Genomic DNA, 115343 nt, shown 5'->3' with positions numbered 1-115343 from the left:
CAACGTTTACGGTTTGCGTGCCGACAAATTCAGCTTCGAGCTTTGGCTCTCCGTCCTCCAAAAGCATCTCCACGACCTCAACTAAATTTTGGTTTAACTCATCCAAAGTCGCGCCTTGAGAATGTGCGCCCGGAAAGCCGGGAATGAATCCCACAAAAAGATTTGTTTCGGGGCATCGCTCAACAACTGCGGTGTATTTTTTCATTCCTGATTAAGGGTATCACGGCATTTGTTAGTGTCAATGTGGGCGGGTCGCAGTTCGAGACAAACCAAGGCAGATATTAAGTTCGCAAAATTTTTTTCAACGCCATCACGCAACGTGCGTTTTCCTGCGCGCTGCCGATGGAGATGCGAATCCACTCCGGCAACTGATACCCCGCCAGCGGCCTCACAATGACCCCCAGCTTCTGCAATTCATTAAAAACCTTCACTCCCTCGCCGACGCGCGCGAGAATGAAATTCGCGGACGACGGAATGATCTCCAATCGCATTTGCTGTAAGGCTGTGGCTATAAATTTCAGTCCTTCCGAATTGTTAGTCCGTGTTTTCTCCACATGCGCCGTATCGTCCAGCGCCGCCAGCGCGCCAGCCTGGGCGACGGAATTGATGTTGAAAGGCTGGCGGATTTTTTCCAGCGCGGCGATCAATTCCGGCTGGGCGATTCCGTAGCCAAGCCGCAAACCAGCCAAGCCATAAATTTTCGAGAATGTCCGCATGAGCAGCAAATTCGGATGTTTGCCGGAACGGATCAGGGGTAGTAAATCCAGCGGCTCGTCCAAAAATTCAATGTAAGCCTCATCCATCGCGAGCAAAATATTTTGCGGGACTTGTTCGATCAACCGCAGGATGTCCGCGCGCGATGCCAGCGTGCCGGTGGGGTTATTCGGGTTCGCGACAAAAATAACTTTTGTCTTGGGCGTGATGGCCGCGAGCATCGCCGGCAGATCGTGTCCATAGTCGCGTGCCGGAATTTCAACCAGATTTGCGCCAAAGATCCGGGTGACGATCGGATAAACGGCAAAACAATATTGCGATACGATCACCTCCGCGCCAGGCGCAAGCATCGCGTGTCCGACAAATTCGATGATCTCATTCGAGCCGTTGCCGAGAATCAAGTTCGAGGTGTTGAGTCCCAATTTTTCCGCCAGCTTTTGTTTCAGGTAAAACGCATTTCCATCCGGGTAAAGGTGCAACTGCGCGATGGCCTTTTGCATCGCGGCCAGCGCGGCAGGCGAAGGGCCCAGCGGATTTTCGTTCGACGCGAGTTTGATGATGTCGCTGGCGGGCAATCCGAGTTCGCGCGCCACTTCTTCGATGGGGCGGCCGGGTTGATACACGGGCACATTTTCCAGCGCCGGATTGAGGGGCAGGGGAGAAGACATTTTAAAGTTTGGTCAAGATGCGTTGCACGTCCACGTGTTTCGCGATGAGGTCGCGGATGAGCGTGATTTTTTGCGCGTCACCGGGCCGCGTTTTGACGGTCAAGTCATGCACCCGCGAAGCCACGTGATAACTGTCCTTCTCCGCGAGCAAAACGGGAATCGGCATCGCGCGAATTTGTTTCAACACACTCGCGCTGGGTTTCAGATTTCCAGTCAGAACGATTCCCGCCATCATCGGGCCTTTCTGACCTTCCAAACTCGCGCGCGCGGCGAGAATAATATCTTCGCGGTCGCCCGGTGTGATCAGCAACACACCTGGCTTGAAGAGATGTAGCGCATTGTGCGCGCCCATCGCGCCCACCGCCACGTCTTCGACAAGATTTTGCAAATCGCCGCTGACATTGAGCATCGTGGCATTCAGTTCTTCGCGAATCAAATCCACCGTCGGGCTCGAAAGTACTTCCTCATGCGGCAATACGCCCAGCAGGTCCAAGCCTTTTCGCTTGAGGCCGCGCCGCGCGAAATCGGCAATAAAATCCAATTTGTCATTGAGCACTTTATTGATGATCACACCGATGATTTCGATGCCTTCCTTTTCAAACAACGCCTGGTTCAGGCAAACTTCATCAATCGGCCGGCCAATTCCTCCCTGCGTCACGATGATCACTTTTGCGCCCAGGGTTTTTGCCACCTGCGCGTTCGACAAATCAAAGACGGAGCCCACGCCGGCGTGCCCCGAGCCTTCGCACAAGACAAAATCCTTTTCCCATGCGACGCGGTCGAAGGCCTTTTGAATTTTTTTTACCAACGCTTCGTTGTTGGCCGACTGCAAATATTTTTTCGTGAAATCCGGCTCGACCGCGATGGGGCTCATGTCCACGAGCGGGCAATTCAGCCGAAACACGCTGTCCATGAGCACCGTGTCTTCATCAATTTTTTGCTCCTCGATCTCCACGAAGCGCTGGCCGACCGGTTTGATGTAGCCGATGCGCGGATAAAATTTTTGCAACGCCGCGATCATCCCCAGCGACGTCGTTGTCTTGCCGTCATTCTGCCGCGTGGCGGCGATGAAAACCCGTGGCGTGGTGGCGTTCATGTGCTGGGATTATTCGCCCGGAAGATTCGAGCCCGCGCCCGGATAGAGCTTGGCGTATTCAATCGCCTGGAGTCCCACGATTGCGGAAACACCCAAAATATCATGGGCATTCGAGCCGCGCGAAACGTCCGCTGCCGGGCGGTCCAATCCCAGCAAAATCTGCCCGTAAGCATTCGCCCGCGCGACATGTTGGATTAATTTACTCGCGATATTTCCCGAGTTGAGATCGGGAAAAATCAACACCGTGGCCTGGCCTGCGACTTTGCTGTCCGGCAATTTCCGGCACGCGATTTCCGGCACCAAAGCGGCGTCCACCTGAAGTTCGCCGTCGAAATCCGCTTCGACTTTATGCGTCGCGGCTTTTTGCACCGCCAGCGCCGTCGCTGCCTGCACGCGCCCGATGGACGGATGCGTTGCGCTGCCTTTGGTTGAAAACGAAAGCAACGCCACGCGCGGACGAGTGCCCAAAATTTGCCGCGCCAACTGCGCCGTGGAAACGGCGATGTCAGCCAGTTGGTCCACCGTGGGTTCAGGAATGACGCCGCAATCCGCCATGAACAAACAACCGTTTTCGCCGAAGCGGGTGTCCTCGACTTCCATCACCATGCAACTGGAAGCGGTGGCAATCGTCGGCGCGACCTTGATGATCTGGAACAATGGCCGCAGGACGCTGCCGGTGATTTGGTTCGTGCCGGACACGAGGCCGTCCGCCTGATGCATCGCCACCATCATGGCGCCGTAATAATTCGGCAGCAGCATCGCTTCGCGCGCTTCTTGAGATTTGAGCCCTTTGAAGCGGCGCAACGATTCAAAGCGCCGGGAAAAAGCATCCAGGTCTTCACTCTCGGCGGGATTGATGATGCGCACGCCTTCGAGCGACACATTAAGGCTCTGCGCCGCCTCTTTGATTTTGGTGCGGTTGCCCAAAAGAATGGGTACACCAAGCCGCAACGAATGGAATTGCCGCGCCGCCTGCAACACGCGCGGTTCCGTGCCTTCGGGAAAGACAATCCGCTTCGGATGCCGCTGCAACTTCTCGATCACACTGCCGATGAAACGCATGGCAGTTAAGTAACCGACCATCGCGCAAACTGCAAATCAAACCTCGAAAGAAAAGTGCGGCTTAACTGTTGCCCAAATTTATCAAAGCATTACTCGGCGCCTTCTTTCAAAATCTCAAACTTTTCCGAACCGTCAATGATGAGATGCACCATCGCGCCCTTCTGTGTGTTCACATTTCGCACCGCTTCGCGGAACTGGCGCACTGTCGTCGTCGGATGATCGTCAATCGAAGTGATGATGTCACCCTGTTCGATGCCGCTTTGGGCCGCAAGACCGGATTGATCCACAAAAGTGACGACCACGCCGACCTTCAATTCCGTGAGGTGCGATAGGTCGAGATTGAAGCGCTTGGCCAATTCCGGCGTCAGCGCGCGGACGGCTACGCCCAAGGCATTATGACTGCCGCTGCTGTCGGGCGCTTGCGGCTCCTCTGCCGCGATGTCGGTGGGTTCGACAAATTCACCGGGCTTGACGATGATCTTAACGGGCTTGCCGCCTTCGTACGGTTTGCGATAAACATCCAGGGTTACGTCCTGCCCGATTTTCTTCACGCGAATCTCATCTTTCAACTGCTGCGAGGTCGTGACCTTTTTTCCATCCACCGCCGTGATGACATCCGCCGCGCGCAACCTGGATTTCGCCGCCGGCCCGTCAGGAATGATTTCCTCGACGATCACACCGTCCTGCAAGCCATCCATCCATTCGCGAAATTTATCATCTTCCTTGAGCGAGCGGATGCTAATTCCCAGCCATGAGCGATGATATTTTCCGTCCGAAATAAGCTGGTCCGCCACTTGTTTGGCAAGATTGATGGGAATCGCAAAACCGATGCCGGTATGCAAACCGCGAATCAAAGTATTGATGCCGATGACTTCGCCGTCAATATTCACCAACGGGCCACCGCTATTGCCGGGATTGATGTTGGCATCCGTCTGGATGAAATTCTGGTCCTGCATGCCCGAACCACTTTCGTCACTGAAAATATTCGAGCGATCCTTCGCGCTCACATGGCCAAACGTCACGCTATAATCCAGCGCGAACGGCGCGCCGATGGCGATGGCAAATTCCCCCACGCGCGTCTTGTCGGAATCCGCTAGCTTCGCCACGGTCAAGCCCTTGGCGTCAATCTTGATGACGGCCACGTCCGCCGGCGCATCCACGCCGCGCACCTTGGCAGAGTAAGTGCGACCATCTTTCAAGCGCACTTCGATTTTTTCTGCATCCTCCACGACGTGGCGGTTGGTCAGGATATAGCCATCCGCGCTGATGATGATGCCGGAGCCCTGGCCGACGCTGCGTTCCTGCGATTGCGGCTGGCGCTGGCGCTGAAAGTAACGGCGAAATTGTTCAAAGGGATCGTCACTGTCATCGCTGCCGTCGTCCGCGTGCGGATTGGCGGAAGGTTTTTGCGTGACGGTGATGACCACGACCGCTGGAGAAACGTCCTCGGCCACTTGCACGAAAGCCTGGTTAAGCTGACGCGCCAGGTCGAGCGCGGCAGTAGGCCGGGCGGCCGCAACTTCCGCGCGCGCATGCACGCGAGGCGGCGCGATGGTCATGGCTGCGGCCAGGGAAATCAGGCAAAACTTGGAGATATTCATAATTGGCAAATGGATTGTGAGTCCCGATTGAAAAGACGATCTGAACGATTCGCTTTGCCATCGGCGAAATTTATTGTGGTGGTTAAGTCTCGCGTGACAAGCGATTTTTTAGCGAACCGGGTTGGCGATCGGACGGACATTTCCTATTATATAGCACACCTGCCGCCGTAAGTATAACGCTTGCGCGCTGTGGCGGCGGAAGTCATGCTGGAAATGGATACGCGGATTGACGCGAGGGCGTGTGACCATTAACATCAGGTAAATCGAACATACTGACATGCTTGAAACCATCGAAAAGCTGCTGATCCTTCAGGACCGCGACCGTCAAATCCTGCGCATGCGCGACGAACTGGCCCGCGTTGCTCCCGAACGCGAAATGCTCGTGTCCAAATCGTCCGGCGCCCAGTCGGCTCTGGACGCCGCCAAACTGCGCGTCAAACAAATCGAGTCTGACCGCAAGAAACTGGAACTCGACGTGGATGCCAAGAAAACCCAGATCGAAAAATACGGCCTGCAACAATTTCAGACGAAGAAAAACGAAGAATACCGCGCGCTCGCGCACGAAATCGAACTGTGCAAACAGGTCATTGTAAAGCTGGATGATCAACAGATTGAGTTGATGGAAAAAGCCGAGCTTGCCCAGAAGGATGTCATCGCTGCCACTCAGGGCGCGAACGAAGCGAAGAAATTGATGGATGGCCAGGTGGCGAACCTGCTGGCGCGCGAGGAAAATTTAAAAAAGGAATTGGCGGAACTGGAAAAGAACCGCGAGCAATTAGCCAGTGCCGTGGATGAATCCGCGCGTTCGCGTTACGAGCGGTTGCTTAAGAACAAAGGCTCGAATGTGGTCGTTGGCGTGCAACATGGCGTATGCGGTGGTTGTCACATGAAGTTGCCCACGCAGGTCATTGTTTCGTGCCGGGCGGAAGAAGACATCGTGACGTGTATTAATTGCGGGCGTATTCTTTACTACACACGCGACATGGATCTCGCGATTGCGGATTGATTATTTCGCCGGATGCCCGGTCAGCAGGCCGTGGAGAATGATCACCGCGCCGATCAACGGCAGCGGAATGAACGCGATGCGGATGCGCACACCGTTAAAATATTGCGTCAACGTCGCGCCGATTTGCGCGCCAATCGCCGCACCCGTGTGCATCACCAGGGCGATGAGAATGTCCACGTTGCCTTTCAGCGCATGCGTGAAAGTGCCGTAGCTTGCCGAAATAATAATTTCAAATAAGTCCGTGCCGACGGCCACATGCGTTGGAATTCCCAGCAAATAAATCATTGAAGGCATGCGGATATAGCCCGCGCCGCCGCCGAGAAATCCGCTGAAGAATCCGCCGATCAGCGAAATAATAATGATGGACCAGATCGAAATGCGCTGGATGCCGGACACCGGCAAATTGATATAGGGAGGCGGTCCGAAGCGTTGCACCCATTTTGCGACGTGATGAAATGCGGATTTGTCGTGTTTGCTATGTGAACTGATTTTTTGTCCCGCGCGCATCTTCACCGTCTTCCAGCTTTCCCACGCCATGAAACTGGAAATGCCGACGAGGATGCAGATAAAACTGACGCCCACGACCAGGTCAATATGCGCGGTCTTCTTGAGGTATTGAATCAACTGTGCGCCGCCTTCCACGCCGACAATGGTTCCAATGATCATGAAGCCGCCGAGTTTGAAATCAATATTGCCGAGGGTATTGTGGCGCCGCGCGGCGACGATGGATTTTCCCACGATATGCGCGAGGTCCGTCCCAACCACAAAATTCATCGGCACGCCAAAACCAAACAACGCCGGGCCGGCTAAAAAGCTTCCGCCAACGCCGAAGAACCCGCCGAAAACTCCCACCACAAAACCCACCATGATGAGCCACGCTGGATTGATGTGGGTTCCTGAGATCTGAAATTCCATTACTTCTCCTTCTTCCCCCGGATGATCCCGAAGAGCCCGCGCGTAACCAATTCGAGAACATATCCCTGCCCGACGATCAAAGTCAGCGCGACGATGGCATATAAGTCCCGCTCGTCCTTGAACAGTTGGAAGAGCCAGTGTCCAAGATAATGCAGAACCAACACCACATAGGCGATGGCCAGCGCGGCATAAATCGGCAACTCAAGGGTGAATGACCGAAAGACTTTTTTAGCAACGCTTTTCACCCGGCTAGATTGACGTAAATTCTTTTGGGTGCAAGTCACTTGCGCAGATATGTTTTTATCAGGCGCATCTTGTGACACCACGCTCAGCAGAACGGTACTTCAGCACTGCCATTTTGGAGCAGTTCGCGCTGTCCTTTTTTACACGAGCGACTCGGAGGCATTTATTTTCTTGAATTTTGTCAGAAGTCGTCCGGTGCTCGCGTACCGCTTCTTAGCAGCCGATCCAAAATTCAGCATGACCGTTCATCCTAACATTATAATCGGAGAAACCAGCGATCGCCGCTTCCGAACACGCCTTTGCGGGGCATTATTTCCTTGCTTTTACAGGGTGCGGCTGATAACCGAATGGCAGTTTAATTTTCTCATCATGACGCGGGTAAAAGGCACGGCTGATAGTTTAAGCATTCCGGGAACCCGCGGGTTTATCGCTGCCCTCGGAATCCTGCTTTTTATCGCCTTGGCAATCATCGGTTCTCCGCAAAATCTGTTCGCGCAAACGCCTTCCATTACCCTGACCGTCAACGGCCAAACCAACGCAAATAACCAATTCTTTTTTCCTTTCGGCACCAATGCATTCGTATCTCTCAGCAGCAGTATTTCCAACGCGATAATTTATTACACGACGAACGGCAGCGGCGTGGAAATCGATTCGCCGATTTATTCAGGTCCGTTCACGACGTCGAATTCCATTCACATCCAGGCTTTCGCTACCGATGCTTCATTCGACGAATCTACGCCGATTTTGGATGGCTCCATTCAATTCGTTCCCGCGTATTCGCTGTCCGACGCCACCCCCGGCGGCGGCACGGTGTCCTTCTCTCCGCCCGGCGGCATCTACGCGAGCAACACGGCAGTCACCCTTAAAGCGAATCCCGCGCCGGGTTGGGCATTTTCCAACTGGAGCGGCGACGCAAGCGGAACCGATACAAACCTTCAAATCGTCATCACGAACGCTACCACCGTCAAAGCCGTGTTCGTCACGTCGGTCTCCATGTCCGCCATACCCGCCGACACCGGCTCGGTGCAAGGCATCCCCTCCGGCGGCGTGTACGCCTATGGAACGGTCGTGAGCGTCGCCGCCGTGCCAGGCGCGGGGAAATATTTTTTCCACTGGGTGAATTCCAGCTTTGGCGCTATCAGCCCGATCAACATCACCATCACGAACTCGGGTATTAATTGTTCCGCATTTTTTAATTCACTCACCAACTCCGATGTTTCGCTCGCATTGATCGCCAGCGGACCCGGCGCGGTGCAGGCCACGCCATCATCGAATTATTTTCCGCTTAACACCGCGGTCTCGGTCACGGCCACGGCGTCGTCGGGAAATGGTTTCATCGGCTGGAGTGGTGACGCCAGCGGCACGGACAATCCGCTGATGGTCATGATGAATTCCAGCAAAGTGATCACGGCGGTTTTTGGCGCGGCGCCCACCAATGGTTTGCTGCTCACCTTGCTCGCGAACGGTTCGGGCATCGTCAGCAACAGCACGCCGCCGGAGTATTATACGAACGGACAAGCGACGCTTATCACGGCATTGCCCGCGCCGGGTTATGTTTTTCTGAATTGGAGTGGGGCGGCGACCGGATCGCAAAATCCTCTGCCAGTCATCGTCAATTCGAACGAAACGATCACTGCAAATTTCGTCGCCGCATCACCGCCCGTCATTTCATTGCAGCCGGTGAATATCACTGAATCCGCCGGCTATCCGGTAAGCTTCAATGTGAATGCCAGCGGACAAATGCCATTGTACTATCAATGGTTTTACAACGGCGCGGCCATTCCTGGCGCGACCAGTTCCAGCTATTCCATCGCGGCGCTTCATACGAATAACACCGGAAATTATTTCGTTCGCATCACCAACGCCACCACGACGGTGGTGAGTTCAAATGTGTCAGTCACTGTCACCCAACCTTACACCTTCGCGACGCTTGCCGGCATTCCGGGCCGAGTGGGAGGCCTGGATGGTTACGCGAATTCTGCGCTGTTTAATTTTCCGGCGGGACTGGCAGTTGACGGGCAAGGAAATATTTACGTCACGGATGAAATTAATGACGCCATCCGTAAAATTACCCCGTCGGGCATCGTTACGACGCTTGCCGGGGCATTGGGGCAGAGTTCGAGTGGGGATGGCATCGGCATAGGAGCTTACTTCGACCGTCCAACCGATGTGGTCGTGGATCGCGCGGGAAATGTTTATGTCGCTGATAACGGTAATTTCACGATTCGTAAAATAAGTCCCGACGGCACGACCGTGACTTTGGCCGGAAAGCCCGGCACGAGCGGGCGCGAAGACGGCACTGGTTCTGACGCGCGGTTCGGCATGCCTACCGGCGTGGGTGTGGATACCAATGGAAATGTTTATGTCGCCGATAGCGGCAATAATATTATCCGCGAAGTCACGCAAAGCGGAGTGGTTACGACCGTTCCCAATGCCTTTGATGTTCCGTACAGCCTGGCGTTCGATACCAACGGCAGCCTCTACGTCGCGGACCCGTTCGATAATACGATTCTCATAAATGCCCTGGGTGTTCCCACGCGGCTTGCTGGATCCGTCGGTCACGCGGGCAGCGCGGACGGCACGGGCAACGCGGCGCAATTCAATAATCCCATGGCGCTGACGGTGGATAATGCGGGCAATGTGTATGTCGCCGATACCGAGAACAGCGTCATCCGTAAAATCACACCTGCGGGTATTGTGACCACGATTGGTGGTCTGGTCGGCGGTTTGGGCACAAACGACGGTTCAGGCATCTCGGCCCGGTTTAATTTGCCGTTCGGCATCGCTGTGGACAATGCCGGAAGAATTTACGTCGCGGATTCTTTCAACAATACGATCCGCGTCGGTGTTCCGGCGCAGTCTGCGCCGGCGATTATTATTCAGCCACTGCCTTTCACCGAGTCGGCAACTTACGGCGCAAATTTTAGTGTCCTCGCCGCCAGCGATTCCGCCGCGACGTATCAATGGTATCAAAATGGAAATCTCATTCCGGGCGCGACCAATTCGACTTACTCAATCACCAATTTGCAAATGACCGATGCGGGGAATTATTCAGTGCTCGTCGCAAATGCGACTGGTTCGATTCTCAGTTCCAACGCCTTACTGACCGTGGAAAATCCTTACACGTTCGTTACCTACGTCGGTTCTCCCGGCCAAAGCGGAACGAATGACGGCAATAGCTTAGTGGCAAGATTTTCCGAAACGACGGCTTTGGGGCTGGATGCCGCCAGCAATCTTTATGTGGGAGATTTGGCGGTACACGCCCTCAGAAAAGTGGCGCCGGGCGGCATGGTCAGCACCATCACCGCCGCAATTCCAGGCATACCCTATGGTTTAACATTGGATAGCATGACTAATATTTATATGACCGCGCAGGCCACCATCAGCGCGCTAATAAAAGTCACCCCAGGCGGGACGGTCAGCACCATCACTCAATTCAATGGTGGATTTCCCCAACCGCTGGCCCTCGATGGTCAGGGTGACTTCTATGTGGGAGATGATGCATTGAGTTACATAGAAAAAGTGGCGCCAGACGGGACAAAAACTACCTTTACGGGGGAACCGTCTTCCAGTGGAAACGGTCAAGAGATTGATGGAGTGGGAACGAGCGCTGAATTCCTCGGCCCAGCAGGTTTCGCGGAAGACTCCAGCGGCAACCTGTACGTCGCGGACGGGGGCTGCGCTATACGCAAAGTCACACCGTCAGGCGTGGTAACGACGATTGCCGGGCGAAGCCGGGATAGCAGGGACGTGGACGGCCCGGCCAGTGTGGCGCGGTTCACACAGCCCAATGGCATCGCCCTTGACCGCGCCGGAAATATTTATGTGTGCGAAACAGGGGGCAATACTATCCGCAAAATTTCCACTAATGGTCTGGTGACGACCGTCGCAGGAACCATGAACCAGCCGGGTGGAACCAATGATGGCACCGGCATTAATGCGCGTTTCCATTTTCCTTTTAGCCTTGTGGTGGATGGCTCCGGCAAAATCTATGTGGCTGATTATTTTAATTATACCGTTCGCGCCGGTGTGCCGGCCAATTCGTCGCCGGTGATTCTAACTCAGCCGCAGCCGTTTACTGAAACCGCGACTTATAGCGGCAGTTTTACGGTAACGGCGATTGGCCAGGCGCCGTTGTTTTATCAATGGTATCAAAATGGCGTTGCCATCAACGGTGCGACTAACTCCAGTTATGCCATCAATTCGCTTCAACCAGTTAACGCCGGAACATATTATGTTACTATCAGCAATGCGCTTGGCGCGGTGACCAGTTCCAATGTCACGCCAACTATTGAAATACCCTATTATTTCACTACGCTGGCGGGTTCTCCCGGAGTGACTGGCATTGCCGATGGCATGGGCAGCTCGGCGCGTTTCAATCGGCCTGAAGGCGTGGCCGTAGACAGTTCAGGGAATGTATACGTATCAGACACTGGAAATGCGACGATCCGTAAAATTTCTTCTGCCGGCGTAGTAACCACGTTTGCAGGCACGCCAGGTAAACTTGGTAGTTCAGATGGTGTCGGTACTAACGCCACGTTCAATACGCCATATAACTTGTCAATGGACACCGCTGGCAATATTTACGTTGCTGAATATGGGAACGATCTTATTCGGAAAATCTCACCGTCCGCAAACGTAACCACCTTGGCCGGACAGGCTGGCGGCGCATTTGAAATGGACGGAGCCGGAAATCAGGCAGCCTTTTATTATCCGACCGGTATCGCGACCGATACTAACGGAACCGTTTTTGTCACGGATTCTTATGGAGAAACCGTGAGGCAGGTAACGTCAGGCGGTATTGTAACAACGATTGCCGGCCTGAATAGTGAACGGGGCTCCACAGATGGCGTCGGCGCGGCTGCTTTATTCAACGGCCCTCAAAGTGTGGCGATAGACGCCGGGGGTAATCTATATATCGCCGACGTATTGAACGCGAATATTCGCAAAGTGGCTCCCGGCGGGGTAGTTACAACGCTGACCGGCTTGTCGCGCATTATTGATAATGTGGATGGCCCCTTGGCCACTGCCCGATTTGGCGAGCCCACCGGACTAACCGCGGACAAAAGCGGCAACGTGTTTGTCGTGGATGAAAATAATAACAATGTCCGAAAAATCGGCGCGGATGGAATCGTGATGACAATCGCCGGGAAGGCCACAGTCGCTGGGAATAGCGCCGATGGCATTGGCCAGGCTGCGCTATTTGCGTCACCGCAAGCCATCACTGTGGATAATTTCGGGGATCTTTATGTGGCCGACTATAATAACAGCACGATCCGCAAAGGCGTTCCCGCCAATCCCATTTTTCAAACATCTCCGCAATCACAAGCCGCAGTGTCAGGCACAACTATCACATTATCTCCAGGATTCACGGGCGCGCCGCCCATGAATTTTCAGTGGCGCTTTAATGGAGCCACATTGCCGGAAGCCACGAATGCTACTTTGCAATTATCGAATCTCAGCAGTTCTTTCACTGGCGCGTATGATTTGATCGTCACGAATATTTACGGCACGGCTACAAGTGGCGTCGCCAATGTCTCGGTGACCGGCACGCTTGTTACGCAACCAAGTCTGAATTCCACTTTCTCCGCCGCCAATTCGCCGTACGTCATTTCGCAAAATTTCACCGCGAACAATCTTGTCATTCAGCCGGGCGTTTCGGTTCTGTTCAACGGGCCGTATAGTCTTACGATCACCGGTTTGTTGACCGCACTGGGCACGTCCAACGCTCCGATCACATTCGGGCCGATTGCGCCGAATATTGGCTGGCAAGGCGTCCGATTTGTTTCGGCGGATACGAACAGCGCCATGTCGTGGTGCATCGTCGAAGGCTCGACCGCCGGCGGCATTCGTTTTTCAAACACGCCGTTCGTTCTCGATCATTGCACGATCAATAATAATTCCGGCGTCACGGGCGGCGGCATTTATTCCGATTCGCCGTTGCTGCTGCAAAATTGCAGTATCCTCAATAACGCGGCGGCGTTTGCTCCGCGCGGAAATGCTTACGCGGTGCAGGGCGGGGGATTGTTCAGCGCGGGCGGAGGCGTCACGCTATTGTCATGCCTCGTATCGAACAACACCGCCATCATGCCGAGCGCGAGCGTGACGAACGAAACCAGCACCGGCGGCGGAATAGATTGCGAATCGGGTTTGCTCACGTTGAGTAATTGCACGGTGACGGCGAATGCCGCTGTGGGCGCGGGCCAGTCCGCGACTGAGGTTGGCGGGGGCATCTATGTGGACAGCGCGGCGGCGGCGCTCGCAGCCAGCGGTTGCAATTTCCAAAACAACCAGGTTCCCGGCGGTTTCGGCGGGGCGCTGGCCGTGGGCAAAGGCGCGTTGAACAACTGCGTCTTTGTGCAGAATGCGGCGACGTTTGGCGGCGCGGTCTGGATCGGCGGAACGGGGCAAACTACCGCGACGAATTGTATTTTCAGCGCAAATGCGGCGACCATTGGCGGCGCGGTTTATTCGAGCGCGGGCGTTGCGGCAGGCGATTTTGAAAATTGCACGCTCACGCAAAATTCTCCCGATGCCTTCAACGGTTTCACTGGCGTCATCCATGATTCCATCGTTTATTCCAACGGCAACGAGATCGTGCCCGGCATGATTCTCCCGGTGGTTTCCTACAATGACATTCGTGGCGGTTACGGCCCCGGCACAAACAATCTGGATGTGGACCCGCAGTTCGCGGATACCAATTATGATCTCGTCGAAAGTTCCGCGGTCATTGACGCCGGTGATCCGGCGCCGCAGTTCAACGACGCGGCGTTTCCGCCCTCGCAAGGTTCCGATCGCAACGACCTCGGCGCGTATGGTGGGCCCGGTGCGGCCTTCTGGCCGGCCATTCTCGCCGCCGCGCCGATCGTGCTTGTGAACGGCCAGCCCGTCGCGCCCGAAAGTGAACTCAATTTTCCCGACAGCGCGCCACCCACGATCAGTTTCACCAATGGCTACAACGGCGGAACATTCGAATACACTCTGGATGGCTCGAACCCGCTGGATTTTTCCACCTTCACCAGCGCGCCGTTCGTGCTGACAAATTCTGCGCGCGTGCGCGTGATCGCTTTTTCGCCGGACATCGTCCCCTACGCCATCGCCGCGCCAGTGACGATCAATGTGCTGCCGAGTTATAATTTATCCGCCGGTTCGGCGGGCGGCGGCGTGGTCACGCCTTCAAGTGGAATATTCCTTAGCAACACCGTGGTCACGCTCACTGCCACAAGCGCGCCCGGCTGGACGTTCCTGAATTGGGCTGGTGATGCTTCGGGCAATCAAAATCCGCTCACGCTCGTCGTGAACGGCTCAAAGAATGTGCAGGCGGTTTTCGGCACTTCGCTTACCGTCACGGTTGCGGGCAATGGCATCGTCCAAACCAATCCCGTGCTTCCTCTTTATCCCTACGGTTCCACAAACCAGTTGATGGCGATACCGAACACCGCATCCAGTTACTTCCGCCAATGGAGTGGCGCGGCGTCGAACAATAATTTCAGCCCGCTCAATTTCGTCGTGACGAACGCCAACCCGATTATCGCCGCGCTCTTCGGCGGCCTGCCGGCCACCGCCACGAACTACACGTTGAATCTGCTCGTTAACGGGCCCGGCACCATCACGCGTAATCCGCAGGCGAGTTACTATTCGCCGGGGAGTGCGGTGATAGTAACTGCCGCTCCATCCGCTGGTTCGCAATTCACGGGTTGGAGCGGTGATGTGGCGAGCACGAGCAATCCATTGAACGTGACGCTCAATAATAATCTCACCATCACCGCGAATTTTGCCTCGACGAATCCAACGCCTTCGCAGCCGCCCACGATCATCATCACCAGCCCCGCGAACAACTCCGCGTTCGGTTATCAGTCCTCGATTGAAATTCTCGTTCATGCCGGCGATGCCAACATCGGCGGCGTGGTGACGCAGGTGGTTTTCTATTCCGGCTCGGCCATGATCGGCGCGATTTCCAATTCACAACCCGCCACGTTCAACTCCCAGTTCACCTGGACCAACGCCGCGATCGGCACGAACGTCGTCACCGCCATTGCCTACGCAAACACCGGTTTGTCCACGCTCTCATTGCCGGTGAATCTCATCGTCAACCCGCCGCCGCCCGGCGCGCCGGTCTTCACCGTGAGCAGCCCGAGTTACTCAGTGTTTGAGAACGGCGGTTTTGCGACCGTGACGGTGCAAAAAAACCTGAACAGCCTTGGCGGCACGGTGAATTTCTCGACCGTCAACGGCTCGGCTTTCGCAGTTTCAAATTATCAAGCGGTCGCGGGTCCGCTGACGTTCGCTTCAAACGACACCAGCAGAAATATCACCATCCCGATTTTTTATAGCTCGGTTTATCAAGGCAACAAAACATTCAATCTCGCATTAAGTCCGTCCGGTGATGGCAGCACCATTGGCACGCCGGCAGCCGCAGCGGTTACAATCGTGGATGTCAATCCGCCTTCGACCAATCCGCCGGTGTTCGCATTTAGCACCAATAATTATTCCGTCAACGAAAACAGCGGCTCCGTCGTTCTTACCGTATTGAACACGGGCGGCTCGGGCGGCCTGGTTAATTACACCACCGCGGATGGCACCGCGTTCGGCGGCAGCGGGTTTTCTGGGAGTTATACTATCGCGTCAGGTCCGCTCGCGTTCAACAATGGCCAATCCTCCGCTACGATCACCGTCGGCATCCGCGATAATTTTCTGACCGGCTCCGATTTGCAATTTCAGGTGCAATTATTCAGTCCGAGCCAGGGCACGCTTGGCCAGCCGGCGACAGCCACCGTCACCATTCACCAGGCGGATGTCGGCGGCGCATCCAATTCGCTCCTCACCGTTGCCGCGCCTACCGCGCAACCGGCGGCGAACGCTCAACTCACGGTTTTTCTCACGCCACCGCAGGCGAATGGTCAGTGGCGTTTTCCGTGGGACCTCGCGTGGCGTAACAGCGGAGATACCGCCGCCAATCTCATCGCCGGAAATTATCCGATTGAATTTCGTAGCGTGCCGGGTTACCTCGTCATTCCGCCGGCTGCGCCGATTGCCGTATCCAGCGGTGCTTCGGTTTCGACGACCAATCAATATTTGCCCGGACTCAGCGGCACGGCAACAAATGGCACGGGTTCCATCACGGTCAACATCTCGCCGAATTCTCCCGCAGGCGATGGCTGGCGCTTCATTGGCGAAACGGCGTGGCGCGCGCCCGGTTCGACGGTTTCCGGGCTGGTTCCCGATACTTACGATATTGAATTCGCGCCGGTCGCTGGTTATGCGCGGCCCGGCAGTGAAGGCGTTGAGGTCGCCAGTGGCCAGGGTGAAACCATCACGGTGAGTTACTCATTGCCATCTTCGCCGCCGTCGGGAGCCGTTTTGCCCGCCCCGGTGATCAGCAGTTCCATCAATGACATCAGGGATTTTCCATTCGGTTTTAACGGCCAGCTTCAAACCGACGCCGGTTTCGGCAGCGGTGTCGCCGCGCGCGAAACGGTAGTGCTCACTGCGGCGCATCTGGTTTTCAACGACGCCACGCTTTCCTACACCGAACAAGCATATTGGTCGTTCCAGGAAGAAGTGGGCATCTTCGAGCCTGAACCGATTCCCGCGCGCGGTTGGTATGTGCTGGGCGGTTACGCCACGCAACGCACCAACGACCTCGAAACCGGCGGTTTCGCCGTGGATCAATCGAGTCCGCAAAGCCGCCAGAGCGATGCCGCCGCTTTGTATTTTCTCACGCCGGTTGCGCGCGGCGGCTTTGGCGGTTACCTCGCTTCGGATGCATCGCCAAATCCTTATTTGACGGGTTCCAATTTAAAGATGCTCGTGGGTTATCCGGTGGATGGTTCGACTTTCGGCGCGACGGTTCAGCCCGGCACAATGTATTCGACCCAGCCTCTGGCCAGTGTTTTGACTCAGGCGTCAAATAACGTCTATACCGCGTCGTGGCTTTTGAGTTACCCCGGCAATAGCGGTGGGCCACTCTATGTGCAGTTCAATAACTATTATTACCCCGCCGGAATTTATCTCGGCACACTCGGCAGCGGCGTCAATAGTGTTTCGCTCGTGCGCGCAATTAATTCGGATGTCGTGAACCTCATCAACCTCGCCGCGAGCGAAGGCGATTCCACGAACAACGCCGGCGGGGGAGTCCTCGGGGGACCCAGCACTCTCATTTTGGGCGAAGGCTTGAGTGTGACTCATCCCGCTTATCTTCAATTATTACTTGGCCCGCCGTCAGCGGTGCAAGCGGGTGCGGGGTGGCGTTTGCAGGGCGATTCAACTTATGGCAGCGCGACAAATTATACCCGCCTGGTGGTCACTACCAATGCCGCCGTGGAATTCAAGTCCATTCCCGGATGGAACCTGCCGTTAGGCCAGACTATCAAAGTAATTCCAGGGTCTTTGACCGTTCTCTCGAACCAGTTCTACACCGTCCTGCCGCCGAAGCTTTCCCTGGATGCGGTGAACGGCCTGCGTTTGGCGGGAACAGCGAACACTTCGTATCGAATCGAATATCGAACGAATCTCACCACCGGCCAATGGTTGCCGCTTCGCACGAATACCCTTGGCGCAGGCCTAACTCAAATCGCGCCGTGGCCACCGTCCAATATCTCCGGCGCTTACTATCGCGCCGTTTGGCTGATGCAATAGTTATCGCCACGCCATTACAGCGATAACCGCACAAACTCTTCTCCTGCCGCAAATTGTCACCACTTCATGCGACTTTGGTATGGGCGCGCGAAGTGGCTACATTAAATTGACCCTCAGTTCCTGAGCGCACCTGCGCGCGGTTGCTGGAGGACAAAGATCATGATGAAGTGTGAAATGTTTGCCGGCCGGGAGCGCGGGTTTATGGCCCGTCCTCATGCCTTCACGCTGATCGAGCTGCTCGTGGTCATCGCCATCATTGCCATTCTCGCCGGCCTGCTGTTGCCGGCGCTCGCGCGCGCGAAGGACAAAGGCCTCGCGATTGCCTGCCTCAACAATACGAAACAGATCGGCCTTTCTACCCTGATGTATGCGGGTGATAATTCCGATTTTTTCCCGCAACCGGGTGAATGGTATTCCGGCGGCCCTTACAAAAATTCCCTTGGCCTGCGTTGCGGTGGCGAATGGAAAGGCACGGGCATCAATAGCAACGCCAACACGCCCGCGCCCTTGCTCGCCAATTATATTAAGAACAATCTCTCGTGGGTTTGCCCCAAGCGGAAACGCGGCTTAACTTACGCCACTCCCGGCAGCGGGGGCATCCAGGACCCCAGCATCACCGGATTTCTTTCCTACGGGTTTAACGACTGCGGCGTGTTCGGCGCGGTGGACAGTTCGGGAAACATGCTCAACGCAAAACCGTTCAAGGCTTCGTACGTCTCCCGGCCTTCCGACCTGGTGACCGTCAGCGATGTCAGCGGCTCGAATGATCCGCAAAATACCGGCGGCTCGGCGGACGCCGCATGGCTGGATACGTTTTGGTCCGGCAGTGCCGGGCCGACGCTTCCGGCGACCAGTTCCGGCAATTCCCGTCTTCAATGCGCGTATGCCAAACACAACAACCGTGTAAACATTGTTTACGTGGACGGCCATTCCGCGCCGTCCCTGCCGAGCAAACTGACTTGGGGACAATTCTTCGGCATTTTTGATGTGAGCACGCCATGTCATTCCGCCTCCGGCATCACTCAACAATCCGACCAGCCCATCAGCACCGCCGACCTGGACACACAACAATGGTCAACCGCGCAGGAATGATTCGCGGCAAAATTTTATAGAAAGACAAAATCAAATTGAGAGTCCGATCATGAGTCACACCTTTTTAATTTGTCCAAGGCAAGTGAAACGCCGCGATGCCACGCGTGGCTTCACACTGATCGAACTGCTCGTCGTGATCGCCATCATCGCGATTCTTGCCGGTCTGCTTTTGCCCGCGCTCGCCCGCGCCAAGGCCAAGGCCAAAACGATCCAATGCGTCAACAACTGCCGCCAACTTGGCCTTGCGTGGGTCATCTATTCGAGCGACAACGGCGACCGCTTGGTCATCAATAATGGAGAAGGGATTTCATCCAAGCCGCAAAGTTTTTATCTCAGCGTGCCGAACTGGATTTCCGGCATCCTCCAGACAAACGCGACGTCCGACAATACGAATACCCTTTACCTCACGTCACCGGCCTATTCGTTGCTGGCCTCGTCGCTCGGTTCCAGCGCCGAGGTTTTCAAATGTCCCGCAGATAATTATCAGGTACAAGGACAGATCCGCGTGCGCAGTTATTCAATGAATGGCGCCATGGGCATCGGCAACGACGTCGGCGCGGGATTGCCAGGCGTTACGAAGAATGAACCCTATTGGATGGATTATCCCGGCGGCGTGGACGGAACCTACATCAAGAGCACGCAGATCAATCATCCCTCCGATACTTTCGTCATGCTTGACGAGGCGGCCACTTCCATCAATGACGGCGCGATCTACGTGGATGTCCAGGGCAAGGAACTGCTCGACCTTCCCGGCATCTATCACAATACCGGCACTTCATTCAATTACGCCGACGGTCATTCCGACGTTCATCATTGGACCGATCCAAGATTTTACAATGACATCACGCACAACGTCCCCATGATCAGCCCCGATCTTACGTGGCTGGCGCAGCACGCATGGTCGCAATAGCCGATGCCGATCAAGCTTAGTAGTAAATGTCCGTCCGGGAATCTACGACCGCAAATATTTCGCTACGGCTTCCGTTCGCGATTGCACATGCAGCTTCTCATAAATGCGCCGGATGTAAGTGCGAATGGTGTCAATGCTGATGCCCAACTGGTCGGCAATTTGTTTATAGGTCAACCCCTTGGCCAAACAATCCAGCACCATCTCCTCGCGCGGCGACAGATGCGTTTGTTTTTCATCGGAGCGTTTCGCTTTTTGAAACGAGGCCACGACCTTGCGCGCTATTGAACTCGACATCGGCGAACCGCCCGCATGCACTTCTCGGATCGCCTGCAAGAGCTTGGTCGGGCTGCTACGTTTCAACAGGTATCCGCTCGCGCCCGCGGTCAGCGCTTTGTAAATCTGGTCCGTGTCTTCATACACAGTCAGCATCAGGATTTGCATCGTGGGAACTTCGGCAGTCAATTTTTCCACGCATTCGATTCCGTTCATGCCGCCGAGATTGATGTCCATCAACACCACTTCAGGTTTGTCGGCCGGCAAACCTTTCAACGCCGCCTCGGCCGTGCTGTAACTGCTGATGCAGCGAAATCCCGGCGCGCCGTTCACGAAGGTGGCGATGGATTGCCGCAATTCTTTTTCGTCATCAACGATGGAGACAGAGATCATAATGGAGTTAGATGTTTTTTATCAGGGAATTCAGGGAAATGCCAAACTTGATGGTCGTGCCGCGGCCGGAAATGGATTCGATCGAGCAAGTGCCGCCGATGTCCGTCAATCGCTCTCGCATATTGATCAAGCCATTGCCGGAGTCCGCGCCGCAAGATTCTGCGGCATCCGAAGGCGGCAAACCTTTGCCATCGTCAATCACGGTGATTTTAAAAATTGAATTCTGGCAAACCATCGAAATAGTCGCGTGGGTCGCGCCGGAATGCTTGAGAATATTCGTGAGCGCTTCCTGGGTCGCGAGGAAAAGATGATGCCGGATTTGCGAGGGCAGGGGATATGCGGGTAGTTGCGCTGGTATCTCGAGTTCGCAAAGAATTCCCGTCATCTGGAAATAGTCCTGCGCATATTGACCGATATAGGAAGCGACGTGTTCCAGTGTGTCGTTTTGCGGATTCACCGCCCAGACGATTTCATCCAACGAATGCAAAACTTCGCGCGACGTGTCCGAGATCGAGGCAATCTGGTCCTGCAATTCGTTCGCCTGAAGCGTTCCCCGCCGCGCGTGTTCGCTCAAAAAAGAAATCTTGCACAACTTCGCTCCCATCTCGTCATGCAAATCCTGAGCGATGCGCGCGCGTTCGCGTTCGAGCGCATGTTCCTGCTCCAATCTTTTTAACCGGCGTTGCATTTTCTGTTTTTCGATCAGCCGGATTATGCCGCTGAGCACAATCATAAAGGTTGCCCCGGCCAGCGTGACGAACCACCATGCCTGCCAAAAATGCCGCAGTACTTTCACATCGAGCGTTGGCGAATTTTCCGTCCACACGCCATCGGGACCGCATGCGCTCACTCGAAATTGATAATTTCCGGCGGGGACGAATCCGTAGAAAGCAGTCCGGCGCGTGCCGGCATCCAGCCAATCCGTGTCCCATCCTTCGAGCCGATACCGAAACCGCATTGACTCGGGCGCATCGAAATTCAAGGCCGTGTACCTGAATTCAATGCGATGTTTTCCCGGAACGATTCGCAATGTCTCAGGCGCGGAACTGTTTTTAATCATTGGCATCGAGACGCCATCCACCAACACCTCTTCCAAAATCGGCGGGGCCATCGGCGTGGCTGCGGGCTGATTGTGCGGGTCTATTGCCACGACGCCTTTCAAAGTGGAAAACCATAACCAGCCGGACTTCGTCTTGAGGCCCGCGGGATAAAATCCTCCTGTGCATTCCTCGGATAACATGCCCTCCGCGCGCCCGAATACCTGTGGATACGCCAGTGAAATTTTTTCCGCTGCCAGTTCGTCAAGCCGCTGCTTGCTTACGGCAGCGATGCCCCGGCTCGTCCCCAGCCAAAGACGGCCTGCGTCATCATCAAGAATTTGGGAAATCGTGTTGTCCGGCAAACCTTCACGCGTGGTGAAGGTGGTGATACGCCCATTGCGCCATTCGCTCAAACCGCCGATGGTGCCGATCCAAAGAGTGCTTTGCGAATCCAGATGAAGCGTGCGCACGAAATCATTCAACGGATGTTGCGGGTCATTGATGCGCGTAAAACTCCCGTTGCGCAGTTGATATAAACCGCCGCCGTCCGTGCCAAACCAAATCGAGCCGTCCACCATCGGGACGATCGCGGTGATGGCCTTGCTCGTCGTCAAATTGGTTTGCGCGAGCCAGCGTCCACGATTGAGCTGCCAGATTTTTCCATCGCTCGTGCCGAACCACAGCGAATTGTCGTACGCCTCGGCAATCGAAATGATATTCGGTTTGGCAAAACGGATAATTTTGACTTCGTCAGCGGCCGTCGCAGGATCTTTATACAGCAACAGATTATTTGCGGTCGCGGCCCAGCATTGGCCGTCGCGGGTGACGAGCAGAGAGCTAACTTGCGCGTCGCTGGCGGGTACACCTGCGGGTGGCAATAAACCGAAATTTCTTCCTTCCCAGCGATAAAGACTGGCATTCGGTTTCGCGGCCCAGATAACGCCCGGTGCAACCTCCGCCAATCCTTGCACGGCGCCGAAACCGAGCCCCTCATTTTGTCCAAAGGCAAAGAGAGTGCGCCGCTGCAAACGATTTAACGCAGTGTCCGTCCCCACCCAAAGTTTCCCATCGCGATCGGTCAGAAGCGCACCTACATGGCTGCCTTCAAGTCCGGTAGCCGCCGCCACCGCCGCAAATTTTCCGTCCGTGAATTGGAACAAGCCGCTGTTTGCCGATCCCGCCCAAATCGTCCCGTTTGATTCTTCCGATAAACTCGTGATAGGCGATTTTGATTTTCCGCGCGGAAGCCGATAGCGATGCCATTGTTCGCCTTCGCGGCAGAGCACGAGGTCATCACCTGCGCCAACCCACAATCGTCTGGCGTGATCCACCAGGACACAATGTGAATTGGCCAACTCCGGCTCATCCGCAACACGAACAAAATTATTGCTGCTATATTTGAAAAGACCGACTCCCTGCGCGCCGGCCCAAATATTTCCCTGAAAATCCCGCGAGAGAACGGTGATGCGATAATGATTAAATTTGTCCAGCGCAGGAAGTGTTGCTGGTCTGCCATCTTTCAAAAAACCGATCCCCATGTCGGTTTTCATCCATATATTTCCTTCGTTATCTTCCACGAGTCCCGTCACTGCTCTGCCAGGCGACCCGCCATGCGATGCGACCATTGTTACGTTATTATTTTTCCAACGCTTCAAGGTGCCATCGCTGTAGCCGGTCCAGATTGAGCCATCCGCGTCGGACAATAATGCGGTCAACGATCCGCCTTGTTCGCCCTGGCCGATCTTTATGGGAACAAATTGCGCGCCGTCGAACCGCGCCAATCCTTTATCCGTGCCGATGCAAAGATAGCCCTCGCTCGTTTGCGCCAGCGCCGTGATGGAACCCGCGGGCAATCCCTGGCCTTTTTGCCACGACTCAAAACTAAATGACAGTATTCCGCCGGAAGGGTTGGCGATGTCGCTCGGGCGCGCACTGCTGGGATCAACGAAGTCGCTGAACGAGGTGGCAATCGCCATGTCGCTGAAGGTCCAGCCACCGCCTTTGCCAGAGTGGCACAAATGGATTTCATCGAAGCGCGCATTGGCGTTGAAACGCGTAGTCAAACTATCTGGTTGATAGACTTCGGTCGCGCCCGGGCCAAGGTCGGGGTTTAGCCACACCGTGACCAGATCATCTTCGCCGGGCACATATTGAACTTTGAAAACGAAGGTAACGCCCACACCGCGCCGGGGATATTGATAAAAGTTCGCGAGGCCATTGCCCGATGGTTCGGCTTTGGACGAACGCAAATCCACATATCCAGTCGGCTTGTTTGTATCACCGGCTTCCGCGGTCGAAACAAAAGCGCTGTACGCCCACGCCTTGAGCGCATTGCCAATTCCTAATCGCTCGACCTGTCCGTCAAAAAGCTCGAACGCCGCCAAATATTCTTCCGTGTCCTTGTCGGACAACGGGTCCACGTGAAATTTAAAATAGAGTGTGTCGTTTGCGGTATCGTCGCGCTTGACCGCGCCACCGAGAATATCGCGACCGGGGCCAGTCTGATAGGCAAGGGTGTGGTCCGGGTCGTTCCAGAGAATGACACCGCTGGCGCGCGTGGACAGCAGGATGGTCACGCACAAAACCAGCCACCCAACCGGAAACGCAAATGCCGGGATTCGGAACATGGTGCAATATTCTTAAAACTATGGAATAACCACGCAGTGGAAACAAGCAGAACAGTCTGTCACCACTTCATGTGACTTTCGGCGCGCGGTGCGCGGCTTAAATTAAGGGCAACTTAGAAAATAATACTCGTGAAGTTCAGACAAATTCTCGCAGTCGCGGGGCTGGCGTTTTTTCTCGCGCTTGCTCCCGCGAGTTTGCCCGCCGCCCCCAAACCGATTCTCGTCCATTACATGCCGTGGTTTGTTTCCAAACCCTACAGCGGCTCCTGGGGGTATCACTGGACGCTTAATCATTTCAACCCCGATGTCACCGATGCTTCGGGTCGGTTGGACATCGCGTCGTGGTATTACCCGCTGATCGGTCCCTATGATTCGCTCGATCCCGCCGTGCTCGAATATCATGTTTTGCTGATGAAGCTTGGCGGGGTGGATGGCGTGATCGTGGACTGGTACGGGATGGATAACTTTTACGATTACGGCATCAACAATCAGCGCACGCTCGCGTTGTTCAAGTGGACGCAAAAAGCCGGGCTCACATTTTCACTCTGCTATGAAGACCAAACCATCGGCAGCGAAATCAGCGGCGGGTTCATCCCGGGGGCGAATGCGATCACGCACGCACAACAAACGATGTTATATGTGCAAACAAATTTTTTCACCAATAGCGGTTATCTGCGATTGAGCAACGCGCCGGTGTTCCTGAATTTTGGCCCGCAATTTTTTAAGACGAACGCCGATTGGGTCACGGTCTTCTCGGTGTTGAACGCGACCAATAAACCGGCGTTTTATACGGAAGACAATCGTCTCGCGGTCGGCGCCGGGGCGTTTGACTGGCCGCCGATGGCGTTGTCCGGTGGCGGCACGCTTACGCCGTCGCAACTGCAAGGTTATCTCACCAGCTTTGATCAAAAAGCCGCCGCGTGGCCAAGTTTTGTGAGCAGCGGGTTTCCGCGATTCCATGATATTTATGCGCAGGCAGGTGTGGGGACATCGTACGGCTATCTGGACGATGCCAACGGCGTGACGCTTACGAATACTCTGATGCGCGCGCTAACTAACAAGTCCGCGATAGTGCAGGTGGTGACGTGGAACGATTATGGCGAAGGCACGATCGTCGAACCGACGCTGGATTATGGTTATCGCGATTTGGGAATCATCCAGGGTTTTCGTCGTCAGTATCTGGATTCGAGTTTTTCCTACGGCACCAATGACCTGAATACCGCATTGCGTTTTTATAACCTGCGAAAAAAATACACCGCATCGGCGTCCATGTCCGCGGAACTTGACCGCATCTTCACCAATGTCATTTCCGGCAAGCTGTCACTTGCCAACCAGCGCGTCAGCGCCATCGAGTCCAATCGTCCGGTGATTTACAATCTCGGATTGAACGGGACGCAGTTGCAATTTTCCATCGGTGGTTATCTGGCCAATGGCGTGCAGGTAAAAATGTCCACCAACCTAACCGATTGGCAAACGATACAGACTTTCACCGCAAGCGCGAATGCGCCCATGTTCACGATAAACGTCACCCAAAGTGTTAGCACATTCTTTAAGGTGCAGTAGCTGTATCCGTTGCTGAAACGAGTCCACAGCGGGCGATTAAAAATATCGTTGAAGATCGGGGGGGAAACGACAGCGTGGCTTATTGCCGCTGCGTATCCGCCAGCTTGCATTCATCGCATCTCGAAATTGCGTTGTGCTTTCCCTTTCACTAGAATTTCACCCATGAAGCCCAAAAACATTTTACTTTCCGTCCTGCTATTATGTTTTGGGCTGGGCATTTCCAGAAGCTCCGCTGCTGCTGCCAAACCAGTGATGGTCTATTATATGCCGTGGTTTGCGGCCAAGCCTTACCACAGTGAATGGGGCTGGCACTGGACGATGGGCCATTTTAATCCTGACATCATTGTCGCTTCCGGCGAGCGGCAGATTGCCTCGTGGTATTATCCGCTCATTGGGCCATATGATTCGCTGGATCCGGCGGTGCTTGAGTACCACGTCCTGCTGATGAAGCTCGCCGGAATTGACGGCGTGATCGTGGATTGGTACGGCTCGGCGAATTGCCTGGATTACGGTGAGAACAACGAAGCGACGCTGAAGCTTTTTGAATTCACGCGCAAGGCCCATCTCAAGTTTGCGCTGTGCTATGAAGACCAAACCATCCAGCATTTGATTGATACCAATTACATCAGCGCCAAAGACGCCATTCCACAGGCACAAAAGGAAATGCTTTACTTGCAGGACCACTTTTTCCCGGACGGAAGCTATTTGCGATTCGAGAACCGGCCCGTTTTGCTCAATTTTGGCCCGCAATTTTTTATCACGAATGGCGATTGGGAAAATATTTTCTCGGCGTTGAATCCTTCGAATCGCCCGGCATTTTTTACGGAGGATAATCGCGTCGCGGCGGGTGTCGGGGCTTTCAGTTGGCCGCCGATGTGGATGAGCCAGGCGCCGGGCACGGGAGGAATTTTATCGGATGCCGCCTTGCGTACTTATCTTGCCGACTTCGAGCAGAAGGCCGCCGGCTGGCCCATGTTCATCAGCAGCGCCTTTCCGCGGTTCCACGATATTTATCAACGCGCCGGGGTGCGCAATTACCTGGGGTATCTTGGCGACCGTCATAGCGACACCCTGCGCGAAACCCTCGCGCGCGCGATGACTAATTCTTCCACGCTGGTTCAGGTTGTGACGTGGAACGATTTCGGCGAAGGCTCGATGGTCGAACCGACCGAGGAATATGGTTATCGCGACTTGGGCATCATCCAGGATCTGCGGCGGCAATTTTTGCAACCCGAATTTTCCTTGCACACCAATGACCTCGCGCTGGCGATGCAATTTTATGATATGCGCCGAAACGTGCCCGATAAATCAGGCGCGTCCCGGAAACTTGATGAAGTGTTTAATGACATCATCACGGATAAACTTGAGCAGGCACGGAACGAATTGAACTCGATGAAAGATAAGTAGCATTGTCGAATCAACAATTCATTGAACTGTAGTTTTTTATTTCGAGGACGTAGCGGCCCCGGTGTCAATCAGGCGAAAATTATCGTAGTACATTTTTGAGTCGCGCTTGGCTTGCGGGCCTTCGGTAATAAATACCAGCACCGGGCTCATCTCGTGCCACGTGCCCCATTCCGTTTGGTCCAGGGTTACGGAATAAGTAAGACGCCGATTCTGCAACTTGCTTTGACTGCCTTGAATCGTGGGTAAAAACCCGGCGATGGTATGATAAGTCGAATTGATCCATTCGTTGGTTAGCGTTGGATAGGTCACATCCCAGCGCAGGGTATAATGGGAAAGCTGTTCGGGCGTGGGGCGTTGCTCGATGGGTTTGTCGAGTTGCAATACTTCCGCGAGTTTCGTGTGATTGAAAGGAATCACAAAATCCGCATGCCAGGCGGTTGGATTATTATTGACCACTTCGAGCGCATGACCGCCGTCGCTAACGCGCGTGTCCGAGGATCCGCCCGCCGTGTATTGCGAAAAGGTTGTGCGGATGGCGGCTTGACCTTTATCACCATCCCAATCGGTGAAATTCACCGCGCCGCCAGTCGGATTGCCGGCATCCTCGAAAGACTGAAGGACATGCACGACCGGTTTCGCGCCCGGCGCATAAGTATCCACGAGGCGGATATTATCCAGATAAATGACCGCGTTTGAAAAATCACCTTTGACATCAAAGTCGTCCGCGAAATCCAGCACAATGGGACCAGCCGCCGGCAAGCCCGTCAACAAATCCAAGGCCACCGACATCGTTCGCACCCCGCCGGAAGAAATCAGCACATCGCGGCTGTCACCTAGCAGTAGCGCACTATTGAAATACACGAAATCGTTCGCGGGCGGAAAAATAACGTCGTACCGCAAAAGGTATCGCGCGACATCTTTCGATGCTGCCGCGCGGCGAATTTTTTCCGACGCCTCGGGTGAGAGCGTGACCAGAAAATCGCGGCTGAAATTCTTTTTGCCGCTTAACACCACCTTGAGCGATTTGCCGCCTTCGGTAACATTCGGATCACGGTTATCCGCTTTAACATATTCGCCGAGGGCGACTCCCGGAGGATTCAACAAAGGCCGTCCGTCCGAACCGTGATCAACACTTGCGGAACCGATGCCGTTTTCAAAGGACTCGAGCACCACCGCATTTTCCGCGTGAACGATCGGAGCCGTTATTAAGGCGGCGCAAAATAACAGCCTGCCGTAGGAAATTTTCATTAACATAAATTTTTATATGACCACCCCTAAAAACATTTAAAGGGCTGCGGTTTTTGCCACTGACAAAAACCGCAGCCCGAGCGTGTGTGCAGTGAATTTAAATTTACTCCGTGCTCAAGCGGAATAGCACCGCCGCATTTGTCGAACTGACCGCGGTTGTGAACGGACTGCTCGAGGCCCCAACATCCAACCAGTTAGTGCCAGCGAGTCCGGCCGTGTTGGTTTGAACCTGCAACTGGAAGCCGGGAAAAGTCACGCTGTCCCACGAGAGCGTAATCTGATTGTTCGTGATGCCGGCTGCCAAAGTCAGGGGAACGACGGTGATGGTTCCGTCTATGGTTAGATCATTGGTGATGGAATAATTTGCGCCAAAGCCGGGGCCGTTGATCGTATTAAAACCATAGGGATCATTGTAGCCAATGGCATCAAAAAACTTATAAGTCGTGGTCCGAGTGATCGCGGGCCCGGTATTGGTGAGGTTCAATGTGCCACTGAAGAACAGTTGCATGTTCAACGACATCGGCACGATGATCTCGCCGGGATGCGCAAAATCCAGCACGATGGTATTTTTGAAGTCTGGCCCGTTCGTGGTGACTTCAATGGTATTTTCAATTTCGTTCGTGCCTTGGAAAGAAACGAACGGCGGAGTCAGAGGACTATTGCCCGCGATAACACCTGTGCCGAGGAAGGTGATCGTGCCGAAACCTGTTCCGATGACGGAGCCATTGTTCGTGACGCTGCCATTGACCGCCCACTCAATGACATCGCCAAGATTCCAGGTTCCGCCTGGGTTGATCGTAATATTGTTAAAAACATCATCAAGCGCGACGCTGTCGCCACACTTGTCCTCAAGCGTTCCACTGACAACGGTGTTGCCCATGACGGTCACTGGGGAACACGAACTATCATAAGTGGAACCCGGTCCGATAGTCAGATCGCCCATTGTGGTGATCATGTCGCCTTGGGCAACGCCCGCAGTTCCACCGAGAATGAAATTGCCGGAAATTGTCATCGGAGAAAGTCCATCTCCACTGACCCCGATCTCACCATTAAAAAGATTTCCAAAACCAACCAACTGAAGATTGTAATAATTCTGATGTTTGCAGAAAAAGGCGTTGCCTTGATAAATGACTGTGTTTCCCGGCGCAGTGGTATCTATCAAGCCCAGCGATTGCGTGCCTTCGCCGGCATTGGAACCAACGATGGTCAGCGTCGCGTTCGTGCCCATCGTCACCGTGCCGCTGCCATAGATATAATCAACCGTCGCATTGGTGGACACTGTGACATTGAAAGGCGCCTCAATATCGGCATTGTCGGTCGGTTGCGGCGGGACGCCACCCGGCCAAGGCTGGTCCGGCACGGTGGAATTCCACTCGCCGTTGCCGGTGGCGGTGACGGTGGTCGCCGACTGCGCGGCGGCAATACCGAGCAGAAGCGTTAAAACAGCGATGACTGATTTTGTTTTCATTTGATTGGTTGTTGGGTGGTTCAAAAATTTTGCGGCACGAAATCGGCGTAGCGCCGCTCAGGAGCAAATCGTTTTCATGTCCGAATCCGTATCATGTTCGTGGGTATCGTGACGCTAGTGGAGCCCTGCAACTGCCGGTAGTCGCATGAAGTGGGGACAGTCTGCAAGTCACGCGAGCAAAAAAATTCCCGGCTGCAAATGCAAACCGGGAAAATCATTTCGGAATCCTGTCCGGGGAGAAAATTAACTGCCGGGTTTTGGCGGTTTGTCCGCAGCCGGCGGCAAATGCGTGGCCCAGGTGTTTCCTGATTCCGGTTGATAAACCGCGGTCTGGCCGGGGGCGGAAGGAATGCGAATCAGTTTGTCGCAACCGGGGCATTGAATCTGGCGGCCGGCGAATTGTGGATCGCAAGCCAGATGTTGCTTGCACAAAGGGCATTCGAATTTGAAATCAGCCATAGGATTTGTTTATTAAAAATTGAGTCGAATAACAAGCTACTTTCATTACTAGAGCATTTCTTTTTCCAACCGTTGCACTTCGTTGCGGATGGTGTCCGTCATGCGATGTTTTATTTGGTAAACCTGATCGGTTGAGACGCCAAAATGTTTGGCAACCTTCTCCGGCGGCCATTCTTTGTTCACGTAAAAATCAAAAATCTGGTAACGCTGCGGGTCCAGAGTGCGCTTGAGATTATCGAGCGCAACCTCAAGCAGATTGCGCTCCCATTCCTTTTCCCAAACGTCTTTTAAATCGGGAATGTTTGGATCGGCGATGGCTTCCACGGCGTCCGTGCGTTTCGTTTCATCGGCGGGCAGGGGATTATCCGCGCCCGGACGGCGTTTGCGGAATTGTCCGATGATGCGCCAGCGGGTCATCGTCAGCAGCCAGCCCTTGAATGAGCCGATGGATGGATCGTAATTAAACGTCGGCATGTGCTTCGCCACGGAGATCAAAGTTTCCTGGACCACGTCCTGTGCTTCATCATCGGACAAGCCCGCCTTGCGCGCGACGCCGTAGATCAATTTCCAATATACATTGAAAAACTCGCGCCAGCTCAGGTTGTCCTGCCAATTCTTCAAGCGATGAATCAGGCTGGCGCGGGTGGGAATCAATTCTTCTTCTTTCGGCTTCATAAGCGACATTTTATTCGTGGAATCGGATTAAGGTTAAGGGTTTGTTGGGAGCAATCAAGCTTCGGCGCCAAAGCCACATTCATCAAGTTCCATGCTGTCCGTGAAGGCGGACATGATGATGCGGCGTTTCGCTTCGGCGGCGATTTTCACATTGTTGACGTGCGTGACCAGGCCGGCCACGACTTTTTGTTTTGCCTGGAACAGCAGGACGACGACCAGGCATTGCAAAATAGCGCGACGGTTGTCGCGGCGAAAACGGCTTATCCATTCCGCATCGGGAAGAATGTCATCGCACATCAGGCGAAACAAGCGGTCGCGGCGCAGAAGGAAAACGATTTGCGACGAACTGTAGATCTGCCGGGCATAACAGTAAGTCAGCAAACCCGTCATCAGGCGTGGTTGAAAAGCGACGCTGGGAGAGTCTGCGCCGTTTGGCGTGAGCGCCTCATCTTCGATTTCCGATACGGCGGCGTCCACGGCTTGCACGAGCGAATCCGGTTGGACAATTTCCATGCGCGAAGGCGAGGCGAAGGGCAGGGAACTGGGTTGGAAACTAGTCTTTGGTTCTATGGTGGTCATGGTTGTGTTTGGTTGAGGTTTAATCCCGGTACGCGCCGTTTCGCCGGTTCTTGCAAAAAACTTTTGTTTTTATTTCGCAAGAAATCGATCCGCTCCACGTAGTGGATATAAGCCCTGAAAATAAACGGGAATGAACCCGAAGCGGAAATCCGCTTGACGGCAGGAAACAACCTAATTACCACCATGCAACCTGATCTCAAAGCCGACCATCGCAATATGACTACCGCGCGGAAATTCGCTGGCAGCGTTTGGCCGTGTCTCGCGCTTGCGACTTGCTTCTCAGGAGCAGCAGCAATTTCCGCGCGCGCAGCCGATACCGAAACCGGCGCGCAAGAAATTCGCATCATCGAATTGCAGGGGCAAGTAGAAGTCCTGCCGGTGGGCGCTTCGACGTGGACTTTGACGCAAACTAACCAGGTTTTGCATCCGTCCGACCGGTTGCGCAGCGGCAGCAACAGCCGTGTGACGCTACGCTGGTCGGACGAAAGCATCGTGCCTTTTGGCGCGCTCACGGAGATAGAAATATTGCCGGCGGACGCGTCGGGAAACTTGGCCGGGCTGCATGTGGTTCGCGGGATCGTTTCGTTTTTTCATCGCGACAAACCGGGACGCATCAAAGTCATCACGCACGGCGCGGTGGCGGGAATCGAAGGCACCGAATTCGTCATGGAAGTTTCGGAAACCAATGGCGCTGAACACACCGTCGTTTCCGTAGTGGATGGCAAAGTCAAGCTGAGCAACGCGGACGGCGAATTGACGCTGACGAACCTGCAACAGGGAATCGCGGACACCGGCCACGCTCCGGCGCGCACGGCGGGATTCATCGCCAATAATATATTGCAGTGGTGTTTTTATTATCCGGCGGTGTTGGACTTGAATGACTTGGAATTTGCCGCGGAAGACGAACGAGTCTTGCATGAATCTCTTTCGGCTTATCGAGCGGGAGATTTATTGGCGGCGCTGGCGAATTATCCGGCTGCGCAATCGCCCGCTTCCGACGCGGCAAAGATTTATCACGCGGCAGTTCTGCTGGCCGTCGGACAGGTGAGCGAAACCGAGGCGGTGCTGGCATCCATTCAAAAGCCCGACTCGGCCGCAAAAAGTTCGCACCTCGCCGAGGCATTGCGAACTTTGATCGCCGCGGTGAAACGACAATCATTATCAAATCGTCCCGCCCCTGAACTCGCGACGGAACTGCTCGCGGAGTCGTACTACGAACAGTCCCGCGCGAACGGGGAATCGTCCCTGACGAGCGCATTGAAACTCGCGAAACAAGCGGCGGCGCGTTCTCCGCAATTCGGCTACGCGTGGGAGCGCGTCGCCGAACTCGAATTTGGTTTTGGCCGCACGGCGCAATCGCTTGCGGCATTGAACCAAAGTCTTGCGCTTGCGCCGCGCAATGCTCAAGGGCTGGCGTTGAAAGGATTTGTCGAAGCGGCGCGAAATAACACTCGCGAGGCCGCGAGCTGGTTTGATCGCGCGCTGGCCGTTGATGCCGCGCTCGGAAATGCGTGGCTCGGGCGCGGTCTGTGCCGGATCAAACAAGGTGATTTGTCGCGCGGACGCACGGACTTGCTCACCGCCGCCGCGCTCGAACCGCAACGCGCGCTGTTGCGCAGTTATCTCGGCAAGGCTTATGCCGACAGCGGCGACGATGCGCGGGCAGCGCGGGAATTGCAATTATCCCTGAAGCTTGATCCCAGTGATCCCACCGGCTGGCTTTACCTCGCGCTGCTCAAACAGCAGGAAAATAAAATCAACGAAGCTGTCGGTGATCTTCAGCAATCCCAAGAACGCAACGATGACCGCAGTGTTTTTCGTTCCCACATGTTGCTTGACCAGGATCGCGCCGTCGGCAGTGCGAACCTCGCCACGATGTATCGCGATCTGGGGATGACGGACGTGAGTGTTCGCGAAGCCTCCAAAGCCGTCACCAGCGATTACGCGAACGACTCTGCGCATTTGTTTCTGTCCGATGCTTATAATGATCTGCGCGATCCCACTCAATTCAACTTGCGCTACGAAACAGTTTGGTTCAACGAACTGTTGCTGGCGAATATTCTCGCTCCGCTCGGCGGCGGGCGTTTGTCTCAAGGCGTTTCACAACAGGAATATTCTCGGCTCTTTGAAGCCGACGGCATCCACTTTGCCGACACGACGGAGTATCGCACAGACGGGATGTATCACCAGCTTGCCTCGCTTTACGGCACGGAAGGCAAGACCGCTTACTCGCTGGATTTGGATTACCATCACAACAGCGGCTTTCGCATAAATAATGCGCTGAACGACATTGAGTTCAACACCACGATCAAACAACAAGTGACCGACGCCGACACCGCATTGTTGCTCGTGCAATACCAGGATTATCATTCGGGCGATAATTTTCAGTATTACAATCAATCCAGCGCGCGGCCTTTTTTTAATTTCAACGAACAACAACAACCCATCGTAGTCGGCGCGTGGCATCGCGAATGGGCTCCGGGAATTCACACGCTATTACTTGGCGGGCGGCTCGTTGATCAACAGCAATTCAGTGATCGCGGCGCGAATCAACTGCTGCTGGCGCAAGATGGGACGGGCAATGTCACAAGCACCGATGTCGAACCATTCAATGTTGATTATCACAATCAATTTGAGATCTATACTGGCGAGTTGAATCAAATATTTGAATTCGAACGCGTCAATCTTTCACTCGGCGCGCGCTTTCAAGCGGGGACATTTGATAGTCAAAATACCTTTGGTGTTTCACCCGGGCTGGTGCCGTTTCTGTTTCCAACCACGGACGATACGACGAGCGATGATTCCCATTTTCGCCGAACGACTGGTTATGGTTATCTGACCGTGGAGCCGGTGGATCATCTTTGGCTGACCGGTGGCGCAACTTACGATGATATTTCGTATCCGTTGAATTTTCGCAATCCGCCTTTCACTGGGGGCGAAGATCATCGCTCGCAACTCGGTCCAAAAGCGGGGATTGTCTGGGAGCCGATTTCCGAAGTTGCCGTCCGGGGAATTTATGCGCGTTCGCTGGGCGGAGTCAGCCTGGACGAAAGTTATCGGCTTGAGCCGACGCAACTCGCGGGTTTTCCGCAAACCTTTCGCTCGCTTATTCCCGAATCGTTGTATGGCTCGATTGCCGCGCCCGAATTTGAAGTGTATGGCGGCGCTTTGGATTTAAAATTTTCCAGCCGTACTTATGCCGGTTTTGAACTGGAGGAACTTAACAGCAAAGTTCGCCGCGATGTGGGTGCTTATTCCTTGGAACAAGGTTTTGCGCCCTACGTTTCGGATTCGACCGCCGAATATCTCGACTACCGCGAGTTGGCTTTTTCGGCAAACATCAATCAGTTGTTGGGCGACCAATTTGTTGTTGGAGGGGGTTACAAATTGGATCGCGTGCGGCTCGGCGACACACTTCCGGAAATTCCCATCGCTGCGCTCGCAACCGCGAGCCAGGAATACGGCGCGACGCTGCACGAAACCACTGGCTACATTTTATTTAATCATCCATCCGGATTTTTCGCGCGAGTGGATGCCACCTGGTATCGCCAGCAAAATTCGGCGAACTCCGCGTTCATCGGCGCGGGGCCGGGCGATAGTTTTGTGCAGGAGAATATTTACGCGGGCTGGCGCTTTCTCGATCGGCGCATCGAGGCCCGGTTCGGCTTGCTCGACCTGAGCGGGGGCGGTTACCAACTTAGCCCGCTCAATACGTATCAGGAGCTTCCCCGTAAACGGACTTTTATGGCGCGGCTCAATTTTGTCTTCTAACTGCTGATTGAGGCTCAGCGAAAAAGCTCGCCGCGATTTTCCTGAAATTGTAGTCTTTGGCTGCCGTGTCCGACTTGGAAATTCCGTGTGACTTTTAAAACCCTCACTCAACATAAAATATTTCGACCGCTTTTGGTCGCGACGTTTTCCGTTGCGGCAGGTCTGATTCTTTGGTCGCAAAATCATGGCGGTTATCGGGACAACGGCGCATACGATGGCGGCCCGCTGGCCAGCGCCAGTTTTGATTACCTGTCCAAATTCGCTATTCGAACGAACAAGGAGCCCGTCGTACTGATTGTCATAGATAACGATTCCTATAACGATCCCGAATTGAGCCAAGCGCGCGGCCAGCCCTGGGCCAGGGAATTGCATGCGAAATTGCTCAATCAACTTGCCGACGACGGCTGTCCGCTGGTGGTGATGGACATTTTTTTTCGATACGCCGAAAATTCTCCGGCGGACATCGCGCTGGCGGCCGCGCTCCGGCGGCTTACCAATGTCGTGCTGCTCGCCAAGCAAAATCCTGCCGCACTACCAGGATCGGAAATCCACAAGACCGAATTGCCCGCAGATATTTTTCTCAATGCTGCCCGGACCAACTGGGGCATCGGCTGGCTGTCGCCTGATTTCGACAATACGGTGCGCCGACACTGGCCGTTTCCAAGTTCGGGAGAATATACGAGCCTCGCATGGAAAGCGGCGGTCGTTTCACACGCTCATTTGCCGCGCCAACCGGTCGAGCGCTGGCTGCGTTATTATGGTTCTGATGATCGGTCGTACGCGATCAGCTATCGTCTTGCGCTGCATAAAGCCCCCGGGTTTTTTAAAAACAAAATCGTGTTTATTGGCAACCAGCCGCTCAACTCACTGGCCTCATACACCGAGGAAGATAAATTCAAAACCCCGTTTGATGAAGCGGTGGGCGGCGCGGAAATACAAGTCGCTGAATATTTGAATCTCGTAAACAACGAAGCCCTCGTGCGCTCTGATTGGATTTTTGAGGCGCTGCTTTTCATCGTCACAGGTTGTGTGTTCGGCATTATTCTTAGCTTCTTCCGAAAGTTTGCCGCCGTTGGAGTTGCGGTGGGCTGTATGATTTTATTTGGTATCGCGGCAATTTCATTAAGTTGCGTTACGAATTATTGGTTTCCGTGGTTGATCGTCGTTGGGGCGCAAATTCCTGTCGCCTGCGTTCTCGCGATTGCGCTGCCGCTGGAAGAGCGTACTCAAGTGTTTGCGCCAGTGAAAGAGCGTCCGCCGCGCGACAAGACAATCGTCGTCAAACCGATTGATCCTGAATTGCCGGACGCGCCGGATTATGAACTGGTTGACCCGCCGTTTGGCGAAGGTGGCTTTGGCAAGGTCTGGCTCGCGCGCAACGCCATCGGCCAATGGCAGGCGTTGAAGGTCATTTATCAATCCAAATTCGGCAATGATCCGCGGCCGTTCGACGCCGAATTCCGAGGCATCCAAAAATATAAACCAGTTTCGGAACAACATCCCGCGCTGCTGCGCGTGGAACTGGTCAGCAAGAAAAAACCTGACGGGTATTTTTATTACGTGATGGAGCTTGGAGATTCGCGTGATCCGAACTGGGAAACGCAACCATCGCTTTACAAGCCGAAAGACCTGGAGTTCGTGCGCAAGCAGGCGGAGAATCGCCGCCTGCCGATTCACGAATGTGTGCGCATCACCATTGTGCTGGCCGAAGCGCTGGATTTTTTGCATCGCGCCGGTTTGACTCATCGCGACATCAAACCGCCTAATGTCATCTTCGTGAAAGGCCGGCCGAAACTTGCGGATGTTGGTTTGGTCGCGGCGGTGCGACCGCTGGATCAGGTGCAAACCATCGTCGGCACGCTTGGTTATATGCCGCCGCCGCCGGAGCGGACGGGCACGGTGCAAGCGGATATTTACGCGCTGGGAATGTTGCTTTACGTCATCAGCACCGGCAGCGATCCGCAATATTTTCCCGATCTCGCCACGACGCTGATTGAACGCAGCGGACATGCGGACTTCATCCGGGTCAATGCGATCATTTTGAAGGCGTGCCAGCCGGATTGTGCGCTGCGTTACCAGACGACGGAGGAAATGTTGTCGGCCTTGCACGAGACGGCAAAGGCGCTCGGCATTTCCTGAAATAATTCTTCCCGTTGACGCTCACCGGCTCTGTGATTAAATCGCACCAGGCAGATGAGCACCGAACATCAACCATTTACTGAATACGCGACCAAAGGCAAACGCGCCGCGAACCCAGCCAAATTGCCGTGGACGCTTGTGGGCATCCTTGGGGCGCTGTTGATCGCCGCGCTTTTATTGTGGGCGACGGCAGTCGGGCATTTGCGCGAGATGGCGGCGTTGCCCGCGAGCCTTGACGATGTCAAAGCCAAGCTCGCTTCGACGCTTGCGGAAAACGAACAGGACAAAAGCCAGATCGAATCGTTGCAGGGGCAGGTTGCTGATCTCGAAAAGGAAAAAGAGAAGGCGGGCCAGATGGCCAAGGGGCTTGAAGACGAGATGCGTTCCGACCTGGAATCGAAGGATGTCACTATTTCAAAACTTCAAGGGAAGTTGACAGTGAATATTCTCGACCGGGTGATGTTTAATTCTGGCGAAGCGATTCTCAAACCGGATGGCGAATCGGTTCTTCGTAAAATCGCGACGATCCTCGCGGGTCATCCTGAACTGAAGATTCAAGTCATCGGCCACACGGACAACGTGCCGATACGCAATCGTTTCGCGAGCAACTGGGAACTTTCGACTGCCCGCGCGCTGGCCGCCGTGCATTTTCTCACGGAGAAAGCCGGGGTGGACGCGCATCGGGTCGGTGCGGTTGGTTATGGAGAATTTCGTCCGATCGCGGACAATTCAACTGCGGAAGGCCGCGCGCGCAACCGCCGCATTGCCATCACGATTTTGCCCGATGAACTGGCTGCTGCCGATGCCGTTCCGCCCGTAAATATTTCGACACCAGAAACCAATGCGTCTCCGGTTAAATAAGTTTTCTATACTACTGCGCTTGTTTTATAAGCCGAGACCGCGTTGCGCCGCCCTGCCATCCGGCAGGTTTTAGACTGCGTCCGAACAGTCTCAAAAAAACTTCAAAGTTTTCCTTAAGTTCCTCTCAGAAGCTGCCGTTAGTCGCCATAGGCATGCAAGCCGTTTGGCTTGTTCAGGTAATCAGGACTTAAAAATACAGGCGTAGCTTAGGCAGCAGCGTCAGTTGTCCAATTTGATCGGAATGAACTTTAGAAGGAAATGGACCGGATGGGTATTGACCGGCCTTGTCGTGTTACTTACGCGGCAAATGGCGGCTGCTCCCGTTGATAAATCTACAGTCGAATCCGTTGCGCGGGGGTGGCTTGCGGACGACCATTCGCATCTCGCGGCCAGGCTTCACGTTCAGATCAAATCCGTCGAAAACTTCACCAATTTCTTCGTCATTCATCTCGCGCCCGAGGGGTATATAGTCACGCCCGCGGATGATGAATTGGAGCCAGTCATCGCGTTTGCCGACAAAGGCGATTTCAAACCGGATTCGGAAAATCCCCTGTGGCTGATGTTGAATCGTGATGTCCCTGCGCGCAGTGAGCATCTGCAAAAAGTAAAAAGCCGCCATGCCAACAACTCCGGCGCTAATTCTCTTACGGCTTCTACAACGCCGGTTTCGACAAATGATGACGCGGTGATCGTGGTGTCCCAAAAGGCGAAAGCGAAATGGGAAAAATATAAAAAACATTCGTCGCGCACGACGGCGTCAGGAAATTCTTCGGCGATGCAAACGATTGGCGGCTTGAGCCTGGCGAATGCCCCGACGGATCCAGATCCGACCAACGACATCGTTACCACAAATGCGATCGCCTCAGCCATTCCCGTCCAAAGCATGAACATTGTAAATGGTCATGTGCAGTTGACTTATAATTCTTCCGGATCGGTGACGATTTATGCGTCGTATGATTTTGGCCAAACCTGGCAAGCGGTAGATTCGGGAATCGTTTGGCCGACGTGGACATCCAAACAATCCGTCCTCGAATCGAGCTGCCTGTATCGCGTTGTGCCGGATGGTATCTACGACGCGATGACGGTAAATCTAATGCGCAATCCGCCGCCGCTGGCCGAACTGCCCGACGTGATGACCAATGATTTTGCACCCGATCCGAGTGGTCCTGTGCTCACGGGAAGCGTAGGTTCGGTCTCCGACGTGCGCGTCTCGCCATTTGTGCAAAGTCTCTGGGATCAGGGCGCGGAAGCCGGGCAGAATTGTTTCAATTATTATACGCCGAATAATGTCGTGGACGGCTGCGTGGCGACGGCGATGTCTCAGTTGATGCGTTACTGGCAATTTCCTACGGCGCGCGTGGGCTCGGTGACGCGCACGATTTATGTCAACGGCGTTTCCCGTTCCGCCACGACTCGCGGCGGCGATGGCGCAGGTGGCGCTTATAATTGGAGTTTGATGACGTTGAATCCCGCTTTCAGCAGTTATAACGCGGCGCAATGGCAAATGATTGGCGCGCTTTCGTATGACGCGGGTGTGAGCGTCAACATGCAATATGCTTCCGGCGGTTCGGGAACTTACATGACGTTGTGCGCTCCGGCGTTGACTTCCGTTTTCCAATACTCGAATGCCAAATATGTTTTGAACCCGGGAAATCTGCTCATCCCGACGGATGCGAATCTCGCCGCCGGTTGCCCGGTAATGTTCGGCATCAGCGCCAGCGGCAGCGACGGGCATTGCGTCGTGTGCGACGGATTTGGCTATGACAGCAGCACGCTTTATCATCATATCAACTTCGGCTGGAGTGGCGCTTATAATGCGTGGTACGCGCTGCCATTTTTGGAAACGCCTTACGGCTTCAACATCATTGATACGATTGTTTATAATGTTTATCCCACGGGCACGGGTGAATTGTTGACGGGACGGATAACGACTTCGGTGAGTGCACCGGTGGTCGGCGCGACGGTAACGGCAACCGGTGGCGGACAAAGTTATTCCACGACCAGCGACTCGAAAGGTTACTACGCCGTCAAGGTGCCGAGTGCGCAGACTTATTCGGTGACGGCGGTCATGGCCGGCATGGGCAGCGCGACGCGGACGGGAGTTGTGATCGGAACTTCAAGCACGAGCGCGAGCGGCGATGTCATTGGCGCGGATATCACATTGAATAATAGTTTCTCCTTCGCCGCGGTGGGATTGACCAACAGTGTATGGCTGCGCTGGACCGCGCCGACGAATTGCGGCATGCCGACGAACACGGTTTATATTCGCGCGCGCACGGATCGTTATCCCACGAATTCGAGCGACGGCACTTTGGTTTATAGCGGCACAGAGCAGGTTTATGAAAACACCGGCGTGGATACTTCCGGCAACGTGACGAATTATTATACGATTTGGGGCAACAATGGTTCGGCATACGCGAGTCTTGGCACCAGCGCGAATGCGTGCAGCGTGGCGGATCCCGGAACGGTGCGTCTGCTTTGGACGCGCAACACCGGTCAGGTGCAGACGTGGAATTTAAAGTTGGACGGAACGCATAAGTCGAGCGGTTATGTTTCCACAGGCACATTGGACATGAGCTATTGGACGCCTTGCGGTTTTGCGGATATTGATCGCGATGGCGTTTCCGACATTCTCTGGACCGGCGCGGGCGGTGAAGTAGTTTATTGGATGTTGAACGCGGACGGTTCGCTCAAGACGGCGGCGCGGGTGTATCCAGGCAATGCGACATCAAGCGGCTATTGGAAAGCGGTGGGATTTGCGGACATTGATCGTGACGGCACGGCGGATATTTTGTGGACTGGCGCCGGTGGTGAAGTGGTCTATTGGTTGCTCAATCCCGACGGCACGCGCAAGAGCGCAGGGCGGGTTGCGCCGGGTAACGCAACCTCGAATAATTATTGGAAAGTCGCGGGCTTTGCGGACATTGATGGTGATGGCACGGCGGATATTTTGTGGACTGGCGCCGGCGGTGAAGTGGTTTACTGGTTGCTAAATCCCGACGGCACGCAACGAGTCGCGGGACGGGTTGCGCCGGGAAATGCGACGGCGAATAATTATTGGCGCGTCATCGGTTTCAGTGACATCAACAACGATGGCACGGCGGATATTCTTTGGACGGGCAACGGTGGCGAAGCGGTTTATTGGATTTTGAACGCCAATGGGACTCAGCGTTCCGCCGGGCGTGTTTTGCCGGGAAATGCGACTCGCAGCGGTTACTGGAGTTGCGCGGGTTTTCTGGACATCAATCACGACGGCACGGCCGATGCCATCTGGCGCGGGCAGGGTGGCGAGACGCGTTACTGGATGCTCAATGCGGAAGGCACGATGAGTTCCACCGCGGTCGTTGACCCAACGGCGGTATCGCCAGGCACATGGACATTGCGCGCGGCGGGCCGTTGCGGGCGGTAAGGCAGTCTTCACTTAAACTTCGCAGAGCTTTTGCCGATACCCTAGGGATGTCGCGACGCTGGATCGTCATCTTAATTTTGCTGTGCGGCTGCAATCACGAGATTGCCCGCATGCGCGAGCCGGAAAGCCCGGACGGGCCTTATCGCGAGCAAATCGCGGTGGCCAGGCGCGTGCTTGAGCAAAATGAGAATTGGGCGGACCGCGCCGAATGGGAAGTCAAGAAAGACGGAGATGGCTGGAAAGTGATCGCCTGGCGTGTGGAACATCCCGAAGGCAAAGGCGCGTCGCGTTACCTGCCGTGGGGCTATTCAGTCATCGAAATTGACCGTCGTTCGGTTGCGGTTGGCTATCAGCGCAAAGGCTGACGGATTGGCTACCGGTCAATTATCCATGCAGTCCGTCTAGTTGTCCATTCCCCGCGGGCTTCGTTTTGCGTAATCATGCAAGGATGATTTCCCGGCCTGTAATCAATGCCCTGACGCATGCTGTGTTTATTCGTGCCGGGAGTTCTCTCAGATTCATCAACTCCCTCAACTTACCATGAAAAAAATATCTCCTCTCACGCTCGCAGCGTGTTTGTGCCTTGGAACGGGCGCCAGCGGAATTGCCCAAACGACTAACAACAGCATTCTCTATACGCCGAATGTCAATCTCGATACCGGCACGCAAAATTCGTTCGTCGGCACGGTCGGCGGAATATTCCTCACGACCTACAGTTTTTATCCGCAGGTCAATTATCTTGGCTACTATGACCAGGGTGGCGATGGTCTGGCGAACAGCCACGTCGTATCGCTTTGGGATAACAGCACCCAAACCATCATCGCGCAAGTGACCGTGCCCGCGGGAACAGCCGCTCCGCTCATTGATGGTTATCGGTGGGTTCCGCTGGCCTCTACGGTGCAGTTGAACTACGGCAGTTATTATGTCATCGGCGCGCAAGTGGATGGCGTGGATACGTGGGGCGATTTTATTTCCAATCCGTCGCCGGACGATGGCGATTCGGGGCAAATTGATTGGAGTTCACAGTATGTGCAACTGGGTTCCGGCTGGGAATTCAGCCGTGCCGGACGCTACGACTCCGCGGGAAATTATCCCGCTGAACCGCCGAACCAATCGGGCAGCGACGCTATTTATCCAGTAGCGAATTTGGGTTTCAACCTGGACGTACCCGAGCCGGCGACTTTTGGGATTCTCGGTTTGGGAATTGGCGCGATAGCTTTCATGCGCCGGGTTAAACGCTGATAGTGCAATTATTTTTTGCGAGCCGCCGTTTGTAAAAATGGCGGCTCTTTTTATGTTTGGAGATTATTTTCATGACTTGCTTCTCTATCGCAAAATGGCACGACCCTTTTGGGTGTGTTGCTGGATAGCTGTGAATGTGTTATCAATAGGGAATTCACATCAGCGCGATTGGCAAACATGGCCGGCACATGAAACGTAGAGAAAAGCAGGAGGGTTTTCCGGGAGAACGTCTCGTGGTGGTGCCGCGTCCGGTCGTGGCGATGGCCATGCAGCAACCGCTTCTCAAACATTTGCTGCCGACTGATGCCGGATTTTATCCGAAAGCGCAGGGACACAAATGCACGCGCGAGCGCGGTTGCCCGGAAACGATTTTTATTTATTGCGCGCGCGGGAGTGGTTGGTGCGAAATGGCCGGACGCAAGCACGAGATCGCCAAGGACCAGTTGCTGGTCATCCCCGCGGCGACGCCTCACGCGTACGGCGCATCGCGCGAAACACCGTGGACGATCCACTGGTTTCACGCCATTGGCCAAAACGTGCCGTTCTATCTGGAGAAGCTCGAAGTCAAACCTGAGAAGCCAGTCGTGCGATTGGGCGGTGACGTGCAATTATTTTCTCTTTTTGAAGACGTGCTCGAAGGGCTGGAACACGGCTCGACGTTGACGCATCTGACCTACGCGGCTCATTCGCTCGCGCATTTGATGGGATTGATACTGCGGCACAAGGATGAATTCTGGCACGGCGAAACGGACGTGCGCGAGCGCACCGCGAAGAGCATCGAGTTCATGAAAGAGCATCTGCGCGAGCCGCTGCGCATTTCCACGCTCGCGGCGGTGGTGAATTTATCGCGCTCGCATTATACCACGATTTTCCGCCGCGCGACGGGTTATGGACCGCTGATGTATCTGAACCACCTGCGCATGCAGCGAGCGGTGCAACTGCTCAACAGCACAAATTTGTCCATCAAAGCCATCAGCGACCAGCTTGGGTTTTCCGAGCAATTTTATTTCTCGCGCGCCTTCCGAAAGCTGCATGGACATTCGCCTTCCGAGCATCGGCGGCGATACAACGTCTAGGCCCAATTTCTTTTTCGTTTTACCGGTCAATTATCCATGTAGTCAGTCTAGGAGTCCATTCCCGTTTGGCGTTGCTTATGTCACGTTCTCTCCAACAGCACGACAACCAGCAACCACACCATCAAATATGACCATCACTCAGTTCCCGGCAAATTCCACGCGCCGCACGGGCTCAAAGTTAGCCGCAGTTCTTTTGCCGCTTTCACTCGCGCTCTCCGCTTCCGCCTATCCGGTGTTTCAGGACGCCTTTAATTCCGATCCGCAGTTTGAGGCCACCTCCAGCACCGAACAACAGTCCATCACCGCGACCAACGCGGATGATCTTTTTACCGTGTCAGCATGGGCGGACCAGGCTGCGACCGTGCCGGCGGGAATCTACCAATATTTTCTTTTTATCGGTGTGGATTCAGGAGTGGGCAACGGCGCGTTGATTGACGGCAACGAATCCATGACGACGCAGTTGTTCGGTTCGGTCGGCGCTTCGATGATCGAATTTAACTATACCGGCGGCAGCGGCGGGGTAACAAATAATCTGGCGCGCGTACATATTTCCGGTTTCAAAAGCGATCCCGTCGCCAGCGCGGTGGTTTATAGTTCTCCGAAAATCAGCAATATTTCTTACACGAACGGCGTCGTTAGCTTCGATTGCGCCTCGGATAATAATGGCAATGATTACAGCCAACTGTTGTTTGCCAATCCGGCGTCGTCTTCCGGTTCCACTTTGACGATCAGTGGCGAGCCATCACCCAATGGTGACGCGACGGGCTGGTTTGTCGGCTATCATCAATTGAATATTCAGGAAGCGGTCGCCGGCCCGCAGTTGAGTCCGACACAGATTCCGCAAAATTCCACCAGCGCCGTTACCACTGACGATGGCGCACTGACGGTGAAAGGTTTTTCCGATTTGAACGCGACGGCTCCGGCGAACCTCGGACGCTATTATGATCAATGTTTTGGTATCGCCACGGGCAATGTGATCAACGGAAATGCGAGCATTACACTCAGCTTCACCAGCGGTAATGGATTGTCTCGATTGGACAGCCTCTATTCGGGAGGTCATCTGGCCATATCTGGATTTTTGAGCGACCCCGGTTTTGTTGATGCTGGCGGCGGCGCAACTTCATCAGGATATACCAACGGAGTGCTGACTATCGCCGTGGCTGATGGCGGATTTCATCCTTACTTTTTCACGAATCGCGCGGCATCGGCGGGACAGACGTTGCGTATGACGGATACCGACAGCCAATTTGGCGTCGCACTGGTTGGATACGCGAATATTCATTCACTGATTGCGCCTGATCTCGCCGGAATTACTTCACCCACTTACACCACGCCCGATGGTTTGTTGAGCCTCGCCGGTTTCTCTGATAATCCCGGAACCCAACCGGCCAATCTATTTGAGACTTATAATTGGTTCGGCATCTCGGGCGGCAACAATACGCAGTCCGTGGATGGAACCGAAACTTTGAATGTTCAACTGGCTTCCACCGCCGCGCTGTCGGGGTTCGGCACAAAATACACCAGCGGCCAGATCAACATCGCGGGCTTCACGAGTGATCCGGGATTCAGCGATCCGTCGGGCGTTGCGACGGGCGCAAACTACGCGAATGGCATTTTAAACTTTACGCTTAACGCGCCGCAATCGCCGGAAATTGTGATGAGCTTTACTAACTTGTCGGCGTCGGCCGGGCAGACGTTGACGTTTTACACGGACGGCAGCAGTGGTTCGCAACTGACGCTTTCACGTCTGAATTATGCCTCGATTGGGTCAGCTCCGCTGAATGTATCCATCGCGCAATCTGGCACGAACGTAATCGTTACGTGGCCGAGCGGCACGCTGCAACAGTCGGCAAATGCGTTGACCGGTTTCAGCGATGTGACCGGAGCGACGAGCCCTTACACGAATGCTATCAGCGGGACTAAATTTTTCCGGGTGAAAGGACAGTGATTAGAAGTCAGCGGGTTAATCCCGGTGCAAAGATTTTACCATTGGAACGCCGAACATTATGAGAGCCATAAAGAAAATTGAAATGGAGGCGAATCCATTGAATGAGCAACTGCGCCGTTTGCGCCAGGCATTTACGCTGATCGAGTTACTGGTAGTGATCGCGATCATTGCGATTCTCGCGGGACTGTTGCTGCCGGCATTGTCGCGGGCTAAGAAATTGGCGCAACGAACGGACTGCGTTAACAACGAGAAGCAGCAGGGGATCGCCTTCGCACTCTATTCAGACGATAACGCGGACTATTATCCGGTGTGGTCAAATTGGGTTGCTTACGCGGGCCAGACTTCGACGCTTACTCCATCGCAACCGGGCTATGAAGCGGTCCAGCCGAATGGTGGAGACGTGCCGCAAACCGTTCGTCCGCTAAATAAATACCTGGCCAATAGTTTGAATGTATTGCACTGCCCTGCGGATCATGGCGATGCCCAATACAGTGATGTCAAATCCTGCTGGGATGCTTATGGGGTCAGTTACTACACGGCGTTTTGGTTCGACAGTTACGGTGTCGTCCACGTGGGTGGCTCGGCGGATTATCCCTGGCCTTTGCCCGGAAACCTTGGGCCAATCAAGGGAGCAACTATCGCTTTGGCATCATCAACCAAATTAATCCTAGGCGATTTTCCCTGGTACGGACGCAATGTCGGCAACGCCGCGAGCGCGTGGCACAACGATCAGGGGCGTCCTATTTTTCCAACCCTGTTCGGCGACGGTCATGTTTCCAACTTTCTGTTTCCTGCGAGTAATATTGTTGAAACGATGACCTACAGCCCAACCAATGCGTACTGGTGATGAAATTTGTTGTTTGGGTTTTATCAGTCTGGCTGGGGATGTCACTGGCGAGCAAGGCAAGTTTATTGCTGTCGCCGGTGCAAATCGGCAGTGTCGTTAAGATGACTAATGGCAATGTGCGATTGGATTATGACTTGAGCACGGGCCGCGCGAATTTTTACTGGCAGAATTCGCTAAAGATTTCGGGTTTCTATGCGGGTGTGGGACTGGATACTTATATCACAGACACTATTTATAGCAACCGCACCTGGACAGTTACGAATAACCAAGTCGAAGTTACTTCGACGGGAACTGGATTGCCGGCGATGAAACAGATTTTCATTCTCGATCAAAGCAACAGTTTCTTGACGCGCCTGGAAGTTTCGGGCAGCGCCTTGCAATCGCGCTGGATGGGACCGGTCGTAATGGATACGGCTGGCGGCGTGGACATCGGCAGCTATGGCGATGACCGCGCGCTTACGATGCCCTTCGATAACGATTCGTTCAGCTTTAGTTACAATGCGATGGCCATTGCGAATACGAGCATGAGTTATGAGGCGGCCGCGTTTTATGACAACACCACGCGCAATGGTTTGGTGGTGGGTTCTGTGACTCACGATACCTGGAAGACGGGTGTTTATTTTCAAGGCGACGGCAACAAGCTTGATGTTTTGAACGTATTCGGTGGCATCACTTCGAGCGATACGCGTGACGTGTCTGAGCATGGTTTGGTGCGCGGCAACACGATTGTTTCGCCAACGGTGTTCGTCGGCTTCGGCACTGATTGGCGAACCGTGATGGAAGCGTACGGCGATGCGAATGCGGCGGTCGCGCCCAAGCTTGCCTGGACTGGCGGGGTGCCTTTTGGGTGGAGCAGTTGGTATGCTTATACCAGCAGCGTGAGCTATTCAAATGCCAGCGCCTCAGCAAATTTCATTAAAGCAAATTTGCAAACGAATCATTTCAACGATCACGGCGTTGTGTATATCAATCTCGATGCCTTTTGGTCCAACTTGAGTGACCAGCAGTTACAACAGTTTTCCGACAACTGTCATTTGAATGGCCAGAAGGCCGGAATTTATTGGACGCCATTTGTGTATTGGGGCACGGCGGCGCAAGGTTCAAATTCATTTATCACGGGAAGCGGGGCTTATCGCTGGAGCGACGCTTACTTGCGCACTGAGGACGGGACGATTGAGACCCACGACAATGGAATAGCGCTTGATCCAACGCATCCGGGTTTCAAACAACTGGTGAATTATTATCTCAGTTATTTTAAAGCCAAAGGATTCGATTATTTGAAGCTGGATTTTCTTACGCACGGAGCAATGGAAGGGGTGCATTATGATACGAACATCACGACTGGGATTCAGGCCTATAATGCCGGGATGCGATACGTGATGGAGCAAAATAGCAACCGTATGTTTTTGAGTGAATCCATTGCGCCGATTTTTCCGCATCAATATGCGAACGCGCGCCGAATTTATTGTGATACTTCCACGTCTATCAGCGACACGAAAAACACCATGCAAGCTGTGACTTACGGTTGGTGGCTCAGCGGGCGGTGTTATCAATATAACGATCCGGACAATATGAAATTTTCCGGAGCAAGCGCGAATGAAAATCAGAGCCGCCTGATTAACTGTGCCATCTCGGGAACGATATTTATCAATGGTGACGACTTAACTTCGGCTGCGGGGCAGAATCTCGCGGAGATGTGCCTGACCCATTCGGCCATAAATGCAGTCGCGCGCGCCGGCGTGAGTTTTCGTCCGGTCGAAGGCAACACAGGGACTAATGCAGCGAATGTTTTTGTGCGGCAGGATGGGAATACGTGGTACGTCGCGGTGTTCAATTATGGCGCGACTGGCACAAATGAAATTTTGAATCTCGCGCGGCTGGGGATTTCAGGGAGTTACACGGCGGAAGATTTGTGGAGCGGAATTTCTACACCGGTTAGCGGAACGACCTGGACGGTGAACCTCGGCGCGAAGCAGGCGAAATTATTTCGATTGGGATCGGGCGGCACGACGGCGAGCGGGCCGACAAATCAAGCGGCGCGTTTGGGTGCTACAATTAGCTTTGACACGGTTGCCGCGGGAACGCCGCCCTTTAATTATGCCTGGAGAAAAAATGGCGCGCTGCTGCAAAATCAAACGGATAATTCTTACACGGTAAATTCAGTTGAGCTTGCCGATGCGGGCACGTATCAAGTGCAAGTGACCGGCGCGGATGGGAGCGTGACCAACAGCGCATTGCTCACGTTGTTGAATCCGACGAATATTTTTGCGTGGATCAGCGCCGGCAAAATTAATTTAAGCTGGCCAAGCGGATACACGGGGTGGAAGTTGCAGATGCGAACCTCGGGGCCGGGCACGAACTGGTCCGATGTGGCGGGTTCCAGCGCCACGAATAATTGGGAGCTGCCGATGGCTTCGGCTGGTTCGGCGGTTTATTTCCGCTTGATATATCAATAAGAATCGCAGTCCATTCATTCATGATTACCCTCACCCAAAGCAGCACGACCCAAGCCCGCGCCGAGTTCAATCTCCGTTATGTGTGGCTTATTTCCATCGTGGCGGCGATGGGCGGGTTGCTGTTCGGCTGGGATTGGGTAGTCATCGGCGGGGCTAAACCATTTTTTCAGCGGTACTTTCAACTCACGACCGATTTCCAAATTGGGTGGGCGAACAGTTGCGCATTGATTGGCTGTTTGATGGGAGCGATGACGGCGGGCGTGATGAGCGATCGTTTTGGGCGCAAGCGGTTATTGATTGCCGCGGCGTTATTGTTCGCGGTGACTTCCATCGGCAATGCGCTGGCTAATAATTTTGAGATCTTTATCGCGTGGCGAATTCTTGGCGGGTTGGCGATCGGGTTGGCGTCGAATCTTTCGCCGATGTACATCGCGGAAATCGCGCCTGCACAAATCCGCGGCAAACTCGTCGCAATTAATCAACTCACGGTGGTCATGGGCATTTTGCTCGCGCAATATATTAATTGGTTTCTGGTGCGCAACTTGCCGGCGGGTGCGACGGACGAATTTATCCGCACGTCATGGTTTGGCCAGCAGGGATGGCGCTGGATGTTCGGGCTTACCGCCGCGCCTTCGCTATTTTTCTTTTTTGGCATGCTCGTGGTGCCGGAAAGTCCGCGCTGGCTCGCAAAAAAAGGCCGGTCTCGCGAAGCCACGGCCATTCTGACGAAAATCGGGGGAGCGAATTACGCGAACCTCGCCGTCTCAGACATTCAATCAACGCTGGCGAAAGAGGAATCGGAGCAAGTGCGTTTTGCGGAATTGCTGCATCCGAAAATGCGGAAGGTGCTCGTGTTGGGAGTTGTCATTGCGGTGTTTCAGCAATGGTGCGGCATCAATGTGATTTTTAATTATGCCGAGGATATTTTTCACGCGGCGGGTTATGACATTTCGACGGTGCTGAAAAATATTGCTTGGACCGGTTCGGTGAATCTGGTGTTCACGCTTGCGGCGTTGGGAATCGTGGACCGGGGCGGGCGGCGGCCGCTGATGTTATTTGGTTCGGCCGCGCTGGCGGTCATTTATACAGTGATGGGTTTTTGTTATCACAGCGAAGTCAAGGGATTGCCGATGCTTCTGCTGGTGCTGGCGGCGATTGGTTGTTATGCCATTTCGCTCGCGCCAGTCGCGTGGGTGTTGATCGCGGAAATTTTTCCTAATCGCATCCGCGGCGCGGCGATGGCGGTGGCGGTTTCAGCCTTGTGGATAGCGTGCTTTTTGCTGACCTATACGTTTCCAATATTAAACAGCAAACTGGGATCGGCGGGCACGTTCTGGCTTTACGCGGCGATTTGTGTTTTAGGATTTATTTTTATGGTGGTGAAATTGCCGGAGACGAAGGGGAAGACGCTGGAAGAAATCGAACGCGAACTGGTGGATTAAGATGCCTGGTAAAAAGAAAATTTTGAGAATGAGCAAAGGACAAGTTTCTGTCCGTGTGGAAAACGTCGTCATTCCGACGTACATGCCCGCGCCACCGGACAAGAACCCGATGTTTTTGGAGAAGCGCGTTTATCAAGGCAGCAGCGGGAAAGTTTATCCTTTGCCGTTCACGGACCGGATCGCCGAGAAACCGATTGATCGCGAGTGGAAGGCGATTTGGATCGAGAATGAATTTATTCGCGCGATGGTGTTGCCCGAGATCGGCGGGCGGATTCATGTTTTGCAGGACAAGACGAATGGCCACGACATCATATATAATCAGGCGGTGATCAAGCCCGCGCTGGTCGGGTTGGCGGGGCCGTGGATCAGTGGCGGCATTGAATTTAATTGGCCGCAGCATCATCGGCCCGCGACTTTCCTGCCGGTGGATTTCGAGATTGAGGAGCAGGCCGACGGATCGAAAACGATTTGGTGCAGCGACCATGATCCGATGGCGCGCATGAAGGGGATGCACGGGGTGTGCGTGCATCCGGGGCGCGCTTATCTGGAGTTGAAGGTGCGCGCCTATAATCGCACCCAGTTTGTGCAGACCTTTTTGTGGTGGGCGAATGTGGCGACGCGGGTGCATGAAGCTTATCAAAGTTTTTTTCCGCCGGATGTTTATTACGTTGCTGATCATGCACGCCGCTCGATGAGTGAATATCCATTTTGCCGGGACCGCTATTATGGGGTGAATTATGGCGAGCGCGGCCGCAGCGGGGTGCCGATGGCGGAGCGTCCGACAAAATTTGTTCCGCCGAATTGCGGCGGCGCGGGGCCGGTTGATTATGCGCCGAATGATATTTCGTTTTATGCAAATATTCCGGTGCCGACTTCCTATATGTGCATGGGAAGCCGGGAGGATTTTTTTGGCGGATACGATTATGCGGCGAAATCGGGCATTGTCCATTTCGCGAACCATCATATTTCGCCCGGAAAAAAACAATGGACGTGGGGCAATCATGAGTTCGGTTACGCGTGGGATCGCAACCTGACGGATGCCGATGGGCGGGGAGAATTCGCGCCGTACATCGAGATCATGGCGGGGGTTTACACGGATAACCAGCCGGATTTCAGTTTCCTCCAGCCGGGCGAAACAAAAACGTGGAGTCAATATTGGTATCCGATCCAAAAAATAGGCCCGGCGTGCCACGCGAATTTGGATGCGGCGGTAAGCTTGCGGGTGGTTAAACGTGAATTGCAAATTGGAGTGGGCGTCACTGGAAATTATCCGGCAACGTCGGTCGTGATTACGGCGGGGGAGAAAAGCATCGCACGTTTTAAGCGCGATCTTAAGCCGGCGAATCCGTTGATTGAGAAAATCAAGCTGCCGAGTCGCATCAAGGAAAGTGATTTGCGAGTGACTGTGACCGACGCTTCCGGACGCGAGTTGATTGCTTATCAACCGAAAGCGGATGCGAAGGGTGATGTTCCTCCTCCGGCGACGGAACCGCCCGCGGCGGCGGAAATCGCGAGCGGGGACGAGCTTTACATCACGGGTTTGCATCTTGAGCAATATCGCCATGCGACGCGATGTCCGACTATTTATTGGCTCGAGGCGCTGCGGCGCGATCCGTTGGATTCGCGTTGCAACAATGCGATGGGGTTATGGCATCTGCGACGCGGGGAATTTGAAACGGCGGAAAAATATTTTCGTGGGGCCATAGAGCGACTGACGCGCCGGAATCCCAATCCGTATGACGGCGAGGCGTATTATAATCTAGGGTTATGTTTGAGATTTCTCGGGCGTGATACCGAAGCGTACGACGCTTTTTATAAGGCGACGTGGAACCAGGCGTGGGTATCGGCGGGTTATCATGCGGTGGCAGAACTTGATTGCAAACGCGGCGATTGGTTGAAGGCGATTGAGCATGTCGAGCGTTCGCTGAAATATAATGTCGAGAATACGCGGGCGCGAAATTTGAAGGCGCTGGCGTTGCGAAAATTTGGCTGTGATAAGGAAGCGAAAGAATTGATCGCGGAGACTTTAAGGCTGGATCCGCTCGACTGGTGGGCACGGCATTTGAAGGGCGAAGGTTGCACGGCGGATTTGCAGACGGTTTTGGATGTTGCGCACGACTACGCGCGGGCGGGATTTTTTGGCGAGGCGATTTTGTTGCTGCAAACAGCACAGCGCGCGGCGGGGGATTTGCCGGATCAAAGCTGGGGCGCGGAACCACTGGTGCATTATACGCTTGGCTGGCTGTATGGAAAAATGGGCGATAAAAAAGCGGAGCGCAAAAGTTTTCAGCGCGCGTCTGAGGCATCGCCGGACTATTGTTTTCCCGCGCGGCTGGAAGAATTAATTATTTTGCAGGAGGCGTTGCGGGTTCATCCGCGAGATGCGCGCGCCGAGTATTACCTGGGAAATTGGTTTTATGATCGTCGCCGGCACGAAGAGGGAATTCAGTCGTGGGAACGCGCGGCGAAGTTGGCCCCGAAATTTTCCGTTGGGTGGCGGAATTTGGGAATCGGATATTTCAACATTCGCGGCGATGGCCAAAAAGCGCGGGCGGCTTATGATCAGGCGTTCCGGGAAAATCCTGGAGACGCGAGATTGCTTTACGAGCGCGATCAGCTTTGGAAGCGTCTCGGCGAAAAACCGGCGCGGCGATTGGCGGAACTTGAGAAGCAACCCGATCTGGTCCAAATGCGGGATGATTTGAGCGTTGAACTATGCACATTATTGAATCACGCAGGACGCCATCGGGAGGCGATGCAGATTTTATCGGGGCGGAATTTCCAGCCCTGGGAGGGTGGAGAAGGCGGACCGCTCGGCCAGCATGTGCGTTCGCATTTGTCGCTGGGGCGCACGGCTTTGAAACAAGGTGATAACAAAACCGCCGCGAAACATTTTCAACGCGCGTTGTCATCGCCGCTCAATCTGGGCGAAGCGAAGCATTTGTTGGCGAACCAAAGTGATATTCTATATTGGCTGGGTGTGGCGTGCGACGCGCTCGGTGAAAAATTAAAGGCGAAACAATATTGGCACGCTGCGGCGACTTTCGCGGGAGACTTTCAGCAGATGAGCGTGCGGGCTTTCAGTGAGATGACTTACTACTCGGCACTCGCACGGGCGCGGCTGGGACGGGGCGCACAGACGAAAAAGTTATTGAACGAATTGCTGGATTACGCGCGCGAGTTAGCAAGGTCGAAAGCGAAGATTGATTATTTTGCAACGTCGTTGCCGGCGATGTTGTTGTTTGAAGACGATATTCAATACCGGCAGGAGACGACGGCGAAGTTTCTTGAGGCGCAGGCGCAGTTAGGTTTGGGGAATGCGGCGGCGGCGCGGGCGCTTTTACTGGAAGTGCTCAAGCGCGATCCGAATCACGCGCTGGCGTCCGATCTTTTGAACGAGATGTAACATGGATATAGTAGATAATATTTCGGTGCGGCGCGAACAGGGGGTTGCCGTGCATGTGCTGGGAAATCAGCGGCTGGAAATCGCGGTGGCGCCCGAACTGGGCGCGAAAATAATTTCGCTGAAAGACCTGGAGACGGGGCGGGAATGGATGTGGCATCCGCCGGGCGCAATGAAACTTTTTCGTAATTCTTTGGGTGACGATTTTGCGGCGAGCACGCTAGTGGGAGCCGATGAATGTTTGCCGACGATTGCGCCGTGCCACTGGCGTGGGCGCGATTTGCCGGATCACGGTGAAGTTTGGAATGCGGAATGGCGCGTGGATCAAGCGGCGTGGGAAAGCGGGATTTTGCGGACGTCGGTTAAGCTGCCGGTGTCGCCATTCGAATTCGAGCGGAGCATCGAATTGCGAGATAATGAAGTTCGCTTCAGTTACCGATTGAAAAATTGTGGCAGCGTGGAAGAACCATTTTTATGGGCGATACATCCGTTGTTAAAGTTGCGTGCGGGCGACCGGATGGTTTTGCCGGATTCGACACGGCGATTATTTAATGGCGAAGTGTGGACTACGGCCGAGGAATCGGCGGTTCCAATTGGAGGACACGCGAAGATTTTTGCGCGGCCGTTGAGCGAAGGCGTGGCGGCGGTCGTGAGCGCGGACGGCGCGGATAGATTGGAGTTTGAGTGGGACGCGGCGGAAAATAATACGCTGGGAGTGTGGCTGACGCGGGGCGGCTGGCATGGGCATCATCATTTTGCGCTGGAGCCGACGAATGGGGATGACGATGCGTTGTGCGTGGCGGCGGCACGGCAGCATTGCGGGGTGGTCGCGGCACAAGGGACGGCTTCGTGGCAATTATGTTTTCGCGTTGGCGGAAATGGGACCTGAGCTGGTGTTTTCGTTTGAGTCATTTGTCTGCCTTTCTGAAAATTCGTCATGATGAGATGGCTTTGTTTGATTGTTGCGGCTGGTGTGTCTTTTCTGCCGGGAATATTTTTCGCGGCGGGGATGCCGAAGGCGGAGACGACGATTTGGTTGGACGCGGCGGCGAAAGATTTTACCGAGTCATCGCCATTGGGAAACGGGCGGCTGGGTGCGATGATGTTTGGTGGGGTGGATGAGGAACGGATTGTTTTGAACGAGAGTTCGGTCTGGTCGGGATCGCGGCAGGATGCGGACCGCGAAGGCGCTTATAAAGTCTTGCCGGAAATCCGGCGGTTGTTGATCGAGGGGAAAAATTCGGAGGCGGAGGCATTGGTGAATGCGAACTTCACATGCAAAGGGCCGGGGTCGGGAGGAGCGGCTTATGGGTGTTACCAGGTTTTGGGAAATCTTCATTTGTCGTTCATAGCGAGCGAGACGAATTCGCCGGTGGAGAATTATCGCCGCGAGTTGGATTTGAACGAAGCGATTGCGCGAGTGCAGTTCAAACGCGGTGACGTGACTTTCAGGCGGGAGATGTTTATCAGCGCGCCGGATGAAGTAATGGTTGTGCACCTGACGGCGGACAAGCCGGGGCAAATCTCATTTGCGATGGCGATGGACAGGCCGGAAAGATTTGTTACGACGGCTGAGCCAAACGGTGGATTGTTGATGACGGGGCAATTAGACAGCGGCGCTCAAGTGCCGGGAGTAAAATATGCGGCGCGCGCGCGAGTGATCCATCGCGGCGGGAAAACGGTGGAGCAGGGGAATGGCGTGCGAGTCATTGGCGCAGATGAAGTGATTTTATTTATTGCGGCGGGGACGGATTATCAGGGATTTGCGGGACGGCACACGGCAGATCCAAAAGCGGCGACGGAGCGGGATTTGGACAAGGCGATTAAAAAGTCATTCGCGTCGTTGAGAGAAAGACACGTTGCGGATTATCAAAAATATTTTGAGCGCGTGAAGTTGGACTTGGAGCCGGGAGACGAACGCGCCACGAGCATGACGACGCCGGAGCGTATAAAAGCGTTTAAGGGCGGGGTGGAGGATCCTCAACTGGCGGCGTTGTATTTTAATTTCGGGCGGTATCTTTTAATTTCGTCGTCGCGTCCTGGAGGCCTGCCGCCGAATCTTCAGGGGATTTGGGCCGAGGAAATTCGCACGCCCTGGGACGGTGACTGGCATCTCGACGTGAACGTGGAGATGAATTATTGGCCGGCGGAAGTTTGCGCGTTGCCGGAATTGACGCAGCCGTTGTTCGCGCTGATTGATTCATTGCAGGCGCCGGGCGCGAAAACGGCGAAGGATTATTACGCGGCGCGCGGCTGGGTGGCGCATGTGATCACGAATCCGTGGGGATTCACATCGCCGGGCGAATCGGCGTCGTGGGGCGCGACCACGGGCGGCTCGGCGTGGCTGTGCCAGCATCTTTTCGATCATTATTTATTCACGCGCGATAAAAATTTTTTGCGCTGGGCGTATCCGATCATGAAGGGCGCGGCGGAATTTTATTCGGACATGTTGATTGAAGAGCCGAAACATCATTGGCTGGTGGTCGCGCCGGCGAATTCGCCGGAAAATCATTTTCGCACGGCGGATGGAAAAGAGGTTTCGATTGCGCTGGGAACGACGGTGCATGCGCAGATGTTGAGATATTTATTTGGCGCGTGCATCGAGTCGGAAAAAATTCTGGGTGAAGATGAAGAATTTGGAAGAGAGCTGGCACCCAAATTGGCGCGGCTGCCGCCGACGCAAATCGGATCGGACGGGCGCATCATGGAATGGCTGGAAGAATATGGCGAGCCGGAACCGCAGCATCGGCATCTTTCGCATTTGTGGGGATTGTATCCGGGAAACGAAATTTCGACGGCGACGCCGGAGCTGGCGCTGGCGGCGCGGAAGACAATGGCGGTGCGCGGGGATGATGGATTGGGCTGGTCGTATGCCTACAAGGCAGCGGTGTGGGCGCGATTGGGCGACGGCAATCATGCGTGGCTGATCGTCCGCCGCGCGTTGAACCCGGTGACGACGCATGAGGTTCGTTACGACAATGGCGGCGGGGTGTATCCGAATTTATTTGATGCCTGTCCACCGTTTCAGATTGACGGAAATTTTGGAACGACGGCGGCGATGGCGGAGATGCTGGTGCAGAGCCAGACGGGGGTCATTCAATTATTGCCCGCGCTACCGGATGCGTGGAAAAGCGGAAGTGTTTCGGGATTGCGCGCGCGAGGGGGATTTGAAGTGGGGATGAGTTGGAAGGATGGACGGTTGGTATCGGCGACGGTGCGTTCTGACGTGGGAGAACCTTGTCAAGTGAGTTACCGGGGCCGGACAGTTGAATTGAAAATTAAAAAAGGGCGGGAAGTGAAATTGGATGGGGAGTTGCGCGAAGTTCGTTAGACAAATCGCGGCATCTGCACATTGTCTCTAAATCGGTGGGCAGAGTTATCGGCTATGAAAGGTAGATTTTAGAAACGGTTGAAACCGTTTCTTGCGCGTGTGCGCCTAGTTTTTCCCCCGACTGAAGTTGGGGTTAATGAGAAGCGTTGGGCGAGTGGGTGAGGTTTGGTTTCAAGGGGGAAATTCTTTCGTCCCTGCGGGACTTGGTTTGGAATGAAGGTAAACCCAGCAATAAATTGCTGGGCTAAGATCGGTCATCCCTGCGGGACTTCGGACGGCTGCGCGGCAGCACAGCCCTACCATGCGTTAGGATATTAGTTGTCCGTACGGGACTACCGCGGAGTTCCGCCCTGCTGCCGGTATGCGTGTGGATATTCTCGAATAATAATGATCCGTGATGCCTATTTTCTTATCGGCTTTCGGGTGGGGATGTGCATACTTTTGCCATCATGAAAATACAAACTGCGTTTGTCGCGCTGTCCAATCACGGTAATTCATTTTTTGCGAATTTGTTTTCTATCGGCGTTGCGGGAAGTTTGTTGATGGCTACGACGGTGCATAGTTTTGCGGCGGACAGTTCTCATGCGCGATTGCTGGTTACGAACAAGGGCGATAAAACGCTTTCGATCATTGACCCGGAGTCGAATAAACAAATTGCCGCGGTGGCTGAAGACGGAACGACGGGTCATGAAGTGGTGGCGTCGCCGGACGGGAAACTGGCGTTCGTGCCGATCTACGGAAATTCGGGCGTGGGCAGTCCGGGCACGGACGGATCGCTTTTGCGAGTGATTGATTTGGACAAGCGGGCGATTGTCGGGACGGTGGATTTTGGCAAGGGAGTGCGGCCGCATTGCGCGCGTATCGGGCCGAAGAATGGCTTGCTTTATGTGACGACGGAATTGGAGCAGGCGATCACGATCATTGATCCGGCGACGTTGAAGATCGTGGGAATGGTGCCGACGGGGCAGGAACAATCACACATGCTGATTCTTAACAGCGATGGGACGAAAGGCTATACGGCGAATGTGGGACCGGGGACGGTTTCGGTTTTGGATATGGAGGCGAAAAAGGTGGTGAAGATCATTCCGATTTCTAAGAACACGCAGCGCATTGCGATTTCGAAGGATGATAAATGGGTTTTCACGGCGGACCAGGCGAAGCCGCAACTGGTGGTGATTGATACGGCGAAAAATGAAGTGGCGAAACGGATTGATTTGCCGTGCGCGGCTTATGGCACGGACCCGACGCCGGACGGGCGCTGGCTGATCATGGCGTTGCCGAAATCGAATGCGGTGGGTGTGCTGGATTTGCAGACGATGACACTGGCGCGGACGATTCCGGTCCCGGCGGTGCCGCAGGAAGTTTTGGTGCGTCCCGATGGCGAGGTGGCGTATGTTTCCTGTGATGCGAGCAAGCAGGTGGCGGCGATTGATCTCAAGGAATGGAAGGTTCGGGCGCTGATTGATACGGGCAAGGGGACGGATGGGCTGGCGTGGGCGGCGGGAAAATAATTCCGGGTCATTGGCTGGCACTGGGAAATGTGCGGACGGTTGAGTGGCTTGGATAGGGACAATGGCGGCAGCCGCTTTCGCAACAAAAACCCCGGCGCAAATGGTAGGCGGCGGTGAAGACCATCAGACCATTTTCAAAATAAAAATCTCCGGGCAAAACTTTTTGTGATGCGCTGCCGTTTTTTCTTTCGCGATTAAATTGCATGACGCAGGCGAGGCAGATGCAGGCGCGGTTACGCAGTTCGGGCGGAACTTTGGCGAGGAGTTCTTCGGGAAACTTCATTTTCGCACACCAACACGGGCCTTTGTAACTAGCGGCGGTGCAGAGCTGGCAATCGTTGGGCTGTCCGCAGAGCGGGCATTTCGTGGCGTCAATGTTTTGGCCGGCCGAAGTTTCCATTTTAATTCAGATCATAAGCGGAATTGTCGGCGGAGAGAAAACCAGTGCCCGGCGCGACGAGGCTGGCGCCGTCGGCGTTGTTGGTGAAGCACGCGGAAAGCGATTCGGCGTGGCCATCGCAGTAAGCGGCGTTGCTGAGCTGGCGATGGCGAAAACCCTGCGTGCCGGACGTTCTGCCGGTGAAGGAGGCATCGCCGGGATTTGGAAAAGGCGCGCGCATGAATTTATTTGCGCCGGCGGAATATTGGCCATCGCCGAACAAAACGGTTTTCGAAGAATGGAGGACGTCAGAATTTTTTGCGGGTTGTTCGATGGCTTCGCCCTGGCCATGGCCGATGTAACTCGTGTTATAATTGTAACCGGTGTAGGGGTTGTCGGCGAAATCGGAACTGCCGGTGAATGATGGGCATTGCTGGATTTGCGGGTTGCCCTGACTTTCCCAAAGGATTCCGGGGACGACGTGTGGGTTGAAATTATTGTCGTAAAAAACGGTAAGATCCCAGCAATAGGACGTGCCGGTGTTATTGTCAAAATATTGCGCGATGGGATAGAAGTCGGTGTTGTCGCCGTTATAAATATGGGCGGCGATGGTCATCTGCCGGAGGTTGCTCAGACATTGGATGCGGCGGGCGGTGGCTTTTGAGGCGCTCAGCGCGGGGAGCAACATGGCAACGAGGATTGCGATGATGGCGATGACGACGAGGAGTTCGACGAGGGTGAAGGCGCTATGATTGTGGTGAATGTGGGGGGCGGTGGATTTTCGTAAGCGATGCACCCTCTCCCCGGCCCTCTCCCGCAATGGCGTTGCGGGAGAGGGAGAAGATGCGGGCCTTGTGTCGAGACAGGCTCGACGTGATGTACGATCAAGTTGCATCAGGGCATCTGGACTCGGAGGCGATAAAAGGCCTTGTCGTGTGGCGGCGTGAAGTCGCGCAACGTGGCGGGTTGCGAGTTGGTAGCGGTCATGGTGCTGACGGTTATCCATGTATGGAGATCAGTCGAGCGTTCCAAAATGGTGAAACAATTCGGCACGGGCACGAACTGGAAGGCAAAGCCAAAGCCATGCATTTGCGGCTGTGCCGCGAGTTGCGGCGGGACGATTTGTGAAATCACGAAGGCGGAGAAATTCGTGACGCCGTTGAGCGAGACTTCGCGGTTGAGCGCATCGTAGGTGAAGGTTTGTGGCGCGAAATTTGTGCCGGTCCATTCATAGGCGCGAAGGTCGTGGCCGTTGCCGGTATAGGAATCGCCGACGCGGAGGGTGACATTAGCCTGGCAGTTGACGGCGGCGTTTGTGATTGGTTTCAAAGTGATTTGGTAAGCGCTGGAAACATTTCCGGGAACGGGCGCGAAGGAGGAGAATTCGACGAGGCTTATCGTGCTGAACTTGGCGAGGGCATCCACGGAATCCACGTGGAGGGAGATGAGCGTTTGGGTTAGGTCATTGGGATTTTGAAAATTCAGATCGGTCATGCCGGTGGTAAGATTGCCGGGCGTGATCGAGAGGGCATCGCCGACGACGACGGGGTTGGCGGCGGCGATGGCGTCAATGACGGTGTAGTCGGACGCGTTGGTATCGGTCAAGGTAGTTCCGGCTTGCACGCGGACGTATTGAATCCACGGGAGGCCGGATTCTTTGAGGTCGTAACCGGTGCCGCCAAAGGCGCCGACGAATCGGTCCAGCGCGCTCGACACCGTGGTGCCTCCGGGAAAGCTGGTGTCGGGATTGAGTGGTTTGGTTTCATTGGCGAGTTCGTCGGTCCAAGAATGGTTGGTGCCGTCCCAGCGGTAGGAATTGTCAGGGAAGATGGCAGCCACATAGGGATAGGTGAACCAGTTGGTGCCGTCCTGGCTGACGGATACAATGGTTGGATGGCCGAAAATGCCGGTGCTGCCGCCGGGAATCAGGACGGTATTTTCGTCGGTGAAGTCGGTTACTTCAGAGCCCTTATAGCCGGATGCTGACAGGAATGAATTGCCATAGACGATGAGGTCAATGCCGTAGGGATTATTTGGATCATCGTAAACTTTGCGTCCCATGTTGACGGTGATTTCACCGCCGGCGTTAATTTCTGTGATGACGTTGTTGCTGGAGGGATCAGTCCAATAAGGTGGTTCGACAATTTTGCTGCGATGGATCGGATTCGCCTGGTGCGGGGTGAAGTGGTCTATGAATTTGAGGGTGGGGCGGCCGAGAACCGCGACGGGAGTGTTGTACGGAGCGATGGTATAAATTTTATTTGTGCTGATGATTTGGGTCGCGAAGTCGTTTGTGTTGGCGATGTAGGCAACGTAGGTTCCATCGGGCGAGGGCGGGGCGTGTTTGTCAAAATTGAATGCGATGGTGTTGGGATCGGAATCATTGGTAAAAATGTCCGCGGCGGACGCGACGGAATAGCCGATCCAGGAGCCGTTGGTGAGCATTAAGCCGTCGAGGGAGTTTTGCGCGTACTCCCATTGGCCGTGGTCGCCGGAGTAGGGGTTGTTGGTGTCGGACGGAGTCCAAAATTGATTCGTGCCGCGATTGGGAGAAAACAAAAAGCCGCCCGCGTCATTGGTTTCGTTCCAAAGTTCCCAGTTGGGGCCGAAGTAACCACTCCAGAAAAGATCATTGGTATTGATCGCATGCGCGGCGTCCACGTCCACAGTTGGCGAGGAGAGAATGCCGTTGACGAAATAATTGGTGGAAGCGCCGTCGGTGATGCCGATGTTGCCATCGCCATTTAGATTATATCCGAAGCCGACGATAAAACCACCACCGAACTCCTGGATGGAATACAGGCGATGGTCGGCAAGTTGGATGGCGTTGAGCATGTCCAAACCGCTGGCGGTGCCGTTGAAGCGATAACCCCAGACGAGGGTTTTGTCGGCGAGCGGCGCGGGCACGGTGGAATTGGTGATCAATTCGGGCGTGCTCCACTCGATGACGAGGGCGGCGCGGTTGGAGCCGGAGCCGGTCCAAAGCTGGATGTCATCCAGGGAAATGGCGTAGGATTTGAGGACGAGGAACAAGCCGGCAATAGCCAGCGGCAGACAGAACTTTTTCATGAACTGGTCTTTCAATGCGCGCGAAAAAAATATTTTGCGCGAACGGTTTTGGTTGAGAGACCAGCGCGAAGCCGGAGATAAAAAAACCTCCAGACTCCGGCAAAACGGGGAATGAAGGCATTCAACGAACCCCGGCGAAGACAGTTCGCCGGGCTGGCCTCATCCTTCTCTTTGCGGAGAAGTGTCCCGCACAGGCGGGGCTGACGAGCACAGATGAACCGGTATCCTGACTTGGGGCTTCAAACCTCGCTCCCGCCTTCCCGACGTGTGTCAGTGGCATTGGGAGTCCGTAGCCTTTTACAGTGGCGCGACCGTCCCGGATTCTCACCGGGTTCCCAGACATTCAAATGTGATGGTGATTTGATGGCGGATGAGCCGCCGTTCAAAGAACTGGGGTGACCGTATGACGCGACGAAGGGCAACGCAAGAGAAAATAATTTTTTTGAGGAGAAATATTTTTTTGGAATGGGCGGCGGTGTAAGAGGTTAATGAGGAGTGTGGGTGATAGAGAATTTTTAAACATTTGGAATAAAACGGCCCTTCTCAAGGATGCTCGCCTGGGCTCGCCTCGCTTCGCTCGATATAGAGGTGAGTTGTTTCGACGAGGATTCCCCCAACTGAAGTTGGGGGTTAATGAGAAGTCTTTGCAGGTTTGATTGCTGGGGAAAATGGCTGGGCTAAGATCGGTCGTCTCTGTGGGACTTCGACATTGTTATTGGGACGCAATGATTATTTGGATAGCGCGCCCCTCTCCCAGCCTCTCTTGTCGTGGGGAGGGGCGGAGTGCGTTAGGTCGCGATTGCATGTGACGAGGATGGGTGTTGGTAAATCGCTGATCTCTTTCGTCCCTGGGACTTGGATTGAAGGGGAATCCAACCCAGCCATAAATGGCTGGGCTAAGATCTGTCGTCCCTGCGGGACTTTGACGGAGCAGCGGCAACTCCGCGCTGCCACGCCCGGAATATCTTAGCTTACGCGCGGTTGCGGCGTGGTTAGGCGGAGGGGCCGAAGATGCGGGCGTGTTCTTGCATGGCGTAGCGGTCGGTCATGCCGGCAAGGTAATCGCAGATGGCGCGGGGTTTGCCGATTTTTTTGGCGCGTTTGCGGGCGTGTTCGCCGATCTGGTCCAGGTTCTCCTGATAGAAATGGAAGAGGTCGTCGAGCATGCGGACGGCGCGGAGGTTCGGGCCGTGGACGACGGGATTGTAGTAAAGATTTTTGTAGAGGTATTCGCGCAGTTCCAAATTTAGATCGTGGCGAGTGGGGCTGTAGGCGACGAGGGATTTGGATTGGAGGCGGACGTCATCGGCGCTTTGCACACCGGCTTTCAAAATATTCTGCTCGGTGGTTTCGACGACGTCCTTGACCTGCATGTCAATGATGGTGCGGATGATGATGTAGCGGCGGCATTCGTCGGAGAGGTTGCCGTATTGCTTGACGACGGCGCGCGAGGCCTGGCGCCAGATGCGGACGTTTTTGCTGAGAACTTTTTCCGAGAGCAAGCCGGAATCGAGGCCGTCGTCCAAATCGTGGCTGTAGTAGGTAATTTCGTCGGCGAGATTGGCGACCTGGGCTTCGAGCGCGGAGGATTTGGCGGCGAAATCAGCGCGTTTGCTCGGATGATCGTAGGCGGTGTAATGCTTGACCAGGCCTTCGCGGACTTCCCAACTAAGATTAAGCCCGGGGAACAGAGGATATTTTTGTTCGAGTTCTTCGACGATGCGCAGGCTGTGTCGGTTGTGCTCGAAGCCACCGTGTTTTTTCATCAAGCGATTCAAGACGGTTTCGCCTTTGTGGCCGAACGGGGAATGGCCGAGGTCGTGGGCGAGGGCGATGGTTTCGCCAAGGTCTTCATTCAGTTTCAGGGCGCGACAGATGTTGCGCGTGACGGCGGCGACTTCCATCGTGTGCGTGAGGCGGGTGCGCAAATGGTCGCCGGTGCCGTTGAGAAAAACCTGGGTCTTATATTCCAGGCGGCGGAAGGCGCGCGAGTGGATGACGCGGTCGCGGTCGCGCTGGTATTCAGTGCGCCATTCGGGCGGGGCTTCCTTGTATTTGCGGCCGCGGGTGTCGACGCTGAATTGGGCGTAGGGGGCGAGGATTTGGCGTTCGATCTGTTCGAGTTCCTGGCGAGTGCGGGGCATGGGATTAAATAAATAGGCTATGAGTTAATGGCGGAACGCGGCAATAGATAGAGCCGCTTACTGCAAAAGTTCGCGAACGGAAATACCGCGCAGTTCGAACAACCGGCGAATGGTGTCTTCGATCAAGTTGTTCGGACACGAAGCGCCGGCGGTGATGCCCACGGTGATTTTGCCGGGCGGAAACCAATTCTGCGTTTCGACTTCCTTGCCCTTGTGCTGGTCGTAGTGGCAAATCAATTTGTCCGAGGCCATCTTGGCGGCGTTCTTGATGAAATAGGTCGGCAACTTGGCTTCGCCCATTTCCGCGAGATGGGAAGTGTTGGAGGAATTGTAGCCGCCGATGACGAGCAGCAAATCCATCGGTTCGCGGAGAAGTTTTTCGAGGGCGTCCTGGCGGTCCTGCGTGGCGCCGCAAATGGTGTCGAAGAAACGAAAATGTTTTTCGACCTCGCTGGCACCGTATTTTTGGATCATGGCGGTCTTCAAGCGGCGCTGGACTTCTTCGGTTTCACCGCGAAGCATGGTGGTTTGATTGGCGACGCCGATAGCGCGCAAGTCTACATCCGGGTCGAAGCCTTCGGAATGCGCGCCTTTGAATTTATCGAGAAATTCCGTTTTGTTGCCGCCGTTCAAAATGTAGCTGCAAACGTAATCCGTCTCGGCGAGCGTGAATACGACGAGATAATGGCCGGCGCCATAAGCGCGCGCCTGAGAAGTGGTGGCCTTGGTTTCCTCGTGCTTGGCTTTGCCGTGGATGATACTCGTGACGTTTTCCTTGGAGTATTGGCGCACGCGTTTCCAGACACTCATCACGTCGCCGCAGGTGGTGTCCACAAGCTGGCAGCCTTTGGCTTCAATCTTTTTGCGCGTGCCAACCTCGGTGCCGAAGGCGGGGATCATCACGACATCGTCGGCGGTCAAGCGGGCGATCTCCTCATCGGTCGGCTTGGGCGAGATGATCTGGATACCCATGTTGCGAATCTGGTCGTTGACCTCGGGGTTGTGAATGATTTCGCCGAGGAGATAGATGGGTTTCTCGGGCGGAAAATATTTGCGGGCGGCGTAGGCGAGATCAATGGCGCGTTCGACGCCATAGCAAAAACCGAATTCCTTGGCGAGCTTCACCGTCAGTTCGCCGGAGGAAAGCATGTTGCCATTGGCGCGGATGCGTTCGACGAGTTCGCTGCGATAATGCGAGAGCACCTGGGCCTGGACGGTCTCCATGATGTCCGGGCGGCGAAGGTTGATTTTTTGGGGAGCGGCGGGCGTGGTGGGAACATTCAACATAGTTTTGCATCCAGGACAGACGATTTGCGCGCCAACGGTGGCGGTATCGCAGGGAATTTTTTCCCCGCACTTGGGACATGGAAATTTAAAATCACTCATGCAGCCGCCCGGTAATTGGCCGGCAGGCGTTTAGGCAACCTGTCATAAGAACTTTAACACCAAGGGGCGCGGCGTCCAGCAAGAACCGGTGGCGAAAAATGCAAATATAGTTTGCACCCGGCGGCTTTTTAGCGATGATGAGCGTCCGATCACTCGGAGCGTAGCTCAGCCTGGTAGAGCACTTGGTTTGGGACCAAGACGTCGCAGGTTCAAATCCTGTCGCTCCGACCATCGTCTCACCGCCTGACGTAAAAGTTGCTTTTTGTCCAAAATGGGCAAATTTATAACTCCCAAAACCATTGTATTTGTTGGGTTTTTTCGCAATTCTATTTGACGTTAAGCATTTTTTAACGTCACATCTTCGCACGAAAATGCAGATTGAAATCTTTCGGCAATCGGAATTCATGATCTCGACTGGTAATAGTATTCGGCCCAACCTGACGGTGACCCGATGAGCGGGGGCGGAGTTCATCGGCCACGCAATGTCGGCTGGGCGCGGGCAGCGGCTTTTCTCTACGGCGACTGGGGCACGAGCAAAGCGTATGTCATCGGCTTCGCGTTCGTCGCGGCGCAATTCGCTTCGTTTCCCATCATCCTCGCGGTGTGCGCGTTTACCGGACTCGTGGGATATAACTACGTCATCGTCTGCAAACATTTCCCGGACGGCGGCGGCGTGTATTCGGCGGCGCGGGAACAGAGCCGCGTGCTGGCGGTGCTGGGATCGTTGTTGCTGCTGGCGGATTTTATCGTGACGGCGGCGCTGAGCGGCTGGGATGCGATGATTTATTTGGGAGTGCCGCATGATTATGTGAAGTATGCGACGCTGGGCGTGATTGTGCTGGTGGGATTCATCAATTATTTCGGGCCGAAACACAGTGGAAGTTTGGCGGTGTCGCTGGCGATTCCGATGGTGGCGGTGGTGATCCTTATTATTGCGCTGAGTTTGCCGTATTTGACGTTCGAGCATTTGGCATATAACGGGCATCTATTTTCGAAGACGAATTGGGTGGCGTTCGTGGGTGTCATCCTGGCGTTGAGCGGTGTGGAGGCGATTGCGAATCTCACGGGGGTGTTGAAACTGGATGAGGGTTGCACGGAGGAGGTGCCGATCGTGGCGAAGACGGCGGCGAAGGCGATTTTTCCAGTGGCGATTGAAGTGGTGTTCGGCACGGCGTTGCTGGGCTGGGCGATGCTTTCACTGCCGCGCAATTTAGGCCCGGAGATCACCGCGCGCCATGAGGACATGCTCAATTATCTGGGCGAACATTACGGACGGCTTTTTTGGGACGCCCACATGGGAAATTATCTCGGCTGGAGCGGCGAACATTTTGGCAAAAGCCTGAGCTGGCTCATCGGAATCGTGGTCGGACTGCTGCTGTTGAGCGCGGTGAACACGGCGATCAGCGCGATGATCGGACTGATCTACATGCTCGCGCGCGATGGCGAGATGCCGAAAAATTTTGCGAAGTTGAACAATCACGGCGTGCCGTGGGTTCCGCTGGTGATCGGCGTGGCGCTGCCGTTTTGCCTGACGATGGTGACTGATGATCTGGATTCGCTCGCGGATATGTATGCCATCGGCGTGGTGGGGGCGATCGCGGTGAACCTGGGCTCGTGTTGGTATAATAAAAAGCTGGGGCTGATCTGGCACGAGCGCGCCATCATGGGCGTGACGTTCCTCATTTTGCTGGCGGTGGAAATCACGATTGCGAACACGAAACACGCGGCGTTGTTCTTTGCGGTTTGCGTGGTGGGAATCGGTTTTGCGTTGCGCGCGTATTCGATGAAGCGCGCGGGTTTGCAAACGGTGACGCTAACCAAGGACGTGGCCGAGGCGGTTTCGCCGGAAAAATGGGCGGACATGCGGATCAAACTGGATATTGAACAATCCATCATGGTCGCGGCGCGAGGGATTACGCCGGTGTTGAAATTTGCTTTGGAAGAAGCGCGTTTTCGCAAGGGCGCGTTGTATGTGCTTTACGTGAAAGAATTGGCAGTGAATATGCCCGCGCGAATCGAGCCGACCGAGCGGCTGCGCTGGCAGGATGATCGCCGCGCGGCGGAAATCATGTACGGCATGCTGGACATCGCGCGCGATGCGGGCGTGCAGATTGTTCCGTTGTATTCGGTGAGTGAGAATGCGGCGATGTCCATCCTGGATTTGTCGGCGACGCTGGGCATTGACTTGCTGATTCTGGGAGCGTCGCAAAGGCAAACGCTGGCGAGTTTGCTCAAGGGAAATGTGGTGACGGAAGTGGCGAAGAGTTTGCCGGAGAATATTCAGTTGGTGATTCACGGGTGATCGGTATTGGATGAAAGCTTTTGTTCGTTAGATTTTTGTTTCAAGGAACGGGCCTGCCTCGCTTTGTTCGGAACAGATTTTTTGAGGAGTTGCATTTCCCCGGCTGAAGCCGGGAGTTAAATGAGAAGCGATGGATGAGTGTGGGAGGTGGTTCCATCTGGGAATTTCTTTCGTCCCTTGCGGACTTGGATTTGAAAAGGAATTCAACCCAGCAATAAATTGCTGGGCTAAGTTCTGCCGTCCCTGCGGGACTTGGGACGGCTGCGCGGCAGCGCAGCCCTACCACGACGATCTATTGTTCCCTGCGGAACTTGGAGGTTGTTCGCAAAAATCCTTGTCTGAATTTTTTGTGAAAAGTCTTCATTCGCGCTGGTCAAAATCCTACAGCATGGCCAATTCTTTTTTACACTCCCGTGGTTTTAAAAAATAACAAAACTTTTGGTTGGTTGTAAGCGTTTAACAATTAGGTGGTTGCATCTCTGTTTAAACGCATTGTTTGTTCGTGGCATTGCAGGTGCTTTGGAGGGTTAGATGCGATTGACAACCTGCTCTGATAGAAGTTTCGTCATTGGTTGTCATATTCCGCGGGAAATATTTTTGCGCGAAACATTTTGCCAGGCATCGCGGCGCGACGGGTTGAAAAAAATTTCCGCGAAGGTCTCGCTCGAAGAATTTATGAAGCAGCCGGGAAACGGTTCGCCGGCCTGGTTGCTTCCAACGAATTAAAAATCAACCATGAAAAAAATCGAAGCGATCATCAAACCGTTCAAATTGGAGGAAGTCAAAGATGCCCTGGCGGAAGTGGGCATCGAGGGCATGACGGTGGTGGAGGTAAAAGGATTCGGACGTCAAAAAGGCCACACGGAAATTTATCGCGGCAGCGAATACACGGTGGATTTTTTGCCGAAGATCAAATTTGAGATCGTGATCGCGGACAGCCTGGCGGACGCGGCGGTGGAGGCGATCGTGAAGGCGGCGAAGACCGGGAAAATTGGCGACGGGAAAGTGTTTGTTTCGCCGATCGAGGAGGCCGTGCGCATCCGCACGGAAGAGCGTGGTGACAAAGCGGTTTGAGCGCGGGTTGGAAATTAATTTTGCCGAAATGGAAAGACGAAACGAAAGAAATTTTTATGTGAGAGATAGTCAGACCGTTTAAAAATCCAGTTGGTTAAAAAAGAGCATTGTGCGCAGAAAAGCGCAGCATGGCTCTTTTTTATTTTGTCTAACGGTGATTTTTAAACGACGTATATGATTTATAGTGAATCATTTAGGGAGGTTTTGTTTTTAGGGTTGGTCCATGGCATTTTCATTGCTTGGAGGTGGCCAAGAATACCCATTTGGCTCAGGGTTTGAGAGCGTGAGGGAGAAGGTGTCGCCTTTTTTCTCGCGCGATGAACTGGAGGCGAGTGGGATTTATTGTCATCAAAAAAAATGAAAAAAATCGAAGCCATCATCAAACCATTTAAACTGGAAGAAGTAAAAGATGCCCTGGGTGAAATCGGAATCCAAGGCATGACGGTCGCCGAGGTCAAGGGATTCGGCCGGCAAAAGGGGCACACGGAAATTTATCGCGGCAGCGAATATACGGTGGATTTTTTGCCGAAGATCAAACTGGAAATCGTGGTCGCCGACGGCACGGTTGAGGCCGCGTTAAACGCGATCGTCAAGACGGCCAAGACCGGCAAGATCGGCGATGGCAAAGTGTTTGTTTCGCCGATTGAAGATGCCATCCGCATCCGCACCGAAGAAAAAGGAGAGCAGGCGGTTTAATCCCCAACATTATTTATAGACAATGAAAAAATTTATTCTCTCGATTTGTTTGCTGGCGGTGTTGTTGCCGGTGGGTGTTTTTGCCGGCGGGGTGCAGCGTCCGGCGCGCACCGTGGATCAGCGGCTCGAAGATCTCGAAGCGTATGTGAACAACAGCGCGCGCAACTCGGACACGAATACGGCGACGAACATTCCCGGGCCGGGACCGGGACATAATGGTTTTCAGATGGTTTGCACGGCGCTGGTTTTGTTTATGACATTGCCGGGGCTGGCGCTTTTTTACGGCGGACTGGTGCGGCAAAAAAATGTGCTGTCGGTGCTGGCCCAATGCTTCGGCATCGCGGGGTTGGTGAGCATTCTGTGGTGGTTGTGTGGATATAGCATTGCCTTCCACAGTGGCGGCGCGGGCGGACACGGTTTTTGGGGCACGTTGGATTGGAAGTTTCTCAATGATGTGGATGGAAATCCGAATGGCGATTACAGCCAATGGGTTTCGCACAACATCTATTGCATGTATCAACTGATGTTCGCGATCATCACGCCGGCGCTCATCATCGGTTCGATTGCGGAGCGCATGAAATTTTCGGCAATCCTGCTGTTCGTCACGTTGTGGATGTTCGTGGTTTATTTTCCGCTGGCGCACATGGTGTGGGGCGTGGATGGCTTGATGAATGGCGTGGGCAACCCGGACGCAAAGATCAAGGCGATTGATTTCGCGGGCGGCACGGTGGTGCACATGTCGTCGGGATGGTCGGCGCTGGTGTTGTGTTTGATTCTCGGCAAGCGTCTTGGTTTCGGGCGCGAGCCGATGCCGCCGCATAGCGTGGTGTTGTGCATGGTGGGCACGGGGATGTTGTGGGTGGGCTGGTACGGCTTCAACGCGGGCAGCGCGGTGGCGGCGGATGTCATCGCGGCCAATGCGTTCACGACGACGACGATTGCGACGGCAGTGGGATCATTTGTATGGGCGATGGCGGAATATGTGTTCCGCGGCAAGCCGAGCGTGCTGGGCTTTTGTTCGGGCGCGGTGGCGGGGCTGGTGGTGATCACGCCGGCGTGCGGGTTCGTGGATGTGACGGGCGCGGTGATCATCGGTTTCGCGGCGGGTATCGTGCCGTTTTTCGCGGTGTGGAAATTGAAGGCGATGATGGGTTACGACGACGCGCTGGATACGTTTGGCGTGCATGCGATCGGCGGGACGATGGGCGCATTGCTCACCGGCTTTCTCGCGACTTCGAAAGTGAATGCAAATCTTGCGTTGGCGACTGACGCGGCTTCGGCCAATGCGGCGACGAAGAACGGCCTCGCGCAACTGGTCGCGAATCATACGTTGTGGATCGAGCAATTAAAGGCGATGGGCATCACGCTTACGATGGCGGTGGTGGGCACGGTGGTGATCGCATACGTAGTGAAAGCGGTGACCGGGTTGCGGGTAACGCAGGAAATCGAATCGGCGGGGTTGGACTTGGCCGAGCATGGCGAGGAAGGTTACACGCACCACGGTTGAGGTGGGATTTGCGCGTTGAATAATGCGTGGCAAAAGCTCCCGTTTTCGGACGGGAGCTTTTTTTGTGGGTGCAAGGTTGAGAAAGTTTTTCCCGGGTGCGCGAGGTATGAGATAGAAAGGAACTTGTTTGATTTTGATGTTGACGTACAGGCTTGCCTCGCTGCGCTTGGAATAGCGGATTTGAGTGGGATGTAATTCTTGCGGCAGCCGGGGTTAATAAGAAGCGATTGGACGAGTGTTTAAAGGTTAGTTCCGCGCGAGAATTTCTTTCGTCCCTGCGGGACTTGTTTTGGAACGAATACAAACCCAGCAATAAATTGCTGGGCTAAGATCTGCCGTCCCTGCGGGACTTCGGACGGCTGCGCGGCAGCGCAGCCCTACCATACGCCAGGATATTAGTTGTCCTGGCGGGGCTTTGGGCGGCATGGCCTTTCACGACGATTTACTATCCGTGTGGGACTTTGGGTTGATGAAGATGATACCTATGGAAGGTTTGTAAAGGTCCGGGGAATATGGTTAAGTGGAGACAGTTCTTTGAAATTTGGTTGGGATTGGCCATGCGCACGGAGACTTTTGTCAAGCGTTTGAATTTTTGATTTGGTTTTCTCAGATCGAGGCATTGCTCCAGTCCCGGTATGAATGTGTGGGGATTTCGAGCGGGTCAGAGCGCGAAAGTGCGGATAAGTGCGCTTAAATTTTTGCGTCGGATGGGGTGGGTGAGACGGGTTGGTTCGGGAAAGATCGCAAAATGGTTCACTTTGGTCCGGATAAGTTCGCGTTGGCTCGCTTAAGCTCGTCTGGCAGGAGAATTTTTTTGCGAAGGGACTGCGGGGGATTGGGTTTGAATGTTGCGCGAATGGGCGCTTTCAGGATAACGCATTGACTTGCAATGGGCGCAACCGTAGATTGGCTGAGCATGTTTGCTGCCGAAACTAGAACGGTTGCTGTTCCTGTCAATAATTCCCCGAATAAGGAAACGCTGGTTGCGTGGAAAGATATAGCGGGTCCGGTTGAGCCTTTTTTGGAGGCTGTCGCGGGCCGGCTGGGAAAGCAGGTCCGTGAATTTGATCCTGCCATCGCGCCGTATGCGGAATATACGCTGATGGGGCAGGGCAAGCAATTACGGCCAACGCTGGTCGCGATGAGCGCGCAGGCGACCGGCCAGCTTAATGATTCGCATATCACCGTGGCGGTGATCATCGAGATGGTGCATCTGGCGACGCTGGTGCATGACGACGTGATGGATGAGGCGGAGATTCGGCGTGGTCGGTTGACGTTCAGCGCGAATTGGGGAAATGAAGTCGCGGTGTTGTTTGGCGATTGCCTGTTTGCGCAGGCGTTGAAACTGGCGGCGAGTTTTCCGACGCCGGAGATTTGCCGCGCGGTAGCGATGGCGACGAACACGGTTTGTTCGGGTGAAATTTTGCAGACGCAGCAGCGGCGCAATTTCCAATTTTCGCGCGCGGAATATTTCAAGATTTTGGAGATGAAGACGGCGGAGTTGTTTGCGCTGTCGTGTGATTTAGGCGCGTGTCTCAGTGGTGCGCCGAGTGCGCAACGGACGGCCTTGCGGGATTTCGGCGTGGCGTTGGGAACGGCGTATCAGGTGTACGACGATTGCCTCGATTTGTTTGGTTCCGAGGCGGATGCCGGGAAATCTTTGGGAACAGATTTGGCGAAGGGGAAATTGACTTTGCCGATTCTTTGTTTCTGGCAGCGAGCCACGGCGCCGGACAAGGTGCGGATGGAGGACTTGATCCAGAATTGGAAGCCTGGGGAGTTGGCGATGGTTTTGGAATTGCTCGGTAAATATGGGACGCTGGCGGAATCGCTGACGACCATTCATCAATATCTCGGGCAGGCGCGGCAAAACATCAAAGGTTTGCCGGAAGCGAATCAGGCGGGTTTGATCGGTCTCACCGAATACCTTGGCCGCCTGACGGACCGACTAGGAGTTTGACGCCGGTTTAGTAATTATGACCGATCCGGTTTCCGGGAAGGCGTCGCCGGGTTCTAACGAACCCGCCGAAAACGCAGCCCAACACAGCAAAGCGGAGGAGATGGAGCTTGTCGGACGCGCGCGAAGCGGAGACATGTCCGCGTATGACACCCTCGTGCGCCGTTATCAGGAACGCATTTACGCCACGGTCTATCACATGACATCCAATCATGAGGATGCCAATGATTTGGCGCAGGATGCGTTTATCAAGGCTTATCAGGCGCTCAATTCGTTCAAGGGCGGGTCGAGTTTCTACACGTGGGTTTATCGGATCGCGGTGAACAAGACGATTAATTTCTTGAAGCAGAGGAAGAACCGGGTACAAGTAAGCCTCAACGATCTGGATTTTAATGCCGAGCACGACCCGGATTTGGTGGCATTGATTTCTGATAAGACCCCCCGGCGCGACCTGAATCTGGCGGAGTTGCAAGAAAAATTGAACGCCGCCATGCAGAAGCTGTCAGAACACCATAGACTCGTGGTGACCTTGCACGATGTCCAGGGCTTGTCGCATGAAGAAATCGCGACGATCATGGACTGCAATATTGGAACGGTGCGTTCGCGGTTGTTTTACGCGCGCCAGCAGTTGCAGGCTTATTTATCCGAATACTTGACGTAATATGAGCGAAGACCAGCAGGATTTTGGAAAGCTGAAACAGTTGCTGAAGCTGAAGCGTTATGAGCAGCCGCCACCCGGCTATTTTAACGGTTTCTCTGGCCGTGTCGTCGATCGCATTGAAGCGACGGGAAGCGAGGCCGCTTTTGTGAGACAGTCTTCGTGGCTCCGCCGGGTATTTAATCTCCTGGAAACAAATCCTGTGGCCGCGGGGCTTTTCGGCATGTCCATTTGTGGACTGCTGATTTCTGCAATCGCTTATTCCCAATACCAACCGTCGGCGGATTATTCTTTCGATGCCTTGTCGCCGGTCAGCATGGCTTCAGTGAGCCCGCCGGATTGGGCGGCGCGGACGGTTGCGGCCAGTTCAACGACGCCGAGCATCAATCCCATTTTCAATACCAACTCGCCGAGCGCCCTGTTTGGTGGTTTGGATAAACTGAGCGTCCAGCAGGTAAGTTACTCGCCTTAATCTGTCGGCGTCCTATTTGTACAGTAGACGGCGCTGCGGTCTGCCGATCACATTGGAGCGCGAACTTATTCGCGATCAAACACCAGCGGATAAACATCACCAGTGATCGTCAAGCGATCACCTTCCACGACGGCATCCAGAGTTCCGCCTTGCTCTTTGTCAGGAAAGCTGAATTGATATTTGCCATCGCTGCCGGTCCAAGTGCCGTGGAAACTTTGGATGTCAATCGTCGGCGCGGTATTCGGCTTGGTGGCCGGGTGAATCTTGCCGAAGTCTTTGAGAAACGCGACCCGGTTGGGCGCGGGCGTTGCGACGAGCGTGGTCTTGGAAAAGCTCAGCGAGATATATTGCTTCGTGCGCAGCAAATCCTGGGGCGTGATGTCCGTTTTCGTGCGCTTGATCACGTTGAGCGCGGCATTCGGATTGAAATCCCAACGGCCAAGGATTTTTTCCGAATCGTAGGTGGCTGATTGGCCGGTTTTGAGATAAGCATTAAGGTCAACCAAGTCCGGCTTGGCAATGCCCCAGATTTCCTTGAGTTCATCGGGATTGTTCAGAATATTTTGCGCTTTGGAATTATTCAGGATGTCCATGAATGGCGGCTGGCGCTGGCGAAGCTCCGTGAAATCCTTGTCGTTGCCGATGTCTTGAAATTCACCGCGTTCGCCCAGCGCAAGAAACGCGGGGTAATGGGTCAAGCGGCTTTCGAGCAGGTCATTGTGATAGATCAGACCGACGATGTCCGCCGCGCGATAATAATCCACCGGCAATGGATCAATCGCCGCCGAAACTTTTGCCATGCCCGAACTTTGCAGATTTTTTCCAGCGTCGTTAAGCAGCTTCACATACCATGCGGCTTCGCCGCCGGAAACCACCTGGACCGTCCAATAGCTGAAGGCGTAGATGACCCAGGAAATCAGGATGAAATACGCGGCGGCATTCACCACGCCCAGGCAAACACCGAGGCGTTGATTGAGCCGCAGCCAAAGACCCTGCCGCAGATCACCTTCCTTGTATTTGTAATGGACGTCCACCTTCTGATGCACGGCGAAGCCCACGATCTTGAAAATGATGACTACGAGCAGGAACGCAAGAAACGGCCCGACGAGCCAAACGACGACAGGATTCTTTTCGCCCGTCGCGGTGATGATGGGGGCGAATATGTGCCCGAGGGGAAACGCGAGCAGCGCACCGAGGATGACCCCGATTACTGAACCCGCGACGCGTATCGCGCCGAAGCACCATCCCATATATCCAAGACAAACAAACAACACCAAAGCGAGCAGCCAAATGATCATGCCCGCAACATAAGATTTGTCCGGCGCAAAATCACGAAAAAAATTTCAATGAATGTTTTTCATCCCAACGGACCGCGGGTCTGTGTCCCGCAGCAACGCCCATAAGGTCAAGCCATTGTCGAATCAGCCTGAGGCGGCAATCTTAATTGGGTATTGCTGCGAGTCATGGACTCGCGATCCGTGGGGAGTGGCGATTCGGCGGTCGTGGAGCATGGTTAGAGGCTGGAGACTCGACGGGCGAGCCAGACGGGATTAAGCTGTGCCGATGTTTCGTCCGTGTATTGATCTGCATGAGGGCAAGGTGAAGCAAATCGTCGGCGGCACGCTGGGGGCCGCGAGCGAGTTGCGGACGAACTTTGTTTCTGAACGGTCGAGTGAATATTATGCGGAGTTGTATCGCCGCGATGGCTTGACCGGTGGCCACGTGATCATGCTGGGAACCGGAAATGAGGAAGCGGGTAGGGCGGCGTTGCGGGCGTACCCGGGAGGATTGCAGATCGGCGGTGGAATCAATTTGAGCAATGCGCCGCAATATTTAAGTGACGGCGCATCGCAAGTGATCGTGACGTCGTGGGTTTTTCAGGGTGGCAAGGTGGATTGGGAACGGCTGACGTCGCTGGTGCAGGCGATTGGCAAAGAACGGCTGGTGCTGGATCTGAGTTGTCGCAAACGCGGCGGCGATTATTTCGTGGTGACGGATCGGTGGCAGAAGTTCACCGATTTGCCGGTCAGCAAAGAGACCCTGGAAAAACTGTCGGCGTATTGCGTGGAGTTTTTGATTCACGCAGTGGATGTTGAGGGTCTTTGCCGTGGCATAGACGCGGAACTAGTCGCAAAGCTGGGCGAATGGTCACCGCTGCCCACAACTTACGCGGGCGGGGCCAATTCGTTGGCGGATTTGGAAACCGTGACGAAAGCGGGCCGGGGAAAGATTGACCTGACCATCGGTTCGGCACTGGATATTTTTGGCGGCACCGGAGTGAAATACGCCGACGCGGTGGCTTTCAATCATCGGCAAAAGAAGGGCAAGTGAGACCGCTCGCAACGCCTACCTACGGAAGCGCTTCGATGCGATAGAACCGGAGCGGATTAGTGGACGTATCCAGTTCAGACGCGGTCGTGCCGTTCGCCGTGACCACACCACCCACATTCTGCCACGTGCCGGTAACGAGGTTCGTACTGAAAACCAGTTGATAACGATGACTGGCGACGCTTTGCCAAGTAACGGTGTTGCCATTCGCCGCATGGGTGACGCCGTCGAGTTTCAAAAAGGATGCGGCGTCGGTTGGATTCGTGCCCGCGACATATTCGGCGGCGTTATTGAAACCGTCGTGATCAGGATCGGCAGCGGGCGCGGCATTGGAGGAAGTAAACGGAAAGAAATATTGCCGTTGAAAGACATCGTCGAGACCGTCGAAATTAAAATCGGCGACCAGCGGCAGCACTTCGATAAAGCCATTTGCATACGCGATATTCGTGCCCTGTTGAACGATGAACGAGCGAAGTCCCGGCGTGGCGTTGCTGGATACGCCGATAGAGACGGAGATGCCGTTCAAGCCCGAGAAGACATTCCCGGGAGCAAACGTGGGTGTGCCGAGCGTGAGGCCATCACCAGTGATTGCAAGTGTGGCGTTGTTGGCCGGCAGATCAGCCGAAAATACTCCAATGGTCTGGTTGCTTTCGCCAAGCGAGAGCGATATGGGCTGCCCACTGATCGAATACGTATTGGGCGTCGAAGTTGGAGACCGGATGAGGGTAATGTGAAAAGCTTGAGTGCCATTCGTGACGGTGAAGTTGGCGGTATTGGTGGTGTTTGCGGCGAGCGTCACCGGCATATTTCCCGTCGGTAAAAAACTCGTGTCCGCCGTGGCGAAAATCGAGGCGACATCGGTACCGCGAATCAGCCAGTTACTTGCATTAGCGGGATCGAGCGGGACGATGCGCGCGTTATAGTTGCCGGGTGGTATGGCGTTGAAAAGATAAGTGCCGTTGGTGAGTGTGGCTGTGCCGCTGACGAGAATGCCATTCAAGCCTTCCAGAATAACCGCGGCACCAAAAACGGGTGAACCATTTTTGGTCACAGTGCCTTTCAAATTGCCCAAGGTAGTCGCGAAAGTTCCGCTCGAATATAGCGCATGGGCAAATTCAATTTCATCTACCGAAAGCCCTGCCGTGGGATTCACACCCGAGCCGCTGTCCCAAAGCATCGTCGCGCCGCCGATTACCGAATGGTTCAGGCCGAGTGAGTGGCCAACTTCGTGTAAAATCGGGCCTTCGACAAAAATGCCAGGATTATTCTTGTCGTTGAAATCGGTGAACCAAGTGCTTTGGACGCCATTGATCGCGATATCGAACTGGCTGATGTCATTGGCCGTGGAAGTCGGAAAAAAGGAGGAGAAAGTCACGGCGAGTGCGCCACTGATGTCACTGTGTCCGCCGTTCACCATGGTGCTCTGTTTCGCCCAAAACACGATGTTGGAATTATCGGACGTGTTGACATCCTGGCCGGGCGGAACCAAACCGGCGTCTTCATATTTGATGATCGTGTTGGGAACGGATTGCCACTGGCCAAACACATTGCGCAACGCATTCAATTCGTTGGCGGTGTTCGTCGTGGAATAGGCGTCCGACTCAAGATAAAAGCGAATGGCGTGTGTGTTGCGATCGAAGGAATTTGTCGAGATGTTGACATCCGGTGTGGTGATGCTCCAACGCTCGGGACTGCCATTCGCACCATACATGTAGTCGAATGCGTGAACCGGCAGCGCGATGATCAACAGGATAAAAATTGCGGCGACGCGAGATTTCATTGCGCACCTCCACTGGCTTTCTGCACGCGTTGTTTCAGATCGGATAGCGTCAGGCGATTGATGATTTTTGCGGTCTGCGGGGTCGTGGCATTATTCGGCAAATCGGGATGCAGACCGTGAAAATGGTTGTGCGTGAATTTTTCGCCGGTTCTTGGATCCGCCCACACATGAAATTTCCCCTGCGACATGCCGATGCAAACGCCTTCGCCCAGTTTATTGGTCACCAGAAACGCAACGACTTCTTCGCCGACGTCAAACGCCACTTCGCCGGACGCCGTGGCCACTTCATCGCCGAGAATTCCTCCGCTATGGACAATGGTAAAATGATTCGTGGCCACCGCGCCTTTCCACGACTCCATCACTTGCAGATCGATCTTCGTGTAGATGCGCCGGGCCGCGTCGCGCTGAACCGTCGTGCTGATCACCTTGCCATGCAGAATGAATTGGGAATTGGTCGAGAGATCTTCAACCGCCAGCGGATACATCAAATCCGCGCGGGCCGAGAACAGAGGAATAAACAGAAACGCCAAACAGAAACGAACGAGAAGTGCGCGCATAGGGTTTTATGGGCAAAGCCGACTGTGATGGAGCATAGCAGCAGACACTGGACTTGCCAAAACAAAACCGGACGGCGTCCATTTTGATATTTGAGTGAGGAATTTCCCGCGAGTGTGTGAACTTCACGCGCTTTGCGTGCGAATGTTCCAGCGCGCCCTTTGGATGCGTGAAGAAAACCCTTTGTTTACAGCGATTTTGGGTTGGCATTGAGAGTGCTATTTAACTGGCAACGTCTCGCAGGAAAACATTTATGGCGCGGAAATTATACATATTTAATCCGGTTGTCAGAGTGAAAACGGATGCGCAACTTCCGGCTAAATGGGTGGGTGGGTTTTCAACCACCTACAGTTACCTGGGAGACTATCAGGCGAGATTGCTGGGGGTGGGAATTTGCCTGGCGAACCGGCGGATGCCTTCGTGGCTTCACACGCCGCCGTCAGGTGCGAAGTTCGTGAAAGGCGGCGCAAGCCGTTCGGATCGCGATTTTAGGGGGTGGGGCTGAGCCATCTGGGCGCGATAGTTTGGGGGGCGCCCAGATGGTATCAATTTCCCGTTGTCCGTTGTTCAACGGGAGGATCGGTAGGTCGTTAGTGTCTCATGCGTCGGTGCAGTACAGAATGGGAGAAGTTAAGGGGAAAGTTGTCGCAGTTAGTAGCAGCAGTAGTAGTAAGTAGCAGAAAGCCAGTGTGGAGTTAGAGTCAGTCAGTGATCAGTGTTAGTAGTGTTGTTAGCGCTAGTTAGTCCTGAGAGTGAGTGCAGTTAGTGTCCGTGTTGAAGTCCACTGGTTAGTGAGGATGGAAGGTGCTTCGGTGTCCATCGAAGCGGGTTGATGCGTGTTGACCCGGCTTCGGTGCACCGAAGCCTTCTTTTTTAAGGGCGGCTCAATCTTCGTCCGGCTCGGGGTTTTCCCATTCGGGATAAATTTCCGGCTTCAGTTGCCCGCGGCGAATCAACTCCTGCAAATCCCGGATGATCGTCCGCCGCGCCACGCCGAACTCGCGCGCGTACGCCGAAATGTTCGGCCGCCCGGTGGACTTGCCGATGGATTCACGCAAACGATTCTGCCGGCTCAACCGATCGGTCGAACGGCTGAATAGTTCGAGGGCATCCACGCGCTTGGCACGTTCCAGCGCTTCGAATTGCCGCACGACTTCCGCTTCGCCGCATTCCTTGAGCGCGATGGCCACGGTTTTTTTCAACTCATGCACGTCCACCGGTTTCGGCAGGCAGTAATGCGCGCGGCGCGGTCCCTGCAACGCGTGAATTTGCTGATGCACTTCCAGCGCACCAGAAACGACGATGATCGGCACGAAGGGCAGCAAGTCCTTGAACTGCGGGAGAAAGTTTAGTCCCAGTTCGCCATCGGCCAGCACATGGTCGAGAATCAAAAGTTGCGGCGGGTCTTTGGCGATGGTCGCGAGCGCGTGACTGCCGGTGAGAACGCGCACCAACTGATATTTGGCGAGGGTTTCCTCGTAAATCTCGTATTGCAAATCATCGTCTTCGACGACCAGGATTTTAGGCGCTGCCATAACTTTAATCGTCTAAGGTTAATGCCATCACGTCAAACTGTCGCGGAAGATTCTTTGCCATCGGTGGGCGGCGGACTCACTTCCGTGACCGCGCGTTCGGGAAGGATAAGGGTGAACTTACTCCCTTGGCCGACCACGGATTCCACCGCCAGCCCGCAATCCATTCGCCGCGCGAGTTCATACACCATTGAGAGCCCCAGTCCGGTTCCGCGCCGCACGGAGAGCGATTTCGTGGTGAAAAAAGGCTCAAAAATGCGCGGCATGACTTCCGGCGCGATGCCGCTGCCAAAATCTTTTACGGAAATAAAAACATAATTGTTCGCCGCCGCCGGTTTGAGCGCCATCGAGATTGGCAGCCGATTCGAGTGCGCTGTGCTCAAGATCACCTGGCGATGTCCCGTGCTTGCCTCCGCCGCGTTGAAAATGAAGTTGAGCAAAATTTGCTGCAAAAATTCCCGTGACGCGGGGACTTCCGGCGGCGCCGGTTCGGCTGGCTCAAATTTGACTTCGACCTCACGCAGAAAACGGTCGCCAAGCAGCGTGATAGTATCGCGCACGATGTGATTTACATTGCAGGGCGCGAGTTGGCGATCTGAATTGCGGCTGAAACCAAGCATCGCCTGGACAATGCCCGCGCCTTGCTCGACGACCGTTTTAATGCGGTCGGTGCGCGTGCGGATTTTGTCTTCGTTGTCGAGATTGTCCTCGATGATTTGCGCCGAGCCTTTGATGATCGAGAGAATATTATTGAAGTCATGCGCGATGCCCGCGGCGAGCGTGCCCAGCGCATTCATTTTTTGGCTGTGAAATAATTCCTGATTGGCGAGGTCAAGCTGCTTCGTGCGAATGGCGACCTTCGCTTCCACCTCGGCATAACTGCGGAGCAGTTGGCGATGGCGATTGAGAGCGAGGCTGGCAAAAAACAGCGCGACCGCGAGGCCCGTGCCGGAAATAAAAATTAATCGCGACTCGCGATACCACGGCACGGTCATCGCGAATTCCAGTTGAGCCGGCCTTGGGTCCTCGTTCCAATTACGATCCATACTGCGCACGCGAAAGATGTGTTTGCCTGCCGCGACATCGAGGAACGAGGCGCTTCGCTGTTCCTGATACGGCGACCACTCGAGGCCATCAAGCCGGAACGAATACACGAGCCGATCCACGGAGGTTTGTTTCCACTTGTCCTGGGCATCGAACGAAATGGTGACGATGGAGCCTTCGGGCAATGTGTTGTTGGGCGTCGGCAAATTCTCCACGTAAGTATGCGGCGGATCGAGGTCGGCGTCGGGATGATAGAAACTTAAACCAAGCGCCGTCGCGGCGGCAACGCGCCCGGTATGATCTTCAAAAATCTGCCGCACCGTCGCGCTCGGCAAACCTTCTTCCGAACCATTGGCCAGCCACGCGTCATGAAAAAAGCGATGCACGCCGTTGTCCGACGCCACCCAAATGCTGCCGTCGCGGGCCTTGACCAACGAATTCACATGATAAAAACCAGCGTGAATGGCGGTCCAGGTTTTACCGTCAAACTGCACGATCTTGTCCTGCACGCCGCACCAGATTTTTCCGTCGCCGACCTCGGCGAAACACGACGGCGCGGAAGAAACGGACGGCACATCGGCAAATGACTGCCACTTTTTATCATGAAACCAGTTCAATCCTTTTTCCGTGCCGAGCCATAAGTCACCATTTTGCGAAGCGGCGAGGAAAAGCAGATTGCTCGTTGAATTCAAGTTTGGTTGCGGGAAAGGAAATGGTGCGAGATTGCTGCCATCATAAAGCGCAAGCTCAGCGGACGCGTTTCCGGCATCAGAATTTTTTTGCACACACAAAGCCCCGTCTTTGAGAAAGCCGAGCGCTTTTAGATGGAACGTCCGAAGTAAGACCGGCTCGGTGAACTGTGCGTTTTGTGGATTGAATTGAAACAGGCGATCTTCAGTTTGCAAAAGCACAGCACCATTAGTCACGGCGAACAACGCATGAACCTCTGTGCCACCGCGAAATTCGGCGGGGAAGGGATAATTCGTCCACGTAGTTTCCAGCAAACTGCGTAATGAATCAGCCGAGGCAACCCACAATTTTCCGGCTGCATCTTCCGTCAATGCCAGCGGTGGCGTGCCCATATTGGATCGCGGCTCAGCAGGGGTTTGCCATATCAACGGCGCGTGACGAAATAAACCGTCCGAAGTCGCGATCCAAAAGACACCATTCGTTTGCACGGCCACATCGAAAAAGCGATGCGCGGATATTTCTTCGTCGGTCACGGGCTGTTTTTTGCCGGATCGAATTTGGAAGAGTGAGTTAAACGACATCGCCCAATACATGTTACCCTCGCGCCACGCCTGGCTGAGCCGTTCACCGCTGACTTTTTCAAACTCCCATTCGTGGTTTGCGTAATAGGCGATGGTTTGTTGCCCGGTTTGCGAAGAGTCGGCCAGAACGGTCACGCCGCCATTAACGCTTTCGATAGGCTCGCGCGCGTTAAAAAATTGTTGTTGGCCGGGCAACAGATGTTCTTCCCATTCGGTGCCGGATTTAAGATTGCGAATGGGCGCGGAGATTTTTGCGAGGCCACGCGCGCCCACGATCCATAAACCACCGTCGTTGGCGGGCGTCAGGTTGAAAAATTTCTGCAAACCGGTGTCGCTCGTGGCGCGGATGACGGAGAGTTGCGGATGCGCGGCGTCCTCGACATTGCAATCCATCAACTTGTCGGGAAACAGAATCAGCACATGGTTTAGTTTGAACCCGGCAAGGGGCAACGGGCGGACGTTGCTGAGATTGTTGCGGCGCAATTCCGCATTGATGCCGGGAATGGTGTAATGAATCCACGCGGTTTGATTTTTGTCATATTGTTCGAGGCCATCGGGTGTGAAGGTCCAGAGTTGTCCGCTGGCGCTTTCGCAAATGTGGCTGTTGCCAGGGCCGGGCGAGGGGATGGCCTTGATGTCGTAACCGCTCAGCCAGCCGATCCATTCGACATTCGGATGGCGAACCCACAAATGTCCGTGGGGCCCGACGCTCACCGCCGAGGCGAATGTCTCCGGCAAACCATCGGCGGCTTTGAAGGCGCGCCAGTCGGAACCACGCTGGCCCAAACACGTGGAAGCCAGGGCAAGAAACGCACCATATAGAAGCCAGCGTGGGTATTTCATGCGCTGCCGGAGTATCCAATGAGTCGCGTTCGTGTGCAATCAAAAGCACAGGTGTGCCCGCAAACGCACAGTTCACAAACCCCGCGCCGCAGTGAACTATTCACGGGTGAAAGTTTCATGGATTCACTTGCGTCAAATTTTGCACAAGGATCGGCCGCGCGCGAAAGATTTTTGCGTCGCGAGAATTCATTTTGCCGATCCATTGATCACATAAAATTTAGCAGATGACGAGCCAGCGTAATCTTCGGCGAGCGTCGCCAGTTCGATCGGGTTTTACCTTGATCGAATTGTTGGTCGTCATTGCCATCATCGCGATCGTTGCCAGTTTGCTGCTTCCCTCGCTGACGCAAGCCAAGCTTCGCGCGCAGGCGGCCCAGTGCGTGAGCAACCTGAAACAACTCCAGGTCGGCTGGCAAATGTATGCGAATGATTTCAATGACGTCCTGCTGCCCAACGCGCCCGACGACCCGCAGTTCGCACAATTACCCGGCGGCTCCACGGTCGTGAATTCTTTCGCGTGGTGCGGCATGGCGGAGGAAGGCTGGACGAGCCAGGACGCGAACACCAACGCCATTTATTATACGACCTCGCCGCTCGGCCCTTACCTCGCCAACCAAATCCGCGTTTACAAATGCCCCGGCGATACCGTCCCTTCCGCGAACGGCCAGCGCTTGCGCTCGTATTCGATGAACAGCCAAATGGGACAATACCTGCTCTCATTGCTCGGGCCGAGTTTTGTCATGAATAACAATCCGGGCTACGCGGTATATAATAAAATGAACGACCTGGTCTGTCCGGGCGCGGGATTGACCTGGGTGTTTTGCGATGAGAACGGCGGGAGCATTGACGACGGTTTTTTGCGGGTGAGCATGGACAAGGCGCAATGGGCGGACGTGCCCGGTTCGTATCACGGCGGGTCGTCAAGTTTTTCTTTCGCGGACAGCCATGTCGAATTGCGCAAATGGGTGCGGCCCGAAGTGCAAGTGCCGGTCGTGAGCGGCGTGATCGAACACAACGTGGACGCAGGCTTGGGTAATCCAGATTATATTTGGTTCACCCAACGCTCCACCTGTCTCGTTGGACAATGATTTTTGCGTAAAAGGTTGGCGGATGACATGATTTTAAGTGTCGCTGACCCGATATCACGTTTTCATTTCAGCGCGCAGAAAAATCTCTTTTGACGGTTGAATCTTTCCGTTAGCTTCGGCGTCACAACTCCGAATCATGAAACGATTTATCCTTTTTGCGTGGTGCTTTGTACTCGTTGCCTGCGCTGCCTACGCCAGCAATACTTCGCCGTTGCGCGTCTTCATACGCGCGGGGGTGAAGACGCACGGACCCGATCAACATGACCATCCGCGTTTTCTCAAGGAGTGGACGGAACTGCTCAACGAACGCGGCGCGAAGGCCACCGGCGCAATGGATTTTCCGACGGCGGAACAACTGGCCGATACCGACGTCCTTATTTTGTACGCGGCTGATGCCGGCGACATTTCTCCCGAACAACGCAGCTATCTCGACAAATTTTTGAAGCGCGGCGGTGGTCTGGTAGTGCTGCACGACGCGGTGTGCGGCAAGGATGCCGATTGGTTTAAGACCGTTATCGGCGGCGCGTGGGCGTACGGCCACGCGAAATTTTATGAGGGCCACATCTCGCTTTATTATCAGGACCACGAGCATCCCATCACGCGCGACGCTTCAAATTTCGAATTTGACGATGAGGAATATTATGACCTGGAAATGATGCCCGAAGCGCATGTCCTTGCGAACGCCTATCAGCCGGACGATCGCAACAAAAGTGATGGTGTCGTACGGCCTTCAGTCTATGACGTGGCTCCGCAAATCTGGACGTACGAAAAAGACAATTATCGCGCGTTCGTTTCCATACCGGGCCACAACTATAAAAGTTTTCAGTTGCCGCACTATCGCGCGGTCCTGCTGCGCGGCATCGCGTGGGCGGGAAAACGCGATGCCGATTTGTTGGTGAGCAAGGAGGAATTGGCCAGCCTGCGTTATCCGGTCGGCGGTCCGACCGCGCCGGAGGAAGCGTCGAAGAAAATTAATGTGCCGCCGGATTTCAACATCAGCCTCGTCGCTTCCGAGCCGCTCATCGAGAAACCGATTTCGATGGATTGGGACGCGAAAGGGCGCCTGTGGATCGCGGAGACGCCGGAGTATCCGTTTCGCAAAGACCGTTCACGTGCGCCGTATGATCGCATTTCGATATTGGAAGATTCGCATCACGACGGGCACATGGACAAGAAGTCGGTTTTTTGCAACGACCTGGACCTGGTCACGAGCCTGGTGTTTTACAAGGACGGTGTGATCGTTTCGCAAGCGCCATATATACTATGGTTGCGCGATACGCACGGCAGCGGCCACGCGGACGAGAAAATCACTTTGTATCGCGGATTTGGCACAAATGACACGCATGCCGTGATCAGCAATCTTCGCTGGGGAATGGATGGGTGGATTTACGCGACGCTCGGCTATACACGTGGGGATATTTATTCGGGCGATGGCAAACAACATTTCGGACGCGTGACGGAGGGTGTGATTCGTTTCAAGCCGGATGGCAGCGCCATGGAACAAGTGAGTTCCAAAGGCGGCAACACCTGGGGCGTGGATCAGGCGCCTGATGGTGAAATCTTTTTTTCGCAGGCGAATGGCAGTCACGTGAACCATGTGGTGATGCCGGAATCCGCGCTGGCGCGAGGACGCGTCGGAAATGCCACCAGTTTTTTAAACATTGAAGACCACACCCGCAGTTTTCCCCTGATGAGTTGGAAGCAGCAGGCGTATGTGCAGATTGATTGGGTGGGAAATTTCACGGCGGCGGCGGGATGCTGTATTTACGACGGTGGCGCATGGCCGGAAAAATATGATTACACCTATTATGTTTCCGAGCCGACGCTCAACATCGTCCATCAGGATTATCTCAGGGCGAAAGGAGTGAGTTACGTCGCCAGCAAAGACCCGCAACGGCTCGAAACGGAATTCATCACCAGTTCCGATTTATGGTTTCGCCCGATTCATGAACGCGTCGGTCCCGATGGCGCGCTCTACGTTTTGGATTTCTACAATCAAGCCGTGGTCCACAATGATACGCGCGGCGTCCGTGCTGATCCGCATAGCAATAGCGCCAACCGACCCGACCGCGACCATCATTTCGGACGCATCTGGCGCGTGCAAAATAACGACGCGCGCAAATTGGAAGTGCCGAAGTTGAGCGGCGCGAAACCCGCCAAGTTGGTAGAGGCGCTTAATCATCCCAACGAATGGGTGCGCATGACCGCGTTGCGGTTGTTGCTCGAACGCAACCGAAGTGACATTGCGCCGCAACTTCAGGCGCTGACACAATCCACTCAAGCTTCTCCGATCACGCGCGTGCATGCGCTTTGGTTGTTGAACGATCTGGGAGTGGAAACGCCAGCGATATTGGCTGCCGCAATTTCTTCGACCAATGAGGCCATCGCCAAAAATGGCTTGGAGATGATCGAGTCCGCAAAAAATAAAGTCACGGCCGACGGGGCCGTGACGGCGGCGGCGATTGGCCGGGTGAATGACACAAATGCGCGCGTGCGATTGGAAGCGATCATCGCGGCGGGCGAACTTTCCAGGCGAAGCGATGACCAGATCAAAACGCTGGTGCGGGTGTATCCGCAGTTGCAGGACTCGTGGCTGGAATCAGCGTGGCTGGGCGCGTCCGCCTCCGAGCCGCAACGGTTCATCGCGACAGCGGTGCAGATTGCGGATGAAGGAGATTTCACCACGCTCGTGGGAAATCTTGCGGCGCAAATGGGCGAGAGCCAGGACGCGGCTGCCGCGGCGCAAACGGTGATTTTGATTTCGAGCGCGAGTGGCGTGCGGGCGGACGGGTTGAAACAAGCGGTACTCGAAAATTTAGCCAGAACTTTGAAACCGGACGCTGTGCCCTCATGGACGCCAGAATTGGAAAGCGCTTTGCAGGTTTTATTGAAGTCGCCAAATCGTGAATTGGCGATGTTTGCGTTGCCGTTGGCGGCGCGCTGGGACACGCACGGCGCGTTGGCCGGCCAAGTCAAACCGCTGGTGGTAGAATTGATCGCCGGATTAAACAACACAAGCAAGTCAGAAGGCCAGCGGGTGCAAATCGCAACGAGTCTTCTGGCGGCGCGGCAGTTGGATGCGGAAATTTTGCCGGCGGTGGCAAGACTTTTGGGTTCGGCAAATTCGGCGGCGTTTCAGCGGCAGATTATTTTCGCGCTCGGCAACGTATCCGATTCGTCCGTCGGCGCGGCCTTCACTTCGGCTTACGCGCAAATCCCAGCGGAATTACAGGATGTGGTGTTGAACGAACTTTTGAAACGCGCCGATTGGTCTGAGGCGTTGCTCGACGCGATTGAAGCGAACAAAATCAGCCTGGCCACACTCGGCCCGGTCACAATTAATAATTTGCGCACGCACAGCGATCACGCGGTCGCGGTGCGCGCGAATAAAATCATTGATACGTTGCGCGGGCCGCAGATGAAGGAGAAGAACGAGTTGATCGCAAAATTTACTCCGCTGGTCACGCAACCGGGCGATCCCGCGCGCGGCAAGGAATTGTTCACGAAAAATTGCGCGATTTGCCACAGTTTTAACGGGCAGGGGAAGAATGTAGCGCCCGACCTTACCGGCATGGGCGCGCATGGCCCGGCGGAATTGATCGTGCATGTGCTCGACCCGAATCGCGAAGTGGAACCGAATTATTATGCTTACAGCATCGAGACGCGCGACGGGGAAATTTATGACGGCGTCATCGCGCGCGAAAATCGAAACAGCGTGACGTTGCGCAACGCGGCGGGTGACACCGAAATCAGCGTCGCAAACATCAAGACGCGCCGCAACACGGGGCGTTCGCTGATGCCGGATGGATTTGAATCGCTCGGCGGCGATGTGTTGCGGGACATACTGGCGTATCTTTGCGCGGGCGACGCGCGGTTCCGCATTTTGGATTTGCGCCCGGCATTTACTGAAGATTCGCGGCGCGGGATGTGGCTGGCCGAGGCGAACAGCGAAGACGCGCTCATGTTCAAAAAGTTCGGGCTGATCAAGGAACTCGACGTGCCGTTTGAAATCGTGAATCCGCAGAAGGTTGGCAATGGCAAAAACGTGATTGTGTTGAAGGGCGGAGATGGTTTTGCGAAAACGCAACCGCAGCGCGTGGAAATTCCGAATGTGAACATGCGCGCGGGGCGATTGCATTTCCTCGGCGGCGTGGCGGGCTGGGGTTATCCGATTGGTGAGGACACGCTCAAGGGTGTGCCGGTGGTGAAAGTGACGGTGCATTTCTCCGATCAACCAGAAGAAGAAATCATTTTGAAAAACGGCGTGGAATATGCCGACTGGATCGGCCAGCAGGATGTCCCGGGTTCGCAGCCGGCGGGTGATTTGGTGAAGCGCGGGCAGGTGCGGTGGTTTACTAAATCGTTCAAGCACGAGGGAATGATCCAGTCCATCACTTTGGAAAGTTTCGATAATCAAGTATCACCGGCAATCGTCGCGATCACGGCGGAAGCGGGATTGGGGCAACCCGCCGCAGCGGTGGAACCGGCGGCGCATGCCGATTTTCAATGGCAACCGGGGACGAAACACGTCTTGATCGTGGGCGGTGGAAGTTCGCACGACTTTAATAAATGGTACAAATCGGTGGATGCGGCGACGCTGGCGGCATCGGGCAAATTTTCCGTCAATTATACGGACAAGCTGGACGACGTGCTGCCGACGTTGAAAAATGTGGATGTGTTGTTTTGGACGAGCAATCAGGCGATGGATGACGCGGCGTTGCAACAAGGAATTTTTGATTTTGCGAATGCCGGTCATGGGTTGGTGCTGGCGCATCCAGGGCTTTGGTATAATTGGAAAAATTGGCCGGAATACAATCGGGTGCTGGTGGGCGGTGGCGCGCATGGCCACGACAAATATGGCGAGTTTGAAGTGGATGTGACTCAACCCGCGAATCCGCTGATGGCGAATGTGCCGGCAACCTTTCATGTGAATGACGAGTTGTATCATTCCGAAATTGATCCGCAGGCGACGCCGATCGAGGTGCTGGCGGAGGCAAAAAATCTGGCGACGGGAAAGACTTTTCCATCGGTGTGGATTGTGAAACATCCAAAAGCGCGGATCGTTGGAATTGCGCTCGGGCATGATGGCGGGTCGCATGATCTCGCGCCGTATAAAACGATTCTGCAAAATGCCGTCGCGTGGGCGGCGGGGGAATGAAGTTTTATCGGATGCGCGAGCCGCAAGCCGTTTGACTTGACTTGACTCGCGGAGGGGTAAGAATATTTCCATTCTGTCATCCTATTTATTATGCGCTTAAAATTGATGTTGGTTTTGTCGGGCATGCTGGCGGCGGTTTCAGTGATGGCGGCTTCTGAGGAAGCAAAACCGGCGGACCCTTATTTCGCCCCGTATCACCCGGAGAAAGCGCCGGCGCCGATGAAACATTATTTGCATGTGCGGGACCGGCTGGCCATCTGCGGCGATTCGATCACGGAGCAGCGGAAATATTCGCGCATCATGGAAACGTATTTGACCGTGTGCGTGCCGGAATTGAACGTGGACGTGCGGCAATACGGCTGGAGCGGCGAGAAGGCGCCGGGTTTTCTTTCGCGCATGACAAATGACTGCCTGCGTTTCAGTCCGACCATTGCCACGACCTGTTATGGGATGAACGACCACGAATATACCGGCTACGAAGATCGCATCGGCCAGACCTACCGGTCGAATTCACTGGCGATTGATGAATCGTTCAAGGCACATGGTGTGCGCGTGGTTGAAGGCTCGGCGGGTTGCGTGGGGAAAAAGCCCGCGTGGAAGAATGACACCAACTTTACCACGGAAGATTTGAATTTGAACTTGTGCATCTTGAGAAATATCGGGTTGGAACTGGCGCGGCAGGAAAAGATCGGTTTCGCCGACGTGTTTTGGCCGATGCTGGTTGAAGGACATTTGACGGTTGAGAAATATGGGACGAATTACGCCCTCTCGGGCAAGGACGGCGTGCATCCGGATTGGGCGGGGCACGTGGTGATGGCTTACGCATTTTTGCATGAGTTCGGGTTGGACGGCGAGATCGGGACGTTCACGGTGGATATGACGTCCAAGCGCGCGAAGGTTTCCCCCGGGCATGAATTGTTATCTTCGAAGCCAGGGGAATGGGAAATCAAAAGTCATCGCTATCCGTTTTGCATCGGCGACGGCGATCCGGCGCAGGACAACAATATCCGTTCGGGGACCATGCTGGTGCCTTTTAACCAGGAGTTGAATCGCCTGACATTGATCGTGAAACATGCCCACGGGAAAAAATATCGCGTGACGTGGGGTGAGGAGTCGAAGCATTTCACTGGTGAACAGTTGAGCAAGGGGATCAACCTCGCCGCGGAGTTCGGCAAAAATCCTTTCTCGGATGCGTTCAATAAAGTGGACCAGGCGGTTGCGGACAAACAGGCTTTTGAAACGAAGGAAATCAAGCAGATGTTTCACGGGCCTGAAGGGAAAGAGGACATGGATGGAACCGCGAAGCGGGGGGAAGACGAGCGGACGCCTCTAGTGGCGGCGGTCAAGGCGGCTTTCGTGCCGGTGACGCACACGATTAAAATCACCGAGGAATAAATGGACGTTGAGCGCGACGAACATTCGCGCGCCCATTCCTCACGCGTAATTTTTCTGAAAATCCTCGCAGGCGAGCGCAATGCCGCTGGCGAGGTCAATCGAAGGTTTCCAACCGAGCGCGGTAATGCGGCTGCTGTCCATCAGCTTGCGGGGCGTGCCATCGGGCTTCGTTTTGTCCCACATGATTTCGCCAGTGTAACCGGTGATTTTTTTCACCAGGTTCGCGAGGTCATGAATGGAGATTTCCTGGCTGGAACCGACGTTGATTATTTTGGAGTCGCTATAATTCTCCATGAGAAACACGCACGCGTGGGCGAGATCATCGGCGTGGAGAAATTCGCGCAGGGGCGAGCCGGTTCCCCAGCAAGTCACGGTGGCGGCGCGGGCAACTTTGGCCTCGTGAAATTTTCGAATGAGCGCGGGGAGCACGTGTGAAGTCTGGGCATCATAATTGTCCCTTGGCCCATAAAGATTGGTGGGCATGACCGAAATAAAATCGGCGGAGAATTGGCGGCGCAAGGCTTCGCAAAGTTTGATGCCGGTGATTTTGGCGAGAGCGTAACATTCGTTGCTGGGTTCGAGCGGCCCGGTGAGGAGATACTCTTCTTTTAACGGCTGCGGCGCCAGCTTGGGATAGATACAGGAGCTGCCGAGAAAAAGCAGTTTGCGCACGCCGCTTTCGTAGGCGCCGTGGATGAGATGATTTTGGATCAGCAGATTTTCGTAAAGGAAGGCGACGGGCTGGGTGCTGTTGGCGAGGATGCCGCCCACTTTGGCCGCGGCCACGAACACATATTCGGGTTTTTCATGGCGATAAAATTCGCGCACCGCGTCCGAGTTCAGCAAGTCGAGTTGGGCGCGGGTGCGCGTGAGGACATTGGTAAAGCCAAGTTGTTCGAGCCGCCGCGTGATCGCGCTGCCGACGAGACCCCGATGTCCGGCGACGAAGATGCGGGCATTTTTTGCGATTGCCATATTTGCCGAGGATACGCAAGGCGCGGGCCCGGCGACAAGCCCGGAAGTTTTTTGCGGGACAAATCCAGATTTGGGACACTGTCGGAGCGGGTTGAGACACTTATTCTGGACACAGGCGGAGGAAAAAAAATGTTTGGATGACGTTTCTGCATTTTGCGAACTCAAACCCTCGAATAATTCGTGGAAGCATTTTAATTCGTCTTGGCATCGCGGCTGCTTTTGGTGATTGCGCAGTTTGCGACGGCAATCTTGAACTGAAACAACAGTAATAATAACCAAATTAACCCGCCGTTCGCTCAGTTCAGACTGCATTAACGCAGATAGAAAGATTAACTTATGAAAGTCAGCCAATCCACAAAACGGGGCTTCACACTGATTGAAATCATGATCGTCGTCGCCATCATCGGTCTGTTGGCAGCCATCGCGATTCCTAACTTTGTCCACGCTCGCTCCATCTCGCAGCAAAACGCCTGCATCAACAACCTCCGCCAGATTGACGGCGCGAAACAACAATGGGCTTTGGAAACCAAGGCGGCGGCTGACGCCCTCCCGGTGGACAGTAACATTCAGCCCTACATGGGCCGCGGCGCTGGCGGCAGTCTCCCGGTCTGCCCGCTCGACTCGCAAAACACCTTCGACACCAGCTACAATCCGCAGATCATCTCCATTCCTCCGACCTGCCTGATCAGCTCCAGCAACCACGTGTTGAACTAAGCGATTCGCTTTCTCTTTCAAAGGCTTTGGAATTCGTTCCAAGGCCTTTTTTGTTTGCCACGAGCGCCCCGGCGGGAATATCTCTTGTAAAGCATCAAGTCCGACGCGAACCTGCCGTTATATATGGGTGTCAGCAAGACAACATGAATCCAATCGTTGAGATAAAAAATTTGCGAGTGGAATACCGCAGCCGCGCGATCGGGCAAGCCACCAAGGTGGCGGTGGATGATTTGAACCTGGACGTCCGACCGGGCGAAGTTTTTGGTTTTCTCGGGCCCAATGGCGCGGGCAAAACCACCACAATGAATGTCCTGCTCGGCTTCGTGAACGCCACGAGCGGCTCGGCAAAATTATTTGACGTGGACGTGCGCCAGCCGATCGCCCGGCAGCGCATCGGGTATCTGCCGGAGTTGACGTATTACTATAAATTTTTGACCGCGGAGGAATTGCTGCGGTTTTACGCGCAGGTTTTCGGCATGAAGCGCAAGGAGACGGATGCGCGCATCGAAGAGTTGCTCAAGCTGGTCGAGCTTCAGGACGTGCGCAAGCGCCCGATCAAAAGTTATTCCAAAGGCATGCAGCAACGGGTCGGTTTGGCCCAGGCGCTGATCAACAATCCCGACTTGCTCATTCTCGATGAACCGACGAGTGGACTGGATCCCATCGGCCGCATGAAAGTGCGGGAAATCATTCAGCGGTTGAAACAAGAGGGAAAGACGGTGTTGTTTTCGTCGCACGAATTGGGCGAGGTGGAGACGGTTTGCGATCGCGTGGCCATTCTGCATCAGGGCAAGCTGCGCGTGGCGGGGCGGGTGGCTGACCTGATGCGCGAATACCAAGCCAATCTCGAACAGATTTTTCTGCGCATCATCGGCTATCAGCCGGTAACCGTATGAACGCCATTTTCGCGCTCGCCCGGATCGTCGTCAAAGAGCTTTACCGGCGCAAAGATTTTTACGTGCTCTTCATCATGACGGTGTTGATCACGTTGCTGATGGCATCGGCGAATCTTTTCAATGACGATAAAATCGTCGGTTATCTCAAGGAGATCTGTTTGCTGTTGATTTGGATTTCCGCGCTGGTGATGGCGGTGGGAACGGCGGCGCGGCAGATACCTGCTGAACGCGAAAACCGGACCATCTTTCCATTGCTCGCGAAGCCCGTGACACGCTGGCAGGTCATCGTGGGAAAATTTCTAGGCACCTGGCTCGCGTGCGGCATTTCGCTCATCGTATTTTATTTATTTCTGCAAGTGGTCAGCGCCTCGCGGGAGCATGAATGGCGGGTGCTGGCTTATTTCCAGGCGATGTGGATGCAGTGGATGTTTCTTGCAATCGTGATCTCAATGGTGCTGCTGGGTTCGATTATTTTCGCCGCGCCTTCTTCCAACGCCACCATCTGCATCGTGGTGGTTTTGGGAATTCAATATATCGGACAATATTTGGCCAAGATAGCGATCCAACAGGCGGAGCCCATGCGAACGATATTGTATTTTACCTATTTTGTGATTCCGCATCTGGAATGGTTTTATCTGCACGATTCGATTGTGTTTCCGAAAAACGGCCTCGCCGATTGGGGCGCAGTAGCGGAGGCTTCAATATATGCGATGTTCTATACGGGCGCTTTTCTGGTGGCGACGTGGGTGTGTTTCCGCCGCAAGCCGCTCAGCCAATAAATTATGCCGGCGCCGAGTCTCATCCTGACGTTTTTGCTGGTGGCCTGTTTCAGCATCGCCACGTCGCTTGAACCGCGCTGGCAGACTTTGAGCAAGCGGACGAGTTCGGACTCGGACAGTTTATTCAAACTGGTTTTGGGCGATGCGAGCCGGATGTTTGCGAACCATTTTTTCGTCAAGGCCGATGTCTATTTTCACAGCGGCTATTATCCATCCATTTTTCAACAGGGCTATCAACACTCTGAGAACACGGAGCATTTGAAGGACGACCACGACGAAGCGCACGAGACCCGGGAAGAGCATGAGCGCGAGGAAAAATCCATGAGCTTTCTTGGGACGCCGACGGATTGGATTGACCGTTTTGGCCGCCATTTTTATTCCACTAAACATACTCATCTCGACAAGCCCGGCGAAGCACGGGAAATCCTGCCGTGGCTGAAGCTTTCGGCGGAACTGAATCCAAATCGGATTGACACCTACACCGTCGCCGCTTATTGGCTGCGCGAACGGCTGGGCAAGCCGGATGAGGCGGAGGAATTTTTACGCGAAGGATTGCGCGCCAATCCCACGAGCTACGAAATACTTTTTGAGTTGGGCAAACTCTATAACGAGAACAAGCATGATCCCACTGTGGCAATTAATTTGTGGGAGATGGCTTTGCGCCGCTGGACCGAACAGGACGATGCGGGATTGGAAACCGATGAGCACGTCTATGAACAGATTCTTGCGAACCTGGCGAACGTCGAAGAAACGCAGGGGAATTTGCGCGCCGCGCTGGAATACCTCGACATGGAGTTGGTTGTTTCGCCTTTGCCTGCGAGCATTCAGGCACATATAGATGATTTGCAGAAAAAGCTTGCCGCGCCTGGGCCGGCGAAATGAGCGCGCGGTGCGGCTAGCATTGGGTATGTGGTTCTAGGTTCTATAATGTGAGGTGAGGTTCGAGGAGGTTGGTTCCAGGGAATACGGTGGCCTCGCTGCGCTCGGGATAGTGGGTTTGGATTGGGGCGCGGATTCCCCCGGCTGAAGCCGGGGGGTTAATGAGAAGCGGTGGGTTTGGAGGGATTTTGGACAGGGGTGGCTGTGTGGTGGGTTCACGGCTCGCGAGTACGCTCGCCCTTCCGTGATGGGGTGCGATGGGTTTGGTGGAATCGGCGGTGGAGGGACTGTATCGTGGGAGAGGGCGAAGTTTCAGAGAATTCTATTTTGTATCCTATGGAAGGGTGGATTCTGTCGAAGGAGTGTGGCATGGTGGGGACGGTTCTTTGACAGGACGTATAGGACAGAAAGGACGGACAGGTTGCCGGAATGGATAAAAAACGCCATTAGGCGAGCCAAAGGGTAAAAATTGGTTCGAAAAAGTTCGCCTGAGTTCGGGTTGGCTCGGATAAGTTCGGATAAGTTCGCTTAACAGGGGGAAAAAATATTGGGAGGGGCAGCGCCGAATTGGTTTGCCGATAAAATCGTCTGCCGGCAAGAATGGGTCGAGAAAAGCCCATGTATTCTATCATCCGTATTGGACATTGTTTTTCTTTGTAACTCCCGCTAGTAATTGTAAATGCACATTCGGCAAGGGCAGATCAAGCGCGAGACCAAGGAAACCAAGGTCAGCGTCAAAATTAAAATTGATGGTTCCGGAAAGTCTTCGATCAAGACGGGCGTTCCGTTTTTCGACCATATGTTGACGCTTTTTGCCAAACACGCCGTTGTGGATCTGACCCTGAAATGTGACGGTGATTTGGAAGTGGATGCGCATCATACGGTCGAGGATTGCGGGATCGCGCTGGGGCAAGCCGTGACGCAAGCTCTGGGTGACAAACGCGGCATTCGCCGCTACGGCGCGGGTTTTGATCCCAGGAATCCGTTTACCGGCGAGGCGTTCGTGCCGATGGACGAATGCCTGGCGCGCTGCGTGATTGATTTCAGCGGACGGCCTTATCTCGTATGGCGGGGGCTGGATGATCTGGCTTATCGCAAACTGAGCAAAGGCGAGCGCAGCCAGGATATGTCCAGCGCATTTCGGTTCGGTTTGGCGCGGGAATTCTTCCAGGGATTTGCCAATGAGGCGCGTTGCAACCTGCATTTGGAATTGTTGTATGGCGATGAGCCGCACCATGTTGTAGAGGCGTTATTCAAGGCTTTCGCCAAGGCATTGGACTTTGCCTGCGAGCGGGACGAGCGTATAGCGGGACAGGTGCCGAGCACGAAGGGGCGGCTATAAATTTGGGTTGAATATCCACTGATTCACGCCCGTCGAAACAGATGAAGACAAACGCAGACCATTCTTCCGCCAGTGACGAGCAACTGGTGAAAGCAGCCAAAGACGGTGACATGGCGGCTTTTGAAGAGTTGGTTGCGAGGCATCGCGATAAGATTTATGCCCGCGCGTTCAGCATGATGCGGAACGAGGATGAGGCGCTCGATCTTTCCCAGGAAGCATGGGTCAAGAGCTGGCAGCGGCTGAAACAATTTCAGGGCGACTCCAGCTTCGGCACATGGATGACGCGCATCGTCATCAATCTTTGCCTCGACCAACTGCGCAAGCGCAAACGCCAGCGCACCGAGTCCATCGAAGAGATGAGCGAGGAAACCGGCGGGGTGGAACGGCAGATGCCGGTGGTGATTACGAATCCCACCGAGGGGCTCGAACGGATAGAATTGCGAAAGCGGATTGATAAGGCGATGGAGCAATTATCGCACGAGCATCGGACGGTTCTGATGTTGCATGAATTTGAAGAGATGGAATATAAAGAAATCGCAAAGACAATGAATTGTTCGATCGGTACCGTGATGTCACGCTTGTTTTATGCCCGCCGAAAGATGGCGGCCTTGCTGGTCAACCTGAAAACCGAAGACGTAAAATGATCAATCAGGAATTACAGTTAAAGTTGCAAGCCTACCTGGACGGCGAATTGATGCCCAGCGAAGAGGCGCAGGTCAAGGACCTGATCGAGAGCGACGCCGAGGCGTCGGCGCTGTGCATTGAATTGCAGTCGGTCAAGGCCGCGCTGACGGGCGCCGATCTGGAGATCAAGTTGCCGGAAACGCGCGAATTTTTTTGGTCGAAGATCCAGCGCGAGATTGAGCGCCAGAGCGCGGCTCAAGCAGCGCCGGCGCATAAGCCGTCATGGGTGGAATGGGTGAGGGGACATCTGATGCCGGTCAGTGGCGTGGCATTGGTGCTGGGCGTCATGGGCATCATGGCGTTGCATTCATCCAGTTCAGCCGCTCAATTTGGCGAGATGGAATTGGCGTCTGATAATATGGGCGCCTACACTTTTCGCGACCAGCAAGAGGGAATGACGATGGTTTGGTTTTACAATCGCGATGATTCGCAGTTTACGGCAGACTCATCCCTTGCTAGTGTGGATCACCAATGAAGAATTTCAGTCTTGCGGCCAGTTCTTTGCGCCTGGCGTTAATTTGTTTGGCGGTGGTGATGTTTGGCGCGGGCAGCGCCCGGGCGGAAGAACCTCTTCGCGGCGAGGCCATGCTGGTTTGGGGCACCAATGATCCCCAGTCTCCGGATCCCAAACATGTTCCCGTAGATGAAGTGCTTGCGCGCAAATTGAGTAAATCGCCCTATCGTTGGAAACATTATTTCACAGTTCGCAAAGAGATCGTTGAAGTGCCGACGGGTGAAACGAAAAAGGGCGTGACCATGAGCAAGCATTGTGTCCTGGATATCACTAACCTCGGTACAAACCGTGTGCAGGTCAAACTATACGGTGAAGGCAAGCTGGTTTCCTGCAACACGGAACCTTTCGTGGATAACTGGCCGTTGATTTTTGCGGGCTCGGCGGGAAATGAAACGGCGTGGCTCGTGGTGCTGCGCAAGGTCAAGCCGGAAGAAAAGAAGCACTGAGCTTTCTGTTTCAGTCGCGGTCGTGACTTAAAATAGATTGCTGCGTTAGACTAATATAGTCACGGCTCGCGAGTACGCTCGCCCTCCCTGGGGTATAAAAAAACACCCCGCGATTTTATTCGCGGGGTGTTTTGGTTTTAAGCCTGGTGACGCGCGCTTAACTTACTTCTTCGTTAGTCGCCACGTTGACGATTTTGAAGATTTCCGCATGCAGCGCGGGGTCGGCACGGAAGGACAGTTTGCCGAAATAGCGTTTCTCCATTTCGATCAAGTGTTTCTCGTCCTCGTTGCGCAACCGTTCAAGAATGCTGGGATGCACGACGATGCGGAGTTGGAAATCTGATTCGTCGCGGGAGCGCTTCTTCAGTATCTCGCCGAGCTTGCGTTGGATCTCCACGCTCATCGTGAGCGCACTCTTCACTTTGCCGCGGCCTTTGCAATACGGGCATTCATCATATACCGCCGCGTGCACACTTTCGGAATGCCTCTGGCGCGTCATCTCCATCAGGCCGAGTTGCGAGATGGGCAGGATGTGGGTCTTGGCTTTGTCACGGCGCAGGCCGTCTTTCATGCGTTGGTAAACCTGTTGCTGATCGCGACGCGATTTCATGTCAATGAAGTCGAGCACGATCAACCCGCCCATGTTGCGCAGGCGCAACTGCCGCGAGATTTCATCCGCCGCTTCAAGGTTGACGCGCAGGATGGACGATTCCTGGTCTTTGCCGCCTTTATGGCGGCCGGTGTTCACGTCAATCGCCACGAGCGCTTCGGTTTCATCCACGACGATATAACCGCCGCTTTTCAAATGCACCGTGCGCGAGAACGCATTCTCCAACTGCCGGCTCACATTGAAACGGTCGAAAACCGCCTGTGAATCGTTGTACAATTTCACCTTGTCGGCTGAGCGGGGCGAAATCTTTGAAATCATTTCGCGCATGCGATCATGCGCCTTGGGGCTGTCTACCACAATGCGTTCAACGTCTTCCGTGAGAAAATCCCGCACGGTGCGTTCGATCAAATCCGGTTCCTGGAAAACGCACGTGGCTGCCGGTTGCGCCTTGATACGTTCCTGGATGAGCTTCCATTCCTCAAGCAGCAACGCGAGGTCGCGCACGAAATACCGCGCCTGCTGGCCTTCGCCGACCGTGCGCATGATTACGCCCATGCCTTCGGGAATGGTGAGTTCGCGCAGGATTTTTTTGAGACGCTGGCGTTCTTCCTGCTTTTCGATCTTGCGCGAGATGCCGCTCTGATCGGAATTCGGCAACAGCACCAGGTAACGTCCGGGCAGGACAAGATTCGTTGTGACGCGCGGGCCTTTGGTGCCGATGGGGCCTTTGGTGACCTGTACGATGATGTCGCTGCCGGGTGGGTAAAGGCGCGGAATGTCTTTTTGCGTGATGCGCGGTTTGTCGCGCTTCTTGGTTTCACGTTCCACGAGTTCAACGCCACTGTCGAAGTTGCTCGGCACGATGTCCCAGTAATGCAGGAACGCATTTTTCTCGAAACCGATGTCCACGAAGGCCGCCTTGAGGCCGTCTTCGAGATTGCGCACCTTGCCTTTGAAAATGCTGCCGACGAGGCGTTCCTCGGTCGTGCGCTCGATGGTGAATTCCTCGAGCTTGCCTTCTTCCATCACGGCCACGCGCGTTTCGAGCGACTCGGCATTGATGATGACTTCCTTGTGCGTGCGCTTCACCGGTTTGATGAGACGCTGCACTTTTTTGATGACCGTGTCCGCGACGGCGCGGATGGTTTCGACGATGCCCTGCGGACGTTGCGGAATCGGCACCGGCTGAAACTGCTTTTCCTCCTCCACTTCGGCGGGGGTTTCGAGATTCGGTTCGCGAAAACCATCCTTGCCGCGACCTTCGGAAGCATGCGGTTCCTGCGGCACGCCTTCGGGCGGGAGGCCCGCAGCGACGTTTTCGGCGCGTTCGATTTCCTGCGCGTGACGCGACCGGTCATAGACCTTGTCGTTCGGCGCTTTGTCGCCCACGACTTCCGCGCGGGCCTCAACGGCTTCGCGGTCCGGGCGATTGGGATTGGGATTCAATCCGCTGCTGGGACGAAACCGCATGCCGCCACGGCGTCGCCGTGAAAAATTTCCACCACTCATACTCAATAAGCCTTTCGATACATATATACGTTTTGCAACAAGCCCATGGCGATCAACGAGCCGAGCACTGAGGACCCGCCATAACTAAGTAGCGGCAGTGGCACACCCGTCACAGGCATGATGCGAATATTCATTCCGATATTGATGAAGACATGGCTGAACAACAGGGCGACAACGCCCACAGCCAGCAATTTGCCCAGGCGGTCGCGCGCCTGTCCGGCGATCCTGATTCCCGTGAACAGGATCACCGAGTAAAGCGTGAGCACAACCACGCTGCCAACGAAGCCCATCTCTTCCGCGATCACGGAGAAAATAAAATCATTGTGCTTGCCCGCTTCTGGCAGAAACCCGAGCGAATTTTGCTGGCCCTGGCGCCAGCCTTTTCCCGCCCGTCCGCCAGAACCCACAGCAATGAGGGCCTGGTTCACGTTGTACGAATCTTTCAGTTCTTCTTCCTGTAATTTACGCCGCTCCGCTTCCGAAGTCGTGGAGGCGGCGTAATAATCCGCATAATTGCGGCCAAAATAAACAAGCAGCCGTTTCGCCTGGTACGACGGCATCTTGAGCCGGTACTTGGCCGGCGCATAAACCACATCCGCCAAAACGAGCGCGGCGAGGATGCCACCGATGCCGAGCAACTGCGCAAGATAATGGCGCGGCGTGCCCGCGGCATACATCATCGCCAATCCCGTCGGCAACAAAACGAGCGCTGACCCAAGGTCCGGCTCTTTCATGATCAATAAAAACGGCAGCACCATCAGGCCGATGGCTTTCCAGAAATTACGCGGTTGCCGCAGTTCATCCGCCGGCCGGCTCAGGAAATGCGCGAGCGCCAGGATGCACGCGAGCTTGCCGAATTCCGATGGCTGAAATTGAAATCCGCCCAGGTCAATCCAGCGCCGTGCGCCATAACGCATCGAACCGATGCCCGGAATGATCACCACGAGCAGGAAAAAAATCGCGATGCCATAAGCGACCAGCGACCAACGCGTCAGCGCGTGGTAATCAATCATACAGACGCCGCCCGCCACGCCGAGGCCGAGCGTAAACCAGATGATTTGCCGGAACCAGCTTTGGCGATACCACGTCACGGGCGAGACGGCGTCGTTCGCGGTCGTCGCGCTATACACGAACGCGATGCTGATGAGCATCAATGCCACGACAGCCAGCAGTTGCAGAATATCAATTCTGCCGGGGCGTTCGCGTTCTGTGGCGGTGTAGATCATTGGGCGGCGGCGAGCGTTCCTCGAGTTGAAGCTTTTTTCCTGGACGGTTGCTGCTCGCGCAGTTGAAGCGCTTTGTAAACTTTCCCGGCGATAGGCACGCAAGTCAGGCCGCCGGACGCACCGCCTTCGACAGTGGCGACGACGACGTAACGGGCCTTGCCGTCAACGCCCGATGAATAGGAAACAAACCAGGTATTTTTAGCGCTTTTGACTTTTTCTCCGCCGCGTTCAACTTCGGCGGTTCCAGTTTTTCCCGCAATCGTCCAACCGGTGACACCCAGTTTTCTTCCGCTGCCTTCGGCGGAGTCCACGTCCGCAAGCATGCCTGCACGAATCACGTCAAGCGTGTGCTGGCTGACGCCGAGATGATCGCGAACGCGGCCTTGCGGATAGGCCTCAACCGCGCCGCTGCCATCCTGATTTTCCGTGCGCATGACCACCCTCGGCCAAAACACCGTGCCGCCATTTCCCACTGCCGCCGTCATCACGGCCATCTGAATCGGTGTCACGTCCACTTCTCCCTGGCCGATGCTCATGTTTGCGGTGTCACCCAAATGCCAATCTGACGAAATTCGTTCAAACGTTGGCAAATTGCCGGACGCTTCCTGATGCGGAACGATGCCGGTGCGTTCGCCCAAGTGCAGCCGTTGTCCGAGCGCGATGACCTTTTGCAAAACCCCGGCGTTTGTGCCGTAATGCACAAAATAGGGGTTCGATGATTTTGCCATCGCGCGATTAAAATCGAATTCGCCCGCACCAGCGGTATCCCCGTAATGGCGCGATGACCGGCCAACCAAATAGTAGCCATCACTGTGGAAGATTGCGTTTGGATCCAGCACGCCAAGCTCCAACGCGGCCATGCCGACGATAATTTTGAAAATGGAGCCCGGATGGTAATTTTCGTAGATGGCGCGATTGCGTTGCAGGCCGACCACCGGATCATCCCAGCGTTCATTTTCCTTTTCGCGCTCGGCGACGTTTGGATCAGGACGGATGCGATAATTGGGATCGTAAGTTGGCGCGGAAGCCATCGCGAGCACATCGCCGTTTTGCGCGTCCATGACGATCACCGCGCCGCGGACATTTGCCTGCGCTTCTTTCAAGGCCTCGTCCGCCGCTTTTTGAATATCGAGGTCAATCGTGAGGACGACATTGCGGCCGGGTTCGGCGGGTGCCCAAATGGTTTCGGACTGGCGATAGCCGAGATAATTGACAAGCACCGATTTTTCACCAGCGGAGCCGCGTAAATCGTCGTCGAACAAACCTTCCATGCCGGTCACCCCAACGTAGTCCGGCAGGCGATAATTATAATTGGTGCGTTCGCCCTCGCTGGACTCATTGTTGCGTTGAAGATAGCCGAGCAGATGCGCGGCGATGGGGCCATTCGGATAATAACGCATGGACTGAACCTCGAGATCCATGCCTTGCTCGGCGGCGGATTGTTCCTCGAAGCGCGCGAGTTGAATGGGGTTGAGACTTTCGGACATGATGGGCATGGGCAGCGCGCGCGCCTTGTCGTATTGCTTTTGAAATTCCTTTTGCGGCAGTTCGATCGGCTGCTGTAACCGCGCGCCGAGATCCGCCACCAAATTGCTGACGACTTGGTAACGCGTTTCCTGTTTCAACTGATTCTTGATCGTCTCGGTGAGCGCGAATTGTTTTTTCTCCTGCGGCGTGAGCGGACGGCCCAGTTGCACCTGCCGTAACGACATCGCGTGGGTGATATTCGTTCGCATCGAGCGCAAGGCGAAGGCGTAAGCCGCCTGAAAATTCGTGCTCAATTCTTCGAGGTATAAATCCACCGTATAGCTGGGACGGTTTTCCGCGAGCGGTTGCCCGTTGCGATCGAGGATTTTTCCACGCGCGGCAGGGATGCGCACTGTGCGGATGGATTGGATAAGAAGTTTTTCCTGGTAATGCCGGCTCGAAACGAGTTGCACCCACCACAGGCCGGTGAACAAAATCAACATCCCACCCAGCACAATCATTGCGAGAAAGCGTAATTGCGCGTCGTCTTTTTTCAGTTGGTCGAAGACGAGCATGTTATTGGCGTCCTCTCTTGATTTGCCGGTCCAGTCGGAAACTGGACTCGACCACCGGACGGTAATTCAGCGCGTGGTTCAAGCCGTCGAACAGCCAGAAACAAAACGGCGTGAGGATCGCTCCGCCGACGCTCATGACGATCCATTGCCAGACGGAATCCCAGCCGAGCACGGGAGATTGTTTCGTCACGGAGAGCATCAGCAACGCCAGCAACGGGGCGAAGGCGCTGGCGAGCAATCCCAAAACGATTTGCGCATAAAATTGTTCGCGCAGGATCAATCCGCGCCGCACGTAAATGATATAGGCGGGAAGAAATAAAGGCAGGATGCTGATACCAAGCGGATTTGATGAGAGAGTATCGAATAGCAATCCACCAGCGACGGCGACGGCCGTCACGGTGAGCAGGCCGGAACTCAAACTGGCATAGACCATCAGCGCGGGCAGCAGGTCAATTTGTGCGCCGAGCAAATTGCGCGCGCCATCAAAGACGGACTCCATGAAAACCGCGAGGAACGCGACGAGCAAAATCAAGATGGAGTTCAACCAGTTCATTGGATGATCACCCACACTTCCTCCAATGCGCCCAGGTCCGCCGCGAGTTTCACCCGCGCCTCGGTGTAGCCGAGTTCCGAGAGATGCGAATCCTCGACCACCTGGCCGATGGGAATTCCTGGCGGAAAAATTTTTCCTTCGCCCCACGTGCGGACAAATTCGCCGGGTTTTAAGCTGCTGTTGCTGGAAAGAAAGCTGAGCGTCACGAGTGTGTTGTCGAGCGGACTGGAAACGCCCGTGATAACACCGCTCTCACCATTTCTTTCGCCGGGTTTCTCGACGATGGCCGCGACTTTGCAATCGGGATTGCCGATGAGCACCACCTGGGAATCAGTGAGTCCGACCGTGGAAATTTTTCCGACCAATCCGGCTGACGTGATAACGGGGAGGTCGGGTCGCATGCCGTCGCGCGTGCCCAAATCAATCCGGATGATGTGCCACCAGTTCGCGGGGTCGCGGGCGATGACACTGGCGAGGCGAACTTTCCAAAGAGATTGCTTTTGCCAGCCGAAGAGTGCGCGGAATTGATCGTTCTCGCGTTGCACAGCTTCGGCTTGGGTGGCGCGGAATTGGAGTTCCTGGTTCGCGCGGCGAAGCTGTTCATTTTGGCGGAGCAACTCGGAGCGGGGCAGGAGAGTATCGCTGGCGTGGCCAATGATCTGCTGGGAAGATTTGGACAGGCCGAAAAGGGGCAGAAAAAGGCTTCCGATAGCGAGTTTGATTTGATTTGTCGCGTGATGCGGCAAATTCAAAACTATCAGTGTCAGCAATACTACCAGACCCAAGGCAATTAAATGCGGCCTTTTTAACATGTTCACCCGGCAAAGTTGCGGGCGAGCGCGCGGGAATTAAATCTTCGAATTGGAAGTGACCTGTTTCAGAAATTGGAGTTCCTGCAAGACGCGTCCGGTGCCTTCGGCCACGGCGCTCAGGGGATCGTCGGCAATGTGGACCGGCAAGCCGGTCTCCTCCGCCACCAGGCGATCTATCCCGCGCAACAATGCGCCACCCCCGGCCATGACCAAGCCGCGGTCCACCAGGTCGGCGGACAATTCGGGCGGGCAGCGTTCGAGCGTGATGCGTACTGACTCCAAAATACTTGAAAGCGGTTCCTGCAAGGCCTCGCGAATCTCTTCTGAGCGAATGGTCAGGGTTTTCGGCAACCCCGCGCTCAAATCGCGGCCCTTTACTTCCATTGTTAATTCCTGCTCCAGCGGAAAGGCTGATCCAATCCGGATCTTAATTTCCTCCGCGGTGCGTTCGCCAATCATCAAGTTGTAAGCCCGCTTCATGTGCGCAACGATCGTTTCATCAAATTCATCTCCGCCGACCCTCAGGCTGCGGCTAAAGACAATTCCGGCCAGGGAAATAATTGCGATTTCGCAAGTCCCGCCGCCGATATCCACGATCATATTGCCTGCCGGTTCATGCACCGGCAGTCCCACCCCAATGGCCGAAGCCATCGGTTGTTCGATGAGATAAACTTCACGAGCGCCGGCATGGGTAGCCGAGTCTTTTACGGCCCGTTTTTCCACTTCGGTGATTCCCGAGGGAACCGCCACGACCACCCGCGGAGCAATCAGCTTGCGGTGATGAACTTTCTGGATGAAATGACGGAGCATCGCTTCGGTGATTTCGAAGTCGGCGATGACGCCGTCTTTCATTGGCCGGATGGCCACAATATTTCCGGGGGTGCGGCCCAACATCCGCTTGGCTTCATCGCCCACAGCGAGGACGTTGGTGGTTCCCGCCTGGATTGCGACCACTGAAGGTTCGCGCAGGACGATTCCTCGATCACGAACGTAAACGAGGGAATTCGCCGTCCCCAGATCTATTCCAATGTCGTTGGAAAACAGGCTTTTAAATTGCGCTAACATGAATAGTGCTTAACAAGCCGCAAAAATAAGAGCGCGCCCTCCAATGGTCAAGATTATTAGCGAGAATGCTTCCCCAGTTGGTCAACCAATCTGTCCCGTCGTTGGCCTCCATCGCAGACGCGTTGATCATCGGGCAGGCTATGGAAAGAGTATTCGATATGGCACGGTCAGTTTTCCAAAATATTTCGCGGCAAGCCCGTCAGCGCCGTTGGGACAACGCCGACGGCGGGGCGGGAGAATTTTTCACCATAACGGGTAAAGCCGTCCACAAAGCCCCCCTGGCTCAGAAAAAACTGGCCGTCTCCCACTCCCATGAAACGATCGAGACGGTTGCTTTTACCATTTGCGTCGTGGCTGAAACTGGCCGTTGTCAACTCAAGCCATTTTCCGGCATCGTCCCGAATCCATTGATTGCCATAAAGCGCTTTGCGCCGCAGGTTGCCGTTGTCGCCGTTGAAGTCTTCACTGAAACTGTAAAGATGCCGCAAATATCCTCCGTCCTTCGGCGCCTTCCAACTGGAGAGGAGCATCCACGCTTTTTTCTCGGGATGAAAATAGTAACCGGAGTAAATCGTGTGCGTCGCATCCACGGGTTTGGCGGTGACCAGAAATTTTTGTTTCTCGCCGGTTTTCCAAAGATAGATGAAATGACTGTGGCCGCCGGTGCCTTCGTGGCCAAAATCCCCAGCCTCGACACCTTCACCCTTGGCGATCAGTTGCACGCGATCGGCCCCCGCGACCTTGGCTCGCGCCATGGCTTCATCGCCGCTGTCCCAGACGCTGAAAATAATGCGCCGTTCGGTTTTGCTGTTGACCTGCATCCCCAAATAACCGCGATGCCAGCCGCAGGCCATGTAGTAGGTCGCGGGCGGGTCTTCCAAGCTGGTCACCTCGCAGTAGAACGCGGCGACTTTGACCGGATCGGACGGCGAATAAATCAGATGCACCGACGCGGCGTTGCGGCGCGTTTCCAGGTTGAACTGCGCGTCTTTCGCTGCCGGCCCGTCGAGAATGAGCATGTCCAGATCACCCGCTGACTGGCCATTTTCATTGAGCGAAAAGAGCGCGAATTGCTGATAACCAGCGTGAGTTAGATCGAATCCACCAAAATCCGCCGTAACCGGCGTAGCGTCGCCTGCGCCGATCACCTGCGTTTGATGCGATTGGCCCGCGACGGAAAGCTGAAGTTTTGACACGGTGTTTTTTGGCAAGCGCACTGCAATTTTCGCCGTGACCTGGCCAGTCTGACTGAAGTGCCCATACCAGTTCAAGCTGAGTTGGGGATTGGTCCAATGAGTGACGCCATCGCGTTCGGAAACACTCACGCCGCCTGGATTCGGCAGCACGTAAGCGGTGAAAGCTGGAACACGCAGATCGGCTTGCGCCGGGCGCAAAGCCAGCAACAGGAGAGATAAGATCAGAAGAGATTTCATTCTAAAAACGCCAGAGGCGTAATGAGTGGTTGCTTTGGTTCATATTATGTATCGCGCTTTTGCCCGCGGTTCAATGCCATTAAAAAGTGAAGCAAAGAAATTCACGTGGCGGTTTTGAAATCTCGACGATTTGTGGAATGCGTTTTTTATTCTTCATATCGCCGCCCACTTTTGAACTTTAATCCACACTCCAAAAAAACTAAGCTCCTTCAGCTTAACAATGTTTCAGAACAAAAAAGTCGTCGTCGTCATGCCCGCTTACAATGCGGCGAAGACGCTTCGGCAAACTTACACGGAGGTGATGGAGCAACAGATTGTTGATCTCGTCATTCTTGTGGACGATGGCAGCAAGGATGAAACCGCCGCCATCGCGCGCACGCTGCCGGGCGTGAAAGTTCACGTCCATCCGAAGAACCGCGGTTACGGCGGCAATCAAAAAACCTGTTACCGGCTCGCGCTGGAGGAGGGCGGCGACGTCGTCATCATGATCCATCCGGATTATCAATATACGCCCAAGCTGATTCCCGCGATGGTCTCCATCATCGCCAATGACCTGCATCCGTGCGTCCTTGGCAGCCGCATTCTCGGCGGATACGCGCTCAAGGGAGGCATGCCGATCTGGAAATATATCTCGAACCGTTTTCTCACCGCAGCCGAAAATATTTTGCTCGGCGCGAAGTTGTCCGAATATCACACCGGCTATCGCGCCTTCTCGCGTCCGCTGCTGGAAAGCCTTTCGCTCGAAAATAATTCCGATGACTTCGTGTTCGACAACCAAATGCTCGCGCAAATCATCTGGCAAGGCCACACCATCGGCGAAGTGAGTTGCCCGACGAAATATTTTGAAGAGGCGTCGTCCATTAATTTGCGCCGAAGCATTCAATACGGCTTCGGCTGCCTAAGCACCGCGGGCAAATTTCGGCTCGCGAAAATGGGTGTGATTAACTCGCCGTTGTTTCCCCGCCGCTAAAAGCGATTCTTATGCGTACATAGAAAAAGGCGTCTGCCGCGCTGGCAGACGCCTGGCGAAACCAAAAGCGAATTACTTCAGTTTGTTCAACCGCAATGCGAGGCGGGATTTCTTGCGGCTGGCGCGGGACTTGGGAACCGTGCCGGTCTTCGCGGCTTTATCGAGCGCGGAGATGACCGTTTGGAAAGCCTTGGTGGCGTCTTCTTTTTTGCCGGCATCGAGGGCGGCGTGATACTTCTTTTCCAAAGAATGCAGGCGCGAGGTCGTGCTGCGGTTATTGACTTGCTTGCGGGCACTGTTCCGCATGCGGCGTTGGGCAGACTTATTATTCGGCATAAATTAGTTCAATTAACAATTAAGAGCCGACAACCCTAGCTGAACGACAGACAATGTCAACCGCTTGTTGGTGGATTTTCTGACGGTCGAGTAACGCTGGCGGCATGGTAAAAAACACGCCTGCGCTCGTTTTGTGTCCAGATGCGCTCGCGAAAAACCGCGTGCGTAAATTTGCATTGGTAGTTCGGCGGGTTCGGTTTATTTTTTTGGCATGGCTAAGAAATTATTTTTGCTGGATGGAATGGCGCTGGTGTATCGCGCGCATTTCGCTTTCGGCAACCGGCCCATCATGACGTCCAAAGGCGTGAATACTTCCGCGCTTTACGGTTTTACCCAGACCTTGCTCGACATCATCAAGAGCCAGCAGCCGACGCATATCGCCGTGGCGTTTGACACCGATGCGCCGACGCAGCGCCACGTGGATTTCCCCGAGTACAAGGCGCAGCGCGAGGATATGCCGGAGGATTTGAGCGCCGCGCTGCCGCATGTTCGGCGGATGCTTGAGGCGTTCAACATTCCGGTGATCATTTGCGATGGCTTCGAGGCGGATGACATCATCGGCACGCTGGTGCGCCGCGCGGAAAAGGGAGATTTTATTTCGTACATGGTGACGCCGGACAAGGATTTCGGGCAGCTCGTATCCGACAAAATTTTTATCTACAAGCCTTCGCGCATGGGCGAGGGGATTGAAGTGTTGGGCGTGCCGGAAGTTTTGGCGAAATGGGGAATCGAACGGGTAGAGCAAGTGATTGATGTGCTCGCGCTGTGGGGCGATACTTCCGACAACATTCCCGGTGTGCCAGGCATCGGGGAGAAGACGGCGGCGAAATTGGTTACACAATTTGGTTCGGTGGAAAATTTGCTCGCGCGCACGAGTGAACTTAAAGGCAAGCTGAAGGAAAATCTCGAAGCGCATCGCGAGATGGCGCTGTTGTCGAAACGCCTCGCCACGATCATTTGCGACGTGCCGTGTCCGATTGGGCTGGAGGAATTGCAACTTCGCGAGCGGGATGACGAAACGATTAAGCAACTCTTTGTCGAATTTGAATTTAATTCGCTGGGGCGGCGTTTGTACGGCGAGGAGTTTAAGGCCGGGCGAGGTTTTGAGAAACCCAGTGTCAATGCGACTGAGGAAACGGCGGAATTCGCGCTTACGTCAGACTCGGATGAGGTCGAAGAAACTACGGATGCCGCGCAATCACCGCCGCCTGCGGCTGCAAATTATCCGACCATCAAGGACACGTCGCATGAATATCATTTGCTCACGACCAAAACGGAACGTGCGAAATTGATCGGCAAATTAAACGCACTAAAATCGTTTTGTTTCGATACCGAAACGACTGATCTCGATGTAAAAAAAGCGCGGCTGGTGGGCATCGCGTTTTCGTTTACTGCGCATGCGGGATATTATGTTGCGATGCCGCGAGATGCTGAAGGCGTGGAGACGGTGTTGGAAGAATTTCGCGCGGTGCTCGAAGACGAGCGCATTGAAAAGGTGGGGCACAATTTGAAGTACGATGTGAGCGTGTTGAAATGGCACGGCGTCACGGTGCGCGGGAAGTTGTTTGATACGATGATCGCGCACAGCCTCATTGAGCCGGATTTGCGGCACGGCATGGACTATTTGTCCGAGGTTTATTTGAATTACACGCCGGTTCCGATCACGCAGTTGATTGGCGATGAGAAAGGCGAGCAGATCAATATGGCGGACGTCGCGCCTGAATTGGTCGCCGAATACGCGGCGGAAGATGCGGATGTGACCTGGCAGTTGCGTGAGAAGCTCGAGCCGTTGTTGAAGGAAAAGGGGCAGGAGAAAGTTTTTTATGAGATCGAGGCGCCGCTGATTCCGGTGTTGGTGGATATGGAATTCGAAGGCGTGCGCGTGGATGCCATCGCTCTCGCCGAATTTGCGACGCAGCTTGCCAAAGAAATGTCGGACCACGAAGCGACGATTTATGTTCTGGCCGGCACGAAGTTTAACCTGAATTCGCCGAAGCAGTTGGGGCAAATTCTTTTTGACGTTCTCAAACTTCCCGCGCCAAAGAAAACCAAGACCGGCCAGTACGCCACGAACGAACAGACGCTGCTCTCGCTGGCGTCGGAGCATGAAGTGGTGAAGCGGTTGCTCGATTATCGCGGCGCGACCAAACTGAAATCCACTTATGCCGATGCGCTGCCCACTTCGATCTGGGAAAAGACCGGACGCGTCCACACGACTTACAACCAAATGGTCACGGCGACGGGGCGGCTCAATTCGCAAAATCCCAATTTGCAAAATATCCCGATTCGCACGGAGCAGGGGAAGGAAATCCGCAAGGCGTTCGTCCCGCGCAATGTTGAACACGTTCTCCTCTCAGCGGATTATTCGCAGATCGAATTGCGCATTATCGCCGCGCTCAGCAATGAACAGGGAATGCTCGAGGCGTTCCGGCAGAATGTGGACATCCATACCGCGACGGCGGCGAAAGTGTATGACGTGATGCTTCCGCTGGTGACGCCCGAGATGCGGCGCAAGGCGAAGATGGTGAATTTCGGAATCGCGTACGGCATTTCCGCATTTGGATTGGCGCAACGCCTGGGCATTCCGCGCAAGGAAGCGGCGGCGATCATCGAGCAATATTTTGCGCAATATCCAGGCATCGCAAATTATATGCGGGTGACGATTGAGTTTGCGCAGAAACATGGCTACGTGGAAACGGTCACAGGACGGCGGCGCTACTTGCGCGACATTCGTTCAGCGAATGCAACCGTGCGCGGCGCGGCTGAGCGCAACGCCATCAACGCACCCATCCAGGGAACAGCCGCCGACATGATCAAAATCGCGATGGTGAATATCCACCGCGCGTTGTTGGAAAGAAATTTGAAAACGCGGATGTTATTACAAGTACATGATGAATTGGTTTTCGACGTGTATCGCGATGAGGAGGCGGAAGTTCGGCCATTGATCGAGGAGAAAATGAAAACGGCGATTCCGCTGGCGGCGCCGATTGAGGTGGAAATTGGGTCGGGGGTGAGTTGGCTGGAGGCGCATTGAGTTAGGGAACATTTTTTAAACGCGGAGATTCGGTGATAGAAGATTTTATTAGCGGTTGGCGCATGCCGCGTAGTTGGCCTGAGTGATAAATAATGTGAGGTGAGGCGATGCAAAATCCAGAAACGAAATCAAATACAAGAAAAGGAAAGCGCGTTTTAAGAATTTCAGTGCTAGTGGCCGGTCTTTTTTTTCTTATTGCAATCGCTCTAACTCCAAGACTCGGAAGCAGTCTTGGCATGCCGTGGCCGGATTTTTTTTTGCACTTGGGGTGTGATGACAGTCGCCGCATTAATTTGCCTTTGGGGGTTTTATTCGGCTAAGCAAAGAGGAGAAGAAATCAGTGTGCTTTATGTTTTATGTCCTTCACTTCTCTTGCTGGTGTTATTTCTAATGTTCTACAGATACGATATAATTCGGATTATTTTACATTTGGAGGATGTTAATTGAAATTCAAACCAACCGCGTATTACGGCGGAGCTGCATGAAAAAATGCAATGTTTTGTCTCCTGCTCTCTGCACCACGCGGGATTTCACCACGTACGGGCTATCATCCGTGCTCAGTACATCAAGCGGTGCAGAGAGCAAGAGACTCGATAATTGATGTGGTACAACCTGATTCCCCACTACGACCGCTCCTTCCAGTAATGCAGAAAGTTTAGCACGCGCGCGCGGCTTTTGCAAACGGGCGCGCAATACGTTGGATTTGAAGTTCTTTCGTCCTTGGCATCTCGGCGCGCAGCCGAGCCCACCAAATTATTTGGGACTTGCGGTGGCGATTGAGAGCGGCGCGGATTTATTTGGCGGCTTCCTTGGCCCAGGAATCGCGCAGGGACACGATACGATTGAACACGAGTTTTCCCGGTTGCGAATCTTTGGGGTCGGCGCGGAAGTAACCGAGTCGCTCGAATTGGTAGCGCGCTTCGGCTTTGGCGTCGGCGAGGCTCGGTTCGAGTTTGGCGCTGGTCAAAGTTTCGAGCGAATTGGGATTGAGAAAGGTTTTGAAATCGCGGCCTTCTTCGTCGGCGTCGGGTTGTTCGACGGTGAAGAGGCGGTCGAACATGCGGACTTCGGCGGAGACGGCGTGCGCGGCGGAGACCCAATGAATCGTTCCCTTGATTTTGCGGCTCGCGGTCGCGCCGCCGCTTTTGGAATCGGGGTCAATGGTGCATTGCAACTCAGTGATCTCGCCGTTGGCATCTTTCACGACTTCAACGCACTTAATAATATAGGCGTAGCGAAGCCGCACTTCGTTGCCGGGCGAAAGGCGGAAAAATTTCTTGGCGGGCACTTCCATGAAATCATCGCGCTCGATATAGAGGACGCGGCTGAATGGGACTTTGCGCGAACCGGCGCTCGGGTCTTCGGGATTATTCACCGCGTCCAATTCCTCAATCATGTGGTCGGGATAATTCGTCAGGACGACTTTGACCGGGCGCAACACGGCCATGACGCGAAGGGCGCGTTTGTTCAAATCTTCGCGGACACTGTGTTCAAGGAGCGCGATATCGGTGAGGCCATTGTATTTCGTCACGCCGATGCGCGCGCAAAAGTGGCGGATGGCTTCAGGCGTCACGCCGCGGCGGCGAAGACCGGCGACGGTCGGCATGCGCGGGTCGTCCCAACCGGTGACGAGATTTTCCTCCACGAGCTGCAGGAGCTTGCGTTTGCTCATGACAGTGTAACTCAAATTAAGACGCGCGAATTCGATTTGCTGCGGATGGCAAGGCGTCTTGAGTTCATTCAAAATCCAATCGTAGAGCGGGCGGTGAACTTCAAATTCCAGCGTGCAGATCGAGTGCGTGATGCCTTCAATGGAATCCGAAAGGCTATGCGCATAATCGTACATCGGGTAAATGCACCAGGCATTTCCGGTGCGGTGATGCTCGACTTTGCGGATGCGGTAGATGGCGGGGTCGCGCAGGTGAATGTTCGGCGACGCCATGTCAATCTTCGCGCGCAAGGTTTTTGCGCCGTCGGGAAATTCGCCGGCACGCATCCGTGCGAACAAATCCAAATTCTCCTCGATCGTGCGATTCCGGAAAGGACTTTCACGCCCGGGAACGGTCGGCGCGCCGCGATAGTGGATCATTTCGTCGGCGGTAAGGTCGCACACGTAGGCCTTGCCCATTTTGATCAACTCGACGGCGAAGTCATAAAGTTTGCCGAAATAATCCGAGGCGTAGAATTTATTTTTGCCCCAATCGAAGCCGAGCCAGTTGACATCTTCCTGGATGGAGTCCACGTATTCCACGTCTTCGCGCGCAGGATTGGTATCGTCAAAGCGCAGGTGGCAGATGCCGCCGGAATTTTCGCCGGCGATGCCGAAGTTCAGGCAAATGGATTTCGCGTGGCCGATGTGGAGGTAGCCGTTGGGCTCTGGGGGAAAGCGGGTCACAACGCGGCCACCGTGCTTGCCGCTTTGGTTGTCGGCGGCGACGATGTCGCGGACGAAATCTGCGGGCGCTGGTGCGGGAATGGCTGGGTCGTTAGGTGGCGTCGTCATGAAAATTTAATTTTATTGAAGCGTAACAAAGATGGGACAGATAGCACAATCAAAACCAAATGTCCTTGCAATGACCACTGGGAGAAGAAGCCGCGGGTGGAACACGAATTAAACACGGAAGATGAGCTTGCGATTGATTAATTAATTTTTCGTGACAATGTGGAAAAGGTGATTATAGTTCACCCCCCGATAACGACCCTATCGTCTAGCGGTTAGGACACTGCCCTTTCACGGCAGCGGCACGGGTTCGATTCCCGTTAGGGTCGCCAT

Annotated in this window: 78 protein-coding genes, 2 tRNA genes and 1 riboswitch (1 of these 81 cut by a window edge); of the genes, 46 read left to right on the top strand and 34 right to left on the bottom strand. The window is 54.6% G+C overall.

Annotation, left to right across the window (positions count from 1 at the left end):
• From VH413_07855 to VH413_07835, 5 genes are all read right to left on the bottom strand, one after another.
• A protein-coding gene (locus tag VH413_07855) for a type II toxin-antitoxin system HicB family antitoxin (GenBank protein HEX3798599.1) crosses the window boundary here: on the bottom strand, positions 1–205 show its 5' portion. Its footprint begins 5 nt before the window's first position; the window shows 205 of its 210 coding nt (coding positions 1–205); its start codon is at positions 203–205; its stop codon lies beyond the left edge, outside the window.
• Positions 206–281: 76 nt separating this feature from the next.
• Positions 282–1382 carry a histidinol-phosphate transaminase gene (hisC, locus tag VH413_07850; GenBank protein ID HEX3798598.1) on the bottom strand — a complete coding sequence of 367 codons (1101 nt, stop codon included), beginning with the start codon at positions 1380–1382 and terminating at the stop codon, positions 282–284.
• Between the two features lies 1 nt (position 1383).
• On the bottom strand, positions 1384–2478 hold the full coding sequence (locus tag VH413_07845) for an AAA family ATPase (GenBank protein ID HEX3798597.1): 1095 nt from the start codon (positions 2476–2478) through the stop codon (positions 1384–1386).
• A gap of 9 nt (positions 2479–2487) precedes the next feature.
• Positions 2488–3561, bottom strand: a complete 1074-nt coding sequence (locus VH413_07840) for a phosphate acyltransferase (GenBank protein ID HEX3798596.1) — start codon at positions 3559–3561, stop codon at positions 2488–2490.
• Positions 3562–3629: 68 nt separating this feature from the next.
• Complete coding sequence (locus tag VH413_07835; GenBank protein HEX3798595.1) at positions 3630–5141, bottom strand: trypsin-like peptidase domain-containing protein; 1512 nt, start codon at positions 5139–5141, stop codon at positions 3630–3632.
• A 277-nt stretch (positions 5142–5418) separates the two neighbouring features.
• On the opposite strand from VH413_07835, the gene VH413_07830 reads away from it, so the two are divergent.
• A complete protein-coding gene (locus VH413_07830; GenBank protein HEX3798594.1) occupies positions 5419–6147 on the top strand; it encodes a C4-type zinc ribbon domain-containing protein in 729 nt (242 codons plus the stop codon).
• Here VH413_07830 and VH413_07825 read toward each other — a convergent pair whose 3' ends face one another.
• Positions 6148–7062 carry a sulfite exporter TauE/SafE family protein gene (locus VH413_07825; protein HEX3798593.1) on the bottom strand — a complete coding sequence of 305 codons (915 nt, stop codon included), beginning with the start codon at positions 7060–7062 and terminating at the stop codon, positions 6148–6150.
• Positions 7062–7307: a hypothetical protein gene (locus VH413_07820; protein HEX3798592.1), complete on the bottom strand. Its 246-nt coding sequence runs from the start codon at positions 7305–7307 to the stop codon at positions 7062–7064. Before VH413_07820 ends, VH413_07825 begins: the two co-directional genes overlap by 1 nt.
• Positions 7308–7674: 367 nt before the next feature.
• Between VH413_07820 and VH413_07815 the strand changes: the two genes are divergently transcribed.
• The 3 genes from VH413_07815 (at position 7675) to VH413_07805 (ending at position 19945) form a co-directional block, all read left to right on the top strand.
• Positions 7675–17943 (top strand): Calx-beta domain-containing protein, encoded by a 10269-nt coding sequence (locus VH413_07815; protein HEX3798591.1) that lies wholly within the window; start codon positions 7675–7677, stop codon positions 17941–17943.
• Positions 17944–18144: 201 nt separating this feature from the next.
• A complete protein-coding gene (locus VH413_07810) occupies positions 18145–19035 on the top strand; it encodes a type II secretion system protein (protein HEX3798590.1) in 891 nt (296 codons plus the stop codon).
• An 82-nt stretch (positions 19036–19117) separates the two neighbouring features.
• Positions 19118–19945, top strand: a complete 828-nt coding sequence (locus VH413_07805; GenBank protein ID HEX3798589.1) for a type II secretion system protein — start codon at positions 19118–19120, stop codon at positions 19943–19945.
• A 42-nt stretch (positions 19946–19987) separates the two neighbouring features.
• Here VH413_07805 and VH413_07800 read toward each other — a convergent pair whose 3' ends face one another.
• The gene (locus tag VH413_07800; protein ID HEX3798588.1) at positions 19988–20611 is read right to left on the bottom strand and encodes a response regulator transcription factor; all 624 of its coding nucleotides are present in this window, start codon (positions 20609–20611) and stop codon (positions 19988–19990) included.
• Positions 20612–20618: 7 nt separating this feature from the next.
• Complete coding sequence (locus VH413_07795) at positions 20619–24278, bottom strand: two-component regulator propeller domain-containing protein (protein ID HEX3798587.1); 3660 nt, start codon at positions 24276–24278, stop codon at positions 20619–20621.
• A gap of 129 nt (positions 24279–24407) precedes the next feature.
• On the opposite strand from VH413_07795, the gene VH413_07790 reads away from it, so the two are divergent.
• Both VH413_07790 and VH413_07785 read left to right on the top strand, forming a co-directional pair.
• Positions 24408–25841 carry a glycoside hydrolase family 71/99-like protein gene (locus VH413_07790; protein HEX3798586.1) on the top strand — a complete coding sequence of 478 codons (1434 nt, stop codon included), beginning with the start codon at positions 24408–24410 and terminating at the stop codon, positions 25839–25841.
• 162 nt (positions 25842–26003) lie between these two features.
• Positions 26004–27248, top strand: a complete 1245-nt coding sequence (locus VH413_07785; GenBank protein ID HEX3798585.1) for a glycoside hydrolase family 71/99-like protein — start codon at positions 26004–26006, stop codon at positions 27246–27248.
• A 36-nt stretch (positions 27249–27284) separates the two neighbouring features.
• Here the strand turns inward: VH413_07785 and VH413_07780 are convergent, their stop codons facing one another.
• The 5 genes from VH413_07780 to VH413_07760 all read right to left on the bottom strand — a co-directional run bounded on the left by VH413_07780 (position 27285) and on the right by VH413_07760 (position 31677).
• Positions 27285–28502, bottom strand: coding sequence for a hypothetical protein (locus tag VH413_07780; protein ID HEX3798584.1), 1218 nt, complete (start codon positions 28500–28502; stop codon positions 27285–27287).
• A 97-nt stretch (positions 28503–28599) separates the two neighbouring features.
• Complete coding sequence (locus VH413_07775) at positions 28600–29964, bottom strand: hypothetical protein (GenBank protein HEX3798583.1); 1365 nt, start codon at positions 29962–29964, stop codon at positions 28600–28602.
• Between the two features lie 243 nt (positions 29965–30207).
• Positions 30208–30423 carry a hypothetical protein gene (locus tag VH413_07770; protein HEX3798582.1) on the bottom strand — a complete coding sequence of 72 codons (216 nt, stop codon included), beginning with the start codon at positions 30421–30423 and terminating at the stop codon, positions 30208–30210.
• A 48-nt stretch (positions 30424–30471) separates the two neighbouring features.
• On the bottom strand, positions 30472–31098 hold the full coding sequence (locus VH413_07765; protein HEX3798581.1) for a sigma-70 family RNA polymerase sigma factor: 627 nt from the start codon (positions 31096–31098) through the stop codon (positions 30472–30474).
• Between the two features lie 54 nt (positions 31099–31152).
• Positions 31153–31677: a transposase gene (locus tag VH413_07760; GenBank protein HEX3798580.1), complete on the bottom strand. Its 525-nt coding sequence runs from the start codon at positions 31675–31677 to the stop codon at positions 31153–31155.
• 183 nt (positions 31678–31860) lie between these two features.
• On the opposite strand from VH413_07760, the gene VH413_07755 reads away from it, so the two are divergent.
• The 15 genes from VH413_07755 (at position 31861) to VH413_07685 (ending at position 59113) form a co-directional block, all read left to right on the top strand.
• A complete protein-coding gene (locus VH413_07755) occupies positions 31861–35448 on the top strand; it encodes a FecR domain-containing protein (protein HEX3798579.1) in 3588 nt (1195 codons plus the stop codon).
• 87 nt (positions 35449–35535) lie between these two features.
• A complete protein-coding gene (locus VH413_07750) occupies positions 35536–37587 on the top strand; it encodes a serine/threonine-protein kinase (protein ID HEX3798578.1) in 2052 nt (683 codons plus the stop codon).
• A gap of 54 nt (positions 37588–37641) precedes the next feature.
• Positions 37642–38448, top strand: a complete 807-nt coding sequence (locus VH413_07745) for an OmpA family protein (GenBank protein ID HEX3798577.1) — start codon at positions 37642–37644, stop codon at positions 38446–38448.
• Positions 38449–38689: 241 nt separating this feature from the next.
• A complete protein-coding gene (locus VH413_07740) occupies positions 38690–41857 on the top strand; it encodes a C10 family peptidase (GenBank protein ID HEX3798576.1) in 3168 nt (1055 codons plus the stop codon).
• Between the two features lie 47 nt (positions 41858–41904).
• Complete coding sequence (locus tag VH413_07735; GenBank protein HEX3798575.1) at positions 41905–42222, top strand: hypothetical protein; 318 nt, start codon at positions 41905–41907, stop codon at positions 42220–42222.
• A gap of 175 nt (positions 42223–42397) precedes the next feature.
• Positions 42398–43099 (top strand): PEP-CTERM sorting domain-containing protein, encoded by a 702-nt coding sequence (locus tag VH413_07730; protein HEX3798574.1) that lies wholly within the window; start codon positions 42398–42400, stop codon positions 43097–43099.
• A gap of 188 nt (positions 43100–43287) precedes the next feature.
• Positions 43288–44175: an AraC family transcriptional regulator gene (locus VH413_07725; protein ID HEX3798573.1), complete on the top strand. Its 888-nt coding sequence runs from the start codon at positions 43288–43290 to the stop codon at positions 44173–44175.
• A gap of 127 nt (positions 44176–44302) precedes the next feature.
• The gene (locus VH413_07720; protein HEX3798572.1) at positions 44303–46123 is read left to right on the top strand and encodes a hypothetical protein; all 1821 of its coding nucleotides are present in this window, start codon (positions 44303–44305) and stop codon (positions 46121–46123) included.
• 58 nt (positions 46124–46181) lie between these two features.
• On the top strand, positions 46182–46970 hold the full coding sequence (locus VH413_07715; protein HEX3798571.1) for a type II secretion system protein: 789 nt from the start codon (positions 46182–46184) through the stop codon (positions 46968–46970).
• Entirely contained in the window at positions 46970–49426 is a 2457-nt protein-coding gene (locus VH413_07710; GenBank protein ID HEX3798570.1) for a carbohydrate-binding protein, read from the top strand. The genes VH413_07715 and VH413_07710 overlap by 1 nt, the downstream gene beginning before the upstream one ends.
• A gap of 20 nt (positions 49427–49446) precedes the next feature.
• Complete coding sequence (locus VH413_07705; protein ID HEX3798569.1) at positions 49447–50868, top strand: sugar porter family MFS transporter; 1422 nt, start codon at positions 49447–49449, stop codon at positions 50866–50868.
• A 28-nt stretch (positions 50869–50896) separates the two neighbouring features.
• A complete protein-coding gene (locus VH413_07700) occupies positions 50897–54274 on the top strand; it encodes a DUF5107 domain-containing protein (protein ID HEX3798568.1) in 3378 nt (1125 codons plus the stop codon).
• Position 54275: 1 nt separating this feature from the next.
• Positions 54276–55160, top strand: coding sequence for a hypothetical protein (locus tag VH413_07695; GenBank protein HEX3798567.1), 885 nt, complete (start codon positions 54276–54278; stop codon positions 55158–55160).
• Between the two features lie 48 nt (positions 55161–55208).
• On the top strand, positions 55209–57602 hold the full coding sequence (locus VH413_07690; protein ID HEX3798566.1) for a glycoside hydrolase family 95 protein: 2394 nt from the start codon (positions 55209–55211) through the stop codon (positions 57600–57602).
• 449 nt (positions 57603–58051) lie between these two features.
• Positions 58052–59113, top strand: coding sequence for a cytochrome D1 domain-containing protein (locus VH413_07685; protein HEX3798565.1), 1062 nt, complete (start codon positions 58052–58054; stop codon positions 59111–59113).
• 7 nt (positions 59114–59120) lie between these two features.
• Here VH413_07685 and VH413_07680 read toward each other — a convergent pair whose 3' ends face one another.
• The 5 genes from VH413_07680 to VH413_07660 all read right to left on the bottom strand — a co-directional run bounded on the left by VH413_07680 (position 59121) and on the right by VH413_07660 (position 65992).
• The gene (locus VH413_07680) at positions 59121–59513 is read right to left on the bottom strand and encodes a cysteine-rich CWC family protein (GenBank protein ID HEX3798564.1); all 393 of its coding nucleotides are present in this window, start codon (positions 59511–59513) and stop codon (positions 59121–59123) included.
• Between the two features lies 1 nt (position 59514).
• A complete protein-coding gene (locus VH413_07675) occupies positions 59515–60288 on the bottom strand; it encodes a type II secretion system protein (protein ID HEX3798563.1) in 774 nt (257 codons plus the stop codon).
• 98 nt (positions 60289–60386) lie between these two features.
• Positions 60387–62561 carry a hypothetical protein gene (locus VH413_07670; GenBank protein HEX3798562.1) on the bottom strand — a complete coding sequence of 725 codons (2175 nt, stop codon included), beginning with the start codon at positions 62559–62561 and terminating at the stop codon, positions 60387–60389.
• Positions 62562–62759: 198 nt separating this feature from the next.
• Positions 62760–62941: riboswitch (cobalamin riboswitch) on the bottom strand.
• Positions 62942–63553: 612 nt separating this feature from the next.
• Positions 63554–64705: a deoxyguanosinetriphosphate triphosphohydrolase gene (locus tag VH413_07665; protein ID HEX3798561.1), complete on the bottom strand. Its 1152-nt coding sequence runs from the start codon at positions 64703–64705 to the stop codon at positions 63554–63556.
• Positions 64706–64762: 57 nt separating this feature from the next.
• Positions 64763–65992, bottom strand: a complete 1230-nt coding sequence (locus VH413_07660; GenBank protein ID HEX3798560.1) for a 4-hydroxy-3-methylbut-2-enyl diphosphate reductase — start codon at positions 65990–65992, stop codon at positions 64763–64765.
• A 253-nt stretch (positions 65993–66245) separates the two neighbouring features.
• Here VH413_07660 and VH413_07655 point away from each other — a divergent pair.
• From VH413_07655 to VH413_07615, 9 genes are all read left to right on the top strand, one after another.
• Positions 66246–66322: transfer RNA gene (locus tag VH413_07655), tRNA-Pro, on the top strand.
• A 220-nt stretch (positions 66323–66542) separates the two neighbouring features.
• Positions 66543–68393: an amino acid permease gene (locus tag VH413_07650; protein HEX3798559.1), complete on the top strand. Its 1851-nt coding sequence runs from the start codon at positions 66543–66545 to the stop codon at positions 68391–68393.
• Positions 68394–68990: 597 nt separating this feature from the next.
• Entirely contained in the window at positions 68991–69119 is a 129-nt protein-coding gene (locus VH413_07645) for a hypothetical protein (protein ID HEX3798558.1), read from the top strand.
• A 9-nt stretch (positions 69120–69128) separates the two neighbouring features.
• Positions 69129–69467: a P-II family nitrogen regulator gene (locus tag VH413_07640; protein HEX3798557.1), complete on the top strand. Its 339-nt coding sequence runs from the start codon at positions 69129–69131 to the stop codon at positions 69465–69467.
• A gap of 357 nt (positions 69468–69824) precedes the next feature.
• Positions 69825–70163: a P-II family nitrogen regulator gene (locus tag VH413_07635; protein ID HEX3798556.1), complete on the top strand. Its 339-nt coding sequence runs from the start codon at positions 69825–69827 to the stop codon at positions 70161–70163.
• Between the two features lie 22 nt (positions 70164–70185).
• The gene (locus VH413_07630) at positions 70186–71670 is read left to right on the top strand and encodes an ammonium transporter (protein HEX3798555.1); all 1485 of its coding nucleotides are present in this window, start codon (positions 70186–70188) and stop codon (positions 71668–71670) included.
• A gap of 1021 nt (positions 71671–72691) precedes the next feature.
• Positions 72692–73630 (top strand): polyprenyl synthetase family protein, encoded by a 939-nt coding sequence (locus VH413_07625; protein ID HEX3798554.1) that lies wholly within the window; start codon positions 72692–72694, stop codon positions 73628–73630.
• 16 nt (positions 73631–73646) lie between these two features.
• Positions 73647–74288, top strand: coding sequence for a sigma-70 family RNA polymerase sigma factor (locus VH413_07620; protein ID HEX3798553.1), 642 nt, complete (start codon positions 73647–73649; stop codon positions 74286–74288).
• Between the two features lies 1 nt (position 74289).
• Positions 74290–74757: a hypothetical protein gene (locus VH413_07615; GenBank protein HEX3798552.1), complete on the top strand. Its 468-nt coding sequence runs from the start codon at positions 74290–74292 to the stop codon at positions 74755–74757.
• Positions 74758–74822: 65 nt separating this feature from the next.
• On the opposite strand, the gene VH413_07610 is transcribed toward VH413_07615, so the two are convergent.
• Entirely contained in the window at positions 74823–76055 is a 1233-nt protein-coding gene (locus VH413_07610) for a CvpA family protein (protein HEX3798551.1), read from the bottom strand.
• Between the two features lie 265 nt (positions 76056–76320).
• On the opposite strand from VH413_07610, the gene hisA reads away from it, so the two are divergent.
• Positions 76321–77088: a phosphoribosylformimino-5-aminoimidazole carboxamide ribotide isomerase gene (gene hisA / locus VH413_07605; protein HEX3798550.1), complete on the top strand. Its 768-nt coding sequence runs from the start codon at positions 76321–76323 to the stop codon at positions 77086–77088.
• 19 nt (positions 77089–77107) lie between these two features.
• Here hisA and VH413_07600 read toward each other — a convergent pair whose 3' ends face one another.
• Together VH413_07600 and VH413_07595 are read right to left on the bottom strand one after the other, a co-directional pair.
• Positions 77108–78865, bottom strand: a complete 1758-nt coding sequence (locus VH413_07600; GenBank protein ID HEX3798549.1) for a matrixin family metalloprotease — start codon at positions 78863–78865, stop codon at positions 77108–77110.
• A complete protein-coding gene (locus VH413_07595; GenBank protein ID HEX3798548.1) occupies positions 78862–79422 on the bottom strand; it encodes a hypothetical protein in 561 nt (186 codons plus the stop codon). The genes VH413_07600 and VH413_07595 overlap by 4 nt, the downstream gene beginning before the upstream one ends.
• Before the next feature lie 251 nt (positions 79423–79673).
• Between VH413_07595 and VH413_07590 the strand changes: the two genes are divergently transcribed.
• Positions 79674–79925, top strand: a complete 252-nt coding sequence (locus tag VH413_07590) for a hypothetical protein (GenBank protein ID HEX3798547.1) — start codon at positions 79674–79676, stop codon at positions 79923–79925.
• A 379-nt stretch (positions 79926–80304) separates the two neighbouring features.
• Here VH413_07590 and VH413_07585 read toward each other — a convergent pair whose 3' ends face one another.
• Complete coding sequence (locus tag VH413_07585; GenBank protein ID HEX3798546.1) at positions 80305–80955, bottom strand: response regulator; 651 nt, start codon at positions 80953–80955, stop codon at positions 80305–80307.
• Between the two features lie 32 nt (positions 80956–80987).
• Complete coding sequence (locus VH413_07580) at positions 80988–84110, bottom strand: ATP-binding protein (GenBank protein HEX3798545.1); 3123 nt, start codon at positions 84108–84110, stop codon at positions 80988–80990.
• Between the two features lie 224 nt (positions 84111–84334).
• On the opposite strand from VH413_07580, the gene VH413_07575 reads away from it, so the two are divergent.
• The 3 genes from VH413_07575 (at position 84335) to VH413_07565 (ending at position 91751) form a co-directional block, all read left to right on the top strand.
• Complete coding sequence (locus VH413_07575; protein ID HEX3798544.1) at positions 84335–85198, top strand: prepilin-type N-terminal cleavage/methylation domain-containing protein; 864 nt, start codon at positions 84335–84337, stop codon at positions 85196–85198.
• 136 nt (positions 85199–85334) lie between these two features.
• On the top strand, positions 85335–90356 hold the full coding sequence (locus VH413_07570; GenBank protein ID HEX3798543.1) for a PVC-type heme-binding CxxCH protein: 5022 nt from the start codon (positions 85335–85337) through the stop codon (positions 90354–90356).
• A 90-nt stretch (positions 90357–90446) separates the two neighbouring features.
• Positions 90447–91751 (top strand): GDSL-type esterase/lipase family protein, encoded by a 1305-nt coding sequence (locus VH413_07565; GenBank protein HEX3798542.1) that lies wholly within the window; start codon positions 90447–90449, stop codon positions 91749–91751.
• Between the two features lie 39 nt (positions 91752–91790).
• Here VH413_07565 and VH413_07560 read toward each other — a convergent pair whose 3' ends face one another.
• The gene (locus VH413_07560; protein ID HEX3798541.1) at positions 91791–92720 is read right to left on the bottom strand and encodes a GDP-L-fucose synthase; all 930 of its coding nucleotides are present in this window, start codon (positions 92718–92720) and stop codon (positions 91791–91793) included.
• Positions 92721–93062: 342 nt separating this feature from the next.
• On the opposite strand from VH413_07560, the gene VH413_07555 reads away from it, so the two are divergent.
• From VH413_07555 to VH413_07520, 8 genes are all read left to right on the top strand, one after another.
• The gene (locus tag VH413_07555) at positions 93063–93440 is read left to right on the top strand and encodes a prepilin-type N-terminal cleavage/methylation domain-containing protein (GenBank protein HEX3798540.1); all 378 of its coding nucleotides are present in this window, start codon (positions 93063–93065) and stop codon (positions 93438–93440) included.
• Positions 93441–93583: 143 nt separating this feature from the next.
• Positions 93584–94336, top strand: coding sequence for an ABC transporter ATP-binding protein (locus VH413_07550; protein ID HEX3798539.1), 753 nt, complete (start codon positions 93584–93586; stop codon positions 94334–94336).
• A complete protein-coding gene (locus VH413_07545) occupies positions 94333–95115 on the top strand; it encodes an ABC transporter permease (protein HEX3798538.1) in 783 nt (260 codons plus the stop codon). The genes VH413_07550 and VH413_07545 overlap by 4 nt, the downstream gene beginning before the upstream one ends.
• Positions 95116–95118: 3 nt before the next feature.
• Complete coding sequence (locus VH413_07540; GenBank protein ID HEX3798537.1) at positions 95119–95997, top strand: tetratricopeptide repeat protein; 879 nt, start codon at positions 95119–95121, stop codon at positions 95995–95997.
• A gap of 682 nt (positions 95998–96679) precedes the next feature.
• Positions 96680–97336: an imidazoleglycerol-phosphate dehydratase HisB gene (hisB, locus tag VH413_07535; GenBank protein ID HEX3798536.1), complete on the top strand. Its 657-nt coding sequence runs from the start codon at positions 96680–96682 to the stop codon at positions 97334–97336.
• Positions 97337–97377: 41 nt separating this feature from the next.
• Positions 97378–97980: a sigma-70 family RNA polymerase sigma factor gene (locus VH413_07530; GenBank protein ID HEX3798535.1), complete on the top strand. Its 603-nt coding sequence runs from the start codon at positions 97378–97380 to the stop codon at positions 97978–97980.
• The gene (locus VH413_07525; protein HEX3798534.1) at positions 97977–98495 is read left to right on the top strand and encodes a hypothetical protein; all 519 of its coding nucleotides are present in this window, start codon (positions 97977–97979) and stop codon (positions 98493–98495) included. The genes VH413_07530 and VH413_07525 overlap by 4 nt, the downstream gene beginning before the upstream one ends.
• Positions 98492–98980 (top strand): hypothetical protein, encoded by a 489-nt coding sequence (locus VH413_07520; protein ID HEX3798533.1) that lies wholly within the window; start codon positions 98492–98494, stop codon positions 98978–98980. Before VH413_07525 ends, VH413_07520 begins: the two co-directional genes overlap by 4 nt.
• A gap of 157 nt (positions 98981–99137) precedes the next feature.
• Here the strand turns inward: VH413_07520 and VH413_07515 are convergent, their stop codons facing one another.
• From VH413_07515 to VH413_07485, 7 genes are all read right to left on the bottom strand, one after another.
• On the bottom strand, positions 99138–101099 hold the full coding sequence (locus VH413_07515; GenBank protein ID HEX3798532.1) for an Rne/Rng family ribonuclease: 1962 nt from the start codon (positions 101097–101099) through the stop codon (positions 99138–99140).
• A gap of 2 nt (positions 101100–101101) precedes the next feature.
• Positions 101102–102325: a rod shape-determining protein RodA gene (gene rodA, locus VH413_07510; protein ID HEX3798531.1), complete on the bottom strand. Its 1224-nt coding sequence runs from the start codon at positions 102323–102325 to the stop codon at positions 101102–101104.
• Positions 102322–104367 carry a penicillin-binding transpeptidase domain-containing protein gene (locus VH413_07505; protein HEX3798530.1) on the bottom strand — a complete coding sequence of 682 codons (2046 nt, stop codon included), beginning with the start codon at positions 104365–104367 and terminating at the stop codon, positions 102322–102324. Before VH413_07505 ends, rodA begins: the two co-directional genes overlap by 4 nt.
• A gap of 1 nt (position 104368) precedes the next feature.
• Positions 104369–104920 carry a hypothetical protein gene (locus VH413_07500; GenBank protein HEX3798529.1) on the bottom strand — a complete coding sequence of 184 codons (552 nt, stop codon included), beginning with the start codon at positions 104918–104920 and terminating at the stop codon, positions 104369–104371.
• Positions 104917–105732, bottom strand: coding sequence for a rod shape-determining protein MreC (gene mreC / locus VH413_07495; GenBank protein ID HEX3798528.1), 816 nt, complete (start codon positions 105730–105732; stop codon positions 104917–104919). Before mreC ends, VH413_07500 begins: the two co-directional genes overlap by 4 nt.
• 36 nt (positions 105733–105768) lie before the next feature.
• Positions 105769–106797 carry a rod shape-determining protein gene (locus VH413_07490; GenBank protein ID HEX3798527.1) on the bottom strand — a complete coding sequence of 343 codons (1029 nt, stop codon included), beginning with the start codon at positions 106795–106797 and terminating at the stop codon, positions 105769–105771.
• A 167-nt stretch (positions 106798–106964) separates the two neighbouring features.
• Positions 106965–108230: a DUF3472 domain-containing protein gene (locus tag VH413_07485; protein ID HEX3798526.1), complete on the bottom strand. Its 1266-nt coding sequence runs from the start codon at positions 108228–108230 to the stop codon at positions 106965–106967.
• Between the two features lie 220 nt (positions 108231–108450).
• On the opposite strand from VH413_07485, the gene VH413_07480 reads away from it, so the two are divergent.
• Positions 108451–109200 carry a glycosyltransferase family 2 protein gene (locus VH413_07480; GenBank protein ID HEX3798525.1) on the top strand — a complete coding sequence of 250 codons (750 nt, stop codon included), beginning with the start codon at positions 108451–108453 and terminating at the stop codon, positions 109198–109200.
• Between the two features lie 72 nt (positions 109201–109272).
• Here VH413_07480 and rpsT read toward each other — a convergent pair whose 3' ends face one another.
• Positions 109273–109536 (bottom strand): 30S ribosomal protein S20, encoded by a 264-nt coding sequence (gene rpsT / locus VH413_07475; protein ID HEX3798524.1) that lies wholly within the window; start codon positions 109534–109536, stop codon positions 109273–109275.
• 211 nt (positions 109537–109747) lie between these two features.
• On the opposite strand from rpsT, the gene polA reads away from it, so the two are divergent.
• The gene (gene polA, locus VH413_07470; GenBank protein HEX3798523.1) at positions 109748–112570 is read left to right on the top strand and encodes a DNA polymerase I; all 2823 of its coding nucleotides are present in this window, start codon (positions 109748–109750) and stop codon (positions 112568–112570) included.
• A gap of 793 nt (positions 112571–113363) precedes the next feature.
• On the opposite strand, the gene VH413_07465 is transcribed toward polA, so the two are convergent.
• Entirely contained in the window at positions 113364–115073 is a 1710-nt protein-coding gene (locus tag VH413_07465; GenBank protein HEX3798522.1) for a glutamine--tRNA ligase/YqeY domain fusion protein, read from the bottom strand.
• Positions 115074–115267: 194 nt separating this feature from the next.
• Here VH413_07465 and VH413_07460 point away from each other — a divergent pair.
• A tRNA-Glu gene (locus tag VH413_07460) sits at positions 115268–115342 on the top strand.
• Position 115343: the final 1 nt, after the last annotated feature.

The organism is Verrucomicrobiia bacterium, assembly GCA_036268055.1.
Lineage (GTDB): Bacteria > Verrucomicrobiota > Verrucomicrobiia > Limisphaerales > Pedosphaeraceae > DATAUW01.
The sequence above is the reverse complement of the archived record's forward strand: the minus strand, read 5'-3'. Positions and strand labels throughout refer to the sequence as shown.

What these genes read in the sequence shown, in the direction of transcription:
- VH413_07795 (HEX3798587.1), bottom strand. Translation starts at nt 24,278, where the DNA reads ATGTTCCGAATCCCGGCATTTGCGTTTCCGGTTGGGTGGCTGGTTTTG.
- VH413_07660 (HEX3798560.1), bottom strand. Translation starts at nt 65,992, where the DNA reads ATGTTGAATGTTCCCACCACGCCCGCCGCTCCCCAAAAAATCAACCTT.
- VH413_07815 (HEX3798591.1), top strand. Translation starts at nt 7,675, where the DNA reads ATGACGCGGGTAAAAGGCACGGCTGATAGTTTAAGCATTCCGGGAACC.
- hisA (HEX3798550.1), top strand. Translation starts at nt 76,321, where the DNA reads ATGTTTCGTCCGTGTATTGATCTGCATGAGGGCAAGGTGAAGCAAATC.
- VH413_07580 (HEX3798545.1), bottom strand. Translation starts at nt 84,110, where the DNA reads ATGAAATACCCACGCTGGCTTCTATATGGTGCGTTTCTTGCCCTGGCT.
- VH413_07540 (HEX3798537.1), top strand. Translation starts at nt 95,119, where the DNA reads ATGCCGGCGCCGAGTCTCATCCTGACGTTTTTGCTGGTGGCCTGTTTC.
- VH413_07775 (HEX3798583.1), bottom strand. Translation starts at nt 29,964, where the DNA reads ATGAAAACAAAATCAGTCATCGCTGTTTTAACGCTTCTGCTCGGTATT.
- VH413_07730 (HEX3798574.1), top strand. Translation starts at nt 42,398, where the DNA reads ATGAAAAAAATATCTCCTCTCACGCTCGCAGCGTGTTTGTGCCTTGGA.
- VH413_07680 (HEX3798564.1), bottom strand. Translation starts at nt 59,513, where the DNA reads ATGGAAACTTCGGCCGGCCAAAACATTGACGCCACGAAATGCCCGCTC.
- VH413_07620 (HEX3798553.1), top strand. Translation starts at nt 73,647, where the DNA reads ATGACCGATCCGGTTTCCGGGAAGGCGTCGCCGGGTTCTAACGAACCC.
- VH413_07840 (HEX3798596.1), bottom strand. Translation starts at nt 3,561, where the DNA reads ATGGTCGGTTACTTAACTGCCATGCGTTTCATCGGCAGTGTGATCGAG.
- VH413_07710 (HEX3798570.1), top strand. Translation starts at nt 46,970, where the DNA reads ATGAAATTTGTTGTTTGGGTTTTATCAGTCTGGCTGGGGATGTCACTG.
- VH413_07500 (HEX3798529.1), bottom strand. Translation starts at nt 104,920, where the DNA reads ATGAACTGGTTGAACTCCATCTTGATTTTGCTCGTCGCGTTCCTCGCG.
- VH413_07595 (HEX3798548.1), bottom strand. Translation starts at nt 79,422, where the DNA reads ATGCGCGCACTTCTCGTTCGTTTCTGTTTGGCGTTTCTGTTTATTCCT.
- VH413_07570 (HEX3798543.1), top strand. Translation starts at nt 85,335, where the DNA reads ATGAAACGATTTATCCTTTTTGCGTGGTGCTTTGTACTCGTTGCCTGC.
- VH413_07575 (HEX3798544.1), top strand. Translation starts at nt 84,335, where the DNA reads ATGACGAGCCAGCGTAATCTTCGGCGAGCGTCGCCAGTTCGATCGGGT.
- VH413_07705 (HEX3798569.1), top strand. Translation starts at nt 49,447, where the DNA reads ATGATTACCCTCACCCAAAGCAGCACGACCCAAGCCCGCGCCGAGTTC.
- VH413_07600 (HEX3798549.1), bottom strand. Translation starts at nt 78,865, where the DNA reads ATGAAATCTCGCGTCGCCGCAATTTTTATCCTGTTGATCATCGCGCTG.
- VH413_07505 (HEX3798530.1), bottom strand. Translation starts at nt 104,367, where the DNA reads ATGCTCGTCTTCGACCAACTGAAAAAAGACGACGCGCAATTACGCTTT.
- VH413_07590 (HEX3798547.1), top strand. Translation starts at nt 79,674, where the DNA reads ATGGCGCGGAAATTATACATATTTAATCCGGTTGTCAGAGTGAAAACG.
- VH413_07525 (HEX3798534.1), top strand. Translation starts at nt 97,977, where the DNA reads ATGATCAATCAGGAATTACAGTTAAAGTTGCAAGCCTACCTGGACGGC.
- VH413_07685 (HEX3798565.1), top strand. Translation starts at nt 58,052, where the DNA reads ATGAAAATACAAACTGCGTTTGTCGCGCTGTCCAATCACGGTAATTCA.
- VH413_07735 (HEX3798575.1), top strand. Translation starts at nt 41,905, where the DNA reads ATGTCGCGACGCTGGATCGTCATCTTAATTTTGCTGTGCGGCTGCAAT.
- VH413_07550 (HEX3798539.1), top strand. Translation starts at nt 93,584, where the DNA reads ATGAATCCAATCGTTGAGATAAAAAATTTGCGAGTGGAATACCGCAGC.
- VH413_07555 (HEX3798540.1), top strand. Translation starts at nt 93,063, where the DNA reads ATGAAAGTCAGCCAATCCACAAAACGGGGCTTCACACTGATTGAAATC.
- VH413_07800 (HEX3798588.1), bottom strand. Translation starts at nt 20,611, where the DNA reads ATGATCTCTGTCTCCATCGTTGATGACGAAAAAGAATTGCGGCAATCC.
- VH413_07825 (HEX3798593.1), bottom strand. Translation starts at nt 7,062, where the DNA reads ATGGAATTTCAGATCTCAGGAACCCACATCAATCCAGCGTGGCTCATC.
- VH413_07780 (HEX3798584.1), bottom strand. Translation starts at nt 28,502, where the DNA reads ATGTTAATGAAAATTTCCTACGGCAGGCTGTTATTTTGCGCCGCCTTA.
- VH413_07520 (HEX3798533.1), top strand. Translation starts at nt 98,492, where the DNA reads ATGAAGAATTTCAGTCTTGCGGCCAGTTCTTTGCGCCTGGCGTTAATT.
- VH413_07635 (HEX3798556.1), top strand. Translation starts at nt 69,825, where the DNA reads ATGAAAAAAATCGAAGCCATCATCAAACCATTTAAACTGGAAGAAGTA.
- VH413_07615 (HEX3798552.1), top strand. Translation starts at nt 74,290, where the DNA reads ATGAGCGAAGACCAGCAGGATTTTGGAAAGCTGAAACAGTTGCTGAAG.
- VH413_07490 (HEX3798527.1), bottom strand. Translation starts at nt 106,797, where the DNA reads ATGTTAGCGCAATTTAAAAGCCTGTTTTCCAACGACATTGGAATAGAT.
- VH413_07720 (HEX3798572.1), top strand. Translation starts at nt 44,303, where the DNA reads ATGACCATCACTCAGTTCCCGGCAAATTCCACGCGCCGCACGGGCTCA.
- VH413_07845 (HEX3798597.1), bottom strand. Translation starts at nt 2,478, where the DNA reads ATGAACGCCACCACGCCACGGGTTTTCATCGCCGCCACGCGGCAGAAT.
- VH413_07670 (HEX3798562.1), bottom strand. Translation starts at nt 62,561, where the DNA reads ATGAAAAAGTTCTGTCTGCCGCTGGCTATTGCCGGCTTGTTCCTCGTC.
- VH413_07725 (HEX3798573.1), top strand. Translation starts at nt 43,288, where the DNA reads ATGAAACGTAGAGAAAAGCAGGAGGGTTTTCCGGGAGAACGTCTCGTG.
- VH413_07785 (HEX3798585.1), top strand. Translation starts at nt 26,004, where the DNA reads ATGAAGCCCAAAAACATTTTACTTTCCGTCCTGCTATTATGTTTTGGG.
- VH413_07770 (HEX3798582.1), bottom strand. Translation starts at nt 30,423, where the DNA reads ATGGCTGATTTCAAATTCGAATGCCCTTTGTGCAAGCAACATCTGGCT.
- VH413_07610 (HEX3798551.1), bottom strand. Translation starts at nt 76,055, where the DNA reads ATGATCATTTGGCTGCTCGCTTTGGTGTTGTTTGTTTGTCTTGGATAT.
- VH413_07765 (HEX3798581.1), bottom strand. Translation starts at nt 31,098, where the DNA reads ATGAAGCCGAAAGAAGAAGAATTGATTCCCACCCGCGCCAGCCTGATT.
- VH413_07465 (HEX3798522.1), bottom strand. Translation starts at nt 115,073, where the DNA reads ATGACGACGCCACCTAACGACCCAGCCATTCCCGCACCAGCGCCCGCA.
- VH413_07830 (HEX3798594.1), top strand. Translation starts at nt 5,419, where the DNA reads ATGCTTGAAACCATCGAAAAGCTGCTGATCCTTCAGGACCGCGACCGT.
- VH413_07515 (HEX3798532.1), bottom strand. Translation starts at nt 101,099, where the DNA reads ATGAGTGGTGGAAATTTTTCACGGCGACGCCGTGGCGGCATGCGGTTT.
- VH413_07640 (HEX3798557.1), top strand. Translation starts at nt 69,129, where the DNA reads ATGAAAAAAATCGAAGCGATCATCAAACCGTTCAAATTGGAGGAAGTC.
- VH413_07545 (HEX3798538.1), top strand. Translation starts at nt 94,333, where the DNA reads ATGAACGCCATTTTCGCGCTCGCCCGGATCGTCGTCAAAGAGCTTTAC.
- rodA (HEX3798531.1), bottom strand. Translation starts at nt 102,325, where the DNA reads ATGATCTACACCGCCACAGAACGCGAACGCCCCGGCAGAATTGATATT.
- VH413_07745 (HEX3798577.1), top strand. Translation starts at nt 37,642, where the DNA reads ATGAGCACCGAACATCAACCATTTACTGAATACGCGACCAAAGGCAAA.
- VH413_07835 (HEX3798595.1), bottom strand. Translation starts at nt 5,141, where the DNA reads ATGAATATCTCCAAGTTTTGCCTGATTTCCCTGGCCGCAGCCATGACC.
- mreC (HEX3798528.1), bottom strand. Translation starts at nt 105,732, where the DNA reads ATGTTAAAAAGGCCGCATTTAATTGCCTTGGGTCTGGTAGTATTGCTG.
- VH413_07810 (HEX3798590.1), top strand. Translation starts at nt 18,145, where the DNA reads ATGGCCCGTCCTCATGCCTTCACGCTGATCGAGCTGCTCGTGGTCATC.
- VH413_07630 (HEX3798555.1), top strand. Translation starts at nt 70,186, where the DNA reads ATGAAAAAATTTATTCTCTCGATTTGTTTGCTGGCGGTGTTGTTGCCG.
- VH413_07740 (HEX3798576.1), top strand. Translation starts at nt 38,690, where the DNA reads ATGAACTTTAGAAGGAAATGGACCGGATGGGTATTGACCGGCCTTGTC.
- VH413_07695 (HEX3798567.1), top strand. Translation starts at nt 54,276, where the DNA reads ATGGATATAGTAGATAATATTTCGGTGCGGCGCGAACAGGGGGTTGCC.
- VH413_07585 (HEX3798546.1), bottom strand. Translation starts at nt 80,955, where the DNA reads ATGGCAGCGCCTAAAATCCTGGTCGTCGAAGACGATGATTTGCAATAC.
- VH413_07755 (HEX3798579.1), top strand. Translation starts at nt 31,861, where the DNA reads ATGCAACCTGATCTCAAAGCCGACCATCGCAATATGACTACCGCGCGG.
- VH413_07485 (HEX3798526.1), bottom strand. Translation starts at nt 108,230, where the DNA reads ATGAAATCTCTTCTGATCTTATCTCTCCTGTTGCTGGCTTTGCGCCCG.
- rpsT (HEX3798524.1), bottom strand. Translation starts at nt 109,536, where the DNA reads ATGCCGAATAATAAGTCTGCCCAACGCCGCATGCGGAACAGTGCCCGC.
- VH413_07690 (HEX3798566.1), top strand. Translation starts at nt 55,209, where the DNA reads ATGATGAGATGGCTTTGTTTGATTGTTGCGGCTGGTGTGTCTTTTCTG.
- VH413_07760 (HEX3798580.1), bottom strand. Translation starts at nt 31,677, where the DNA reads ATGACCACCATAGAACCAAAGACTAGTTTCCAACCCAGTTCCCTGCCC.
- VH413_07480 (HEX3798525.1), top strand. Translation starts at nt 108,451, where the DNA reads ATGTTTCAGAACAAAAAAGTCGTCGTCGTCATGCCCGCTTACAATGCG.
- VH413_07650 (HEX3798559.1), top strand. Translation starts at nt 66,543, where the DNA reads ATGAGCGGGGGCGGAGTTCATCGGCCACGCAATGTCGGCTGGGCGCGG.
- VH413_07700 (HEX3798568.1), top strand. Translation starts at nt 50,897, where the DNA reads ATGAGCAAAGGACAAGTTTCTGTCCGTGTGGAAAACGTCGTCATTCCG.
- hisC (HEX3798598.1), bottom strand. Translation starts at nt 1,382, where the DNA reads ATGTCTTCTCCCCTGCCCCTCAATCCGGCGCTGGAAAATGTGCCCGTG.
- VH413_07530 (HEX3798535.1), top strand. Translation starts at nt 97,378, where the DNA reads ATGAAGACAAACGCAGACCATTCTTCCGCCAGTGACGAGCAACTGGTG.
- VH413_07715 (HEX3798571.1), top strand. Translation starts at nt 46,182, where the DNA reads ATGAGAGCCATAAAGAAAATTGAAATGGAGGCGAATCCATTGAATGAG.
- VH413_07665 (HEX3798561.1), bottom strand. Translation starts at nt 64,705, where the DNA reads ATGCCCCGCACTCGCCAGGAACTCGAACAGATCGAACGCCAAATCCTC.
- VH413_07565 (HEX3798542.1), top strand. Translation starts at nt 90,447, where the DNA reads ATGCGCTTAAAATTGATGTTGGTTTTGTCGGGCATGCTGGCGGCGGTT.
- polA (HEX3798523.1), top strand. Translation starts at nt 109,748, where the DNA reads ATGGCTAAGAAATTATTTTTGCTGGATGGAATGGCGCTGGTGTATCGC.